Origin of the sequence: Glycomyces artemisiae, from assembly GCF_003002955.1 — a bacterium.
In the GTDB taxonomy this organism is placed as follows: Bacteria; Actinomycetota; Actinomycetes; order Mycobacteriales; family Micromonosporaceae; genus Glycomyces; species Glycomyces artemisiae.
This window is the reverse complement of the sequence record NZ_PVTJ01000007.1, coordinates 115022-228155: the sequence shown is the minus strand read 5'-3', so window position 1 is coordinate 228155 and position 113134 is coordinate 115022. Positions and strand designations below refer to the sequence as shown.

Sequence of the window (113134 nt, the reverse complement as noted above, 5' to 3'; positions counted from 1 at the left end):
TCCCAGTCCGCGCACGACGAACTGCAAGCGGCCCAAGCGAGCTACCAGCGCTTCCTGGCCGAGTACCCCGGCCACGCCGAGGCCGCCACCGCATCCGACGAGGCCTACGAGGTCGACTCCAGGATCGAGTTCGGCACCGTCTCGGCCCTGCTCGACGCCGACGAGTACTGCCAGGCCCCCGCCCCGTGGCGCGGCGCCCCCGCGTACTCCGGGTCCGGACCGCATCCGATGTGGATGATCGGCCTCTCCGGGTCCCAGTACGGCATGTCCGACTCGTGGCTGGCGGACACGGTCGAGGAGACCCAGATCGTCACCTGCGTCGACGGCCCGAAACGGGGGAAGCACCTCGACACCTGCTACTACGAGAACCCGCTCAGCGACTACTTCAACAGCGAGGTCGACTTCTACGCCTCCCGCTTCGACGTCAAGGTCTTCGCGCTCCGCACCGGCGAGCAGGTCGACTCGTACACCGTGCAGTTCGAGGGGGACCCCTGCCCGGAGGTCCTGGAGTACTACACCTACAGCGGCATCGACACCGGCCCGCCGGGCACCGTGGAGGCCGAGGTCAGCGACGCCCAGGTCCGCAGCGTCTTCGAGCGCCTCCAGGACTGAGGCGGCGGCCGCGCCCGCCGGGCGCGGCCGCTTCAGTCCTCGCCGAGGACCCGCAGGTCCGGCGGCACGAGCGTGCGCGTGTGCAGCAGTTCGGTGATGAGGTTGTGGTTGAGCATGTTGCCCACCGGCTCGCCGACCTCCTCGCGGGTCAGGCCCGGCACGCCCGCGCCCGACAGGCGCCTGCGCACGTTCGCCACGAGGTGCTCGACCTTCTTGGGCCGCCACGCCTCCCCGCCGCCGAGCCCGCTCAGCTCGACGGCGACCTGCTTCCACGACACCGGCTGCGGGTACGCCTCGTGCAGCAGGTACCGCTGCGCCAGGCACACCAGCGCCAGCCGCTCGTCGGCGTCGAGGCGCCACGGCCGGTCCTTGAGCGTCGCCGCGCCGGGCGCGGGCGGCGGGAGCCTGCCGTCGTCGCCGGAGACGTACAGCTCCACCAAGTGCCTGCGCCTCGCGGTGCCGCTGATGAACACCGGCGTGTACCCGGTCAGGACCGGCACCGGCTCGTCCTCGGGGAACAGCGTGCGCGAGCCGGGGAGCTGGAGCGGCAGGTGCCCGGTGTTCGCGAGCCACCAGTGCCCGCCGACGCGGGCGACGCGCCCGTGCGCGCGGCTGACGCGCCGGTCGTCCTCGCCCACGCACACGTGCACCTCCGGCCGGTTCCGTCCGAACAGGACGACCCGGTCCTCCTTGGGCCGGAACCGGACCCCGCCCGAGACGGACAGCGCGTAGATCGTGCCCGGCACGGCGTCGGCGACCCCGAACGCCAGGCTCGCGTGGTCGGGCGGCAGCGGTTCCAGGCCCTCGACCTGGGGGATGTCAGTCATTTCGGCCTCCGGAATCCTTCCCGCCCACTCTGCCACGCCCCGCTCGGGACCACTCCCGGATCAGGCGTCGGGGAGCGCCTCGGCGGCGGGTTCGGCGAGGTCCACTGCGAGCGCGCACCGGTCCTCCTGGGTCTCCTCATCGCCGAACACGATGAGCCGCAGGAACTCCGTCGTCGTGGTCCCGTCGCCGTCGGCGCTCGGGTATGAGCGGTTCACGACGCTGACCAGGCACGAGTCGGGGTACCAGTGGTCGCCCTCGACGAGCGCCGGGCGCCCGCCGATCTCGACGACCTCGCCGTCCTCTGCGGTCGGCGGGTCGGCGCGGTCGAACTCCAGGCTCACCTTGCGGTCGCTGGTGGTGCTGTACCACTCGCACTCCCAGTCGCCGAACCCCCGGTACGGCGAGTGGGCGTTGACGCCCGGGAACCGCTCCAGCGCTTCGTCTCCGAGCAGCTCGCACGCGTCGAGGCCGTACAGCGACGCGGGGTCTTCGGGCGCGCGACGGGGAATCTCGCCGTGGTCGAGGACCGCGAGCGCGCCCGCGACCGCCGTGTCGGCGATCGCGCACAGGTCGCTCTCGCCGCTCTCGTCCTGCCCGGCGTCGATCGACAGGAGGTTCGTGCCGTCGGGCAGCACCAGGGTCCGCTCGCACTCGTCGTGCTCGCCCTCGTAACTGATCACGCCGATCGGGCCTTCCATCCTGGTCGGTCCCCGCTCGGGCTCGGCGGTGCTGACGTAGAAGTACAGTTCGACGTCGACCCAGCCGGTCTCGGTGTCGAGGAAGACGTCGCAGCGGTTGAAGTTGCCGTAGTCGGAGTCCAGTCGGGCCCTGCCGTACACGCTGAGCGCCTCGGCGTCGAGGAGCGCGCACGGGTCGGCGGTGCGCGGGTCGCCCACGTAGTCGACGGGGAGGCCGCCGGCGGCTGGGTCGCCGCCCGATTCGGCGGGCCGCAGCGCGGGCCACAGGACGGCGGCGAGGACGACCAGGGCCGAGGCCGCGGCGGCGGCCCAGATCCATTTGCGGCGCAAGGGGGCGCGGGACCGGCCGCTGACCGGTTCGCCGGAGAGTCGGGCCAGTTCGGCATGCGCGTCGCCGATCGCGACGCGGCGCTTGGGGTCGGCTTCCAGGAGGCGGTCGAGGACCGGTTCGAGCGTTCCGGCGCGCTTCGGGGCGACCCGGTCGCCCTGGGCGGTGCGCCACAGCAGCGCGTGGGCGTTGCCCTCGCCGAACGGGGAGGTGCCTTCGACGGCGTGGAACAGGGTGGCGCCCAGGGAGAAGACGTCGGCGGCGGCGGTGTAGCGGCCGCCGCGGACCACTTCCGGCGCGACGTATCCGGGGGTGCCGGTGACCGCGCCCGTTCCGGTGAGCGTCGGCTCGGCGTGGACCTGGCGGGCGATGCCGAAGTCGGCGAGCTTCGCCTGCCCCTGCTCGGTGACCAGGACGTTCGCGGGCTTGATGTCGCGGTGGAGGATGCCCTTGGCGTGCACGGCCTCCAGGCCGCCCGCGAGCTGCGCGCCGTACCTGGCCGCGGTCTCGGCGTCGACGGTGCCGAGGTCGGCGAGGGAGCGGCCCGCGACGTACTCCATGACGATCCAGTGGTCGCCGTCGTCCTCGGCGAGGTCGTGGACGGTGACGACGTTGGGGTGGTTCAGGCTGGCGAGAGCCTGAGACTCCTTGCGCACCTTGGCGGCCGCGGCGTCGTCGCCGCCGGACAGGGCCCGTTTCAGCGCGACCGGCCGGTCGTGGAGCCGCTGGTCGGCCGCGCGCCAGACCTCGCCCTGGCTGCCGGAGCCGAGGCGCGCCTCAAGCCGGTACCGCCCGCCCACAACCTGCCCAGTGCGCACTGGCCGCTCCCACCGAAAACCCGAATCGCCCCCATGTGCCTGCCTCCACCCTAATGCACCGGAGCGAAACGGTTACTCCCCAACAGGAGCGGTGGACCCGGTATGCGTCTCCTGATCGTCGTAGGCGCCGTCGAGGACGTCGGCCACGAGGATCGGCTTCCCGAGGGTCGCCGACAGGTAGACCGCGCGCACGGTGGCGAGCGCCAGGAGCCCGTCGTCGAGGGTCACCCACGGATCGCGGCCCTCGCGCACGGCCGCGGCGATGTCGGTCCACTGCGTCAGGTGCGGGTTCGCGTACCCGCCCTGCGGCGCCTCGGCGGCGTCGCGCAGCTCGCGGGCGACCTGGTCGCCCTCAAGGCCCTCGGCGTCCCTGGTGTGCAGGAACGTCAGCTCGTCGGCGGCGATCACCGCCGACCCGTCGGTGCCGTGGACCTGAAGGCGCACACCGAGATCGGGGTACGCGGTGGTGGTCGCGTGGAGCGTCGCGAGCGCGCCGCCCTCGAAGCGGAGGATCGCGACGGCCACGTCCTCGACCTCGATGCGCTCGTGCCCGAGGCGCGCGGTGTGGGCGGTGACCTCGACCGGGGTCCCGAGGAACCACAGCAGCAGGTCGAGGGTGTGCACGCCCTGGTTCATGAGGGCGCCGCCGCCGTCGAGCGCCCAGGTGCCGCGCCAGTCGGCGGAGTCGTAGTACGCCTGGGTGCGGTACCAGTCGACGTTGGCGACCGCGGAGGTCACGGTCCCGAAGCGGCCCGCCTTGAGCGCGTTGTGGACCGCGAGCGACGCCGGGTCGTGGCGGTGCTGGGAGATGACGGCGACGACCTGCCCGGGCCGCTCGGCGGCGGCCGCGCGCAGGCGCCGGGCCGGGCCCATGGCGACGTCGAGGGGCTTCTCCACGACGACGTGGACGCCCGCTTCCAGCGCCTCCAGGGCGAGGTCGGCGTGGGTGCCGCTGAGGGTGCACACGGCGACGACGTCGATCCCGCCCGCCGCGAGCGCCGACGCGAGGTCGGGGTGGACGCGCGGCCTCGGCCGCCCGAGGCCCGCGAGCTGCTCGGCGACCGCCTCGGCGGCGGGCGCGTGCGGGTCGACGAGGGCCGCGACCTCCAGGTCGGGGGAGTGGGCGGCCACTTCGGCGTGGAGGCGGCCGATGACGCCGCAGCCGACGACGGCCACGCGCAGGGGTGCTTCGGTGCTCATGCTGCTTGTGCTCCTTGGCATTCGGCGGTCGGAGGGAACGCGGTCCGGGGCGGGTCCAACACTAACGGCCCGCACCGGGTTGACTTACTAACACTAATGGAGTTAGTTTATCGGCACCACGACGACCGGCCCGAACGCCTCACGGGCCAGAACCCTTCAGGAGTTTCAATGATGAAACTGTCCAGGCGCCATGTGCTCGCGGCGGGCTCCAGCGGCGCCGTCCTGGCCGCCACCGCCGCCTGCTCCGACCCCGGCGCCAACGGCGCGACCGAGGACCTCGACCCCGCCGCCGACGTCACCATCTCCGTCGGCGACCAGCCGACCGAGGACAAGCCCGAAGAGCTCGCCGCGTTCAACGACCGCGTCGCCGAGTTCGAGGCCGCCAACGCGAACATCACGATCGAGCCCTCCCCGGAGGTCTGGGAGGCCCAGACCTTCCAGGCCAAGCTCGCCGGCGGCACCCTCCCCACCGTCATGGGCGTGTCCCTCACCTACAGCTACGAGCTCATCGAGAACGGCCAGCTGCCGAACATGACCCCCTACCTCGACGAGCTCGACCTCACCGGCGACCTCAACCCGCTCGCCCTCGACAACGTCAAGGACGACGACGGCAACGTCTACACCATCCCCACCGGCCTGTTCTCCGTCGGGATCGCCTACAACCGCAACGTCTTCGAGCAGGCCGGGCTCGACCCCGACGCCCCGCCCGCCACCTGGGACGAGGTGCGCGCCTTCGCCCAGCAGATCAAGGCGAACGTCCCCGGCGTCACCCCCTACGCGCAGATGACCACCAACAACACCGGCGGCTGGATGCTCACCACCATGACGTACGCCAACGGCGGGCGCATCCAGGACGACGCCGGGACCGAGTCCGTCATGGGCGAGGAGACCATCGCCGCGCTCCAGCTCCTCCACGACATGCGCTGGGTCGACGACACCATGGGCCGCGAGTTCCTCTACGACCAGGAGAGCGTGCGGCAGGCCTTCGCGGGCGGCACCATCGGCATGGTCCTCCAGGCCCCCGACGCGTACGACACCCTCGTGCGCGACTACGGCTTCGACCCCGCCCACTTCGGCATCGGCCAGCTCCCGCAGGGCGGCTCGGGCGCCAACGGCACCCTCACCGGCGGCACCCTGAAGCTGTTCGACGCCAAGGCCACCCCGAACCAGCTCCTCGCCGCCGCCAAGTGGATCAAGTACTACGACTTCGACAAGTACTACGACGAGGCCGTCGCCCTCGACGACGCCGAGACCAACGCGGCCGCGGGCAACCCCGTGGGCCTCCCCGGCCTCCCGCCGGTCTCGCAGGAGATCTACGACCGGTACCTGGGCTGGATCGAACCGCACATCAACGTCCCCCTGGAGCAGTTCGCGGGCTACACCTCCTCGACGCTGCCGCTCATCGCCGAACCCCCGGCGGGCACCCAGCAGACGTACGCCGCGCTCGACCCGGTCGTGCAGCAGATCCTCACCGACGAGCACGCCGACATCGCCCAGGCCGTGGCCGACGCGACCGAGGTCCTCAACGGGATCATCGCGCAGGCCGCGCGGTAGGGACCGAGCCGCCGGCCGGGCACCGCGCCGGGCCCGGCCAGCCCTCGGAAACGGAGACCACCCATGACAAAGACGCTCGAAGCCGCCGCGCCGGTCGCCAAGCGCCGCAAGCGGTTCAACGCCGCGCGCTGGGCCCGCGGAGGCGGCCTGCACGCCGTGCTGCTCGCCGTCCCGGTCGTGCTCGTCTACGCGTACTTCAGCTGGGGCCCGGTGATCCAGGGGCTCGTCCTGAGCTTCCAGAAGACCAACCTCATCCAGCCCGCCGAATGGGTCGGCTGGTCGAACTTCACGTACGTCCTCGCCGACCCCGGGCTCGTCCAGGCCTCGCTGAACACCGCCTACTTCGCGCTGCTGGCCCTCGTGTTCGGCTTCCCGGTCCCGATCGTCCTCGCGGTGCTCGTCAACGAGCTGCGCAAGTACGACGCGCTGTACAACGCGCTCGCCTACCTCCCGGCGATCGTCCCGCCGGTGGCAGCGATCCTGCTGTGGAAGTTCTTCTACGACCCCGACGCGACGGGCATGTTCAACACCGCGCTCGGCTGGATCGGCCTGGGGCCCTTCCCGTGGCTCAACGCCGAGCACTCCGCGATGCCCTCGATCGTCCTGTACGCCACGTGGGCCGGGGCCGGGTCCACCGCGATCATCTACATCGCGGCGCTGTCCACAGTGCGCACCGAGCTGTACGAGGCCGCGGAGATCGACGGCGCCGGGATCTGGCGCCGCGTCTGGCACATCACCCTCCCGCAGCTGCGGAACGTCATCTTCGTGATGATGCTCCTCCAGCTCATCGGCACGTTCCAGATCTTCACCGAGCCGTTCCTGTTCACCGGCGGCGGCCCCAACAACGCGACCCAGACGATCCTGCTGAAGATCTACAACTACGCGTTCGTCAACGGCGACTTCGGGGCCGCGACCGCCCTGAGCGTCCTCCTCGCGCTGTTCCTCGGCCTGCTCTCCGTCGCCTACTACTTCGTCACCAAGCGATGGAGCACGTCATGACCGAGCTCAAGGAACGCGGCGTCGTCTCCGCCTCCGACCGCAGGCGGCCGCTGGTGCGGACCTGGTTCGGGATCGCGCAGACGGCCCTGCTGATCGTCCTCATCGTCTCCGGCCTCGGCCCGCTCCTGTGGGCCGCCAAGGCCTCCGTGTCGCCGAGCAACGACATCGTGTCCGACCCGATGGGCATCTGGTTCAGCCCCAACGACTGGGGCAACCTCGCCCTCGCCTGGAACGGCGCCCGGATCGGGCAGTCGCTGGGCAACACCGTGATCCTCGCGGTCGGGTCCACACTGTCCACGCTCATCGTCTCCGTCGCGGCGGCGTTCCTGCTCAGCGTCCTGCGCCCCACATGGGGCCCGTGGCTGTCGGGCGCGATCCTCGCGACCCTGTTCCTGCCCGGCGTCGTCTCGTTCGTGCCGCTGTACCTGACGATCCTCGACATGCCGCTGCTGCACGTCAGCCTCCAGGACACGTTCTGGGCGGTGTGGCTCCCGGCCGGGGCCAGCGCGTTCAACGTGGTGGTCCTCAAGCGGTTCTTCGACTCGATCCCGCGCGAGTACATGGAGGCCGCCACGATCGACGGGGCCGGGCCGCTGCGCATCCTCACGCTCGTGGTGCTGCCGCTGTCGCGGCCGATCCTCGGCGTCATCGTGCTGCTGTCGATCGTGGGCTCGTGGAAGGAGTTCCTGTGGCCCATGCTGGTCCTGTCGAACCCCGACCTCCAGCCGGTGTCGGTGATGCTGCCGCGGCTGGCGACGGGCAATTCGCCGCTGGCGGTCCAGATGGCCGCCGTGTTCCTGTCCATCATCATCCCCGTGGTGCTCTTCGCGATCTTCCAGAAGCAGTTCCTCCGCGGGGTCGGCACCGCAGGAGGTGTGAAGGGATGACGTCCCTCAACGGCGCCCGGGTCCTCGTCACGGGCGCGTCGGGCCGGATCGGGCCCGTCGCGGTCGCGCACCTGCGCGCCGCGGGCGCCCAGGTCACGACGCTCTCGATCCAGGAGAACCCGGCTCTGGAGGCCGAGCGGGTCCTGGTGGGCGACACCAGGTCCCAGGAGGACGTGGCGACCGCGTTGGAAGGGGCCGACTTCGTCGTCCACCTCGCCGCGCTCGCGCACCGCGACATCGCCCCGGCCTACGACGTGTACTCGGTGAACGTCGTGTCGACGTTCAACGTGCTGGCCCAGGCCGGGGCCGCCGGGGTCGCGCGGGCCGTCGTCGCGGGGTCCATCAACGCCTACGGGCTGCCGATGAACCGCCACGACGTGACCCCCGCGTACTTCCCGCTCGACACCGACATCCCCGTCGACATCGCCGACTGGTACTCGCTCTCGAAGCACCACGGCGAGGGCACCGCGCGGATGGCGTGGCGGCAGTGGGGGATCGACGTCGTCACGCTCCGGTTCCCGCACGTCCACGACGAAGCGGCCCTGCTCGCCCAGTCGAAGCAGCACGAAGCGGACCCGCGGGCGGGCCTGCGCGAGGCCTGGTCGTACCTGCACACCGAGGACGCCGCCCGCGCGATCGTCCTGGCGCTCACCGCGAAGACCACGGGCGCGCACGCGTTCTTCCTGGCCGCGAACCACACGAACGCGCCGTACCGGACCGAGGCGCTGCTGGAGGCGTTCGCGCCGCACACGCCCCGCCTGCGCCGCTTCGTCGGGCGCGAGGTCCCGATCGACCTGACGCCCGCGCGCGAGCTCATCGGCTTCGAGGCGCACCGCGACCTGCCCGTACCGACGCTCGACCTCCCGGCCGAGTTCAGGTGACCCCCATAATGAAGACCCAGCGAGGAGCAGCGACCCATGACCATTGACACGTTCGCGAACCCGTGGCCGCCCCGCGAGGACGTCGCGATCACCTCCGTGCGGGCCGTCAGTACCGCGCCCGACGGCATCGCGCTCGTCGTCGTGCGCGTCGACACGAACGTGCCCGGCCTCTACGGGCTCGGCTGCGCCACGTTCACGCAGCGGTGGAAGGCCGTGGTGTCCTTCGTGAACGACCACCTCGCGCGGCTCCTCATCGGCCGCTACCCGGGCGACATCGGCGACCTCACCCGGCTCGCGGCGTTCTCAGGGTACTGGCGCGGCGGCCCGGTCACCAACAACGCGATCTCCGGGATCGACCAGGCGCTGTGGGACATCGCCGGGAAGCGCGCCGGGATGCCCGTCCACGAGCTCCTCGGCGGGAAAGTGCGCGCCGCCGCCGACACCTACCTCCACGCGGCCGGGCGCACGATCGAAGAGGTGATCGAGGACGCCCAGCGCCTCGTCGAGCGCGGCCAGCGGCACATCCGCCTCCAGATGTCCACGCCCGGCGGCGGCGGGTACGGCGCCCCGGCGGTCGCCACCGAGTACCCGGACGCGCCCTACCGGAACGGCTGGTCCGCCCGCGACTACCTGCGCCGCACCCCGGCCCTGTTCGAGGCCGCCCGCGACAAGCTCCCCGACGGGATCGAGCTGCTGCACGACGTCCACTCCAGGCTCACGCCGAAAGAAGCGGTCTGGCTCGCCCGCGCCCTGGAGCCCTACCGGCTGTTCTTCCTCGAAGACGTGCTCGCCCCCGAGCACTGGGACCGCCTCCCCGAGGTGCGCGCCGCCAGCCCCGTCCCGATCGCGGTCGGCGAGCTGACGACGTCCCTTCAGGACGCGGTGCGGCTGGTTCGTGACGGCGGCGTCGACTTCATCCGCAGCCACGTCTCCGACATCGGCGGACTCACCAACGCCCGCAAGGTCGCCGACCTCGCCGAGCTGTGCGGCGTGCGCACCGCCTGGCACGGCCCCGGCGACACGTCGCCGATCGGCGCCGCCGCGAACGTCGCCCTCGACGTGACCTCCGCGGCGTTCGGCATCCAGGAGGGCCACGTCTACAGCGAGCGCGTCCACGAGGTCTTCCCCGGGACGCTCCGCATCGAGGACGGCTGGCTGCGCCCCAACGAGGCCCCCGGCTGGGGCATCGACCTCGACGAGGCCGCCGCCGCGAAGTACCCCGCCGAGCTGTCCGGGCACGACGCCTGGGCCGCCGGCGTCCGCAGACCCGACGGCGCACTGGAGGCCCCGTGACCGACCGGCAGACACCGCAGCGCCCGAGCGACCGGCCCGGCGCCAACCAGTCCGACCTCGGCTCGTTCAACGAGGCCACCATCATCGAGACGATCCGCCAGGCCGGGGCCATCTCGCGCGTCGAGATCGCCGAGCGGACCGGCCTGACGCAGCAGTCGGTCTCCCGCATCCTGCGCATCCTCCTCGAACGCGGCCTCCTCGTCGAGAACGCCACCGAGCGCGCCGAGCGCCTCGGCAAGCCCCGCACCCCCGTGCGGCTGCGCGCCGAGGCCGCCCACGCCGTGGGCGCGCTCGTGGACCCCGAGCTCGTCACCGTCGTCCTGACCGACCTCAACGGGACCGTGCTCCACAAGCAGCGCCTCCCGATCGAGCACGGCACGTCGCCCGAAGCGCTCGTCGAGACCATCGCCGAATGCACCGAAGAAGCCGTCACCGCATCCGGTATCGACCGGTCCACGTTCCTCGGCACCGGCGTCGCCGCCCCCGGGCCCATCACCACCGACGGGCAGCTCCTCGACCTGCCGCTGTCGCGCGAATGGCGGAACGTCCCGCTCCGGGCGATGCTCGCCGAGCGCCTCGCCTGCCCCGTGGTCCTGGAGAAGGACGTCGCCGCCGCCGCGGTCGGCGAGCGCTGGATCGGCGGCGAGGACCGCGGCGGCGACTTCGTCTACCTGTACGTGGGCACCGGCATCGGCTCCGGGCTCGTCCTCAACGGCGAGACCTACCGCGGCACGAGCGCCAACGCGGGCGAGTTCGGGCAGCTGTGCGCCGTCAGGTCCGGTCGCGTCGACGACACCGGCCGCCCGCAGCTCGTGCGCGAATGCAACCCGACCGCCGCGCTCCCCGAGATCGCCCGCGAACTCGGCTACACCGGCACGGCCGCAACCTATCTGGAGATGTGCACCGAAGTCGGCGCGGGCGACCCGGCCGCCACCGCCGCCGCCCGCCAGATCGCCGACGTGATCGCCCTCGGCGCCGTCGCCCTCATCGACCTGCTCGACCTGCCGCTCCTCGTCGTCGGCGGGCCCGCGTTCGCGCCCCAGATCGAGGCGATCACCCTCGACGCCATCGACAAGGCCGTCAACACCATGCCCACCGCCCGGCACGCCCGGCACGTCGCCGTGGAGCGCTCGATGGTGAAGACCGAGGCGGGCGCCATCGGCGCGGCCTCCACGATCTTCCACGCCTCCTTCGCGCCCTCCGTGCGCCGCACCCGCAGGTACGGCCTGTGAAGCGGCTCGCCGCAGGCGAATACACAGTGGACGTCGACCCCGTGGGGGCCCGGATCGCCTCGATCCGGCACGCCCCCACCGGCACCGAATTCCTCCTGACCACGCCGTGGAACGCCGAGGACTGGAGCGGGACCTACCAGTCCTCCGGCTCGAACGAGGAGTGGCACCGCCGGTACCCCGGCGGCTGGCACACGCTCGTGCCCCACGCGGGCGACGCGCGGACCCTCGACGGGGTCTCGCACCCGTTCCACGGCGAGGCCGCCTGGCGGCGCTGGCGACCGGCCGGGACGGAGGCCGACTCGTCCTGCACCTACGAGGCCGTCCTCCGCACCGCGCCGCTCGCCGTGCGCCGCCGGGTGCGGGCCACCGGGACCGGCGTCGCCGTGACCCAGACCGTCACCAACTACTCCGGCCGCGAGACCGCGTTCACCTGGGTCGAGCACCCCGCGTTCGGCCCGGCCCTCACCGGCCCGGAGGCCGAGGTGACCATCGGCGGCGACGCGGTCGACGTGCGCTTCCCGGCCGCGGGGGAGGGGCGCTCCGGCTTCCAGGAGCTGCGCACGAAGGGCCGCGGCACGGCCGCGATCCGCAACGGGCGCAACGCGGTCGCCCTCACGTGGGACCCCGACCTGTTCCCGTTCCTGTACGTCTGGCAGGAGCACCGCGGCACCGCCGGGTACCCGTGGTGGGGCGCGGCCGACACGATCGCCCTCGAACCGGCCGCCCGGCCCTACGACCACGGCGGCGGCCCGCTCGGACCACTGCGGCTCGCCGCGGGCGCGTCCCTGGCCGCCGAGTTCGAATTGACCTGCACCGTAGAGGAGCGACCATGACCAGGATCGGCGTCCAGTGCTTCACCCTGCGCGACGAGTTCCCCGCGCACGGCGTGTACGAGACGTTCCGGAAGGTCCGCGACATCGGCTACCGCACCGCCGAGGTCTCCGCGCTGCCGATGACGAAGGAGAACGTCGCCGAACTCGTGCGCGTGCGCGAGGAGCTGGGCTTCGAGTTCGCGTCCCTCTCGGGCGGGCTCACCGGCGAGGAGTCGCTGGTGAACGCCTTCGACACGTTCGTCGCCGACGCGAAGGCGCTGGGCGCGGACATGATCCGCATCGGGATGCTCCCGCCCGCGGCCATGCGCGATCCCTCCACAGTGGCGGCCTTCGCCGACGACTGCCAGGAAGTCGCCGTTCGCCTTGCGGACCACGGCATCCGCCTCCACTACCACAACCACCACGTCGACTTCGCGAAGTACGACGGCCGCTACCTGCTCGACGTCATCGCCGAACGCTCTCCCTTGGTGGGCCTGGAGATCGACGCGCACTGGGTCCAGCGCGGCGGCCTCGACCCGGTACGGACGCTCCGCAAGTACGCGGGCCGCGTGTCGATGGTCCACCTCAAGGACTACCGGATCGCGCGCCTGCCCGACGAGGTCTACACCGCCCTCGATGCGGGCGACCGCGGTCCCTGGCAGGACGCCATGCAGCAGATCGTCCAGTTCGCGGAGGTCGGCGAAGGCAACCTCGACTTCCCGTCGATCATCGACACCGCCGTCGCGATCGGCGCCGACCACCTCCTGGTCGAGCAGGACGAGTTCTACGGCCGCACCGCGATCGAGTGCCTGACGACCTCGTACCTGAACCTCGTGGCGATGGGCTACGGCGAGCTGTTCTAGGCCGCGTTCATAAACGAGGAGACCTCCTGGACGCTTCTGACCGGATTCGGCCGTGACCACCGCTGGTTCTGCCGGTTTCCTGCCCGTGAACTTCCTGGATCACGCCAGGCAATGACGCTGTACTCAGTGGTGACCGGCGCGCTCCTGCCCGGCGCCCCTCGCGGCGGCGAAGCCGCCTCCGTCCCGGAATGGATCAACGACCTCATGCCACAGCGAAGCCTCTCCCGCCGCTCAGCCCTCCTTGCAGGTGTCGCCGGACTCGCGGCGCTGCCGTTCGCCGGCAGCGCCGCGCAGGCCCAGGACTTCAGCACCAATGCCGGGCCCAAGGTCTACCTCGACCCCGGGCACGGCGGGACCGACTCCGGCGCTGTCGCCAACGGGCTCCTTGAGAAGAACCTGACACTCGACATCGCCACGCGCACCAAGACGCTCCTTGACAATCACGGGTACCAGACCCGCATGTCCCGCAGCACCGACGTCACGCGGAGCCTCGCCTACCGTGTGCAGGACGCCAACGCATGGGGCGCGTCCATCTTCGTGAGCATCCACATCAACTCCGGAGGCGGCAACGGCTTCGAGAGCTACCGCATCCCCGACGCCTCCACGCGAACCCAGAACCTCCACGCCAATGTGCACGGTCAAGTGCTCAAGTGGATGCGCCAGGACCATTCCATCACTGACCGGGGCCGCAAGACCGCGAACTTCTACGTCCTCGTGAACACCAACATGTCCGCGGTCCTCACTGAGAACCTCTTCATTGACACCGCCTCCAACGCCGACCTTCTGCGGACGGTGGAGTTCAGGAAGGACATCGCCCTCGGTCACTACCACGGCATCAACAACTTCTTCAACTAGCCTCCGCCGAGGTCCGTCTGTCAGGTCCCCGCGCCCGGACGGACTTGCCGAGGAAGCCTCTGCGGGCGGCGACGGTGGAGAGTGGGGTCGGTTCGGGGTACTTCGCCGGAGCGGGGCGATGTCCGGTCGGAGTTCGGGCAGGCGGCGATGGAGGGGTGAGTAGTGGGCCCTGGTGGTGTTGCCGTAGTCGGGGCGGTGATGGGGTTGGGGTTCGGGCGGGCGGCGACGGTGGGGTGTGGGATCGGTTCGGCGTGTATCGCCGGGCTGGGGCGGCGATGAGGTTGCGGTTCGGGCGGTCAACGACGGCGGGGCGCGGGGTCGGCTCGGGGGTGCGCTGCCGGGTTGGGGCGGTGATCGGGCTGAGGCTAGTGCGGGCAGCGACGGCCGAGCGCGGGGTCGGTTCGATGTGCGCTGCCGGGTGGGGCGGGTTCGGGTGCCGGTGGTGGCGGCCTGCTTGCGGGGGCGCGGCATCGACAGCGGATGGGTGTGCGTGTGTGGTGTGGTCGTGGTGGGCATGAGGTGTCACCTCCTTCGCGGTTGCGGTCTCGTCGAACCCATTGGCCTCTGGCCCTGGTCGGGGGCCTTTCTGCGGGCGTCGGGTGCCGGTGTCGTGCCGGTCCTCGGCGGTGCGGCCTTCCTTTGTCTCCCTTGTTCCTCCCGCCTCCGGTCCTCCGGCCTTTCACCCCCGGTCCCGGTCCCGGTCCCGAATTCGGGTTTCGGTCCCGGTCCTGGTTTCGGGATCGGTTCGGGTCCGGTGGTCCGGGGTTCGTTCCCCGGTTCCCGGTCCCGCCATGCCCTTGCCTGGCGGGGGTGGTGCTCTCCGCGGGCAGCGTGGATGCCCGGCGGGTGTGGTGCGTTCCCGTACGGCGTGCTCGCGTCTGTCGTCCAGTCGTGCGGTGGTGCGTCCCGGTGGGCATGGTTGGTGCCCGGTCGGGATGGCCCCGCTGCGACGGGTTGCGGTGCGCGCTCGCAGTGGAAAGCGGTAGTGCGGTGGGTGGGCCGTGACCGCAGTGGGTGCGGGTCTGCGCTCGTGGGGTGGTGTCGCGGTGCCGGGTCCTCGAATGCCCGGCCGGGTGCGGCACCGCCCCGCGTGTGCGCGGTCGCTGCGTGCGGCGTGTGTGGTTCGGCCTGTCGGTCGCTTGGTGGTCCGGTCGTGTGCCTCGTAGCGGACACCGCCCGGGGTCGAGGTGATCCCTTCCCCGGGTCCCCCGCCCGATCACCATGCCCCCGCTCGGGGGTGGTTGACTGCTGCGGGTCCCGATAGCACGGTGGGGATGAGATCTGCCGTCGGCCCGACACCTTGCGTCGGGGGCACTGCCTCGGAAACTGTCTGGTCTGCCGGTCGGCCAGAGGCTTGGCTTAGTCTGCTTGCACCGCCCGACACCTGTACGATTTCCCTGTCCCTGTGCGTACCCCAATCATCCCTCGCACCAGGCGCCACTGTCATCACCCACACGCGGGGAATACCCTCACGTTCCGCCCCCGGACCCCCACTGCCCCAAGGCAACCCGCCCCACCCGGACACACCGTCCACCCTCTCGTCGCCGCCCGCACGAACCCCCCCACCACCCCACCCGCAAGCCGGCATTCAGGCCGTTCGCGGTCGCCCGGTCGAGCCGCGGACGATCAGCTGCGTCGCCAGCTCCTCCCGCGGGGCGTCCCGCGGCGGGTCGGCCATGATCCGCAGTAGCATCCGCATCGCGGCCGCGCCCATCTCCGCGATCGGCTGGTGCACCGTCGTCAGGGCCGGGCGCAGCCACTGCGCCTCCGGGAGGTCGTCGAAGCCGACCACGCTCACGTCGGCGGGGACGCGGAGCCCGAGCGCCTCGGCGGCGTCGTACACGCCCGCCGCGATGTTGTCGGTGCACGCGAACACCGCCGTCGGCGGCGCCTCCCGGTCCAGGAGCGCCGTCGCCGTGTCCGCCGCCCCGGCGTCGGGCCGATCCAGGTACCGCACCTCCACGTCCAAGTGCGCTGCGGCCGAACGGAACCCGTCCACCCGCGCCTGCGTGTAGAGCGCCCTGCGGTCCGCGCCGATCACCGCGAGCCGCCGGTGCCCCAGCCCGATCAGGTGCTCGGCCGCGGCCCGGCCGCCCGCCCAGTTCGCCGCCCCCACACTCGCCACCGTGGACGGCGGCTGCGTCACCGGATCGAGGAGCACCACCGGGACGTGCGCCGCCGCGAGCGTCGCCAGCTGCCCGGCCGTCACGTCGACCAGCGCGAGCACCGCGCCGCGCAGGTTCCGCTCCAGCAGCCGCGACAGCCACGCGCCGTCCTCGCCCGCCACCGACACGACCAGGTCCACCCCGGCCGCCGTCGCGGCCCGCTCGACGCCCAGCAGCGCGTGGTTCGCCCACGTGCCCTTGACGCCCATGAGCACCAGGTCCACCAGCGCCGGGCGATCCGTGCGCGGCACCGCACCCCGCCCCGACCGGCCCCGGTACCCCAGCTCCGCGACCGCCCGCATCACGCGCTCGCGCGTCGCCGCCGACACGTCGGAGCGCCCGCTGAGCACCTTCGAGGCGGTCGGCACCGTCGTCCCGGCCGCCTCGGCCACGTCGGCGAGGGTCGTCCGCCGCTGCTGCTCCTGCATCGCCGCAGCATACCGGCAACGCGAAAACTTGCGCAACTTTACCGCTCCAATTCGAGCTGGCTATAGCGCGAAACTCTTGACATAATCAATCGACGACGCCGGACCGGCGCCGAACTTGCGCAACTTTTGGAGCCAAGCAATGCCTGCAACGGAGAACAAGCGCGCGCTCGTCGTGCGCGGCGGCTGGGACGGGCACCAGCCCGTCGAGGCCACCGACTCGTTCCTGCCCTTCCTCAAAGAGCACGGCTACGACGTCCGCGTCGAGGACGCCACCGCCGTCTACGCCGACGCGGGGTACATGGCCACGGTCGACCTCATCGTCCAGACCAACACCATGAACACCATCGAGCGCGACGAGCTGCACGGCCTCATCGCCGCCGTCGAGCAGGGCGCCGGCATGGCCGGCTGGCACGGCGGCATCGCCGACTCCTACCGCAACAGCTCCGACTACCTCCAGTTCATCGGCGGCCAGTTCGCCACCCACCCCACCCGCGCCCCGCGCGAGGAGCTCAAGGGCGAGGCCGCCGACTGCTTCACGCACTACACCGTGAACATCGTCCCCGAGCAGGCCGACCACCCGATCGTCAAGGGCATCGCGGACTTCGACCTCCACACCGAGCAGTACTGGGTCCTCTCCGACGAGCTCAACGACGTCCTCGCGACCACCACCATCCCCGTCACCCCCTACCACCCGTGGCACCGGCCGATCACCTGCCCGGCCGTGTGGACCCGCGAATGGGGCCAGGGCCGCATCTTCGTCGCCACCCCCGGCCACGACATGGGCGTCCTCGCCGACCCGAACGTGCGCACCATCATCGAGAGGGGCATCCTGTGGGCCAGCCGCTGAACATCGGGATCATCGGCGTCGGAGCGATCTCCGGCCAGTACCTCGCCGCATTCGAGCGCCTCGACGCCGTGCGCCTCACCGCCGTCGCCGACCTCGACGAGGCCCGCGCCAAAGAGGTCGCCGACGCCCACGGGGCCCGCGCCCTCACCGTCGACGGCCTCCTCGCCGACCCCGACGTGGACCTCGTCCTCAACCTGACGATCCCCGCCGCCCACGCCGACATCGCCCTCAAGGCCATCGCCGCGGGCAAGGACGTCTACGGCGAGAAGCCCCTCGCCGCCGACCTCGGCGACGCCAAGGCCGTCCTCGACGCCGCCCGCGAGGCGGGCGTGCGCGTCGGCTGCGCCCCCGACACCGTCCTGGGCACCGGCATCCAGACCGCCCGCAAGGCCGTCGACGACGGCCTCATCGGCACCCCCGTCGCCGCCACCGCCTCCATGCTCTGCCCCGGGCACGAGCGCTGGCACCCCAACCCGGACTTCTACTACGTCCCGGGCGGCGGCCCCCTGCTCGACATGGGCCCGTACTACGTGACCGCGCTCGTGACGCTCCTCGGCCCCGTCGCCTCCGTCGTCGGCGCCGCCAGCCACACCCGCGACACCCGCGTCATCGGCTCCGGTCCCCGTGCGGGCGAGACGATCCCGGTCTCCGTCGACACCCACGTCACCGGGGTCCTGCGCCACGAGTCCGGCGCGCTCTCCACCCTCGTCATGAGCTTCGACTCGGTCGCCACCCGCGCCTCCAACATCGAGATCCACGGCGAGACCGGCTCGCTCATCGTCCCCGACCCGAACCACTTCGACGGGGACGTCCAGCTGCACGCGCTCGGCGGCGCATGGGAGACCCTCCCGCCCTCCGCGGGCTACCGCGACGCGGGCCGCGGCTACGGCGTCGCCGACCTCGCGGCCACCCCGCCCGGCGAACCCTTCCGCGCCAGCGGCGACCTCGCCTACCACGTCCTCGAAACCATGACGGCCCTCCTCGAAGCCGCGCACAGCGGCACCGCGGTCACCGTCGAGAGCACCTGCGACCGCCCCGCCCCCGTCCCCCTTCAGGACGCGCCCGGCGCCGATTGAACAATTGCGTCCCATTGGTACGAACAGGCACAACACCTTGCGTGACAAGGGACGGACGCAATGCGATCAGACCGGGTGTAAGGGCAGGTAAAGGGGAATAGGCGCAAGGTAGATCAAAGGGCTTCTATAGAAGTTCCTAGACTCGGATCATGCAGCACAACCCCGCAATGGCGGCGATCGGCGTCGAGCTCGGAGGGCCGAACGTCACGCTGTCGATCCGACGCGGCGACCAGGAAACCGAGATCCGTTGCCTGGACGGCGAAACGGCGCTCGAAGCCGTGCTCGGCCGCGTCCGCGACGCCCGCGACGAGGCCGCGGGAGCGGTCCCCGCGGCCGTCGGCTTCGCCGTCCCCGCGTCGTGGGGCGCGGCCCGGCGGCAGGAGCTGGTCTACCTGGCCGGGGAGGCCGGGCTCGGCGCGGTCGAGGTCATGGCCGGGCCCGAGGCCGCCGCGGTCTGCTACGTGGAGGGCCTCGGGCGCGAGCTGGAGACCGGCGCCGGACTCGTCGTGTGCGACCTCGGCGCGAACACCTTCGACGTCACCGTGGTCGTGCGCGGCGAGGACGAGTTCCAGCACCGCGCCTCCGCCAGCACCGCGGCCGTCGGCGGCCGCGAGTTCGACCAGCTCCTCTTCGCGTACCTCTCGGGCCGCTACCGCGACACCGACCCCGACTTCTGGGACCGAGTGGACTCGCCGGGGACCGCGGAGGACGAGGCCCTGCGCGCCGCGCTCCTCGCCGAGATCCGGAACGCGCGCGAGCTGATCTCCAAGCGCCCCAGGGCGGGCGTGCCCCTCCCCATCGGCGAGCGCGACCTCCACCTGACCCGCGACGAGCTGGAGTCGTGCATCGCCGAACTCGTCGACCAGGCCGCCGACCTCGCCGTCGCGGCCATCGCCGAGGCCGACACCGCCGTCACCGGCCTCATCCTCGTCGGCGGCGCCAGCCGCACCCCGCTCCTGGCGAGCGCGCTCGCCGCGCGGACCGGCCTCGACCCGGTCCTGCCCGCGTTCCCCGAGGCCGCCGCGGCCGACGGCGCGCGGCTCGTGGCGCTCGCGAACGCGCCCGTCGCCGAGGCGCAGGGCCGCCCGCGAAAGAAGCGCCGCCTCGTCGTCCTCGCGGCCGTGCTCGTGCCGCTGGTGGCCGCGGGCGCCGTGTACGGCAACCAGCTCGGGGACGACGACCGGCCCGAGGCCACCGCCTCCGAGTCGCCCGAGCCGACCGCGACCGCGGCGAGCGAGGCCCCGACCTCGCCGGACGAGGAGGGCGACACCGGTGGCACCGGGGGCCAGGAGGCCCCGGGCTCGCCGAACGCGGTGGAATCCGAAGCGGCCGAGGAGGAGACGGAGAGCGACCCGACGACCGAGGCCGACGAGGCGCCCACGTCGGGCGCGGTCCCCGAGGTCACGGGCCTGATCGCGAACGAGGCCGAGTCGGCCCTGAACGGCGCCGGGTTCGGCGAGGTCGCGCGCGAAGGCGAGCAGGAGGGCTTGTTCGGCCCCTACTACGACGACTGCGAGGTCATCGGGCAGGACCCGGCCGCGGGGGAGGAGCGGGCGTTCGCCGACACGATCACGATCACCTACTCTTACAGCGGCTCCGACCCCGCCGTCTGCGACTAGACCGGTCTCAGCCGAGCGCCTGGGCGATCATCCCGAGGGTCGCCCAGTCCACGAGGCCGCGCCTGCGGATCTCGCCGTACGAGGCGATCTCGACCCACGTGCGCTCCGTGTCGCCCTCGCCGTGCGGCACGTCCCGCTGCCCGCGGAACCACTCCAGCTCGGCCTCGGTGATCTCGGCGGCGTACAGGTGCGCGCGGTGCGCCGACACGGTGGCCGCGACCTGCCGGACCCCGATGGGCCGCAAGCGGTCCGCGCTGAAGGCCAGCCCGGTCTCCTCCTCGACCTCCTCGCGTGCCTGGACGGCCGGGTCGGCCTGCTCGCGGCTGGAGCCGCCGGGCAGCTCGTGCACGAACCCGTCCGACGTCGAAGCGGGGGACCGGAACTCGCGCACGAGCACGACCACCGTCTCGTCGACGGTCGCGCCGGGCCGGTACAGCAGCACCTGCGAGGTGTCGGGCCGGGAGATGACGACCTCGTTGGTCTTCACGCGGTCCTCGGCCGTGACGCGGACCTGCACGTGCGCGGCCCAGAACATCACGGACTCGTTGTTCTCCCCGACCCGGAACGTCCACTCCAGACTCGCCCCTTCGAGCACGTTGCCCGCGTGGAGCTGCGCCCGGTACCAGGTCTGGAAGCTCGCGGCCCGCCACAGCAGCAGCGGGATCGACCGCTCCCCGCCCTCGCGCCGCGCCCCGTCCCCGATCATCGCCAGCGCCGCGGCCACGGTCTTGTCGAGCCGGTCCGCGATCGGCACGCCGTGCGCCTCCGCGAGGTAGTGCAGGTACTCGTTCTTCTCCGCGGTCGGCGGCGCCCCGTAGACCACCTTCCCGGTGCCGTACCAGATGCCCCACTCGATGTTCGTGGTGAACGCGGGCATGGTCTCCAGGTCGCGCGGCACCCAGAACAGCACCACGTCCGCGTCGTGCATCCCGCGGTGCTCCCACTCGATCTGCCCGGTGTAGTCGCTGAGGACGCCCGCGCGCAGCTCCGGGGTGAACACCACGAGCCGCCCGTCCCTCGTCCACTGCTCGCGCAGGTGCGCGATCGCCTCGGGGTTCCACGAGGCCACGTCGTCGGTCCTGGGGAGCGGCCCGGCGAGGAACACCGCGGCGTCCCACCAGTCCGGCGGCGTCTCGTTCGCATGCACGACAACGACCTCGGATGCCACCGGGCCTCCCCTCGACACGTCCTGCGGGCCGCCCCAGTCTACGTCAGCGCCGTCCCCCGGTCCGCCGTTCGCGCCGCCGAACAGCACGTGAAAAGGCTTTCTGCGCGGACTAGGATCGGTGCTGACCAAGGAGGAGCAATGGAATACACCCAGCTCGGCCGCGCGGGCGTCAAGGTCTCGCGCATCGTCCTCGGCACCATGAACTTCGGGCCCGAGACCGAGGAGTCCGACGCGCACCGGATCATGGACCGGGCGCTCGAACTCGGCGTGAACTTCTTCGACACCGCGAACGTCTACGGCCGCGACCGCAAGGGCTGGACCGAGGGGATCATCGGCCGGTGGTTCGCCGCCCGCCCCGAGGCCCGCGACCAGGTCGTCCTCGCCACCAAGGTGTACGGCGCGATGAGCGACGCCGTCAACGACCGCGGCCTGTCCGCGTACAGCATCCGCGCCCAGGTGGAGGCCTCGCTCAAGCGCCTCCAGACCGACCGGATCGACCTCTACCAGTTCCACCACGTCGACCGCTCGGTGCGCTGGGAGGAGATCTGGGAGGCGATCGAGGTCCTGGTCGCCCAGGGCAAAGTGGTCTACTCCGGCTCGTCGAACTTCGCGGGCTGGATGATCGCGCAGGCGAACGAGCAGGCCGCCAAGCGCGGGAGCTTCGGCCTCGTCTCGGAGCAGTCGATCTACAGCCTCGTGAACCGCCACATCGAACTCGAAGTGATCCCGGCGGCGCAGCACTACGGCCTCGGCGTCATCCCGTGGTCCCCGCTCGCGGGCGGGCTCCTCGGCGGGGTCCTCGCCAAAGCGGCCCAGACCGGCCGCCGCGCGAGCGCGCAGATGGCCGCCCGCATCGAGGAGCACCGCCCGGCCCTGGAGGCGTACGAGGCCCTCGCGGCCGACAAGGGCATCGCGCCCGCGGTCCTCGGCCTCGCGTGGGTCCTGCGACAGCCGGGCGTCACGGGCCCGATCATCGGCCCGCGCACCGTCGAGCAGCTCGAAGACGCGGTCGCCGCGCTCGACGTGGAGCTCACCGACGAGGACCTGAAGACCCTCGACGAGCGGTTCCCCGGCCCCGGCGGCGCGGCCCCCGAGGCGTACGCCTGGTAGAAGATCACCCGAGGGCCCGTCCTGTGCATCAGGGCGGGCCCTTGACGTGGCGGCGCAAGCCTGCTGGAATACGGTTGCACCGAAAATTCCATGGAAAGCAGCGCTGTAATGTCAGAAACTTCCGGAACGCTCGCCCACCGGACCGCCGACGCCGTCGTCACGCTCACCCTCGACGGCGCGCCCCTCGCCGGAAGCGAGGTCGTCGTCGAGCAGACCCGGCACCGCTTCCTCTTCGGGTGCACCGGGTTCGACCTCGTCGGCCACGCGAACGGCTCCGCCGCCGACGCCGAGCGTGCCGCCCGCAACGCCGAGCTGTGGGAGGGCCTGTTCAACTTCGCGACCCTCCCGTTCTACTGGGGCCGTTTCGAACCCGAGCGCGGCAACCCCGACACCGAGCGCCTCCTCAAGGCCGCCCGCTGGTTCGCCGACCGCGGCCACCCCGTCAAGGGCCACCCCCTCGCCTGGCACACCGTCACCGCGGACTGGCTCCTCGACCTCGACAACGAGGAGATCGCCCGCGCCCAGGTCGACCGCATCACGCGCGAAGTGAGCGGCTTCGCGGGCGCGATCGACATGTGGGACGTCATCAACGAGGTCGTCATCATGCCGATCTTCGACAAGTACGACAACGGCATCACCCGCCTGTGCCGCGACATCGGCCGCATCCCCATGGTGCGCATGGTCTTCGACGCCGCCCGCGAGGCGAACCCCTCCGCGACCCTGCTGCTCAACGACTTCGACATGTCCGCGGCCTACGAGTGCCTCATCGAGGGCGTCCTCGAAGCGGGCATCCAGATCGACGTGCTCGGCCTCCAGAGCCACATGCACCAGGGCTACTGGGGCGAAGAGAAGACCGAGGCGATCCTCGACCGCTTCTCCCGCTACGGCCTCCCCATCCACTTCACCGAGACCACCATCCTCTCCGGCGAGCTCATGCCCCCGCACATCGAGGACCTCAACGACCACCAGGTCGACTCCTGGCCCTCCACCCCCGAAGGCGAAGCGCGCCAAGCCGACGAGATCGAACGCCACTACCGCACGCTCGTCGCCCACCCCTCCGTCGAGGCGATCACCTACTGGGGCATGAACGACGCGGGCATGTGGCTCGGCGCCCCCGGCGGCTTCGTGCGCGCCGACGGCACCCCCAAGCCCTCCTACGACCGCCTCCACCACCTCGTCAACGACGAGTGGGGCACCCCGCCCACCACCCTCGCCACCGACGCCGACGGCCGCGTGCGCTTCACCGGCTTCCTCGGCGACTACCGCATCACCGCCGCGGGCCGCAGCGTCGACCTCACCCTCTCCGAGCCCGGCGAGGCGCACGTGGAGGCGGCGCTCACCGCGGACGACCACTGAGCACGGCGTCCGGACGCGGACGGGCCGCGCGCTCCTGAGTCAGGGCGCGCGGCTGCGGGCTGTCGGTGGGGCGTGTCAGGGTTGGGGCATGTGCCGAAGCATTCAGACGCTGTTCAACCTCGACCCCGTCGCCACCGATGAGGAGGTCGCCGCCGCGGCGCTCCAGTACGTGCGCAAGCTCAGCGGGTCGACGAAACCGTCGAAGGCCAACCAGGAGGCCTTCGACAAAGCCGTCGAGGCGGTCGCCGCCGCCACCAGGGAGCTGCTGGACTCCCTCGTGACGGCGGCGCCGCCCCGCGACAGGGAAGAGGAGGCCGCGAAGGCCAAGGCGCGCGCGGCCGCGCGCTTCGGCACCGCCTAGAACGGGCGGGTCAGTAGCCGTTCACCACGGTGTTGGCGAGCGGCTCGCCAGCGGCGAACCGGCGGATCTGGTCGCCGACCGGCGGATAGACCCGGCCGATGAACCCGTCGACCGCGCCGCCCACGTGCGGGGTGATGAGCGCGCCTTCGAGGCCCCACAGCTCGTGGTCCGCAGGCAGCGGCTCGGGCTCGGTCACGTCGAGGGCGCACCGGATTCGGCCCGTGCGGACCTCCGCCGTCAGCGCGTCGGTGTCCACGACCCGGCCGCGCGCGGCGTTGACCAGGAGCGCGCCGTCCTTCATGCGCGCGAGGAACGCGGCGTCCACGAGCTTCTCGGTCTCGGGCGTCAGCGGCACGATGATGACCACGACGTCGGCCTTCGGCAGCAGGTCGGGCAGGTCCTCGATGGTCCCGACGCCCGGCCGCGCCGTGCGGGCGATCTTCACGACGTCCACGTCGCCCGCCGCGAACCGCCGCGCCACGGACTCGCCGATCGACCCGGCGCCCACGATGAGCGCCGTCGCGCCCGTGAGCGTCCCGGTGAACCCGGCCGCCCACTCGCGAGCCGCCTGGTGCCGCGCGAACGCGTCGAACCGGCGGATCGACGCGAGCGTCGCCGCCTGGATCCACTCCGCGGTCGTCTCGGTGTGCGCGCCCCGGTTGTCGCACAGCGCGACCCCCTCGGGCATGATCGGAATCCACTTCTCGGCCCCGGCGCTGAGGATCTGCACCGCGGCGAGCCCCGTCATCGCCTTGAGCTTCTCCTCGTCCACGCCGCCGCCCCCGGCGACCAGCAGCTTCACGTCGGCCGGGTCGGAGGGGAACTCGCCGCCGTCCCAGACCTCGACCTCGGCACCGTCGGGGAGGACTCCGAGGTGCGCCAGCCCCGCTTCATGAGCGATCCAGATCTTCATGCGCCCATCCTATGGCGCGCGCCGCCGGGCGCCACCCGGCCGACCGGTAAGCCCGAGGATCGGTCACAAGCGGCCGGAGTTCAGCCCCGCCGCACCGGGTACCGCAGGTGCACCGCGCGCTTGCCCTGGACCACCTCCGGGTCCTCCAGCAGCAGATGCCCGGTGTCGAAGGCCGCGAAGTACGGCACGCCCTCGCCGAACAGCACCGGCACCAGGCTCACGCACACCTCGTCGACCAGCCCGAGCGCCAGCGCCTGCTGCGTGATGGTCGCGCTGGCGATCGTCACGTCCCGCTCCCCGGCGATCTGCCGCGCCCGCTCGATCGCCGCGGCGACGCCGTCGACGAACACGGTCCGCGGCCACCGCTCCGCGGCGTCCTCGGGCACCGTGTGCGAGACGACCACGACCGGCGCGCCCGCCGGATGCCTGTCGTCCCAGCCGCCGGTCATGTCGAACAGCCGCCGCCCCGCGACGATCGCACCGCAGTGCTCGGTCAACTCCTTCAAGATCGGCGCGCTCGCGGCGTCGACCCTGAACTCGACGCGCTCGTTCGCACTGGGCACCGCGACGTCTCCGGCCTCGTACCACTCGAACAGCTCGCCGACCTGGTCGTCGGGCTGCGCGATGAACCCGTCCAGCGACATCGTCATGTGGCTCTGCACCTTGGTCATGCCCGCTCCGTTCCGCCTCGTGCGCAGGCCGAGCGCCGGCGCTACAGGTTGAGACGAGGCGGCCGCTCCGGATTCATCGCCCGGCGGGCTCGGCCCGGAACATGCGCCCGGTTCGTACAAGACGGGCGCCGGACCGCGGCCGTACGGTCGGGCCATGTCCGACACCGCATCGAACGCCGCAGTCCGAAACGCCGCAGTCCAAGGCGAGCTCTGGAGCAGCGACCCGCAGGCCTGGGCGCGCACCGCCGAATGCCGCATCCTGCCGCTCTACGAGCGCATCCTCCAACGCCTGCAACCGGAACCCGGCACGCGGCACCTCGACGCCGGGTGCGGCGCGGGCCTGTTCGCGAGTCTCGCCGCCCATACCGGCGCCGACGTGACCGGCCTCGACGCCGCCGCCGGCCTCATCGAGTACGCCCGCGCCCAACGCCCCGGGCCCCGCTACGTCCTCGGCGACCTCGCCCGGATGCCGTTCCCCGACAACGGCTTCGACACCGTCACCGCCTTCAACTCGGTCCACTACGCCGCCGACCCGCGCCGCGCGCTCGCCGAGCTCGCCCGCGTGACGGCGGAAGGCGGCCGGGCGGTGCTCACGGTCGGTGCCGGGCCCGACCAGGCCCGGAGCGCCGCGCTCATCAATCCGCTCGCCGCCCGCGGCGAAGTCCCCGGCCCCTTCGACCTCACCGACGCCGCCGCCGCGCGAGAAGCCCTTCGCGACGCCGGATTCACGGAGGCCACCACGTTCGACATCGCCTTCGACGTCGACTACACGTCGATCGCGGACGCCGTCGCGGCCCAGCTCCCGGCGGGCCCCGTCGCGGCCGCGGTGCGCCATTCCGGCCGCGCCGCAGTCGAATCCGCGTTCCACGAGCTGTTCGGGCCGCTCGCCCGCGCCGACGGCACGGTCCGCATGCGCCTCGTCTTCCGCTGCCACGAAGCCCGGCGCTGAGGCTCAGACGAGGTGCCGCCACGAGTCGGGCTCATTGCGCAGGAACTCCTCCAGCGTCCAAGGGCGCCGCCCCGTGACGTGCTCGATCGTATGGCTGGTCACCGAGGTCTCGCCGGTCGCAACGGCCTTGTACGACCCGGCCCATCCGGCGATCTGCCACTCCTCGGCCCCCGCACGGGAGGCGCGCGCCTCCTCGTCGGTCTCGGCCACGTACCTGATGTCGGCGCCGACGACCCGGCCGAGGATCCGCGCCGACTCCTCCAAGTTCAGCGGCTCGGGGCCGGACACGTCGTAGATCCGGTCGGCATGGGCCGCATCGGTGAGCACTTCCGCGGCGAGCCGCGCCACGTCGTGCCGGGCGACCCACGCGACCCTGCCGTTCCCGGCCGGGCCGCGGATCTCCCCGTCCTGCACGAAGAGCGGCAGCATGTCCGCGTACAGCGCGTTCCGCAGCGCCGTGAGCCGCAGCCCCGACTCGACGATGAGCTGCTCGGTGAGCGAGTGCTCCCGCGCGAACGTGAACGTCGCGAGCGGCGACGCGCCCATGAACGAGGTGTAGACGACCCGCTCGACCCCCGCCGCCACCGCGGCCGCCACGGCGCTGCGGTGCTCGGGCATCCGGTCCTCGCTCTCGTGCGCGGACACCAGGAACAGCGTGTCCACCCCGGTCAGCGCCTCCCGCAGCGCCTCCCCGTCCTCGAACGACGCGACCGCGACCTCCGCGCCCGCGACGTCCGGTGCCCGCGACGCGTCCCGCACCACCAGCCGCTGCGCGGCCCCGCGCTCGGCGAGCAGCCGCGCCACCCTCGACCCCAGCTGCCCGCTCGCCCCGGTCACCCCGATGATCCCCACGACTGCGTCTCCTTCCGTCCCGACCAGTATTCAGCCCGCCTGGAACGCACGGGCTTCAATGCATACATGAGCATCCACTCGTTCCACCTCGCCCGCGTCCCCCTCCGCACGGCCCTCGGCGCGCTCGCGCGGCGGCCCGCGGCGCCGGGCCTGGACCGCGTCGAGGTCCTCGCCGGGATGCGGCTCGGCGCCCCGGTCGTCTCCCGCCACCGCATGCGGCTGCGCCACCTCGCCGTCTTCGCCGAGTGGACCGACGAAGCGGCGCTCGACGCGTTCCTCTCGGAGCATCCGCTCGGCCGGGCGCTCGCGACCGGCTGGCACGTGCGGCTCGCCTACCTGCGCCGCTGGGGCGCGGTCCGCGCCTTCGACCACCTCCCCGCGGACACGGGCCGCACCGACCCGGCCGAACCCGTCGTCGCCGTGACGCTCGCGCGCATGCGCCTCCCCGAGCTGCCGCGCTTCCTCCACTGGGGCAGGCCCGTCGAACGCCAGGTCCGCGACCACCCCGAGACGACGCTCGCGCTCGCCGCGATGCGGCCGCCGCGCACCGTCGTCACCTTCTCGGTGTGGACCAGCGCCCGCGCCATGACCGGCATGGTCTTCGGCCGCGACGACGGCCCCGCCGCCCGGCTCCACCACGAGGCCATGGCCGAACGCGAGCGCCGCGACTTCCACCGCGAGTTCACCACCCTCCGCTTCCGCCCGCTCGCCGAGCACGGCTCGTGGGAGGGCCGCACGGGCATCGTCCCGCCCGGCGAGCGCTATTGAGCCGGTTCGCGTTCGCGGCCTGTACGATCCACCGGTGCGCTATTACATTCAGTTCCCTGCCGGGACCGGTGGACTGGTAGAGGAATCCCTCGGCTCCTATGCGACCGGGGTGGACGTCGCCTATGCCGACGACAGCGCCATGGTGTTCGACGCCGATTCCGCGCCCGAGGACATCGAGCGCATTCCCTTCGCGAAGAACTCCTTCTCCGTGATCGCCGACGTGCCCCGGGAGCGACTCGAAACGGCCGCCTTGGACATCGCCGACTTCATCGCCGAGGACCGGTTGGACAGCGGCGCCCGCACGTTCCGGCTCATGTTCCATGTGGACGGCGAACTGGTCGGCATCGGCGCCCGCGCCCGGCGCCGCCTCGAATCCGCCGTCTCGTACGCCTCCGGGCAGCGCGTCGCGCCCAGCGGCGCGGGCGAGGAGTACTGGATCGTCGGACGCACCGAATACGACCGGTTCATGTTCTGCCGCAGGCACAACCGCCCGAAACTCCCCGCGAAGGCCCGCGGCGCCGTCTCCCACGAGCTCTCGGCGATGCTCGTCGCGGCCTCCCGGCCCGAGCCCGCCGACGTGTTCCTGGACCCCTTCGCCGGATCGGGCTCGTTCGTGGAGGCCCGGCTGGCATTCCCGGCGCAGCGCATCATCTATTCCGATACCGCATTGCGACTGCTGCGCGACGAATTCACCGACCGCATTCGGGACGGCCGCGCGATCGAATTCCTCGCCGACGACGCACTCGAACTCCCCTCCATCGCAGACCGCAGTATCGATGTCATCGTCACCGATCCGCCCTGGGGCGAATTCGAGGAACTCGAATTGCCGGTCCCCGAATTCCTCGACCGAATGGCGCGGTCCTTCGACCGGGTGCTGCGCACCGACACCGGCAGGCTCGTGGTCCTCACCGCGCGCCGGATCGCCCCCGTCGCGGAAGCGGCCCTGGAGCAAGCGGGCTTCGCCCTGAACGCCGCCCACGGCATCCTCGTCAACGGCCACCCGGCCACCGTCATCATCGGCGGCCGACCGGAGTGAACCGGTCCCGCCTCGGCTGACGTCAGGTGCCGACCGGGCGGCTCCGGTAGGCGGTGGGGGTCGTGCCGTGAACGCGGGTGAACTGGCGCGAGAAGTACATCGGGTCGTCGAACCCGGCTTCGCGGGCGACCGCGGCGATGGGGAGGTCGGAGCCGTCGAGGAGCTCGCGGGCGCGCGTCATGCGCAGGTTCACCTGGAACTGGAGGGGCGAGACGCCGAGGTTGTCGCGGAACAGCGACGTCAGCTGCGAAGCGCTGAGGCCGACCATCGAGGCCAGCGCCGTCACCGACGTGCGGTGCGGGGACGTGGCGCGCAGGTGGTCCACGGCCCGCTCCAGCGGGTTGAGCGTCGGACCCGGGTTGCGGCGCCCGGTCGCGATGACCTCGGCGATCGCGTGCCAGGCGGCGCCGGAAGCGCGGATGAGCGAGGAGAGGGTGAGTCCTGAGTCGAGGGCGTCGATCACCTGCGACACCAGGCTCGCCACGGGCGCGGGGTCGCGCAGGTGGGTGACCCGGCCGTCCGCGGCGGCGTGTGCGCTCTTGACGAGGTCGGCGGCGTCCGAGCCGGTGAAGTGGAACCACCAGAGCGTCCACGGGTCGGTCTCGGAGGCGCCGTAGGCGTGGGGGCGGTCGGCGGGCAGGAGGACCGCGCCGCCGCGCGACACCGCGAACTCGGCGCCCTCGGAGCGGCACCAGCCCTCGCCGTCGGTGCAGACCAGGAGGATCTGCTGGGGCGCGCCGCGCGGGCGGGAGCGGCCGTGCCGGGCCGCGTGGGGGAAGTACCCGGCGTCGGTGACCAGGAGCTTCCCGGTCACCGGGTGCCGCAGTGCCCGGTCGGCGATGGAGCCGGGGACGACCAGCATGCGCTGGCCCGCGAAGCCCTCGCGGACCCCGTCGGCATCGGTGACGGTCGTCGGTTCGTCCATGTCCTCCAGTGAAATGACCATCGACTTCGATGTCAAGGGTCCATACGCTCGAACCATGTCGACCGAAGCGTCCAAGATCGTGCTGCCCGACGCCCCCGCCGAGCTCGCCGACCTGCCCGTGCGCGCCTGGCGGGAGGCGGTCGCGATCGACACGTACGCGCCCGCAGCGCCGGACCGGTACCCGGCCTACCTCGACCAGCGCGTCTACCAGGGCTCCTCGGGCGCGGTGTACCCGCTGCCGTTCATCGACGCGATCGAGCGCGAGAAGGCGCCGCGCGAGTGGGACGCGGTGCACTTGGAGAACGAGTATGTGCGGCTCATGGTCCTGCCGGAACTGGGCGGGCGCATCCACATCGGGTACGACAAGACCCGCGGCTACGACTTCTTCTACCGCAACGAGGTCGTCAAGCCCGCGCTCGTCGGGCTCGCGGGGCCGTGGCTCTCCGGCGGCGTCGAGTTCAACTGGCCCCAGCACCACCGCCCCGCGACGCACCTGCCGACCGAGGCGTGCATCGAGCACGAAGACGATGGGGCCGTGACGGTCTGGTGCTCCGACCACGACCCGTTCGCGCGCATGCAGGGCATGCACGGCATCCGGCTGCGGCCCGGCAGCGCCCTGATCGAACTGCGCGGGCACCTCGTCAACCGCACCGACGAGGTGCAGACGTTCCTGTGGTGGGCCAATGTCGCGGCCGAGGTCCACGACGACTACCAGTCGTTCTTCCCCACCGACGTGCGCGTCGTCGCCGACCACGCCAAGCGCGCCACCACCACGTTCCCCGCGGCCGAGGGCCGCTACTACGGGGTCGACTACCCCGCGCAGCGCACGGCCGAGCGCCCCGACGGCGACCGGCTCGACTGGTACCGCAACATCCCCGTCCCCACCTCCTACATGTGCCTGGGCACCGAGGACGACTTCTTCGGCGGCTACGACCACGCCGCGGGCGCGGGGTTCGTGCACTGGGCCGACCACCGGACCGCGCCCGGCAAGAAGCAGTGGACCTGGGGCAACGCGCCCTTCGGCTGGGCCTGGGACTCGCATCTGACCGACACCGGCGGGCCTTACGTGGAGCTCATGGCCGGGGTCTTCACCGACAACCAGCCCGACTTCGCGTTCCTCCGGCCCGGCGAGACGCGGACGTTCTCCCAGTACTGGTACCCGATCCAGGACACCGGCCCCGTCCATCAGGCCACATTGGATGCCGCGGTGCGCCTCGACGTCGACGGTGAGCGCGTGCGGATCGCCGCGGCGACCACCGCCCCGCGCCCCGGCGCCCGAGTGGTGCTGCGGCACGGCGACCGGATCGTCCACGAGACGGCCGCGGACCTCGCCCCCGGCGCCCCGCACGTCGAGGAGCTGTACCTGCCCGAGGCCGTCGAGGCGACCGGCCTGGAGCTGGCCGTCGAGCACGGCGGCGCGACCCTCGTGTCCTGGCGTCCCCGGCCCGAGCCCGCCGAACCGGCTGCTGCCGAGCCCGCCACCGAACCGCCTGCGCCCGAAGCGGTCCCGTCAACGGACGAGCTGTACCTCACCGGTCTCCACCTCGACCAGTACCGCCACGCCACCCGCCCGCCCGAGCCCTACTGGCGCGAGGCCCTGCGCCGCGACCCCGGCGACGCCCGCTGCAACACCGCGCTGGCCGCGCGGCTCATGCGCGCCGGGCGCCTCGCCGAAGCCGAAGCGCACCTGCGCACCGCGGTCGCACGCCTCACCCGCCGCAACCCCAACCCCCGCGACGGCGAGGCCCACTACCGTCTCGGCCTCGTCCTCGCCCGCCAAGGCAAGGAAGCAGGAGCCAAGGCCGCCTTCGGGAAAGCCCTCTGGGACGCGGCGTGGGCCGACGCCGCCACGGTCGCCACCGCCCGCCTCGACCTCGCCGCGGGCCGCGACGCCGAACCGGCGCTGCGCGACCTCGTCGCCCGCAGTTCCCGCCACACTCAGGCCCGCAACCTCCTCGCGGCAGCGCTGCTGCGCCGCGGCGACCGGACCGGCGCCGCCGCCGTCACCGCGGACACGCTGCGCGACAACCCGCTCGACGCCTGGGCCCGCGACCTCGCCGCCCGCCTCGGACTCGACGCCGAACTCACCACCGACCCCACGATCGCCCTCGACACGGCCCTCGAATACCGCGCGATCCGCGACGACGAGGCCGCGATCGACCTTCTCACGAAGGCCGCGTCCCTCACCCCCGCCCCCGGGCAGGTCAACGTCGCCCCCATCGCCTGGATCCACCGCGCCGACCTCGAATTCGAACGCGGCGACACCGCCGCCGCCGACCATGCGCTGCAACAGGTCCACGCGCTCGACCGCACCTGGTGCTTCCCCTCCCACACCGAGGACGACGCCCTCGCGCGCCTGCGCGGGCACCGCCCCGACGACCCGGTCCTGGCCGCGCTCGCCGGCCACCGCCTCTACGCAGCGGGCCGCCGCACCGAGGCGATCACCGCCTGGGAGGCCGCCGCGCCCACCGGCGACCCAGTGGTGCTCCGCAACCTCGGCGTCGCCGCCCACAACGTCCAAGGCGACGCCGAGCGCGCCGCCGCCTGGTACGCGCGCGCCCGCGCCGCCGCCCCCGACGACGCCCGCCTGCTCTACGAGGCAGACCAGCTCGACGCCCGCCGAGGCGTCGACCCCGCCGAACGCCTTGCCGCCCTTGCCGACCGCCGCGACCTCGTCGCCACCCGCGACGACCTCACCGTGCAGTTCGCCGAGCTCCTCACCGCCGCCGGACGACCGGGCGACGCGGTCGACGTGCTCGCGGGCCGCGCCTTCCAGCCGTGGGAAGGCGGTGAAGGGCGAGTGCTCGCCGCGTGGGAGGACGCCCACCTCCACCTCGCCCGCACCGACCCGGGCCGCGCCGCCGCGCACGCCGAAGCCGCCCTCAACCCGCCCCGCAGCCTCGGCGAGGCCCGCCACCCGCTCGCCAACACCGCGGACCTCCACCTCGCCCTCGGCGACGCGCTCGCCGCCACGGGAGAGGACGTCGCGGCCCGCGCCGCCTGGGAGCAGGCCGCCGCGCAGGACGGCGACTTCCAGGGCATGCAGGTCAAAGCCCACTCCGAGCACACCGCCGCCGCCGTCACCGCGCTGCGCCGCCTCGGCGAGCACGACCGCGCCGCCGCACTGCGCGACGACCTCGCGCAGTACATCGAGGAGCAGTCGCAGGAGACCGCGACGATCGACTACTTCGCGACCTCGCTTCCGACCATGCTCCTGTTCACCGCCGACGTCCAGGCCGAGCACGACACCCGCGTGATCGTCCTCCGCGCCCAGCTCGCGCACCTGGACGGCGACCCCGGCAGGGCCGCGGACCTGGCGCGCCGCGCCCTCGCCCGCGACCCCCTCAACGGCCACGCCCGCACCGTCGCCGCCCTCGCCACGCGACGCTGACCACGAAGCGCGCAAAGGAGCGTCATGCACGAGCAAGCCCACGACCTGCGGGTCTTCGCCCCGGAGCCGCCCCTGCGCGGCCACCTGCCCTTCGGTGAACCCCCCGGCGCGCCGGACCGGATCGAGGTCACCAGCAGGTGGTTCGAACGCGGCGGCCGCCCGTGGTTCCCGATCACCGGCGAGATCCACTACGCCCGCATCCCCCGCGAGCGCTGGAGCGAGGTCCTCGGCCACGCCCGCGCGGGCGGCCTCGACTCCGTCGCCACCTACGTCTTCTGGGCCGTCCACGAACCCGAGCCGGGCCGCTTCGAGTGGACCGGCAACCGCGACCTGCGCGCCTTCATCGAACTCGCTGCGGCCCACGGCCTCGACGTGATCGTCCGCATGGGGCCGTGGGGCCACGGCGAGTACCGCAACGGCGGCTTCCCCGACTGGCTCGTCGAACGCGGCCTCAAGACCCGCACCAACGACCCCGACTACCTCGCGCTCGTGCGCGCGCTCTACGCGCAGATCATCGCCCAGCTCGACGGGCTCACCCACGCCGAAGGCGGGCCGGTCGTCGGCGCGCAGGTCGACAACGAGCTGTACGACCGGCCCGACCATCTCGCCCGACTCCGTGAGATCGCCGAGGACCTCGGCCTTCGCGTGCCGTTCTGGACCGCGACCGGCTGGGGCGGCGCGCAGGTGCCCGACACGCTCCTGCCGGTCTACAGCGCCTACTCCGAGGGCTTCTGGGAGGACTCGACCGTCGAGTGGCCCGCCTTCGCGCCCTTCCACTTCCGCTACTCCGAGGTCCGCGACGACCTCAGCGTCGGCGCCGACCTGCGCGAAGCCCTCGACGGCATCGCCGCCGAGGCCGCCGAACCGCTCAAGCACGACGACCGCACCCCGTTCGCCACCTGCGAACTCGGCGGCGGCATGCACGTCGCCTACCACCGCCGCCCGCTCGTCTCACCCGAGGACGTCGCCAACCTCGCGCTCGCGAAGATCGGCTCCGGCTCGGCCTGGCAGGGCTACTACATGTACGCGGGCGGCACCCAGCGCACCGGACCCCATGGGACCGAACAGGAGTCGCACGACACCGGCTACCCCAACGACGTCCCGGCGCTGACGTACGACTTCCACGCGCCGATCGGCGAGTACGGCCAGATCCGGCCCCACCACCACGCCCTGCGCCGCCAGCACCTCTGGCTCCAGACCGAAGGCCGCCGCATCGCCGCCATGGCCTCCACTGTGGGCGGCGGCGACGAAGGCCCCGACGAGCTGCGCTGGGCCGTGCGCTCCGACGGCCGCAGCGGCTACCTCTTCACCACCACCTACCAGCCGCCCAAGCGGCCGATCGCCGCCCAGCCCGGCGTCCAGTTCACCGTGCGCTTCGGCGACGCCGAGGTCACCGTCCCGACCGAGCCGATCGACCTCCCCGCGGGCGTCTCGGTCGCCTGGCCGCTGCGCCACGCGCTCACCGACACCCTCGAACTCCGCAGCGCCACAGCGCAACTGCTCACCCGCCTCGACGACCTCGTGGTCCTGGCCGCCACCGACGGCGTCCCGGTGGAGATCGTCCTCGGCGACGGCACTCTCGTGGACCTCCCCGCCGCGCCCGGCCCGGACTGCCTCATCGACCTCGACGGCGTCCGCCTCCTGATCCTCGACGACGCGAGCGCGAATCGCCTCTACCGGCTCCCGTTCGCCGGCCGCGACCGCCTCGTCCTCGCCGACGCCCCGGTCTACGCCCAGGACGGTGGCCTCGTCGTCCACACCGACCACGAGGAGGTCGCGGTCGCGGTCCTCCCCGCCCCGGACGCCCTCGAAGCCGAAGGCGCCCAAGTCGAGACAGCGGGCAGCGAAGGCCCGTGGACACGCTGGACGATCACGGCCCCTGGCGTCGGCCCCGTTCCGCTCGCCGTCGACCAGCCCGGTCCCGCGACCGCCCCCGAGCCCCGCCGCGGCGGCCCCATGGACCGCCTCAGCGCCCCGACCGACTACTCCGGCGCGGCGCAGGTCCACCTCGCCGTCCCCGACCTCGGCGACGCCGACCGGGTCCTGCTGCGGCTCGACTGGACCGGCGACACCGGCCGCGCGTACATCGGCGACGCGTTCGTCGGCGACCACTTCTGGCACGGCCGCGTCTGGGACCTCGACCTGAGCGCCCACCGCGACGCCGTTGCAGTGCACGGCGTCCGCCTCGAACTCCTGCCCTGGCGACGGAGCACCGGCGTCTGGGTCGACCCTTCGGTCCGCGACGTCGAAGACGGCATCACCATCCGCTCGGCAACGATCGTCCGCATCGGCAAAGTCATGCTCCGCGCGGTGCCGTCATGATTGACTCCGGCCCACACGCAAGGAGGAACGAACCATCATGACCACCACGCTGACCGGCGTGATGCCGGTCGCGCCGACCGTGTTCACGCAGGATGAGGCCCTGGACCTGGACGGGCAGCGCCGCGTCGTCGAGTTCCTCATCGACGCCGGATCGGACGCCGTCTGCATCCTCGCCAACTACTCGGAGCAGTTCTCGCTCGACGACAGGGAGCGCCTCGAAGTCCTGGAGACGAGCCTCGACGCCGCCGCGGGGCGCGTCCCGGTCACCGTCACCACCAGCCACTTCAGCACCCGGATCGCCGCCGAGCGCAGCCTTCAAGCGCAGGAGCGCGGCGCGGCCGTGGTCATGCTCATGGCGCCGTTCTTCGGGACCACCGTGCGCTGCAACGACGACGACGTGGTCGAGTACTTCAAGCGCGTCGCCGACGGCCTCGACGTCGACATCATGATCCAGGACGCCCCGATGAGCGCCACCCCGCTCTCCGTGCCGCTCCTCGCCCGGATCGCCGCGGCCGTGCCGCAGGTGAAGTACGCCAAGATCGAGGTCGCCCGCGCCGCCCAGAAGATCCGCGACCTCGCCGCGCTCGCGGGGGAGGACCTTCCCGGCCTGTTCGACGGCGAGGAGTCGGTGACCCTCCTCCCCGACCTCGACGCGGGCGCGGTCGGCACCATGTGCAGCGCGCTCCTGCCCGACCTGCTCGGGCCCGCGGTCCGCGCCCACCTCGACGGCGACCGCGAGAACGCCGCGGCCGCATGGGAAGCGGCCCTCCCGCTCATCCAGTACGAGAACCGCCAGTGCGGCCTCCGGGCGGCCAAGATCGTGCTCGCCGAAGGCGGCGTGATCGCCTCGGACACCTGCCGGGCCCCGTTCGAGTCCGTGTCCGCCGAGACCCGCGCGGGCCTGCTCGAACACGCCCGCCGCCGCGACCTCCTCGCCCTGCGCTGGGCGAAGTGAGGGGAAGGGACTAGTTCCGGAGGTAGGCGAGCACCGCGAGCACGCGCCGGTTCGTGTCCTCGTCAGGGGGCAGGCCGAGCTTCGCGAGGATCGAGCCGACGTGCTTGCCGACCGCCGCCTCCGAGACGTACAGGCCCCGCGCGATCGACTGGTTCGAGCGGCCCTCGGCGATCAGGCCGAGCACTTCCCGCTCCCGTTCCGTCAACGCCCCCAACGGGTCCCGGTGGCGGCGCACCAACTGCGCGATGACCTGCGGGTCGAGGACCGTGCAGCGACGCCCCGGGCTTGACGCTCGCGACCTGGGCCGCGCAGATCGTCGCCCAGGCCGTGATCCTGGCGTGGCTGTTCCTGCGCTCGGGCTCGATCTGGGTCCCGAGCCTGGCGCACGCGGGCAACAACCTCGTGATCGGCACGTTCTCCGAGCCGCTGCTCGGCGGGTTCGCGCCGTGGGAGGTGAACCTGCTCCAGGCCGCGCCCCTGCTGGTCCTGTGCGCCTGGATCGTCCTGACCGGCCGCCTCAGTCCGGAACCGCAGCGCCGCAAGGAAACCGACAATACTCGGATTGCTCCGATAGGATAAGTGGGAATTTGAGGTGAGGAGCAGAGGATGACGACGGTCGCGGGTGCCCCGGTCATAGCAGCGGTCGCGCGGTACGCGGAGGAGGAGCTGCGGCCCGCCGCGATGGACGTCGACGCCGCCGAGGTCCCCGCCGCCACGATCGAGCGGCTCCGCGGCCTCGGCGTCCTCAACCACCTCGCGCCCGCCGCGTTCGGCGGCGCGGGGCTCGACCGCGACGCCGACCGGCTCCTCCACGAGATCCTGTCCGGGGCCTGCTTCAACACCTGGCTCGTGTGGGCCCAGCACGCGCCGTTCGTCGGCCGCCTCGCCGCGAACCTGAACTCCGGGCCCTCACCGCTCGCCGAGCGGCTGCTGCGCGGCGAGATCCTCTGCGGCGCAGGCATCAGCGACGTGCGCCGCTACCCCGACCGGTACGTCGCCGCGACCCGCACCCCGGGCGGCTGGGTCTTCGACGGCACCCTGTCCTGGGTCAGCGGCTGGGGCCTGAGCGAAGTCCTCGCCGTCGCCGCCGTCGATCCCGGCACCGCCGAAGTGGTCACGGCGCTCGTCCCCGTCTCCGACCGCACCATCGCGACCCCGCTGCGCCTGAGCACGGTCACCGGCAGCCGCACCGAGCGCGTGCGCCTCGACCGCGTCCCCGTCGCCGACGAGAACGTGCTCTCCGTGCAGTCCTTCGACGAATGGCGCCTCGCCGACGCCGCCCTCTCCGGCGACGCCCGCCCCCACCTCTTCGGCCTCGCCGAGGCCGTCCTGCGCGACCTCGACGCCGAACCCCACGAGGCCGCCCGCGAGTGCGCCGCCGCCTGGCGCCCGCAGATCGCCCGGTTCCGCGCCCACGCCTACGGCCTGGCCGACGAGGCCGCCGACACCGAAGGGCCGCACCGCATCGAGGAGCGCCTGGCCCTCAAGGTCACGGTCCTGGAGGCCCTCGGCACCCTGACCCGGGCGCTCACCGCATCCCGCTCCGGCCACGGCATCGCCGCCGGCGACCGCGCCCAGCTCCTCGCCCGAGCGGCGCAGTTCTGCCTCGTCCAGGGCCAGTCCGCGGCCGTCCGCGACGCGCACCTGAAGCGGCTCACCGCGGCCGCTTCAGGTTAGCGACGCGGTCAGGCGAGGCCGAGGATCGCGGCCTGGACCTCCGGCGTGGGCGCGTACTCGCCGCGGAGCACGAAGCGGAGGTAGTTGGCGGCAATGCCGATATAGGTGCCGGTCTCGGGGCCCGCGACGGCGTCGAGCACGTCGAGCGCCGCGGCGGCGTCCTCGGCCGGAATGCAGGTGAGGGCCTCGACGGCCTGGAGCCGCACGGGGTCCGGCGCGTCGGCGTCGCCCAGCACGCCGGCGAGGTAGTCGACCGCCTCGCCGCCGCGTCCCAGCCGCGCGAGGGTCTCGGCCGCGGCGATGCGCACCTGCGGGATCTCCTCGGCGTCGCCCAGGACCGCCTGGAGGTCGTCCTCGACATCGTCGCGGCGCAAGAGGTCCGCGGCGGCGAGGATGAGCAGGCCCTGCACACCCCAGTAGCGCACCACCTCGTTGCCGTCGTTCAGCGCCCGCGTGAACTTCGCCGTGTTCGACCGCTTGCGCTGAATCGCCGAGTCCGCCAGCGTTTTGACCCGCTCGATGGGGAACGCCCCGCGCGCTCGCGACTGGTCGTACCCTTCGGCCGCGGCGCCCTCGGGGATGAACCCGTTGTCGTGCACGGCGATCAGATGCTCGTCAAGAGCGGCGGCGAGTCGACGCCGCACACGGCGCAGGTGCGGCTCGTCGATGAGGTTGGCGACCTCGTCGGGGTCGGTCTCCAGGTCGTAGAGCTCTTCGGCGGGCTTGGGCCGCCACCAGCGCTCCTGGACCTCGTCGAGCGCGCCGTCGAGGTGGAGCCGCTCCCAGTCGAGGACGCCGAGCTGCTGGAACAGGTACGCCACGTGCTGGTTGTAGATCCGGTGGGGCGCATAGTTGCGGATGTAGCGGTAGCGCCCGTCCCTGACGGTGCGCACGAAGTCGTACCGCGCGTCCATCCGGTTGCGGGCGCCGAAGGCGTACTCGGGGCGGCGGCGCGCCTCCAGCAGCGAGGTCCCGTCGAAGTGGCCGGGGACGTCGAGCCCGGCGAGTTCGAGGACCGTGGGCGCGTAGTCGAGCGTCGTCACCGGATCGGCGACCACCGCGCCGGGCTCGGCGGGCGCGAGGTGCGCCCACTTGTCGGGGAAGACGGCGATCAGCGCGGTCCGCAGCCCCGAGTCGTAGACATAGCGCTTGGAGCGGGGGAGCACGCCGCCGTTGTCGGAGTAGTAGAAGACGATAGTGTCCTCGGCGAGCCCCGCGGCTTCGAGCTCGGCGAGGCGGTCGGCGACCTGCGCGTCGACGCGGGTGATGTTGTCGTAGTAGTGGGCCCGGTCGGCGCGGGTGTTCACGGTGTCCGGCGTGTACTCGGGCAGCTCGGCGTCGGCGGGGTCGTGGACGCCGGTGGGCTCGCTCGACCACAGCGACGACTCGTGCGTCGTCATGTGGTTGAAGATCGCGAAGAACGGCTGGCCGGGCTCGCGTCCCGTCCAGGAGGCGTTGGGGCCGTTGGCGTCCCAGGTCGCGGCCAGGTCGATGTCGGTGTTGTAGTCGGTCTTGTTGCTGTTCGACGTGTAGTACCCGGCCTCGCGCAGGTACTGCGGGAAGCCCAGGAGCCAGTCGGGGCGCAGTCCCGAGGCGCGCATGTGGTGGGCGGGGCCGCAGGACTCGGGGGCCTTCCCGGTGATGATGGAGAAGCGGGTCGGAGCGCACACGGGGTAGGTGGAGAAGGCGTTGGCGTACAGGATGCCCCGCTCGGCCAGTGCGTCCAAAGTGGGCGTCTGTGCCTGGTCGTCGCCGTACGCGCCGAGGAACGGGCTGTGGTCCTCGGCGACGAGCCAGAGGATGTTCGGCCGCTCGGCGTCCTGGGCTGCGGCTGCGGCTGCGGCGGGCAGGGCCGCCGTCCCGGCGATCGCGCCGCCGAGGGCGAGGACGGCGCGGCGGGAGGTGCGGTTCGACATGGGGAGTCCTTCAGTTGTGGTCGATTGCTATGCGGCGACGCGGAAGCCGACGTTGCCGCTGGAGCTGTCCGGGGTGTTCGCGGACCGGGCCGCGACCCGGTAGCGGTTGCAGTACGAGTCGTGGCACATGTGGGAGCCGCCGCGCATGGCCTTGGCCCGCCCCTGCTCGGGGCCGCGCGGGTCGAGGCCGGGGGCGTGGTCGCGACCGAACCAGTCGGCGGTCCACTCCCAGACGTTCCCCACCGTGTTGTACAGGCCGAACCCGTTGGGCTCGAACGACTTCGCGGGAGCCGTGGCGAGGTACCCGTCCGCTGCGGTGTTCTCCCTCGGGAAGTCGCCGCGCCAGATGTTCGCGCGGTGTCGGCCGTCCGGCTCGAACTCGTCGCCCCAGGGGTAGACGGCCTGTTCGAGCCCGCCCCGGGCGGCGAACTCCCACTCGGCCTCGGTGGGCAGGCGCGTGCCCGACCAGGCGCAGTACGCCTGCGCGTCGTTCCAGGAGACGTGGGTGACGGGGTGGTCGCCGCGCTCTTCAGTGTCGGAGCCGGGGCCCTCCGGGGCCCGCCAGGTGGCGCCGTCGACCGAGCGCCACCACGGCGCGGTCGGGACGCGCGGCGAGACCTCGGCGATGCGCGGGTCGAGGAACCCGTCGAACACGAACGAGTATCCGAAGTCCTCGGCCTCGGTCTTGTACCCGGTCGCGTCGACGAACCCGGCGAACTGCTCGACCGTGACCGTCGTGGCCGCGATCCGGAACGGCGACAACTCGACCCGCCGCACCGGCCCCTCGGCGTCCTTCGGATGCCCGATGCCGTCCTCGGCGCCCATGAGGAAGACCCCGCCGTCGAGCCCGATCAAGTCCGCGGCCCGGACCGCGAGCGCGGCGGCCGCAGGCGCTCGACCTGACGAGCGCACGGGACGTCCTGGGGCGCAACACGAATCCATGGGGCTCCCTGAGATGAGACGGCTATGGCGCGGCACCAGCCTATGCCGGGCCGCGCCCATAGTCAACTTATCCTATGGGAATTATCGATTACTCTTGCCCGCTATACTCGGCTGCGGCTGATGCGGCCGGCCGCCTGCGCCCGCTCGGGCATGGTGAACGCATCGCGATTCGCGCCGGTTCGGACCCTTCCCAGTGGCGAACCCGTCAGCAACGCAGGCACTGACCACGGCTTTCGCCCTACGAAGGACGACATCATGCGCGACTTCCGCGACGCCAAGGCCATGGCCAAGGCCCTCCGTGCCGAACTGGCCCGCCTCGGCCTGGCCGACGTGACCCACAGCCAGAGCCTCGAAATCGTGGCGGCCCAGTTCGGATTCGGCAACTGGAACATCCTCGCCGCCGAACTCAGCGCGGTCGAGCACCAGAACACGGACGGCATCGCCTTGCAGGCCCCCACCCCGGTCCTGCGGATCTTCTCCGTCGAGAAGGCCAGGGAGTTCTACCTCGACTACCTCGGCTTCACCCTCGCCTGGGAGCACCGCTTCGAGGACGGCCTGCCCCTCTACATGCAGATCGAACGCGGCCGCACGGTCTTCCACCTGAGCGAGCACCACGGCGACGGCAGCCCCGGCACCGTCGTCTTCGTCCCCATGACCGGCCTCGACGCCTTCCACCGCGAACTCAGCGCCAAGGACTACCCCAACCTGAACCCCGGCATCGAGACGGAGCCCTGGAACGCCCGCTCCATGACCGTCACCGACCCGTTCAGCAACACCCTGCGCTTCAACGAATACCGGTAGCCCTTCGAGCGGTGTCGCACATCGTGGAGCGTTGTCAAGACCGGGGTGTCAGGGGCGCAGGCGCCGTTCCAGATCGGCCGGGAGCGGGTAGGCGCGCTCGGGCGGCAGCAGGCGCTGCGCCTTCGCGGCGCCGCCGCTCTGGATCAGGTCGGCCGCCTTGCGGACCTGCGGCGTGAGGTCGGTCAGGGACACCGTCCACTCCTCGGCGAAGGCGCGGATCAGGTGGCGGCCGACGCCGACCTGGATGCTGTAGTGGTTGAGCGCGGCGCCGCGGACCGAGCGCTCGGGGTCCCACTGGACGTGGACGGCGGCCTTGGCGAGCGCGGCCGGATCGCCGGTGGTGAGCGCGGCGCTCGCGAGCGCCTCCTCCCAGCCGTCCCGGGTGATCCGCACGGCGAGGATGCGCTCCTGACCGGACTTGCGGGCCCAGTTGCTGCGGTGCATGAGCCACAGGAACGACGGCTTGATCCACGTCATCCGGTTGAACGAGAACGGCGCGGTGAACCGCCCGGCGCGCAGCGCCGCATCGGCGATCGCGGGCGCATACGCCTGGTAGACGACGATGGTGCGGGCGTCGAAGTCGGCGCGGATCTCATACGGGGAGGCCATGCCCCGCAGCGTGTCATCGAGGCGCGCTCCGAGGCAATCGCGTTTCCCGTCGCGGCCGTTGCGCGGGCGTTGCGCGGGCGCTGTGCACGAGCTGTTCGCCCCGATGAGCCCCAAATGAGGCCCGAACTTCACTCGCCGAGTGCGTCCAGTGCCGACAGCCCGATCTCTGCCGCGCGGCGCATCGCCGCGGTCGTCTCGGCCGCCGAGTCGCCGTCCTGGAGGCTTGCGACGGCCGCTGCGCTGACCGCGCCTACGACGGCGCCGACGATGCTCGGGGCGGTGGTGCGGTCGAGGACGTCCGGGTACGCCTCGTGCAGGGCCTCCGCGATGCGGGCCTGGGCGGTGAACACGGCGTGCAGGAGGCGCGCCCGCACGGCGGGGGAGTCGGCGATGAGGCGGGCGCGGAGCGCCGCCATGCCGCTCGGGAGGTCGCGGGCGGCCGTGTCGTCGATCATCGCGGTCAGGGACCGGGCGAGGACGTCCCGCAGCGGCGCGTCCGGTTCGCGCTCCTCGATCACCCGCAGCGCCAGGTCGAGCCGGGCCCGGCCGTCGCTGATGAGGACGTCCTCCTTGGTCGGGAAGTGCAGGAAGAACGTGCGCTTGCTGACGTCGGCCGCCTCGGCGATGTCGGCGACGCCGGTCGCCTCGTAGCCGCGCTCGGCGAACAGCCGCGCGGCCGTCTCGATCAGGTTCCGCCTGGTCTGCTGCTTCTTGCGCTCGCGGCGCCCCGTCTCCTCCGGCACCCGGCCAGCATAGTGCACCCCGAATATCAATGCACCCGGTATACTTATAGACCAGGTGCATTGATATGTTCGTTCCGCAAGCACCGCATGCAGACAGGAGACCCGCGATGAACGACTTGCAGGGCCGCACGGTCCTCGTCACCGGAGCAGGCCGCGGCATCGGCCGCGCCGAGGCCCTCCACCTCGCTTCGCTCGGCGCCAACGTCGTCGTGAACGACCCCGGCGTCGCCGTCGACGGCCACGGGGGCGACGCGAGCGTCGCCGAAGCCGTCGCCGCCCAGATCCGCGACCGCGGCGGCCGCGCGGTCGCCGACACCGGCAGCGTCACCGACTGGGATGCCGCCGAACGCATGGTCGCGCTGGCCGTCGCGGAGTTCGGCGACCTCCACGCGGTCGTCAACAACGCCGCCACCGAGGTCAACAAGGGACTGGAGCGGCTCACCGAAGCCGAGTTCGACGGCGTCGTCGCCGTGAAGCTCAAGGGCGCCTTCGCCGTCAGCCGCTGGGCCGCCGCGCACTGGCGCCGCCGCCGGGACGCCGGGGACCGGGCCGGCCGCGCGATCGTGAACACCGCCTCCGGCTCCGGGCTCTACAACCCGCTGCCGACCCAGTCGAACTACGCCTCGGCGAATGCCGCGGTCGCGGCCATGACCACCGTGCACGCCCTCGAACTCGGCCGCCTGGGCGTGCGCGTCAACTGCGTCGTCCCCTCGATGGTCCGCACTCGACTCACCCTCGGCGTCCCCGGCATGGACGACGCCCCGGACGGCCCCGACCCGAAGGACCCGGCCGTCGTCGCGCCGCTCGTGTCCTATCTGGTCGGTCCCGACTGCGCGTTCACCGGGCAGGTCCTGTCGGTGCGCGGCGGCGCGGTCACCCCGGTCCGCGGCTGGGAGCTCGGGGAGGGGATCGAGCCGGAAGGCACCGCCTGGACCCAGGCGGAACTGGCGGCGCGGCTCGGCGCGCTGCCCTTGCAGGACCCCTTCGACCGCCTCGCCGCCTCGCTCGGCTCCGCCCTCGGAACCCAAGGGCGGCAGGACATCGAGGCGATGATCAGCGCCCAGCTCGACTAGCCGCACCGCCGTGCGGCTTCGAGCCGTGTACTGCCAGTGCCTCCCGGTCCGGCCGCCTCGGGCCTACCATCGGAGGCCTGTGCAATCGGCTTCCGATCAAAGGAGCGAATATGAGCCGCATCTTGATCACCGGGTCGGCCGAGGGTCTCGGGCGCGCCGCAGCCGAGACCCTCCAGGCGGAAGGGCACGACGTGATCGTGCACGCCCGCAACCGATCGCGAGCCGCCGTCCTCGATCCGCTCGCCGAGCGCGGGGCGGCCGTGGTCATCGGCGACTTCGCCGAGCGCGACGACGTGCTCCGCATCGCCGAGGAGCTGGGGGACGAGCCACTGGACGCGGTCATCCACAACGCGGGGGTGTGGTCGGGCCGGGCGGTCATGCCGGTCAACGTCATCGCGCCATACCTGCTGACCGCCCTGCTCACCCGGCCGAAGCGCCTCGTCTACCTCTCCTCGGGCTCGCATTACAGCGGCAGTGCCGCCGCGCTGAAGGACACCGACTGGCGCGGGCGGACCGCCGGTTCCTATTCGGACAGCAAGCTCTTCATCACCGCGCTCGCCGCCGCCATGGACCGACTGCGCCCGGGTGTGGTCGGCAACGCCGTCGACCCCGGCTGGGTCCCGACCCGCATGGGCGGGCCGGGTGCGCCCGACGACCTCGAACAGGGCCACCGGACCCAGGAGTGGCTCGCCGTCAGCGACGACGCCGAGGCGCTGACCACCGGCGGCTACTGGTACCACAAGGCCCGCCGCGACCCCCTTGAATCCGTCCACGACCAGGACTTCCAGGACCGCCTCATCGAAGCCCTCGCCGCCGAGACCGGCATCCGCATCACCGCCGCGTGAGGGCGACCGCCGCGGGTCAGAGGCCGTCGCGGGCGGCGAGAGGGAGCGGCCGTCCGACTGACGGTCAGAGGATCGTCTCCGCGGAGGCGCGGACGAGCCAGACGGACAGGCGCCCGCAGTCGCAGCGCGCGTAGACGACAGTGCCGTTCGACGTGGCGTGGCGCGAGACCACGCGCTGCGTCTCGGCCATGCGCAGTTCGCACAGGGGGCAGGGGGCGTCCTGTCGGTCCTCGTTTCTGGTCATATACCAACGGTCGGGCTAGATTCGTGAGAAAGCAACGAAAGTTTCTTCACGGGACCTTGTGAGGAGATCGCATGATCGATCCCAGGCTCCACACGCTCCGCGTGCTCCGCTCGCACGGCACGGTCACGGCCGCGGCCATCGCGCTGCACCTGACGCCGTCCACCGTCTCGCACCAGCTCAAGCAGCTCGCCTGCGAGACCGGGCTCCCGCTGCTGGAGCCGCAGGGCCGCCGCGTCCGGCTCACCGAGGCCGCCGAACTGCTCCTCGAACACGCCGACGTGCTCTTCGCGCAATGGGAACGCGCGCAAGCGGAACTGGAGACGCTGACGGCGGGCCGCAGCGGCGCGATCCGGGTGTGCGGCCTCTCCAGCACCATCTCGGCGTTCATCGCCCCGGCGGTCAAGCGACTCCGGGAGGCGGAGCCGGGCGTGCAGATGCACTTGGCCGCAGTCGAATCCGACGAGGCGTTCCGCATGCTCGAATCCGGGGAGGCGGACATCGCCGTCATCAGCCCCACCGACCTGACGCCCGCGCCGAGCGACCGCCGGTTCGAGCAGGAGTTCCTCATCGACGACGTCGAAGACCTCCTCGTGCCCGCCGGCCACCCCTTCGCCGAGCGCAAGAGCGTGCGCCTCGCCGAGGCCGCGGACGAGACGTGGGTCAGCATGCCCTCCTGCGCCGACCAGGAGCAGCTGTTCCTGCACGCCACCGCGGCGGCCGGGTTCGCGCCGCGGATCCAGCACCGGGCCGACACCTACTTCTGCGCGTCAGGCCTGGTGTGCACCGGATTCGGGGTCACGCTGTACTCGCGCCTGGTCCCGATCCCGGTCGAGCACGAAGTGGCGCGCGTGCCGATCCACGGCGACCCGGTGCCGACCCGCCGCCTGTTCACCGCGGTGCGCCGCGGCAGCGCGAACCGCCCGGCCATCGCCCGCGGCTTGACCGCGATCCGGAAGGAAGCGCTCGAAGGGGCGTGGACGCGGCGCAACCCCTCGGCCGCATAGCGCCGGCCGTCGCGGCGGGCTTCAGGCCGGGGGGACGGGGGCGCGGCGGTCGGGTTCGCGTTCGTCGACGACTTGGAGGTCGGGGGCGAACCGGGCGACGGCGGCGGCGAGCGCCCCGGCGCGGGCGGGGTGGAGGCGGGCGCTGCACTTGTGGATGCCGCCGGGGAGCCAGGCGGGGACGCCGTTGTCGCGGAGGTCGGCGGCGGTCCAGTGCCGCGCTTCGGCGGCCTTGCGGAAGTTGTCGGTGCGCTCGCTGCGCCGGACGATGCCGATCCGAGGGGCCCAGGACTCGACGCCGAAGCGCTTGGCGCGTTGGCGCCACAGGACGATGCGGTCGACCTCGGCCCATTTCGCGCGGACCTTCGCGCCGTCCAGGAGCGTGATCCCGGCGGGGTCGAGGCGGGCGGCGGGGAGCGGGCGCAGGAGCATGAGGCTGCGGACCAGCGGGTAGCCGAGGAGCGCGAGGCCGAGGTAGAGCGGCGGCTGCCAGGCGTACGCCTCGGTCTCGGACATCCAGACGTAGCGGTCGCGGACCATGATCGTCTCGCCGCCCGCCGCGATCATCCACAGGACCGTCCCGACCGCGATCACCAGGCCGATCCCGGCCCAGGCCCAGGAGGCGCGCTCGATCGGGTTCCTGATCGTGACCTGCTCGTGCGCTGCTCGCTTCGCCATGGCCCCCGTCCGCCCCGTGTCGTCCTCGGAGACTACCGGGCCCGGACCGCCCGGACACCGCGAGCCGGTCGTCTTCACGCGGTCGGGCCCGCCCCCGTTCAACCGGCCCGGAAGCGGGCGCGGATCCCTCTGCCGCGAGCGCCGCGATCAGACGTCGAAGGGGAACCTCGTGTCGGCCGGGTTCTGTCGTTCGGCGCCCTCGACCAGTTCGGCGATCTCCTTGGCGGAGACGGGGATCGCCGGCCGGGCGGCGATCCAGTCGCGGAAGCCCGCCATGTCCAGCCTGGGGATGTCGCCGACGTAGGGCGTCACGTAGACCGGCGTGTTCGGCTCGCTGCGCCAGCTGTCGGCGAGGGCGCCGGCGTCGACCGCGTCGAACCCGAGCAGGTCGAGCAGGGCGGTCGCCTCGGCCTTGGCGGCGGCGTCGTCGCCGGCGACCGGAAGCGCCGAGCGGTCGGACGCTCCGGCGGGCCGCGGCAGGTTCAGGATCGGTCCGACCGTGATGTTGTTGAACGCCTTGACTACTCGCGCGCCCGGAAGGTGGCGTTGGAGGAGCTCGCTCTCCGTCAGCTCCCGGTCGTCGAGGACGGCCAGGCTGCCGTCGCGCTGCGGGTAGTAGTTCGCGGTGTCGAGCACCGTCTTCCCGGCCAGCGCCTCGGACGGGAGCCTGCCGAAGGCGGCCAACGGGACCGACACCAGGACTAGGTCCGCCGCTTGCGCCGCCTCCGCCGCGGTCGCGGCGCGGGCGCGGTCGCCGAGCTGCGCGGCCAGGTCAGCGAGGGTCTCGGGGCCCCGCGAGTTGCTGAGGATCACGTCCAGCCCCGCGTCGACGGCGATCCGCGCGACCGCCGCTCCGATGTTGCCGCTGCCGATGACGCCGAGCGTCCGAGCCATGAGGTTCTCCGTTCCATGATTCCCGCGGCGCGTCGGACGCCGCCCGGCAATTATGCGGTCCTGCTTGCGGCGCAGCCAGATCCGTGAGATGCGTACTCACGGTCTGATCACCCGCGCATACCCGCGACGTAGAGTTGCGGCCATGGACATCCGGACCGAGCTGAGCGAGTTCCTCAAATCGCGCCGCGCCCGCCTGCGTCCCGAGGACGTCGGCCTCCGCGACTTCGGCGGCGTCCGCCGGGTCGCGGGCCTGCGACGTGAGGAGCTCGCGCTGGCGGCCGGAGTCAGCATCGCCCACTACACCCGGCTCGAACAGGGCAACGGCCAGAGCGTCTCGGACGAGGTCCTGGACGCCGTCAGCGCGGCGCTGCGCCTCGACCCGGACGAATCCAAGTACCTGCGCCAGATCGCGCGCCGCCCGACCGCGTGCGAGTTCAGGCAGGCCACGCCCGACTCGCACCGGGGAGCCCGGTACCTCCTCGACTCGCTGGAGGCCGCGCCCGCGTTCATGCTCGGCCGCCACACCCAGATCGTCGGATGGAACCCGCTGGCGGTGGCCGTCTTCGGCGACTTCCCCTCGCTGCCGGAGGAGGACCGCACCCTCACGCACTTGCTGTTCACGGACCCCTATGTGCGGGAACTGCACCGCGACGGATGGGAGCGGGCCGCGCGCGAGCACGTCGCTCACCTGCGCACCCTCCTCGGACATTTCCGCGCCGATCCGAAGGTCATCGCGCACATCGAGCGGATGCGGGCCGAGAGCGCGGACTTCGCACGGCTGTGGGGGGAGTACCTGGTCGGACGTGTGATCGGCAGGGTCTTCACGCTGCACCACCCGGTCGCGGGCGAACTGCGCTTCTACGGTGAACGGATCATGCTCCCCGACGAGCCGGCCTGCTGCAGCGTCGACGTCTACGCGACCGAGCCGGGCTCGGACACCGCGCGTGCGCTGCTCGAACTCGCCCGCGAGTCGCCGGCCCCGTCAGGGGTCCGCTGACCGCAGCGGTGGTCGAGCAAGGCGCCGACCAGTGGACGGGCACGGCCGCGAAGGTCCGGGCACCACGCTTGCGCGGTCGGTCGATTCGGCCTTCGCACACTCATGCGGTGGAGATCGTAGATGTCGAGTCCGGAGACGCCCGGCTCTGAGCGCGGCGGTCGCGCCGGGTGCCGCCGCTTCCGGCGCCCCCGGGCCCGGCGGGCGGGTGGGAGAATACGGCGCGTGGCAAGTGAATCCCTCTGCGATGCCTGGACGGAGATCGAGCGGTCGATCCGGGATCGCGTGCGCTCGGGCCTTGAAGCGCAGGCCGAGAGCATCCGGGTCTCCGTCCCGCACATGGAGGCCGCGGTCCGGAGCTTCAGGGAGGTGCCGGGCTCCTGGAACCCGGGCCCCGAGCAGCGCGGGTACGTCGCGCAGTTCCTGGAATGGTGCAGGGTGAACCTGATTCGCCCGCACCACTTCGCCTCGCCGTTCATGCGCTCGGCCCCCGCGGCGTCCGACCGGGACGCCATGCTGCTCGAACAGGGCGTCCAAGCGATGGAGCAGGTCCTCAGCGGCCACGAGCGGGATCCCGCGAAAGTCGTCCACTACCAGCAGCGCCTTTCCGACCTGCCGCAGCTCATGCACCTGGTCTCCCGCGAGTACGCCGCTGCCGCCGCACGGGACATCGGCTGGGACCTCGACCCCGCGCTCGGTCCGCTGCGACACGCGGTGCTCCGCGAGGGCGTCTCGGCCCGCGTCCTCGCCGAGGACCTGCGGGCGCTCGACGAGCGCGCGCGACCGCTCGGGAACCGACTGTGGACACGGGCGGCCGGCCTCGCCGAGGCGAAAGCCTGGCGGACCGACGCTTGGGAGCAACTCCAGCACTTCGGCGACCGCGAGATGGGCGAGCGGTTCCTGGAGTCGACCGGGCCGCTCGACCACCTCGACAACCGCTTCATCGACAACCCGTACGCCGTCGCCTGCGTGGCGGTCGGCTTCGGCACCGAATTCCTCGGAAAGGTCATTCAAGGCATGCCCGACTACGCGGCCGCGTCCGGCCAGCCGGAAATCAGCACCGGGACGACGTTCAACTTCAACAACTCCACCGTCAACGGCGGGCAGTTCGCCCAGACGATCCACAACACCGACACGGTGATCGCCGCTGTCGCGGCCTCCGGGCAGGCCCAGACCGCGCAGGCGCTCAAGGCGGTCGAGGAGGCCGTCCTCGCCGATGCGCACCTCGACGAGGCGACCCGGACCGAGCTGCTCGACAACGTCACCTACCTGTCCGAGGAAGCGGTCAAGGACCCCTCGGAGCGGCGCGCGGGCGTCCTGCGCACGATCATCGGCGGCATCCAGGCGGCGGCCGCCTCCGGCTCGGCGCTCCAGCAGGCGATGACGACCTGGGGCGGCGTCCTCGGTGCGCTCGTGCCCTGACCGGGACGGCCGTACGGGGCGCCCGCCGCCCCGCCGGCGGGCCTCGGTCGCGGCCGACGGCGGCCTACAGTAACCTACTGACTATTCAGTCAGTTTAGGAAGCGGTGTGCGACATGGCGATGATCCGTTACGACTACCGTTCCGAGGTGCTCGAACTGAGCACGTCCTTGGTCGTCTGCCTGCCCGATGCGGCACCGCCGACCGGGGGCTACCCGGTGCTGTACCTGCTGCACGGCCTGAGCGACGACGCGACGATGTGGGTGCGCAAGACGGCGCTGGAGGAGCACCTCCAGGCGTGCGCGCTGCCGCTGCTGGTCGTCATGCCGCAGGCGCACCGCTCGTACTACACCGACGAGGCCCACGGGATCGACCACTGGACCCACGTGACCGCCGAGGTGCCCGCGGTCGTCTCGCGCACCTTCCGGATCAGCGCCGAGCGCCGGGACACGTACGTGGCGGGCCTGTCGATGGGCGGGTACGGGGCGATGAAGTGGGCGCTGCGCGAGCCGGAGCGCTTCGGAGCGGCGGCGAGCTTCTCGGGGGCGCTCGGTCTGGCCCAGCGGACCGCCGACCCCCGTGCGGCCGGCGCCCTCGACGGCCGGCTGTGGGACACCATCTTCGACGGCCGCGACGTCACCGGCACCGAGCACGACCTGCTCAGGCTGCTGGACTCCGCTGCCGGAACCGCCCTGCCGCCGCTGCGCGTCACCTGCGGAACGGACGACCCGCTGCTGGCGGAGAACGAGCGGTTCATCGCGTCCGCGCGGCGCCTGGGCCTCGATCCGGCGGTCGACATCGGCCCCGGGGCGCACACGTGGGACTACTGGGACGCCCAGCTCCGGGCCTTCCTCGAGTGGCTCCCCGCCGCCGCGGACCGAGGGCGCGCCGCTCCGTGAGCCTCAGTCGCCCGGGGGATCGCTCCGCAGGGTGCGCACCTGGTCCTGCGCCCACTGCGCGGCGATCTCCTTGGCCGGCATGGAACGGTTCGCCAGCCAGGCGGTCTCCAGGCCGTTGACGAAGGCGAGGATCTCCATCGCCTTGCGCCGGGGATCGACGTCCTCCCGCAGCACGCCGTCCTCCTGGGCGCGCGCGAGCGCCAGCGCGACCTTCTCCACCCCCGCCTCGTAGGCGCTGCGGAGCCGCTCGCTGATCGCGTTGTCCTCACTCGCGTTCTCGGCGACGAGCACCGTGTGCATCCCGACCATGTCGGAGTCCTCCGGCCACCGCCCCACGGCCTCGACCACCGCCGTGAACACGTCCAGTCCGGGGCGGTCGTCCTCGCCCCACGTGAAGTACTGCTCGCTCTCGTCGCGCCGGTCGAGTACGGCGTGGAGCAGCAGCTCCTTGGTGTTGTAGTGGTAGATCAGGCCCGGCTGCGACACCCCGGCCTGCTTCGCGATCTGCGCGAGCGAGGTGCCCCGCGCGCCGTGCCGCGCGATGAAGTAGGTGGCCGCCTTGAGGATGCGCTCGCGCCGCGCGTGGCCCCGCGCCGCCGCCCCCTGCCCGAGGCGACCGCTCGTCATCGCCGGCTCCGCGCGGCGGTCGTCGTGCTGGTCGGCGGCGCGGCGGTGCGCCGCCCGGACAGACAGGAGATGCTCATCCTTGAATACTAACTGAATAGTCAGTAGGATCGAGCCGAGTATCCTGACTGAGGAGTCAGGATGGAAGGATTCGAGCCCATGGCAACGTCGCCGAACATCCCCCGCCGAACCGCGCTCGGCGCACTCCTCGCGCTCCCCGCCGCGAGCGCGCTGACCGCCTGCGGCGCACCGGGTTCCGGCCCGGCCACCACCGCGCCGCGAACCATCAGCACCGCACTGCCCGGCGAGCCGACCACGCTGGCGATGCGCGCCAACGCCGACCAGGCCCCGCTCTGGGAAGCGCTGGGGAGCGCGTTCGAGGACGCCTACCCGCAGATCACCGTCGAGGTCGTCACCGAGGACTTCGCCGCCCTCCAGCAGAACGGCCCGCGCTACCTCGCCTCCCAGGACGCCCCCGACCTGCTCCGGTTCCCCTCGCCCGGCGACGCGGTCGCCGACGGCCTGCTCCTGCCGTTGCAGCCGTACGCCGAGGCGTACGGCTGGGAGGACTTCCCGGAGACGCAGCTCAACCAGTGGCGGATCGCCGCGGACGGGCACACCCGCGGCGACGGGGACCTGTACGGCCTGGGGGTCGGCTTCGCGCTCGTCGGCCTCTACACGAACACGACCGCGCTCGACGGGCTCGGCCTCTCCCTGCCGACGTCGCTGGAGGCGATGGCCGAGGCCATGGCGGCGGCGAAGGAGGCGGGCCTGACGCCCCTCGTCTCCAGCCAGGCGGGCCTGTCGAACCTCCTCCAGAACCTCATGCAGGCGACCGCCGCCGAGCAGGTCTCCGACTGGGTGCTGGGCAAGCCCGGAGCGACGATCGAGGGCCCCGAGACCGAAGCGGCCGCCGCCACCCTCCTGGACTGGCGCGACCGCGGGTTCCTCGCGCCCGACGTCCTGGCCGTCGACGACGCGGCCGCGCTGTCGGCGTTCACCGCCGGAGAAGGCCTGTTCTACATCCAGGGATCGTGGATGGCCGCCGCGGTCGACCAGTCGGCCGCCGATATCGAAGTGCGCTTCACAGTCGTCCCCGGGACGGAGCCGGGCAGCGACCTGACCGCCACATCGGCGCCCAACAGCTTCGTGATCCCCGCGAAAGCCGAGCACCCCGACCTCGCGGCGGCCTTCCTGAACTGGGCCTCGATCGACCCCGCGGCCCGCGAGCTCCTGGTCGCGACCGCCGGACTGCTCCCGGGCGGGCCGGTGGAGCCCGAGCCGGTCTTCACCGAGGGCGGGGCGCTGGCCGACGCCGCCGCGGCGTTCACCGAGGTGGCGGAGGCGGACCGGTTCGTCGACTTCCTCGCCAACGCCAGCGCCGGGATGCTGACGGGGACCCTCCAGCCCCAGATCGACCTGCTCATCGACGGCCAGATCGATCCCGCGGCCTTCCTCGCGCGCCTCCAGGAGGACGTCGAGCGTGAGCGCGCCTGACCGGAACCGGGACCGCGCGGGCCTGCTGTGGGTCCTGCCCGCGCTGGGCTTCTACGCGTGTTTCGTGCTCTACCCGCTGACCCAGACCGCCCGGTACTCGCTGTACGACTGGAACGGCATCGGCGAGGCCACATGGGTGGGGCTGCGGAACTACCTCACCGTCCTCACCGACTCGACGCTGCGCGACTCCGTGGTGCACGCGCTGATCCTCATCGTGTTCTTCACGGTCATCCCCGTGTCGATCTCGCTGCTGGCGGTCGCGGCGATGGGCAGGCTGCGCACCGGCGCGTTCGTCAGCGCGGCCCGCACCGTCCTCTTTCTGCCGCAGATCATCCCGCTGGTCGGCGCGGCGATCGTCTGGACGTGGATGTACTCCGACCAAGGAGCCGTCAACCAGGTCCTGCGCGCCGTCGGCCTCTCGGGCCTCGCGCGGCCGTGGCTCGCCGACTTCGGCACGGCCCTGCCGGCGGTCGGGCTCATCGGCAGCTGGGTGTCGACCGGGTTCTGCTTCGTCCTCCTGATGGCCGGCACGGGGAAGATCGATCCGGCCCTGTACGAGGCCGCGCGGCTGGACGGCGCGAACGCGACGCAGGAGTTCCGGCACATCACCCTGCCCGGCCTGCGCAACGAGATCGGCGTCGCGGCCACCATCACCACGATCGCGGCCCTGTCCTCGTTCGACATCGTCTACGTCGCCACCGGAGGCGGGCCGGGCTTCTCCACCATGGTGCCCGGGGTGCAGGTCATCCGCCTCGCGTTCACGACCGGAGAGGTCGGCCTCGGCTCTGCGCTCGCGATCGTGCTCCTGGTGCTGGTCCTCGCCGTGGTCGTCCCCATGCAGGTCTTCAACCGAAGGGCGCGCCCGTGAACCGCGGCACCCAGATCCGTGAACGCTTGATCCTCGCCGCGATGATGGCGATCTCGATCGTGCCCTTCGTCGGCGTCCTCTTCACGTCGCTGCACCCGCAGGGCACCGTGCCCGCGGGGATCTCCTGGCCCGAATCGCCGCAGTGGAGCAACTACCTCGAAGCCTGGAGCATCGGGAACATCGGGCAGCTGCTGTGGTCGAGCACGCTCATCGTGCTCGTCGTCGTGCCGGTGGGCCTGCTCGTGTGCACCATGGCGGGGTTCGCGCTGGGGCACCTGCGCACCCCCGGGCGGGTCCTCATCTCCACGCTGTTCCTCGCCGGGCTCGCGGTCCCGTTCGAATCGGCCATCGTGCCGCTGTACTACCAGGCGGAGGCGCTGGGCACGCTCAACACCCGGTGGGCGATCATCCTGCCGATGATCGGGCTGCTGTCGCCGTTCGGGGTGTTCTGGATGTCCGCGCACTTCCGCGGGGTGCCCGCTGCGATCAGCGAGGCGGCGCGCATGGACGGGGCCGGCACGACGCGGCTGTTCCTCCACGTGCACCTGCCGCTGGCGCTCCCCGCGATCAGCACCCTCGCGCTGCTGCAGTTCATCAGCACCTGGAACCAGTTCCTGGTCGCGTCGGTGCTCGTCGACGACCCCGGCCTGCGCACGATGGCCGGCGCGCTCGGCGCGTTCCAGGGCCAGCACCGCACCGACGTCGTCCTCCTGTGTGCGGGGGCGGTGACGATCATGCTCCCGACCGTGGTCCTCTTCCTGTTCCTCCAGCGCAGGTTCGTCACCGCGCTGCTCGCCGGAGCCGTCAAGTAGCCGTCCGGCCGCCGCCGTCCCCGGTCCGCCGGACCGGGGACGGCGGCGGCCACCCCGAGACCCTCCGCCAGCTGCACTGGACCAGGGCTGCGCTGAAGGAGAGCGCCGCGCAGGTCATGCTCGCTGAGTAGAACCGGGCCGGGTCGGGTAGCCGACCGAAATGGACCGAGAAACGATCGCGCCGACCCGCACGCTCGAACCGTCCCCTGCGCCCTCCCACGGCGAGACCCCGCCGAGGTAAGCCGCGCCATGGGTCCCGACGAGATCCGAGACGGCGCGGCCGCCGATCTCAACGGCGTCCGTCGGTTCCTGGACGGCCTGGGGAGGCCGGGGAGCCGCGCTCGCGAGACCGCCGCGCAGGCCTGCAAGGCCGCGCTCGCGGCTGTCGCGGCGTGGCCGGTCGCCGTGTACGCCTTCGGGATCGCGCAGCCCTACCTCGCGGCGTGGGTCGCGCTCGTCATGGTGCGCCCCACGGTCCACTGGTCGCTGCTCACCGCGTTCCGCCAGATCGCCGCCTTCCTCCTGGGCGTGGGCATCGCGGTCGCCGCGACCGCCTTGCCGGGCAAGGCGCTCGCGCTCGGGGCCGCGGTGGTCGCCGCGGTCCTGGCGGCCCAGTGGCCGCGCCTGGACGACCAGGGCCTGTACGTGCCGTTCACGGCGCTCATCATCATCGCGCTGGACGGCGTCGACGGCCCGTTCATCGTCGACCGGCTGCTGGAGACCGGGCTCGGCGCGGCAGTGGGCATGGCCGTGAACCTCCTGGTGATGCCGCCGCTGCGCCTGGACGGGGCCGGATCGGACCTGCGCCGCGACGGCGATGCCGCCTCGGGCGCCCTCCGGGACCTCGCCGCACGCCTGCGCGAGGGCGACGGCCCGGAGGACCTGAGCGGCCTGGGGGAGCGGCCGGGCCGGACTCGGCCGCGCATCCGCCGGGCCCGCGACAGCCTCCGCCTGAACCCGCGCTCGGGCCGGCGCCGCGTGGAGGCCGACCGCCTCGAATCCGCGTTCACCATGCTGCGCAACGCCATCGACGCGACTCGCGCGATCGCCGGGCTCCTCGACCCCGACCACCGCCCGAGCCCGGAGCGGCTCGACCCCGGCTTCCGGGACCACTACGCGAACGCGCTCGACCGCGCCGCGGACTATCTGGACGACCGGCTCGCCGCCGTCCTCTCCAGCGCCGACCCGCCCGCGCCGCCCGGCCCCGACATCGAGTCCCTGGAGCGACTGGCCGCGCGGCCCGACGGTGCGGAAGGCGCAGAACTCCAGGGCGCGCTCCTCGCCGCCCTGCGGCGCCTGCTCCGCGCCCGCTGATGCATGAGCGCCCTGAGCAGGGGTACCCCCGCGGCGACCGACGCCGAAGGAGAGGACGAGGACATGAGCGGCGACGTAGTGGACCTGATCATGGCCGACCACCGCGAGGTGGAGCGGCTGTTCGACGAGCTCAAGACGCACCCGGAGACCCGGCCCCTGCTCACGCCGGTGCTGTCGGCGCTGCTGACCGCGCACAGCCGCGCCGAGGAGGCCGAGGTCTACCCGGTCGCCAAGACCGAGGCCCACGAGACCGAGGAGGTCGCGCACTCCCAGGAGGAGCACGAGGAGGCCGAGGAGCTGCTCGTCCGCCTCAACGGCGCCGACCCCGAGTCCCCGGAGTTCGACCGGGCCCTCCAGCAGCTCATCGACGCCGTCACGCACCATGTCGAGGAGGAGGAGTCCACGGTCCTGCCCGGCATGAAGACCGGGCTCGGCGACGCCCGCCGCGCCGAACTCGGCGCGGCCTTCGCCGCCAGCCGCGCCCAGCACCTCGGCGACGAGCCGGGCCACGCCAGCCGCGAGGAGCTCGAACTCCAGGCGCGGAACATGGACATCAGCGGTGCGTCCAACATGGACAAGGCCGCGCTGAAGGACGCCGTGAAACCCGAGTGATCGGAACAGCGGGGCCGAGTCCTGTTCCCTGCGAACAGGACTCGGCCCCGCTGCGATCATTGGTCAGGCGACGTCCAGCACCGTCTTGAGCCAGCCGTCCTCGCGGCGGTCGAACGTCTCGTACGCCTCGATCGCGTTCGCGGGCGGCTCGTGCTTCGTGATGAACCCGGTCGGGTCGAGCGTCCCCGTCGCGACCAGGCGCAGCAGCCCCGGGATGTACCGCCGGTGGTTGCAGTTGCCCATTTTGAGGGTCAGGTTGCGGTTCATGGCGTCGCCGATCGGGAAGCGGTCGAACCCGGCCGGGTACACCCCGACGACGCCGATGCTCCCGGCCTTCGCGACCGCGTCGACCGCCCACCGCAGCGCGAGGCTCGGCGCGTCGCCGGGCACCCACTGGTCGCCGTCCGGAGCGGCTTCCGGCGCGGCGACGTCCCGTTCCCGGTCGAACTGCGCCGCTTCGCCTTCGGGCAGCACCGCGGGCCCGGCGGCGGGCCGCTGCGCGTCGACGCCGACCGCCTCGATCACCCGGTCGACGCCGATCCCGCCGGTCAGGTCCTTGACGGCCGCCACCGGGTCCTCCCGGTTGAAGTCGATGACCTCGGCGTGCTGCTCCCGCGCCTTCTCCAGGCGCGATGCGATCCCGTCGACGACGAGCACGCGCCCGGCGCCCTGGCGCTTCGCCGAGGCGACCGCGAACTGGCCGACCACGCCCGCGCCGAGCACCAGGACCGTGTCGCCCCGGCTCACCTCCGCGAGCTTCGCGCCGAACCACGCGGTCGGGAAGATGTCCGAGAGCAGGATCGCCCGGTCGTCGTCCACTTCGTCCGGTATCGGGACCAGTCCCGTCTGCGCGTACGGCACCCGCGCGTACTCGGCCTGGAGTCCGTCGACCGGCCCGGTCGAGGCCGGACCGCCGAAGAAGCACGTGCCCGCGGCGGGCCCGTTCGGGTTCGCGTTGTCGCACTGCGCGTAGTACCCGGCCCGGCAGTACGAGCAGGTCCCGCACCCCACAGTGGACGGAACCACGACCCGGTCCCCGGGCCGGAACCCGCGCACCGCGGAACCGACCTCCTCGACCACGCCGACCGCCTCGTGCCCGAGGATCGTGCCCGGGACCATCCCCGGCATCGTCCCGCGCACCATGTGCAGATCCGTCCCGCAGATCGCGCTGCGCGTGATCCGCACGACCGCGTCGGTCGGCTCCTCCACCGCCGGATCGGGCACCTCGTCCAAGCGGATGTCCCCGATCCCGTGCCACACCACGGCCTTCATCGCATTCCCCTCCGCGAACGCTGCCGGGCCGCGGTCCCGCGGCCCTCGCCCACAGGCCTACCCGCTGACCTGCCGCGTATGCGCGGCCGCCGACTCGCGGCTCAGGTGCTCTCGTCGTCCTCCAGGCCCACCGCGCGGCGCAGCTGGTCGCGGCACTCGTCCAGATCGGTGGAGTCCGGGTCCTCTTTCGCGGTGTGCTGCATGAGATCGGCGAGGCCGTTGGCGATCGCGTTGAGCTTCTGCTGGATCGCCGCGTCGTTGCGCGACTCGGTGTTCTGGAGCAGCGCCACCATGAGGAACGTGATGATCGTCGTCGTGGTGTTGATGATGAGCTGCCAGGTCTCCATCGGCAGCCAGATGATCGACGGCGCCCAGATCAGCACCAGCAGGATGCACAGCAGGAAGAACGGCGCGCGGGCGGCGAACTCCGACGCCTTGGTCGCGAACCTGTCGAACAGGCCGACGTGGTTCGAGACGTCCTCCGGCATCGTCGCGTCCGCCGTGCGCTCCTCGTGCTTCTCGGTCACAGCGTCCTCCTTCGTCAGTGCCGGTGCGGCAGCAGTTCCCGGGCCTTGGTCTTCACGCCGCGGACGAGGACGTCCCACGCGTCGGGGTCGCCCTTGAGGAGCGCCTGGGTCGTGGACGCGAGCTGGTCGCGGTTCACGTGCGGCGGGATCGGCGGCACGTTCGGATCGCAGTGGACGTCGAGCAGGACCGGCCGGTCCGCGGCGAACGCGAGGTCCCAGGCGTCGCCGAGCCGGTCCGGATCGGTCACCGTGACGCCCTGGAACCCGAGATGGCCGGCGACGTCCGCGTACGAGACCGGCGGCAGATCCTGCGACGGCCCGAACTTGGGCGCGCCGCCCGCGGCCCGCAGCTCCCAGGTGACCATGTTCAGGTCCCCGTTGTCGAACACGCACACGATGAAGCGCTGATCCTCCCACCGGTCGAGGTAGTGCGACGCGGTGAGCAGCTCGGCGAGGCCGTTCATCTGCATCGCGCCGTCGCCGACGAGCGCCACGACGGGCCGGTCGGGGTAGGCGAACTTCGCGCCGATCGCATACGGGACGGCGCAGCCCATCGTGGCGAGCGTCCCCGACAGCGAGCAGCGCATCGTGCCGCGGACCTTCAGCTGGCGCGCGTACCAGTTCGTCGACGACCCGGAGTCGGCGGTGACGATCGCGTCGTCGGGGATGCGCTCGGAGAGCTCGCGGACCACCCGCATCGGGTTGACCGGGTCCGCCTCGACGAGCGACTGCCGCTCCAGGGTCTCCCACCACGAGGCGACGTTCTCCTCGACGGTCTCGCGCCACTCGCGGCGTTCGCGCGGCTCCAGCCGCGGCAGGAGCGCGGCGAGCGTGGCCTCCGCGTCGCCCACGAGCGCGGCCTCGACCGGGTAGCGCAGGCCGATCATCGAACCGTCGAGGTCGATCTGGACGGCGCGGGCCTGCCCGAACTCGGGCAGGAACTGGCTGTACGGCATGTTGGAGCCGACGATGAGGAGGGTGTCGCAGTCGCGCATCATCTCGTAGCTGGGGCGGGTGCCGAGCAGGCCGATCGAGCCGGTGACGTACGGCAGGTCGTCGGTGAGCACGTCCTTCCCCAAGAGCGCCTTGGCGATCCCGGCGCCGGTGGCGTCGGCGACCTGCGTGAGCGCGGCCCCGGCGCCGCGGGCGCCCTGGCCCGCGAGGATCGCGACCCGGTCCCCGGCGTTGAGGATCTCGGCGGCGAGGTCGAGTTCGGCCGCGGCGGGGAGCGTGCGCACCGCGGGGTGCGAGGGCGGTGAGGAGGGCACCTGCTTCATCGCGTGCGCGGGCGGCGCGTAGGCCTCCTCCTGGACGTCGGCGGGGATGATGACGGCGGTCGGGGCCCGGTGCGCCTCGGCGGCGCGGAACGCCCGGTCGAGCGTGAACGGCAGCTGCTCGGGCACGTCGACCTCGGCGAGGTACGCGGAGGCCACGTCCTTGAACAGCGACCGCAGGTCCACTTCCTGCTGGTAGGACCCGCCCATGGCGCTGCGGGCGGTCTGCCCGACGACCGCCACGACGGGCACGTGGTCCAGTTTCGCGTCGTACAGGCCGTTGAGCAGGTGGATCGCGCCCGGACCCGAGGTCGCGGCGCAGACCCCGGGGCGTCCGGAGAACTTCGCGTACCCGACGGCCGCGAAGGCCGCCGCCTCCTCGTGGCGGGTCTGGATGAACCGCGGCCTGTCCTCGGCTCGCCCGAACGCGGCGATGATCCCGTTGATCCCGTCGCCCGGATAGCCGAAGACCTGCTCCACGCCCCATTCGCGCAGCCTGCCCAGTACGTGGTCGCCCACCTGCTCCGCCATGGCGCCCTTCCTTTCGGTAGCCGTCGTCACACGGGGCTACCCGCTCCCCGGGGTGATAACCGCCGTTTGACGGCGGCCAGCGCGGGTAGGGAGGTCCGAGAGGGACGACGAAGGGGGACCGCCATGACCGACGAGGCCGCACGCGACCGCAAGGACGCCCAGCTCGACCGCGACAGGGTCATCGACGCCGACGAGGCGCTGACGACGCAGCAGGGGGTCCGGGTCGACCACACCGACGACTCGCTCAAGGCGGGCGGCCGGGGGCCGACCCTGATGGAGGACTTCCACGTCAGGGAGAAGATCACCCACTTCGACCACGAGCGCATCCCCGAGCGCGTGGTCCACGCCCGCGGGGCGGGCGCGTACGGCGTCTTCCGGCCCTACGACGACTCGCTGCGGGAGTTCACGACCGCGTCGTTCCTGACCGACCCGGCCGAGGAGACGCCGGTGTTCGTGCGCTTCTCGACCGTCGCCGGGTCGCGCGGCTCGGCGGACACGCCGCGGGACGTGCGCGGCTTCGCGACGAAGTTCTACACCCGCGAAGGCAACTACGACCTGGTCGGGAACAACTTCCCGGTCTTCTTCATCCAGGACGGGGCCAAGTTCCCCGACTTCGTGCACGCCGTGAAACCGGAGCCGCGCAACGAGATCCCGCAGGCCGCCTCGGCGCACGACACCCTGTGGGACTTCGTGTCGCTCCAGCCCGAGACGCTCCACGCGATCATGTGGCTCATGTCGGACCGGGCGCTGCCGCGCTCGTTCCGGATGATGCAGGGCTTCGGCGTGCACACGTTCCGCCTGATCGACGCGGCCGGCCGCGGCACGTTCGTGAAGTTCCACTGGACGCCCGCGCTCGGCACCCACTCGCTGGTCTGGGACGAGGCGCAGAAGGTCTCCGGCGCCGACCCGGACTTCAACCGCCGCGACCTGTGGGACGCGATCGAGGCCGGGGACTTCCCCGAATGGGAGCTGGGCGTGCAGCTCGTGCCCGAGGAGGACGAGTTCGCGTTCGACTTCGACCTGCTCGACGCGACCAAGCTCATCCCCGAGGAGCAGGTCCCGGTCCGCCCGGTCGGCAGGCTCGTCCTCAACCGCAACCCGGACAACTTCTTCGCGGAGACCGAGCAGATCGCGTTCCACACCGCGAACGTGGTGCCCGGCATCGACTTCACGAACGACCCGCTGCTCCAGGCCCGCAACTTCTCCTATCTGGACACCCAGCTGATCCGGCTCGGCGGCCCGAACTTCGCGCACCTCCCGGTGAACCGGCCGGTCGCCGAGGTCCACAACGACCAGCGGGACGGCTACGGGCAGCACCGCGTCCACACCTCGGGCACCTCGTACAACAAGAACTCGATCTCGGGGGACAGCCCGGCGCCGGGTGCGGAGGGCTCGTACCGGCACTACACCGAGAAGGTCGAGGGCGCGAAGATCCGGGAGCGCTCGGAGTCCTTCAAGGACTTCTACGGGCAGGCGGCCCTGTTCTGGCACTCGATGACCCCGGTGGAGGCCGAGCACATCGTGGCCGCGTACCGCTTCGAGCTGGGCAAGGTGACCGACAAGGACATCCGCGCCCGCGTGGTCGACCAGCTGCGCCTCGTGGACCTGGAACTCGCGCAGCGCGTCGCCGCAGGGGTCGGCGTGCCCGCGCCTTCCGAAGGCGCGCACCGGGAAGGGCCCACCTCCCCGGCGCTGTCGCAGCTCACCGACCCGGTGCGGTCCGTCGCGACCCGCAAGGTCGCGGTCCTCGCCGCCGACGGCGTCGACGGCACCGGCCTGACCCGCCTCGTCGCCGACCTGCGCCGCCGCGGCGCCGTCCCCGAGGTCCTCGGGCAGACCGACGGCGTCGTCCACTCCGAGACCGGCGAGGACGTCGTGGTCGACCGGGCCCTGCCCACGATGGCCTCGGTCCTGTACGACGCGGTCGCCGTCCCCGGCGGGGCCGACGCGGCCCTGCGCGCGGACGGCCGGGCGCTCCACTTCGTCGCCGAAGCCTTCAAGCACGGCAAGGCGATCGCCGCGTTCGGCACCGGATCGGACCTGCTTGAGGCCGCCCGGATCGACCCCGGCGCACCCGGCGTCGTCACCACCGCCGCGGACGGCGGCGACGTCCCCGACGCGTTCCTCGACGACTTCGCCGACGCGATCGCGGCGCACCGCGCCTGGGACCGCCGCACCGACGACGTCGCGGCCTGACCGCGGCCGGGCGCCCCGATTAACGCGCTGATCTGGGGTCAGGGCGCCACGAGTCGGGCGACGGCGTCGCGCAGCAGCGCGCGCCGCCGGTCGTGGTCGCTCTCGGGTTCCTCGACCGTGGCGGTGTAGACGCTGCTCGACGGAGACCAGGCGGAGGCCATGCCGATGAGGAGGATGAGCAGATCGGCGGGGTCCCCCGCCCGGACCCGGCCCGCCTCCTGCGCGGCCGCGATGGCCGCGAGCTTCGACTCGTGCTCGGCGCCGTCGAACCAGCGGCCCGTGGGGCGCCGTTCGAGCCTCGTCCAGGCGATGAGCCGCGCGAGCTCGGGATGCTCCAGGTTCCGGTCGTACAGCCGCACCGCCCACCCCGGCAAGTCGTCGGCGTCGAACGGCACGCTGTCGGCGCTGGTGTCCACCCGGTCGGCGATGACGGCTTCGAACAGGCCCTCCTTGCTGCCGAAGTAGGCGTACAGCTGCGCCTTGTTGGCCCCGGCCGCCGCGATGATGCGGTCCATCCGGGCCCCGGCGATCCCGACGCGCGCGAATTCGTCAGCGGCGGCGTCGAGGATCCTGCGGTGCGTGGCGATCCCGCGCGAAGTGGTGGGCATCGGGGGCTCTGACATGGCCGTACGGTACCAGAAAGACCAGTCGGTTGACTTCGGCTCGCCCGCGGCCTAGGCTCGATAAAGACAGACTAGTTATTCTTTTTTCGGAGGTCCCGATGACTACCAGCACCCTCGCGTGGCAGCACGCGAACGACAGCACCGAGCTGCGACCGGTCGCGATCGAGCGTCGGAGCCTCCGCGCCGACGACATCGCGGTCCAGGTCGCCTTCTGCGGCGTGTGCCACAGCGACCTCCACGCGATCCACGGCGCCACCCCGCACATGTCCGACGGCGGCGGGCTGGTCCCCGGCCACGAGTTCACCGGCACGGTCACCGCCGTCGGAACGGCCGTGACCCGTTTCGCCGCAGGCGATCCCGTCGCCGTGGGCACGCTCGTCGACTCGTGCGGCGAATGCGCCATGTGCCGGGTCGGGCAGGAGAACTTCTGCCAGCTCGGACCCGTCAGCACCTACGGCGGACGGGACCGCGTCGACGGGACGGTGACGAAGGGCGGCTACAGCCGCGAGTACGTGCTGCGCGAGCGGTTCGCCTACCGCCTCCCCGCCTCGCTCGACCCGGCCGCGGCCGCCCCGCTCATGTGCGCCGGGATCACGATGTGGGAGCCGCTCCAGGCGGCGGGCGTCGGACGCGGCAGCCGCGTCGCCATCGCAGGCCTCGGCGGCCTCGGCCACCTGGGCGTGAAACTCGCTGCGGCCCTAGGCGCCGAAGTCACCGTCCTCAGCCGCACCAGCGACAAGGCCGACGACGCGCTCGCGCTCGGCGCCGAGGACTTCCTCCTGACGACCGACGACGATCGGCTGCGGCCCGCCCGCGGCCGCTTCGACCTCATCCTCGACACGATCGCCGCCGACCACGACCTCTCCCCGCTGCTGCGGCTGCTCGCACTCGACGGCACCCTGTCCGTCGTGGGCAACCCGCTGATGTCCGGCCCGCGCATTCTCGAACTCACCGCAGGCCGCAAGAAGCTCACCTCCAACGGCACCGGAGGGACGAAGGGAACGTCCGCCATGCTGGCGTTCTGCGCCGAGCACGGCATCACCGCCGACATCGAGGTCCTCCCCTCCGCACGCGTCAACGAGGCGCTGACCCGTCTGGAGAAGGGCGACGTCCGCTACCGCTTCGTCCTCGACATGTCCGACCTCGCCGACCTGGAGTCCTGAGCCGCACGGGGCCCGACGGGCCCCGTCGATCGGTGCGCCGGGCCCGCCGGGCCCCGTTCTCGAAGCGCGGTCGCGCTCCTCGGCCGGGTTCAGCGTGCGGCGACGTCGCGGACGGCGTCGGCGACGGCCTTGAAGTCCTTCTTGAGGATGAGGTCGTGGTTGCTGGCGACCTTCGCGCTGATCTCGACGTTCGGGTTGCGCGCGACGTACTTGTCGAGCGCGGCCCGGATCTTCTCCTGCTCGTCGCCCTTGCTGCCGAAGGACGCGCCGGAGGCGAGGACGTAGCGGGTCGGCACGGCCAGGCCGTCGATCACGGGGCCGAGGTTCGCCTCCCGGGAGATCTTGCCGAGCTCGATGTTGCACTCGGCCTGCTGGGCCGCGCTGAGCTTCGGGGTGAGGCCGGTGGGGCGCAGCAGGGCCGTGACCGGGCTGAGCCGCTTGAACAGCTTGCGGATGCGCGCTTCCATGGCGTCGGTGAGCCAGTCGTGCGGCTCGGCCCCGTCGACCGGGACGACGCCGATGCAGCGGTCGGGGTTGCGGAAGGCCCAGGTCGTGGCGACGAACGCGCCGTACGACCAGCCCGCGATGATCACCGGCCCGGTCACGCCGCGGGCGGCGAGGACGGCGTCCACGTCGCGGACGCACGCCTCGAACGAGTAGTCGGCGGAGGTCTTGGACTTCTTGCCGCGGGCGCGCTCGTCGAAGTTGATGTGGCGGAACCCGTCGCCGAGCTCGGCGACGACGTGCTTCCAGTAGCCGAGGGTCGCGAACTGGCCGTTGCAGTAGATGACCGGGACGCCGTCGCCGCCGGTGTCGGTGACGTAGAGGGCGGTGTCGTCGACCGGGACCATGCCGGTCCACAGGGCCTTGGTGTCGTTGTTCGTCATGCCCTGAACTCTGGACTCCGGCGCTGACACGACGCTGACACGATCCTGACTCCGCCTCTGCACGAAGAATTCCTTCATCGATTGCTTGACTTGTGGAGATTCCTGTCAGATCCTGGATGAGGGCCCAGACGACCTGGGATTGTAACCCCAAGTGTCGCAGTCGATTCAGTTCGAGGCCGTCCCACCGGGCGCCGTTCGACCCCAAGACGGACGCCCGATCTCCTTCCTTACCCCCCTTCTGCAAGGAGCAGTCATGAGTTGGATCAGATCGAAGCGGCATGCCCTGATCGCGGTGTTCGCGGCGGCCGTGATGGGCCTGGCGGCGGCGGTCGCCGGGGCCGCGCCCGCGCAGGCCGCGACGGCGCGCAACGGCGTGTGCGAGTCCGGGGAGTTCTGCCTCTACTACAACAGCGACACCTCCGGCTCGGTGAGCGACTTCGCCGGGTCCGTCAGCGACTACGGGTCGGGCTCGGGCTGCTACAAGTTCATCAGCGCGGGCGCCGGACAGGGGCAGTGCGTCAAGAACAACGCCGCCTCCGCCTGGAACCGGACCAGCCGGTACGTCACGGTGTTCTACTACAGCGGCTACAGCGGCCCGATCGACAACTTCAGCCCCGGTGCCGAGGCGAACCTCCGCGCCTACCTGAAGAACGAGAACGCCGCCCACCTCCTCGGCGTCAGCGGCGACGCGGCCGACAACCTCGAATACGCCGTCTACCACACGTCCTCGGCGAACATCACCGCCTACTTCGACGGCTACACCACCACCTCCGGACGCCACGAGGGCGTCGACATCGCGCACACCGTGGGCGCTTCGGTGTACGCGCCGGTCTCGGGCACCGTGGTCCGCATGACCGAGGGCTCCCGCGGCTCCGGCGGCCTGTCGACCCTCGCCGTCTACAACTCCAGCCTCGACAAGACCGTGGTCTACCTGCACCTGGACCCGACCGTCGGCGTCGGCGCGACCATCTCCGTGGGCGAGAAGATCGGCGTCGAGGACTGGCGCGGCGTCAGCTCCTCCGGCGGCGCCCACACGCACGTCGAGATGCGCAACGGCCGCCAGACCGCCGCGGCCCCCAGCGTCGGCGACCCCACGCTGAGCAACCCGAACCCGACGAGCTTCTGGACCGCCAGGGGCTACAACATCTGCTGCCAGTTCGGCTAGATCCGCGCTGACGCAAGCGGAAAGCCGCGGAGGGCCATGGCCCTCCGCGGCTTTCCCGTTCGGATTCAGCGGGCGGAGAGGACCGCGTGCTCCGGCTTCGCCGCTCGCAGTTCCGAAAGGCCGGGCGCGGCGATGTCGAGGTAGACGCGCTCGTACTCGGCCAACGTGGATTCGAGGTCGTGGGAGGCGATCATCTCCAGGCTCGCCTCGCCCATCGCCGCGCGGGTCGGCTCGTCGTCGAGGATCGCGGCGATCCGCTTGGCGAAGTCGTCCGTGTCGGTCGGCGTGAAGAGCCAGCCGTTGCGGCCGGGGTGGACGAGGTGGGGGAGGGCCATCGCGTCGGCGGCGACGACCGGTTTGCCCGCGGCCATCGCCTCCATGGTCGCGATGCTCTGGAGCTCGGCCGTCCCCGGCATGCAGAACACGTCGCAGCGCCGGTACGCCTGCACCACTTCGTCATCGGAGACGAACCCGTGGAAGACGACCCGGTCGGCGATGCCGAGCCGCGCCGCCAGGGCCTCCAGCCGGGGCCGGACGCTGCCGTCGCCGACGATCTCGACGCGCACGTCGGCGGGCAGGAGCGCGGCGGCCTCCAGCAGCTCGTCGACGTTCTTCTCCGCTTCGAGGCGGCCGACGAACAGCAGGGTCGGCGCGGCGGCCCGCTCGACGCTCCCGCCGGTGTAGCGGGCGCGGTCGATGCCGCAGGAGATCGCCATGACCGGGCGGTCCAGGCCGTTGCGCTCCAGGATCTGGGCGGCGCGGAGCGTCGGCGTGGTGCAGACCGTGGCCCGGTCGTAGACGCGGGCGAGGTCGCGCCAGGCGAGCCGGGCCGCGAGGCGGTGCGACCAGCGCGGGAGCGGCCCGAAGCCGAGGAGGTTCTCCGGCATGAAGTGGTTGGTGGCGACGACCGGGATGCCGGCGGCGGTGGCGGCGCGCACGGCGGCGCGGCCGACGATGAAGTGGGCCTGGGTGTGGACCACGTCCGGGTCGATCTCGGCCAGGAGCTCCGGCACGGCTTTGGCCGCGCGCCAAGGCGGGCAGAACCGGAAGTCCGGGTGGAACGGGGTCCGGACCGCGCCGATCCGGTGGACCGTGACGCCGCCGACGGTCTCCGTGAACGGCTCGTTCCTGGTCGAGGGGCAGATGACGTGGACGTCGTGCCCGCGCCCGGCCAGGCCGGAGGCGAGGCGGTGCGCGAAGTTGGCCGCGCCGTTGACGTCGGGCCAGTAGGTGTCGGCGGTGATCGCGATGCGCAGCGGGCCCTCGCCGGTCCTGCGGCGGGCGGCCGCCGCGGCCTCACGAGGGGGGAGCGCGCGGGCGAGCATCAGCAGCCCGGCCGCGGCGGCGGCGGCGGGCGCGGCCATCGCGGCGAGCGTCCCGGATGCGGTCTCGCCGTAGGCGAACGCGCCGATGAGGACGGCGACGAGCGGGTCGACGATGGTGAGCGCGCCGACGACCGTGGCGGCGGACCCGGCGGCGTACGCCTGGTGCACGAGCCACGCTCCGGCGAGCGCCGCGGCCGCGGCCTCCGCGATGATGAGCGCGATCTGCTCCGGCGCGAGCGGTGCGACGGCCACGGCCCGCACGAGGGCCGAGGTGAGTCCGAACAGGACGGCCGCGGCGACGGCCAGGAGCAGGCACCGCATGCGGCCCTTGACGGCGAACGCCACGGCGCACACGGCCGCCGCGGCGGGGAGCGCCCACTGGGCGGCGGCGATGTCGGGCGCGGACACGACGGTGCTCGTTCCCATGGCGGACAAGGCGATCAGGGCCGCGATGCCCACGGTGCTCAGCGTCAGGGCGGCGATCACCGAGCGGGTGAGCGCGGTCCCGGTGAACACCACGGTGAGCACGAGGGCGATCATGCCGACGGGTTGGACGACCGCGATGGGCGCCAAGGTGATCGCGATGATGTGCAGGCCGGCGCCCAGCACGACGAGCCCGTTCCCGAGGTACCAGGAGGGCGTGCTCAGGATGGTCCGGACCGCGGAGAGCCGCAGTTCGGGACCGGACGTCGACTGGGTGACGGCGCCGTGCTGGAGGCAGGCGGCGCCGGCCAGGCAGCAGGCGCCGACGGCGGCGAGGACGATGGCAAGGATCAGCATGGATTCCTCTCGGGCGCGGCGGCGGGGGCCGGTTCGCGGGCAGGGGTGCAGCGTCGGGCGGTGCAGGGTCCGGTGATGCGGACTCGCGTGCCGGATCGGTTCGACGTGCAGGAACAGACTCTCGTATCCGCAGGTGAGCCCTGATGAAGAACAGCCGTCGAACAGGCGAACACCTGCCGATGGCGTTCACCCGGGAAGCGCGAATGGCGCTGAATGTCCATTCCTGGAACCCTAAGCGGGCGCGGGGCTCCGCGCATTGCAGCAGAACCCCGGCTTCGGGGTAGGGCTAGCTGTACCCGCCGGGTCGCGCCAGCTTCCGCCGCCGGGCCTCCCCGCGAGCTGAGCAGCGGGTCCGCCCGGCCGCGGGCCGCGCCGGTCAGCGGTCGGCGCGGCGCTGGAGGGTGGTGGAGGGCGGCTCGCCGAAGCGGCGGCGGTAGTCGGCGGCGAAGCGGCCGAGGTTGGTGAAGCCGAGCTGGATGGCGATGGCGGTGACGGTGGCGCCCTCGCCGGGGTCGGCGGCGCGGAGGCGGTCCTTGGCGCGCTGGAGGCGGACGCCGCGCAGGTACTCCATCGGGGTGGTGCCGAGGCGCTTGCGGAAGCCCGCGTGGAGGGCCCGGGTGCTCGTGTTGGCGTGCCGGGCCAGCTCGGCGACGGTCCAGTTGCGGTGGGGGAGGCGTTCGAGGAGGTCGGCGGCGCGGCGCATCCAGTCGGGGCCGGGCGGGGACCCGCCGTCCCACAGGCGCTCGGAGTGGTTGTGCGGCAAGGCGAGCAGGAGCCCGGTGAGCAGGCCGCGCTCGGCCGCCGCCAGCGCGGCCGGGTGCCTGAGCAGCGGCGCGGGCGAGTCCAGGTCCTCGATCAGGTGGTCGACCGCGGCCAGCCAGCCCGCGGCCGGGCGCTCCCAGGCGTCGACCCCGCGGGCGAAGCGCAGCGGCGGATCGGGCGCCTCGGCCGTCCACGACTCGAACTCGGCGTCGAGCGCGGCCCGCTCGACGCCGACGACCGTCATCGCGCAGCCCGGCTCCCAGTCGATGCGCAGTTCCGCGCCAGGGGACGCCACCGCGGCAGTCCCGGGCGCGACCGCGACCTCCTTTGGTCCGAAGTGGAACACCGCGCGCCCGGCCAGCGGATGCGCCACCAGGTAGCCGTCGTTCGCCTCCACCGCCATCTCGACGCCCGCCCCGTACGCGAGCACGCTGACGCGCACCGCCCCGACCGCGGCCGAGTGCAGCACCGCGTCGAAGCTGCCTTCGTTGCGGCGCAGGCGATGCGGGAACAGGATCCGGGACGCCTCGGCGCGGGCGGCCTCGGGATCGGAGGTGCGGAACACGCGGTGGCCCGCGAGCGGCAGGGGCTGCGTAGAATCAGTGCCCATCGCTTAACTATCGGTGACCGCGCGGCCGAGGGCAATCGCCGCGCGGCCCGCGAATCCAAGATAGTGAGAACGGTTCCACGGCACGGGGGCGGAACCGCCGCCAGCGACCGCGCCAGCGCCGGTGCGACCAGCGATCCCCTTTGGAGCAGCCGTGGCGCCTGTCCCCGCCCCGACCGGCGGTCCCCCCGCCCTCCGCAGCCCCGACCGGGTGCTGCGCCTCGTCGAGCAGCTCAGCCGGAACCCCCAGGGGCTCACGGCGAAGCAGCTCGCCCGCCGCACGGGCATCCCGCTCAAGACCGTCTACCACCACCTCCGCACGGTCATCGACCGCCAGTGGGCCTGGCGCGGCGAGGACGGCCGCCACTACTTCCGGCCCGAGGCCGTCGGCCCGGCCCCCGGCGCCGTGCCGCGGCTCGACCGGGTCCGCCCGGTCCTCGAACGCCTCGCCGCCGGGACCGGCGCCGCCGTGTTCCTCGCGTCGCTGCGCGAGGATCGGCTGGCCGTCGCCGCGCACGCCGCGGCCCCCGGCGCGGTGCCGCTGGACGGGCTCGCCGTGGACCTCCCCGAGGCCGTCCACGCCACCGCCATGGGCCGGGCCCTCCTCGCCGGGCTGCCCGCGCACCAGCGCCGCCGCCTGCTCAAGGAGCAGGGGCTGCGCCCGTTCACCTCCCGCACCGTGCGCGACGCCGACGGCCTGGAGGCCGAGCTGCGCCGCGGCGCCCGGTCCGGCGTGTTCACCGAGACCGGCGAGTACCGCGAGGACGTGGCCTGCGCCGGCGTGATCGTGCGGACCGGCGCCCGCGCCTCCGACGGCCTCGCGCTGGCCGCCGCGGTGCCGGCCGGCCTGCCGCAGGCCCGCAGGCGCGAGGTGGACCGGCGGCTGCGCCTGGCGGCGGCCGACCTCGTGCCGATCCTCATCCCCGAGATCGACTGAATAGACATAGTAGACTATGTAGATCAATAGTTTCCCTGGTAGAAGCCCCGCTGTTACCGGCAGTTCAACGCACCGATTCCATTGTGTTGATGCAGGATCCGGCCCGCACAACGGCTCTCAGTGGACAGCGGGCCCGTCGCACCCGGCCATACGCTCGAAGCAAGATCCGGGTCCCCGCGGCCGTGAAGGTTCCGACAACGGCGTCCCGCAGGGGGGCCCGGACCGCGCCAGCCATGCGAGAAGGGAAGCGCACCGTGCAGATCACGCGAAGCGCCAACGGAACCGACGCCACCGACACCCACCGGGCCGCCGCAGGACGCGCGGCGCCCCCGGCCGCCACACCCGCTCCCGAACGGAGCCACCGCGAACTCGCCGAGCTCCTCGAACGCGTGAACGTCGTCGCGGTCTGCGAGAGCAACGACATGCGCAACGTCGGCGACCACTGGTCCGCCGCCGGCCGCACCGTCCAATGGGTCCAGCGCCTCGGCGGGACCATCAGCCTCTACGAGGCCGCGTCGTTCCAGCGCCTGGGCAAGCACTCCCCGCTCCAGGGCAAGCTCGTCGTCGTCGGCGGGAGCGGACTCGTCGGCCCCGGCCGCTTCGAGTCCTGCGTGGAGTCCATCTTCGAGCAGCGCCCCGCGGCCGTGGCGCTGTGGGGCATCGGCCACAACGTCCAGGCCGGCGTCCACCGCGACCCGACCTCCGGCTGGCGCAGGCGCGTCCTCAAGGACGGCGTCACCCGGCTCTGGCCCGAGTGGCTCGCCCGCGCCGACGCCGTCGGCGTCCGCGACTGGGACGCGGGCCTGCCGTGGGTCCCGTGCGCCAGCGCCATGCTCCCGGTCTTCGACGAGCTGCGGGACATCGAGCCCGAGCACGAGTTCGTGGTCCTCAACCACTACGAGCGCGGCATCGACACCGCGCAGGCCCGCGCCGCCGGACGCGACTTCGAGCACCTCACCAACAACACCGAGGACCTCCGCGGCACCCTCGCGCGCCTCGCCGCCGCCAAGGTCGTCGTGTCGAACTCCTACCACGCCCTGTACTGGGCGCTCCTGCTCGGCCGCGGCGCGGTCGCCGTGGAGCCCAACTCGACCCGCTTCCACGGCTTCCGGTGGCCGATCTCGTACGCGAGCCAGGCCGACTGGCTCATCGCCGTCGAGCACGCCCGCCCGGCCCCCGAAGCGCTCGACCAGGCCCGCGAGGCGAACCTGGAGTTCTCCGAGCGGGTCCTCCAGATCGGACGGAGCCTCGGCCTCGTCCACCCCAGGGAGGCGGTCAACCCGGGCCTCGGCGTCCCGGTCGACCCGGTCCCGGGCGCCTGAGCCCGTGTCGGACGCGCTCCGGCTCCTGCGCGACCGGGCGCTGCGGAGGTACTGGTACGGCAGGGTCCTCTCCCTCGCCGCCGCCTCCGCGGCCCTGGTCGCCACCCCCGTCCTCCTGTACCAGCAGACCGGCTCGCCCCTGTGGGTCTCCGCGCTCGTCGCCGTCCAGGGCCTGCCGTACCTGATCCTCGGCCCGGTCGCGGGCGCCGTCGCCGACCGCTGCGACCGGGCCGCGCTCCTGCGCGCCGCCGAGCTCGCCACCGCGCTCGCGCTCGCCGCGATCCCCGCCGCGGCCCTCTTCGGCCCCGTCCCGCCGCTCCTGGTCGTCGCCGCGGTCGCAGTGGCGCGCACCGCGTTCGTGTTCGCCGACGCCGCGAACTTCGGCCTCGTCCCGGCCCTCGCGCCTCCCGGCCGGCTCGCCGAGACGACCGCCCTGCTGTTCGCGACGAGCACCGTCGTCGAGATGGTCGGGCCGAGCCTCGTCGGCGCCGCGCTCGCCCTGCTGCCGGTCCCGTACGCGATCGCCGCGGGCGCGGCCGCCTCGGCGCTGGCCCTCGCCTGCTACGCCGCGGCGGGCCTGCCGGGCGCGGAGCGGGCCGAGGGGCCCTCGTCGGGCCTGTACCGCGACATCGCGGACGGGGCGCGCTGGCTGCTCGCGCACCGGCCGGTCCGGTCCACCATCGCGCTCGGCGTCGCCGTGGCGGTCAGCCAGGGCGTGTTCGTGTCCCAGGCCGTCCCGTGGGCCGCGGAGCGGCTCGGCGCGGGCGGGGACGGCTCGGTCGCCGGGCTGCTGTTCACCGCCTGGGCGGTCGGCGGGCTCGCGGCCACTGCCGCAGTGCCTGCGCTGGCCCGCCGCACGGGGCAGCGGCCGGTCGCGTTCGGCGCCATGTGGATCGCGGCGGCGGGAGCGGTCGGCTGCGCGTTCGCGGTCGGCGTACCCGCGGCGGTGGCCGCGAGCGTGGTCTGGGGCCTGGGCTACCTCGCGGTGGTGCTCGCGGCGGTCGTGTGGCGCCAGCTCAGCACCCCGGACCGGCTGCGGTCGCGGGTGAACACGGCCGCCCGGATGGCCGCCTACGGCGTCGGCTACCCGCTCGGCGGCGTGCTCGGCGGCTGGGCGGCGACGGCGGCCGGGCCGCACGTGGCGATGGGCGGCGCGGGCGCGGTCGTCGCGGGCGTGGCGGTCGTCAGCCTGTCCGGTCTGCGGCGGTGAGCGCCTCGGGCGCGGTGCGCGCGGTGGACGTGCGCAGCTCGGTGGGGGACAGGCCCGTGGCGTCCTTGATCTTCCGCGCGAAGTGGAAGCTCGTCTTGAAGCCGCAGCGCACGGCGATCGAGCCGACCGGGAGCCCAGTCGAGGTCAGCAGCTCGACGCCGAGGGAGATGCGGCGGTCCCACAGGTACCGCACCGGGGTGGTGTCCATGTGGGCGTTGAACATCCGCACGAGATGGCCGGGGGTGACCGCGGCGGCGGCCGCGATGTCGGCGAGCGTGACCGGCTCGTCGAGGTGCCGGTGGATGAACATGCGGGCGTCCTCGATGGGCTGCGGCAGGGCCGCCGGGAGGTTCCGGAACTCGGCGATGAACCGCCACAGCAGGGCCGTGGCGAGCGCGTCGACCAGGGCCCCGTCGGCGGTGAGCCGGGTCTGCTCGGTGACGACGGCCTCGCGCGCCAGGTAGGTCAGCGCCGACGACAGGGTCCTGGTGGGGCGCAGGGAGGTCAGCCAGGCGCGCATCCGGTCGGTGGCGCCCTCCATGCGGCCGCGGACGAGGGTCTCGCGGGTGTCCTCGTGGGGGTCGAAGCGGATCTGCTCGGTGTGGCCGGGCAGGAGCAGGCAGATCTGCCCGGCGGGGACGGTGCGGGGCTCGCCGCCGTCGATGCGCACGGTCATCGACCCGGCGTGGACCAGCATGAGCTGCACCTCCTGCTGGAGGCGGGGGCCGATGCGCGACCCGGCGGGCTGCACGAGCTGGCGGGCGGTCGCGTCGGCCATGCGCAGCCGCCGCGACTGCGCATCGAACGACTGCGCATCGAACCGCGCTCGGAAGCCGTCATCAATCTCAGACACAGACCAGCATATTACAGCCATGTAAATACAGGATGAATCCTGATGTCATGGATCACATGAGCGAACCTGAGACACACCTGCTCGTGGTCGGCGGCGGCGTCGGCGGGCTCATGGCGGCCGTCGCCGCCGCCCGCCGCGGCCTGCACGTCACCCTCACCGAGCCCACCGACTGGATCGGCGGCGTCCTCACCACGCAGGCCGTGCCCCCGGACGAGCACGTCTGGATCGAGCGGTTCGGCTGCACCGCGACCTACCGGGCCTACCGGGAGGGCGTGCGCGAGTACTACCGGCGCCACTACCCGCTGACCGAGACCGCCCGGACCCGCCGCGCCTTCAACCCCGGCGGCGCGAAGGTCTCCGACCTGTGCCACGAGCCGCGCGTGACCCTCGCCGTCCTCGAAGCGATGATCGCCCCACTGCGGGCCTCCGGGCGGCTGCGCGTCCTCATGGAGCACGCGCCCGTCGCCGCGGAGACCGACGGCGACCGCATCGTCTCCGTCACCGTCGAGGACCGGCGCACCGGCGCCCGCCGCGTCATCGCCGCCCCGTGGGTCGTCGACGCCACCGAGACCGGCGACCTCCTCCCGCTCGCGGGCGTCGAGCACGTCGCCGGCGCGGAGTCCCGGGCCGAGACCGGCGAGCCGCACGCCCCCGCGGCCGCCGACCCGCTCAACATGCAGCCGGTGTCGGTGTGCTTCGCGCTCGACCATCGGCCCGGCGAGGACCACGTCATCGACCGGCCCGACGCCTACGAGAAGTTCAAGTCCGCCGGGGCCGTCGACTGGCCCGACGGGCAGCTCTCCCTCACCGCCCCGCACCCCAAGACCCGCCGCCCCGTGCAGCACATGTTCCTCCCCAACCCCGACGGCGACCCCGCCGACCTGCGGCCCGACTACGCCGACCAGCGGGTCGGATCGATGGACCGGAACCTGTGGACGTTCCGGCGCATCGCCGCCCGCGGGAACTTCCTCCCCGGCGCCTACCCCAGCGACGTCACGCTCGTGAACTGGCCGCAGATGGACTACTGGGGCGGCCCCGTATTCGACCACCCCGAGGCCGACGCGCACCTGGCCGCCGCGCGTGAGCTGAGCCGGTCCTTCCTGTACTGGCTCCAGACCGAGGCCCCGCGGCCCGACGGCGGCACCGGCTGGCCCGGCCTGCGCCTGCGCGGCGACCTCCTGGGCGACACCGAGGACGGCCTCGCGAAGGCCGCGTACATCAGGGAGTCCCGCCGCATCCGCGCCGAGCACACCGTGGTCGAGCAGGAGCTCTCGCTCGACGTGCGCGGGGACGCGGGCGCCGTCGCCCACCCCGACAGCGTCGGCATCGGCATGTACCGCATCGACCTCCACCCCTCCACCGGAGGCGACCCCTACATCGACATCGGCTGCTGCCCGTTCGAGCTGCCGCTCGGCGCGCTGCTGCCCGTGCGCGTCGAGAACCTCCTGCCCGCCGCGAAGAACATCGGCACCACCCACATCACCAACGGCGCCTACCGGATGCCGCTGGTGGAGTGGAACATCGGCGAGGTCGTCGGGCACCTCGTCGCCTTCTGCGCCGCCCGCGGCGCCACCCCCAGGCAGGTCCGCGCCGACGAGGCGCTCCTGGCCGACTTCCAGCGCGAACTCGACGACGCGGGCGTCGAGCGGCACTGGCCGCGCGTCGCGGGCTACTGACCGCGCCACCCCTGCATGCCCATCGAAGGAGACGGCACCATGTCCAAGACGAGCACGACCGCCGCCGCGGCCGCCGCGGCACTCCTGCTGGCGTCCGCCGCGGCCTGCGGCGCCGAGAGCGACACCGGGGAGGTGGTCATCACCTGCGGCACCTGCCAGGAGAGCCCCACCGACCCGTTCCTCCAGTACAACTACGAAGCGGCGCAGCGGTTCAACGAGGAGTTCGCCGGGCGGTACCGCATCGAGACGATCGAGAACGCCAACGCCGGGTCGAGCGACGACCGCCTCCAGTACTACCAGCGGCTCGCCCTCGCCGACGACCTCCCCGACCTGTTCCAGCTCAACTCCGGCGAGATCAAGGCCCTCCAGGAGACCGGCAGGCTCCACGACTTCGCGCCCGCCCTCGACGCCGACCCCGACTGGGCCGGCACGTTCCAGGACCACGCCTTCGACGCCCTCACCGGCGGCGGCGGCGAGGTCTGGGCCATCCCGCAGCAGCGCGACGCCATCGGGATCTACTACAACGCCGACCTCCTCGCCGCCGCCGGATACGACGAGTTCCCGTCCACATGGGACGAATTCGAGTCGCTTGCGGCCGTGCTCGAGAGCGAAGGCAAGACCGCGATCGCCATGGACGGCGACTGGTCCACGATGCTCATGTGGGTCCACCTCATCGGCACCCACCCCGGCGGGGCCGCGTTCCTCGACGAGGGCATCGAGGACGGCGACTGGGGGAGCGACGACGCCGTCGTCGCCGCCACCGAGCGCCTCCGCTCCTGGCACGAAGCGGGCTACGTCAACGCCGACGCGTTCTCCGGGGACTTCCAGAACGCGGCCGCCGCCTACCTCACCGAGGACGCCGCCATGGTCTCCAACGGCCCCTGGTTCGTCGCCACCAACCTCACCACCGACGCGGCCGCCCCCGGCCTCTACGAGAAGACCGGCTACGCGCCCGCACCCGGCTGGGCCGCAGGCGAACGCGGCGCGATCGTCGTCTCCGGCGCCGGCTGGGTCTCCGGCGCGGTCGAGGACCGCGAACTCGAAGCCGTCCACGCCTTCGCCCGCTTCGTCTCCTCACAGGACGAGGTCCTCGCGCAGGCCGCCGCCACCGGCGCCAACCCGCCCGTCGACGTCGACCCCGCCGCCGCCGCCGACGCGGGCCTGGAGCCCCTCGCCACCGGCCTCGTCGAACAGGCCGCCGACCTCGCCTACACCTACCCGCACGCCCGCGTCCACGGCCCGGCCGGCTTCAGCGCCGCCTGGAAGAACCTGTGGCCCGCGTACGTCGAGGGCGACATGGACACCGGCGAATTCCTCCAGCGCCTCGCCGACGACGCCGCGGCGACCGGCCTCGGCGGCTGACGATGAGCACGCCCACGATCCCCCGGCCCCAGATCCTCGGCGCCGGACCCGGCGGCGCGGCCCCGCCCGAGCGCGGGGCCGCACCGCGGCGGCGGACCGCCCGCCGCGCGGGCGGCATCCCGCGCGGCATGCGCCGCGCCGTCGCCCTCTCGCTCCTGCCCGGCCTCGCCCTGTTCGGCACGTTCTTCCTGGTGCCGTTCGCGGTCATGGTCGCCACCGCCTTCGCCGACTGGAGCGGCCTCCGGCTCGACTGGACCGGCCTCGCCAACTACCGGGCGCTCCTCGACGACCCCGTCTTCTTCAAGGCTCTCGGCAACACCGTGTTCTACGCCGCCGCGTCGGTCCTCGTCCAGGTCCCGCTCGGCGTCGCCGTCGGCATGGTCCTCGCGCTCCGGCCCCCCGGGTGGAAGGCGATCCGCACGGTCGTCTTCATCCCGTTCGTGATCTCCGGTGCCGCCTACGCCGTCATCTTCTCCATGTTCTACAACCCCCGTTCCGGGCTGCTGAACAACGCGCTCGCCGCGCTCGGCGTGCGCGGCGACCGCGACTGGCTCTTCGACAGCGCCACCGCCAGATGGGCCGTCGCGGGCACCTTCGTGCTCGTCATCGGCTTCACCGTGGTCCTCGTCATGGCCGAGATCACCTCGATTCCCAAGGAGGTCTACGAGGCCGCCACCGTCGACGGCGCCTCCACCTGGCAGCAGCTCACCCGCATCACACTGCCGTTGCTGCGCAACGTTATCGGCACCGCGATCCTCCTGCGGCTCCTGGTCGACATCGGCATGTTCGACCTCGTCTTCATCCTCACCGCGGGCGGCCCCGACGACGCCACCGCCACCCTCGCCCTCTACGCCTACCGCGCCTACCTCACCGGCGAATGGGGCTACGCCAACGCCGTCGGCACCGTCATCATCGCGATCGGCCTGGTCCTGATCGTCTCGGTCCGCCGGGTCTTCCGCATCGGAGAGCGCACATGACCGCCGCCGCCACCACCCGCCGTCCGCTGTGGACCTGGATCCCGGTCTACGGGTTCCTCGCCGCCGTCGCGCTCCTCGCGCTCGCGCCCACCGCCTGGGTCATGCTCTCCAGCTTCAAGACCGGCAACCAGATCTTCACCGGCGAGGGCCTGTGGCCCGACCCGTTCACCCTCCAGGGCTTCACCGACGTCTTCACCCAGATCCACCTTCACCGCTACCTCCTCAACACGCTGATCTACGCCGTCTTCGGCACCCTCGGGGCCCTCACCGCCGCCTACCTCGCCGCGTACCCCCTGGCCCGGTACGCCTTCGCGGGCCGCAACGCGCTCGTCGCGCTGTTCTCCCTGGCGCTGGCCCTCCCGCTGGTCGGCCTCGCCACCCCGGTGTTCTTCGTCGTGCGCGAACTGGGCCTGTTCGACTCCCGGATCGGCATGGTGGTCTTCTATGCGGCGCTGCAGTTCCCGTTCACCTTCGTGGTCCTGCGCGCCTTCCTCGTCTCGACGCCGCCGGAGCTGGAGGAGGCGGCCATGATGGACGGCGCGGGCTACTTCACCACGATGTTCCGCGTGGTCCTGCCGCTGACCCGGCCCGCGCTCGCCACCGTCTCCGTGGTGGCCTTCGTGAACATCTGGAACGAGTTCTTCTTCGCCAACCTCCTGCTCGTGTCGCAGGAGAACCAGAACGTGCAGCTCGCCCTCGCCGGGTTCAAATCCCAGTTCGGCTTCAACGTCACCGGCGCGGTCACCGGCGCGACGCTCGTCATGCTCGTCCCGGTCCTCCTGTTCCTCCTCCTCCAGCGCCACGTCATCGCGGGCCTGACCGCGGGCGCCGTCAAATGACGCGCGGGGGAGCGCCGCCGGCGCGCTAGACCCAGGTGTAGGTCGTCGCGCTCATCGAGGCGCTGAACCAGGAGTCGCCGTCCTCCGGGACCACCGAGTCGACCGTGACCAGGACGATCCGACCCTCCGTGGTCTTGGTGCACAACACCATCGTCTCCACGAACGGCGCCGCGCTCGGCGCCCACGGGTCGAGGGACCAGCTCATGCCGGTCTGGGACGCGACCACCGCGGAGTCGCAGTCGCCTGCGCTCGGATTCGCGCCCGCGTCGTAGAAGGTGCCCCAGTCACCGCCGGAGTTGTACAGGTAGCTGGTGCCGGTGACCTGGCTGTCGGGGTCGATGTCGCAAGGGTCCCAGACCAGGTCGACGTAGCCGGCCGTGGTCGAGAGGTCGGTGGTCGTCTCGTACCAGACCTCCGGGCTGTACGAGAGATCGTCGAAGTCGTAGAGGTAGCGCAGGCAGGCTCCGTCGCCGTCGAAGTCCGTGCTCAGGGTCATCGTCAGGCCCGCGGACTCCTCGACCCAGCCCGAGGCGTCCTCCCAGGTGTCCTCCTCGGTCCACTCCTGCTCGGTCCACTCCTCTTCGGTGTAGACCTCGTCGGGGTCGTAGTCCTGCGTCGCGTAACCGTAGTCGCCGGTCGTCGCCGTCTCCGCACCGCCGGTCGGCTTGTCCGCATCCGGGCCCACGCCGATCCAGCCGAGCGCCGTGGTCGCGTCCACGACCACGCCCAGCACGAAGGCGCCGCCCACGACGAGGGCGGTCACCTTCTTCCACTCATCCGAGGGAGGGTTCTCGGCCATCTTGCAAGCGTAGCGAAACCGGGCGACCCCCGCTGTCGACGCGAAGGCGGGGACCCGCGCCCCGCCGCGGACGGCCTTCGGACTCCCGTTGCGCGGGAAGCGCACCCGTTGACCGTCCTCAATCGAGTGTCACCTGGAGGGGACAGGGCCGCGGCATTCGGGTGCCAAGGAGGACGGCGTTTCGCACTCAAGGTCGACCCGTGGCCGCCGGGCTCGGCCGGGGCCGCGGCGACTCGCCCCGAGAACCGCAATCGAGGCGTCGCGCGCGCTTAAGGTTCGCCACGGCCCCGGCGCGGCCTCGCGCCGGGGCGTCCGACGGCCCTCCGAACGAAGGAGCACGATGAACAGACACGCCCACCTCTCGCGCCTAGGCGCGATCGCGCTGGCGGCCACGGCCGCCGTCGCCCTCGCGACGCTCGGGACCGGTTCGGCGGCGCTCGCGGCCATGCAGACCGGCCCCCGACTCACCGATCCGGCGGGCCTGTTCACCGAGACGACCCTGGTCGACATCGGCGACGGCACGTCCCTGTCGGGCTTCGACGCACCCGACGACCTCGACCCGCTCGACGGCTACCCGACCACCGTGCCCGCCGGATCGGTCGCGCACGCGGTCTCCTACGCCGGCACGCTCGAAATCGAGGACCCCCAGACCGGGCGGGACGCCCTGGCCTACTGCATCGACCTCAACACCGACACCGAAGCGGGCGTCCACTATGTGCACGGGGAGTGGTCGGAGGCGAACGTGCCGAACCTCGGCTACGTCGAGTACATCCTCCTGAACTACTACCCGACCACCGGCGAGCCCGCCGCGGCCGCGAGCGCCGCGCAGCGCGCCGCGGCCGTGCAGGCCGCGATCTGGTTCTTCACCGACCGGTTCGTCCTCAACGCCGCGACCACCGTCGGCTCGCTCACCGCGGGCATCGTCGCCGACGCCCTCGCCGGCGGCCCCGCCGCCGAACCCGACGGGCCCGAGCTCGCGGTCTCGCCGACGACCATGCCCGCCCCGGACACCGGCGAGATCGTCGGCCCCTTCACCGTCATCGGCGACGGCCCCGCCACGCTCAGAACCGTCGGCGTCGAGGTCTTCACCGACCCCGACGGCGCCGGCGCGCTCGCCGACGGCGACACGGTCGCACCCGGCTCGAAGCTGTGGGCCCGCCTCGTCGCGGGCGAGGACGAGCACGCGTTCATCCTCGACCGGGTCGCCGAGCACCTGGTCGGCACCGTCTACCTCTACGACGGCTCCAACCCCGACCGCGACGAGGCTCAGAAGCTCATCCTCGCCCAGAGCGCCGAACTCGTCTCCCGCGCCGGCGCCGAGCTCACGCCCTACAGCGCGGGCGGCCTGGAGGTCACCAAGCGCATCGACGGGCCCGGCGCGGGCCGCCAGGACGAGATCCTGATCCGCCTGTCCTGCACCGATCCCGCCGGTGAACTCGACCAGGAGCACACCCTGACCGTCCCCGCCGCCGCGCCCGCCGGCGACCACGTGCAGCGCGTCGGCGGCATTCCGGCAGGCAGCGAGTGCACGGTCGCCGAGATCGAGGACGGGAGCAACAGCGAAGTCCGATCGATCGCGACCGAGATCGAGCCCGGGACCGCGACCGTCACCGCGGGCGAGGTCGGGTCCGTGACCGTCGCCAACACCTACGGAGTCTGCGACTCAGGCGGCGACGACTCCGGTGACGACGGCCCGGGCGCCGGACCGGGGGGCTGCCCGTCCGCGCTGCCGAGCACCGGCGGCAAGGTCGCCGCCACCGCGGCGCTCGCCGCCGCGGCGGCGCTCCTGGGCGGCGTCCTGCTGCGGGCCGCCCGGCGCCGGACCGCTTGATTCCGTTGCCCCGCAGGCACGTCGGGACGGCCACCTAATCGGCGGGTTCAGCGGGCGGGGACGGAGGCGCGGACGAGGACGGTGTCCTCTAGCGCCTCCGCCCCGCCCGGTGAGTCCTCCGGGACCTGGACGGAGCCGCCCGAGGGCGGTCCGCCGTCCTCCTCCGCGGAGGCGGCGGGCCGTCAGACGCGCTGGCGGATCTGGTCGATCCGGGTCCGCGCGTAGTCCTGGAGGTTCGCGTCGTTCCGCTTGTGGGCGTTGCGGCTCAGGGTCTCCAGGTGCTCCAGGGCGCCGTCGCGGTCGCCGAGGAGCCGGCAGCACTCGATGAGCAGCTTCCGGTTCTCGTCGGCTACCGCTGGGTCTTCGAGGTTGCCGCGTTCGCGCAGGTCGTCGAGGAGGTCGGCCTTGACCTCCGCGGCGTCGGCCGCGTCGTCGAGGCGGCCCGCGGCGAAGTACGCCTTGGCGAGCCAGTGCCAGTGCACGGCGGGCACGCCGCTGTAGCGCTCCACGGCGATCAGCTCCTCCAGCGCGGGGACGGCCTCGGCTTCCCGGCCCTCGGCGAGCAGGCCCCGGGCCTGCGCGAAGCCGTAGCCCGCCCGCACCACACGCGGTGTGCCAGCAGAGAACCCGGCGATCCGCTCGTCGACTTCGCGGCGGTACGCGGCCGCGGTGCCCGCCTTGGCATGGGCCGCCTCAAGGCAGGAGAACGCGTGGACCGCCTGGGCGGGCCAGTCCGCGTCCAATGCGGCGTCGCGCATCGTCGCGGCCAGCGCGATGACCTGCTCGGACGGCAGCCCCTGCTTCACCGCGAGGTGCACCCGGTGGCCCGCGACGAGGGCGACGACATAGGGGTCGCCGGATTCGGCGGCGTCCGCGGCGGCGCGGGCCAGCGCGCGGTCGACCTCGTCCGGCTCCAGCCCCGTCATGACGTTGGCGTACGCGAACTCGGCGCGCGCGATCGCGCCCTGGTCGGGCAGTTTGCGCAGCAGGTCGCGCATCTGGGTCACGAGCGGTACGGCGTCGTCGAGCCTTCCGTTGTCGGCCATCCACATCGCGGTGTCGCACATGCAGAGCGCGAAGCGGACCCAGTCCTCGTCGTCCTGGTACCGCACGGCCGCCTCGTGCAATGCGGTCCCCTTGTCCGGTCCGCCGCGCAGCAGCGCCTCCAGATGCGCGCGGCGGGCGGCCAGGTGCGCGGGCGGCTCCGCGAGCGCCAGGAGGTGGTCGCCGACGGAGGTGCGCTGGTCGCGGTCGAGGTGCCGCTCGGCGCGGGACAGGATCTCCTCGGGCGGCAGTCCCTCGGGAATGCCGTGGGTGAACCGGTGGCTCGCGGCGCTCATCCTGACGTCGGCGACCGGTCGCGCGGCGAGGCGGGCGCGGACCCGGTCGCCTTGGGACGCGGTGCCGTTGCGCGCGTCGAACCGGGCCGCGAGGTCGAGCGCGATGCGGCGCATCCGTTCGAGCAACTGCGCGGCGTCGACGTACTCGTCGTCGCCCTGTTGCGCCCAGCCGATGGGCTCGTCGCCGCGGCCGGCGTCGACCATCTGCTGCATCAGCACCGCCGTGGCGGCGGCGAAGTCCATCGTTCCGGTGGGGCGGTTCAGGGTCGGGAAGCCCCACATCATCCTGCTGAGCGTTTCGAGGCCCGCGTCGAGGTTCCCGGTGAGCGCGCAGAACTCGATGAGCTTGCCGCTGTACTCGTAGCGGTACACCTCGCGGGTGATGCCGCGGCGGGCGAGCCGGAAGGACCGCCGGGCCTCGGCGTGCAGGCCCAGGCGCGCCAGGGGGAGGAGCATGTCGATGTGCACCGGCACCGGGGGCTCGTCGAGGATCCGCGCGCCGGACAGCACCGGGGCGGCCAGTGCGTGCGCCGCCGCGTCGTCGCCGCGGTCGACGAGCCGGTCGACGTGCACCGCGAGGTCCCACATGCGCGCCGGGTCCGGTCCGCCCGCGGCGGTCCACTGCCGGAAGTACTGCTGCTCCTGCTCCCGGTCGGCGGCGATGTGCGCGACGGCGCGGCGCGTCGCGTACACCTCCGCGAGGTTCGCGCCCGCCGCCCAGAAGCGCCCTTCGACGTCGTCGAGCGCGGCATAGATCTGGGTCAGGCTGAAGACCGGGAACTCGGCCATCGACCGGATGATCCAGCAGTACCAGGAACGCAGCGCCGCCTCTTCGGCCGGGCCGAACTCGTGCCTGCGGTCGTCGTGCTCGGCGAGGCAGCGGGCGAACAGCGGAAAGGCCCGGTCCCATTGCCGCCCGACGCAGTAGGCGTTCGCAAGCGCATGCCGGGCGACGAAGGCGAGCCGGGCGAACCCCCCGGCCTCGGCACCGCTGACGACGTCCTCCAGCTGCGCCTGCTGTATCTCGAAGTCCTCCACCGCCTGTGCAGACTCCAGCGCGGCCCACAGCCGGGGCTCCTGGTGGATCATGCGTCCCCTCTCTTTCAGTTCGAGCCGGCGTTCTTGCCGACCTTGACGTAGCGGGGGCCGTGGAGCGCCGGGCCCCGCTTGGCGCGCAGCACCTGACCGTCCTCGCCTGCCGACCACGCGGGCCGGGTAGGCCAGCGGCGCATCAGCTCGTTGCGAAGCTCCCGGCCGCGCACGTTCGCGATGCCGTTGCCCACCAGTGCGGCGGCGAACAGGCCCGCCGAGACGGCCACCACCAGGAGCGACTCCTCGCGGTACACGGCGAAGACGTCCTCCGAGCCCAGGCCCTTGCCTTCGCCGACCATGTACGCGGACACGCCGAACACCAGGCCGACCCCCGACAGCGCCGCGCCGACCAGTGCCAGCGGGTGCATGCGCCGCTGGGCGTGGTGGGCGAGCAGGTCCTCGGCCGGGCGGCCCGCGCGCGGTTCGGCGAGCTTCGCGAGCAGCTCGGCGCGCTCGGCCCGGCGCCGCCGCCAGTCGACGAGGACGCCGGCGACCGCGAGGAGCGCGGCCAGCGGCAGCAGGACCGCGAAGACCACCAGGCCCCCGGCGAGGAGGCGCTCGATGAAGGAGTTGTAGGTGACCTCGTCGCACTGGGCGCCGGGTCTGGGGGCGGTGCCGCAGCGCATCGTCACCGACGCCTGGAGCGCCACGAATCCCAGGACGAGCAGCACGGCGGCGGCGAAGAGGAGCCGCTCCGCGGGCGTCACGTAGAGCAGCCGCTGCTTGCCCGGCGACCGGAACGACCGCTTCCAGGCGGCCGCCTCGTCGCTGGAGCTCCAGTTCGCGGCGATCAGGGCCTGGCGCCGCTCGTGCGCGGGCGTGAGCCATTTGGGCCCGGCGAAGCCGAGCAGGGCCATGAGCGCGGCGTAGCCGATGAGGAGCCAGAAGAGGAGCACGTCGTCGGAGCTGTCGCCCTCGGCGACCGCGATGCCGAGGCCGATGATCCCGAGGATTCCGGCCATGGCCGCGTTGCCCCACCCGAAGATCGTCAGCTGCGTCGCCGGTTCGCGAGTCACGGCGACGATCTGCTCGGGCGAGGGGACCTCGTACCGGGACGCGCCGCGGGCGGCGGCTTTGACGAGCGCCCTGGAGGTGGTCAGCTCCCGTAGAAAGGTCGCCAGCGCGAACGCGGCCCATGCGGCCAGGGCGAACGCCATGATCATGCCGGCGCTCATACGTGAGAGGTCGTCGATGGCGTGTTCGAGTCCAGGGTCGTTGAACAGGTGCTCCTCGGCGAGGATGCCGCCGATCATCATCAGGACGAAGGCGGAGGCCAGACCGATGAGGAATGCGACCAGGGTGCGGACACCGGTGCGTGCGACCTCGCCGCCCAGACCGACCGGGTATTCGTGCCAATGCCAGGACCGGCCGTCGTCACCCACCGATGAACTCCATTCCCCGAGACGATTTCCGCCGCATCGTACGAAAGGCCCGCCACCGCAGCCCCGCCGCGGTGCGCTCTTGCATCGCGTTCCAGCGGATTCCAACGGCGGCTTGCCGTCCACCGCCGCGGAGGGGAGGGTGCAATGGTCTGGAGAGAGGACCCGTGACATGCCCCTGCGCAAGCCGTCGCGTCGGCGGTCGACCTGGCTGCTGTGCTTCTGGGGCGGCACGGCCGGCGCGTGCGCCGGTCTCGCCGCCTATCTCGTCCTGCTGGCCTACTCCATCACGGGCGAGGCGTACTGGCTCGCCGCCTCCGTCCTGCTCGCATTCGGATTCATGCTGCGGCAGACGGCGAAACGCGCGGTGCGTTCGCTCGAACGGGGCGAATCGGTGACGATCGAGCACGTCGGGCCCGCGGCGGCCTCCTTCATCGAACGGCGCGGCCTGCTCTCCCCGCGGCTCGGTCTCGGCAGCGCCGATCCCGAACCCGGGCTGCACCGGCACGTCCTGCGCGGCGACATCGCGCTCATCGCGACCGGCGCGCTCGTGATCATCCTGGCCCTCGCCGCCTGCACCACGGCGAGCACTGCGACCGGCGCGCGGCAAGGCGAGGAGGAGGACCTCTATTCGACCGACCGGATCCCCGAGTACTACCTGAGTCCGTGCGGCAACGCGGGCTACCCCACCACAGCTGCACCGAGGTACGACGGCCCCGGTCCCCACCCGATCGTGGCCTCGCATGACCCCGAGCACCCCACCGACACCTCTCAGAGGCTGTACTCGGACGATTTCCCCGAGGAGTGGCTCGCCCCGGTCGCCGAGTTGGGGTTTCCCGACGTCGAGCGGTCGCAACTGGTGATCTGCCTGACCGAGATCAGGCGGACCGGCACCGAGCCGACCATGCGCTGCGACTACATCCACATCGTGCTCGACCTGTTCCCCGCCGCTTACACGTTCGAGGTCCGCGAGACCGCCAGCGGCAGGTCGATCGGCGAATTCGACGTCGAAAGCGACGACGGAGGCGACGCGCCGTGCCCGCAATGGGTCAAGTTGTGGCCCGCGGAGGACAACGAGCCCGCCGGGGTGCTGCGCCCCTGGGACGCCGACGCGCTCATCGACGCCGCGGCGCCGTTCGTGCTCGCCGACCTCTGACCCCCCGCCAGCCGCGCACCCCCTGCGACACCGAACCGTGACCCCGCGGCCGCGCGGCCCCGAGCGCCCGCCTCCCGCCGATTGCAACGGATTCCAACGAGTCCTTCCCCTTCGGCCCTCCACTCAGTTCAATGGGCTGCGGCCGAGCGCCCGGGACGCCTCCCGGCCGCTCCGCCGCAGGAAAGGAGATTGCGATGCGCGACCGCGAATACCGCCGCGACAACGACTGGCACTGACCAGGCCGCGAGTCCATGCGCTGGGGCCGGACACGGCCGGCCCCAGCCCCCCTGCTGCGACACCGAAACCGAGGAAGCCCATGCCCGAGCGAACCGCGCGGTACCGCGACGTGCTCGCCGTCGGCGAGTTCCGCGTCCTGTGGCTCGCCCAGCTCCAGTCCCGCATGGGAGACCAGTTCGCGCGCGTCGCCCTCGCGCTCCTGGTCTTCGACCGCACCGGGTCCGCGGCGGTCACCGCGCTCGTCTACGCCATGTCGCTCCTGCCGCCGCTCATCACCGCACCGCTCCTCGCCGGGATCGCCGACCGCCACTCCCGGCGCACCGTCATGACCGTCACCGAGCTCATCCGTGCCGCCCTCAGCGCCCTCATGATCATCCCCGCAGTGCCCCTCCCGATCCTGGCGCTCCTCGTCCTCCTCGTCACCTGCCCGCAGCCGCTGTTCTCCGCCGCCCGCACCGCCACCACCCCGCAAGTCCTCCCGGGGCGGCTCTTCCCCGTCGGCCAAGCGATCATGAGCGGCACCGACAACATCGCGCAGATCCTCGGCTTCACCCTCGGCGGCGCCCTCGTCGCCGCCACCGGCAGCCCCCACCTCGCGATCGCCGTCAACACCCTGACGTTCGCGCTGTCCGCGCTCATGCTCCGGACCGGGCTCGGGCCCCACCTGCCCGACCACGACGGCGTCGCCGAAGAGCGGACCCGCAGCGGCTTCGCCCTCGCGGGCATCCGCTACGTCGCCGGCGACCGCCGCCTCCTCGGGCTCGCCGCGCTCACCTGGCTGTTCGGGTGCTTCGTCGTCCCCGAGGCGCTCGCGGCGCCCTACGCCGCGCAGATCGGCGCCGGGCAGGCCGCCGTCGGCTGGCTCATGGCCGCCGACGTCATCGGCGCCGCCGTCGGCATGCTCCTGGTCGCCCGCCTCGGCCCGACCGCCCGCCGCCGCCTCACCGTGCCGCTCACCGTCGCCACCGGCGTCCCCCTGGTCCTCACTCTCACCGCGCCGAGCCTGCCGGTGACGGTGGCGCTGTGGGCGCTCTCGGGCCTGTTCGGCTCTTACATGGTCCTCGCCCAGACCTCATTCATCGAATCCGTGCCCGACGGCATGCGAGGCAGGGCGATCGGCTTCGCCGCGGCCGGGCTCCAGACCGCCCAGGGGCTCGGCATGGCGCTGGCCGGGCTCCTCGCCTCGGCCCTGTCGCCCGCGATCGCCGTCGCCGCGTGCGGGGCGGTCGGCGCCGCGGCCGGGCTCGCGATCGGCCTGCACGCGAGGATCGGCCGCGACCCCGCCACCGACCGAGGCCCGGCGCCCGCCGCGACGACAGTAGGGAACCTCGCATGATGCCGCCGACCAGAACCGCCTGGAACGCCCAGTCGCCGCTTCCCCCACCGCCGCAGCCGCACCGGCGCCTTTGGGCTGGCGGCGCCGCGGTGGTCGCCGTCGTCGCGATCGCGCTCACCGCCATCCTGGTCGTCGTGTGGCAGGTGAACCCCGCCGGAAGCGGCTCGGGAGCCGAGGTGCTCGCCGACGAGACCTGCGCGGAGTTCGACACCGACGGGTACGCGCCCCTGTTCGGGACCGAACCGGGTTCGTCCGAATCGGACGGCTACACCTCCGGCGGCATCGGCAACCTCACCTGCACGTGGTACCACGAGGGCGCGGACGGCGCGGGCCTGGCCGTCGACGCCTGGACCGACGCCGACTCGGCCGCCCAGTACTGGCTCGACGAGAAGGCATGGTGGACCGAGCAGGCCGACGCCGTCAGCGACTTCGACGGCGCCGGGGAGTCGGGTTTCCTGTACGTGCAGGGGGAGGGCGAGGACCAGCAGAAGCGCCAGATCACCTTCGTGACCGGCCGCCTCACCATCTCGGCCTTCTGCTGGATCGACCCGGCGCAGCAGTCCCCGGATGACGCCGACGCCTACCTCCAAGACCTTGCGGCCCAGGCAGAGCAGATCACCGCCTCGATCGCCTGAGCACGAGGACCGCGCGGTCGACCGTCGGCCCCGAGGCGCGATGGACCGGCGCCCAGGGCATGACCGGTCACTCGGGTGCTTCGAGCTTGGCGCGGACCTCGTCGGCGACGGCGTGGCCGAGCTCCTCGAAGAGCGCGAGCGATTCGCCCCACGCGGCGCGCGCGGCGGCGCGGTCGCCCGCGTCGGCGTGGACGTCGCCGATGCGGTCGAGGGTGCCCGCGGTCTCGAACGGGCGGCCGAGGGCCCGGAACTCGGCGTTGGCGCGGCGGTATTCGGCGATCGCGGCGTCGTGCTCGCCCCCGGCGTGGCGGATGTAGCCGAGGGTGTCGAGGGTGAGCGCGGCCCCGCCGCGGTCGCCGAGCTTCTCGAAGACGGCGAGGGCCTGGAGGCACGGCTCGACGGCCTCGGCGGCGCGGCCGAGATGGGCGAGGTGCCAGCCGATCTCGTTGAGGGCGCGGCCCTGGCCGCCGAGGAAGCCGCGGTCGCGGTCGATGGCGAGGGCCGTTTCGGCGCAGGCGAGCGCGGCCGCGTAGTCGCCGACGTGCTCCTCGATGGCGGCGAGGCTGTGGAGCACGGCCGCCTGGCCCGCGGCGTCGGCGTCGGCGCGGTGGAGGTCGAGCGCGGAGCGGAGATGGGTGCGGGCCTCGTCGACGCGGCCGTCGCGGATCGCCGGGTGGGCGACGAAGCGGTGGCTGCGGGCGATCGCCTCGGTGTCGCCCGCGCGCTGGGAGGCCTCCAGGGAGAGGCGGGCGAGTTCGATCTGGCGGCTCCACTGGCCGCGGTCGCCGAGGACGTTCGCGGCGGTCCAGGCGAACTGCCAGACGTCGGCGTCGAAGCCCGCCTCGGCGGCGTGGGCGGCCCCGGCGAGGAGCCCTTCAAGTTCGTCGTCGATCCACCGCGCCGCGGCGTCGTAGTCGTCGAAGACCTCGGGGGTGACGCCAGGGGCCAAGGGGCGCACGACGATCGGGTCGCGGCCGGGTTCGGCGGCCATGGTGGCGGCGATGCCTCCGGCGCGCCAGTGGTCGAGGCCGCGGCCGACTGCGGCGCGGCGGTCCTCGGCGGTCTCGTGGCGGTCGGCGAGCGCGGCGGCATGCTCGCGGAGGAGGTCGTGGAAGGCGTACCGGCCCCGGTCGTCGACGGCGAGGAGGTTGGCCTGCGCGAGCTCCGACAGGAGCGCGCGGGCGCGGTCGAGGGGTTCGGCGACGACGCTGGCGGCCCACGCGGGCGCGAAGTCCGGGGCGCGGTGGAGGCCGAGGAGGCGGTAGGCGCGCTGCGCGCCGGGGCTGAGGCGGCGGTGGGAGTGGTCGAGGGCGGGGGTGACGGCGGTGGCGGGGTCGTCGGGGCCGGTCGCCAAGGCCCCCAAGGCGAGGTCGGCGGTGTAGTCGGCGAGCGAAGTGCGCCGCGGGTGGTGGTGGGTGAGGTAGTCGGCGGCGGCGATCTGGATGGCGAGGGGGAGGCGGCCGCAGCGGTCGGCGAGCGCCTGGACGTCGGCGTCGGGGACGTCCTTGGTGGCGAGGCGGCCGAGGAGGTCGCGCAGGAGGGCGGTGGCCTCGGTGTCGGCGAGGGCGTCGAGGTCGAGGCGGGCGAGGCCGGGACTGGTGACGTCGAGGCCGGTCAAGCGCCCGCGGCCGGTGACCAGCGCGAGGCAGCCGGGCGCGGCGGGCAGGAGCGGGCGCACCTGGGGCTCGCCGTGGGCGTTGTCGAGCACGAGGAGGACGCGGCGGTCGGCGAGGATCCGCTGGTACAGGGCCGCTTGCGCTTCGGTGTCGGAGGGGAGGCGGCGGGGGTCGACGCCGAGCTGGTAGAGCAGGCGCAGGCGGGCGGTGTCGGCGTCCACGGGAGGCCCGGCGCTGTAGCCGTGCAGGTCGAGGTAGAGGCAGCCGTCGGTGTAGGTGGCGCGGGCGAGCGCCGAGCGGGCCCACTGGACGGCGAGGGCGGTCTTGCCGACGCCGCCGATGCCGGTGACGAGGACCAGTGCGGCGCGGTCGGCGAGGGCGCGGTCGAGGCGGCGGAGGGCGGCCCGGCGGCCGGTGAAGGAGCGGTTGGCGGCGGGCAGGGCGCGGGCGTCCCAGGCGGCGGGGTCGTCGACGTGCAGCGAGGTCCCGGTGAGGCGGCGGCGGACCTCGTCGAGCTGGACGCGCTGGTGGATGCCGAGGCCGAGCGCGGGGTTGGACAGGAGCAGGTCGAACCGGTCGGGTTCGTCGGCGGCGGGCGGGGCGGGGAGGTGCTCGCCCTTGAGCCAGTTGTAGACCGTGCTCATCGAGACGTGCTCAGTGGACGCGGCGAGTTCGCGGACGGTGAGCCCGGAGTCGGCGATGCGGGCGCGCAGCCACGCGCCGAGCTTCACGGGCGTGTCGAGGTGGTCGAACTCGCCGGCGGCGACGGGCGGCCGGTGCCCGGCGGCGGCGAGCCAGGCGCGGACCTGTCCCGCACCGACCCGCAGCTCGCGGGCGACCTCGTCGGCGCTGAGGCGGTGGTGCTCCATGTGCGCGGCGAGCCAGGCCGCGAGCCGGGCGGCGGTGTCGGCAGGGGGCATGCGTCCTCGCTTCCGGTGCTGGCGTTCCAACGTATTCCAATCATGCCTACCCCTCGACCGCGATCGGGGGTTGCATCAGACCACCGGCGGGCCCACCGGGGCCCGGGCCCGCCGCCTCCGAGTGGGACGGAGGTGATGCGCGCCATCCCGTGTCACGCGGCCACGCGCGGCGGTGTCTTGGGGGCATGAACGAACACAGTGCAACCAGGAACGTCGTCGTCATCGGCGGCGGATATGCAGGGACGATCGCCGCGAACCGGCTGCGGGCCAGGGACGACGTGCGCGTCACGCTCGTGAACCCGCGCCCGCAGTTCGTCGAGCGGCTGCGCCTGCACCAGCTCGCGGCGGGCACCGGCGAGGCCGAGATCGACTACGGGACGCTGCTGGGCGAAGGCGTCGAACTCGTCGTCGACAAGGCCGAGCGCATCGACGCCGGCGCCCGCACGGTGCGCCTCGCCTCCGGCGGCACCCTGGACTACGACTACCTCGTCTATGCGGTCGGGAGCACCGGGGCGACGCCCGTCGCGGTGCCCGGCGCGGCCGAGTTCGCGTACGACATCGCCGAGCTCGAACCCGCGCGGCGCCTGCGCGCCGGCCTCGAAGACCTGCCGCTGGACGCGCCGGTCACCGTCGTCGGCGGCGGGCTCACCGGCATCGAGATCGCGGCCGAGCTCGCCGAGCAGGGACGGCGGGTCGCGCTCGTGTGCGGCCGGGCCCTCGCGCCCTACCTGAGCGAGCCGGGGCGCCGCTACGTTGCCAAGTGGCTCAACAAGAACGGTGTGACGGTGATCGAGGGCGACAACGTCGCCGAGGTCCGCGCCGACGCCGTCCGCCTCGCCTCCGGCGCCGAACGCGCGAGTGTGCTGACGATCTGGACGGCCGGATTCGCCGTCCCCGACCTGGCCGCGGCGAGCGGCCTGTCCACGGACGGCCTCGGGCGGCTCCTCACCGACGAGACGCTGACCAGCGTCGACGACGACCGGATCGTCGCCGCCGGGGACTGCGCCGCCCCGTCGGGGCAGGCGCTGCGCATGAGCGGGTACGCGGCCGGGCCGCTCGGCGCGCGGGCCGCCGACACGGTGCTCAGCCGCATCGCCGGGACCGAGCCGGCCGTGATCGACCTCGGGTTCACCGGTGCCTGCGTGAGCCTGGGCCGCCGCGACGGAATCCGGCAGATCGGCCGCAAGGACGACTCCATGACCGGCCTGTTCATCGGCGGCCGCCTGGGCGCGTTCATCAAGGAGGCGACCTGCCGGTTCGTGGTCGCCAAGCGCATCCGCCTCGAAGCGCGCAAGCCTGGCACGATGATCTGGATCAAGGGCGGCCCCCGCGCCCTCGAACCGGTGGCGGAACGGAGCAGGGCATGAACACCGAGGGCACCGGCGGGCACGCCGCCGAGAGCACTGCCGGGCACGCCGTCGAGGGCCATGCCGGGCACGCCGCCGAAGGCACTGCCGGACATGCAGTCGAGGGCATCGCCGGGCACGTCGCGGCGGACGCCGACGAGCACGCCGAGCGCTTCACGGCGCTGCGGCCGCTGCTGTTCACCATCGCGTACGAGATCCTCGGCTCCGCGACCGAAGCCGACGACGTCCTCCAGGACGGCTACCTGCGCTGGTCCCGAGTGGACCTCGCCGAGGTCCGCGACACCAGGTCGTACCTGGCGAAGCTGGTGACCCGGCAGGCGCTCAACGCGCTGCGGGCGAGCAGCCGCCGCCGCGAGGACTACGTGGGGCCCTGGCTGCCGGAGCCGCTGCTGCTCGACGAGCGCGATGCGTCCGCGGACGCGGTGCTGGCCGAATCGGTGTCGATGGCGATGCTCGTGGTCCTCGAAACCCTCACCCCCGACGAACGCGCGGTGTTCGTCCTGCGGGAGGTCTTCGGGTTCGAGCACGGCGAGATCGCCGCGGCGGTCGGGAAGTCCGTGGCGGCGGTGCGCCAGACGGCGCACCGCGCCCGGGCGCACGTGCAGGCCCGTCGGAAGCGCTTCGCGCCCTTGGACACCGAGGCCGAGCGGATCACCGAGCAGTTCATGGCCGCCACGGCCACCGGCGACCTGGACGGGCTGCTCGCGCTGCTCGCCCCGGACGCGGTGTGGACCGCCGACAGCGGCGGCAAGGCCACCGCGGCCCGCAAGCCCGTCGTCGGCGCCGCGAAGGTCGCCGCCGCCGTCCTCGACATCTTCCACAAGCGACGGACGGAGTCGGATCTGCGGATCGAGACCGTCACCTGCAACGGCGCGCCCGCCATCGCCGCCTACATCGAAGGCCGCCTCGAAGGCGTCTTCCTCCTCGTGGTCGCCGCCGGGCGGATCACCGACTTCTACGCGATCCGCAACCCCGACAAGCTCATCGCCATGACCGGCGTCCACCGCATCAGCCGCCGGTGAACCCCGGCCACGCTTCGCAGAACGGAACCACGATGACCCAACACCTCCGCTCGATCCTCCGGTATTCCAACGGATTCCAATCAGCTGATGCGGAACCGAACGTGATTGGAGACGCTGGAAGACCCCACCGGAGAGCAGGCCGACCCGATGACCGACCGCTACACTGCCGACCCCGACGCGATCAGAGACGTGGCCGCCACCGACATGCAGTCCATCGTCGACGATCTCGAACGTGCGCGACTGGAACTGTTCAGCATCGAATCGGACGCCGCCGCCGCGTTCACTGAGGGAAGTATCAACGTGCTCGGCTCCGAGATCGCCTCCTTCGGCCCGTTCCGCGGAGTCGAGAGCCGCTGGCGCGAGTTCACCGAGGTCCTCGCGCAGAGCCTGAGCACCTCCGAAGAACGCGTCCAGGACGCCGCCGAGTCCTTGCTCCGGATCGCCGAGGACTACGAGCGGTTCGACGCACAGTCCGCCGCAGACTTCCACTCCTTCGACTCGACCGACGACCGCTAGAGGAGGCGCGGCTATGCCCGGAGACTTGTCGTTCGTCCAGAACGCCCGCGACGCCTTCCGGCGGCTTGACAGGGAGCTCATGTCCCGCGCGTCGTTCGGCGTGCTCGATGAAGAGGTCGCCGACCTGCTCGGGAGCATCGGCTTCCACAGCGGCTGCATGATCGGGCTCGGCGCGATCTCGACAGGGTCGGCGCCGGTGCGCGACCACATCGTCCGCATCGTCCTCCCCGGACTGGAGCAGTACGAACTCGCCAACTCCCAGAATCCCGTACAAGTCATGCGCGGCAAACTCGAAGACTGGGACGGCCCCGCCGGCAGCGCTTCCTACCGGTTCAAGTGGGAGTACCTTCCGGACCTGGCCCAGTCTCTTGAGTGGACGTTCTCGGCGTTCCAGGCGCTGGCCGGGGCGATGACGGTGATGGAGCTCGTGCTCGAGAAGGCCCGGGAGCAGCATTTGGCGCTGCTGGACGACACCGTCTCGGCCGTCGCCGATGTCGAATCACGCGCCCGGGCCGAGAGCACCAGTGCGCTCACGCAGATCGCCTCGGCCGTCGGCACCGGTTTCGGTGTGGGCACCGTGGTCGGCCCGGTCGCTGGTGCCTTCGCGGGCGTCCTCGCCGGGGTCGGCGCGCTCATCGACGCCGCGTCTTCGGACGCCGTCCGAGGTGAGATTGTCGACATCCTGAAGACCACCGTCGACCGGCTAGAAGGCATCAAGTCCGCGCTCGAATCGGAGGCCCATCAGATCGAGCGGGCGCTCGACGACGCCATGGCCTACCTCTCGGGAGCGAATCTCGGCAAGTTCCTCGCGCCGGAAGTTGCGTTCGCGAACTGAGCCGGCCCTTTCGGACTGCGGTCAGAAGGCGCACATGCCCTCGACATCGCTGACGAGCTTACGGGCATCGCTCGCACCGCCCTCAGCCTCGGCACGCACTGTGAGGTCGGCGGCTTCGAAGACCGTCACGGATTCGCCGCTGGTTCGTTGCGGAGGGAAGCGCAGCCGTGCGCAGCGAACAGCACGGACCCCTGCAGAGGGCGAACTCGCCCGCGGCAGGGGCCCGCGGGGTCAGAATCCGTAGTTCGGGGTGTAGATGTCGGGGCGGTGGGCCGGATCGGCGTACACCTGCACGGATGCGTAGCTCTCGGCCGAGTCGGGGGTCTTCTCGGTGTACGTGTAGTTCTGCCAGGTGCTGCTCGTGGTGGTGAAGACGACGGCGTTGAAGTCGCCCTCCTTGAACCGGACCTTCGCGGAGTATCCGTCGCCGGGCCGGAGATCGCGGAGCTGGCCGTGGTACACGCCGTTGCCGTCGCAGGTGCCGACGACCTGGCGCTCCTGCGCGACGGCGACGCCGCCCTGGTAGTGGGTGATCGTGAATCCGCTGGCCCTGCCTTGGCAGGCGGCCTCGGCCGGTGCGGCGGAGATGAGCAGTGTCCCCAGGAGGGCGACGGCGGATGCGGCAGTCGCGGCCAGCATTCGTGTGAAGAGGACGCTCTTGAAACGTCGCATGTGGATCCTTTCGTGAACGCTCTTGCGGATGAGCGTGCTTGCACACGCCATTCTTCGGCCGCCGAGAGCGGTGCACCAGGCGAGCGGCAGGCAATCCACCGGCAAGGCCACGAGCCTTGCGGGCCGTGTGCGGGCAACGCCTCGTCCGAGGAGTACCGATGTGCGGCAACGAGCCCGAGCGCCCCGGCTTGTCCCAGCCAACGCCGCCGCGAGAGAGCGGCGACGGCGGCACCGGTGCGATAATCGGTGTGCCCGCCTCCCGACCCCTTGGAGGGCTCCTTGCTGCACGCCCTGGTCCGGCTCGGCCCGCTCAACAACTTCCTTGCGTTCATAGTGGCCGCAGTCTCGGCGTACCTGGGTTGGCGTGCCGCGGGCCCGCCGACGTTGACGGTCCTCGCCTGTCTCGCGGCGGTCACGGCGTTCGTGGGATGGGTGCTGTCCCTCCACCAAGAGGGGAAGGCCCGGTCGGCGAGCGCTGACGGCACCGCACGGGACCTGGCGAAGCTCCTGGCCCGCCAGTGGAACACCGCGGCCCGGCAGCGAGGTCTGGCCGACCCTTCGCCGATCCCTGTGGCGTGGAAGGCGACCGCGCGTCCGATCGCGCCTTCCGACGCCGATGTGGCGGGTGCGGCCGCCGCGTCCGGCCCAGCCTGGGAGTCGGGCACCGCCGACGACATCGCCGAGCGGTGGCGCCGCATCCCCTCGGGCCGCCTGGTGATCCTCGGCCCGCCGGGCTCCGGCAAGACCTCGCTCGCGGTCCTCCTGGTGTGCCGCCTCCTCGCCGGTCAGGCGGCGACCGGCGGCCCTGCGACCGGCGGCCCCGTCCCGGTCCTGCTCGACCTCGCGGGCTGGAACGCGCGCGCCGACCGGCTCGACACGTGGATCGCGCGAACGGTGGCCGCCGAATACTTGAAGGGGCACGGCAAGGCCGGTCCCGACCGGGTCGCCGAGCTCATGGAGGAAGGCCGCCTCCTGCCGGTCCTCGACGGCTTCGACGAACTGCCCGCGACGATCAGGTCGCAGGCGTTCGCGGCGCTGAACGACGTGTTCGACGAGCCTTCCGGGGCCTCGCTCCCGCTGGTGCTGACCTCGCGGATCGACGAGTACGAATCGGCGGTGGAGGCGGACGGGCGCCCGCTGGAGCGCGCGGCGGTCGTGGAGATCGCCCCGGTCACCGCCAGGGAAGCGGCCGCCTACCTGCCCGGCGGCGAGATCGCCGCGCGCAACCGGTGGACGCCGGTGACGGAGGCGCTCGCGGCCGATCCGCAAGGGCCGCTTGCGGCCGTGCTGTCGACACCGCTCAACCTCTACCTGGCCCGCACCGCGTACGACGATCCCGCGTCGAATCCCGCCGAACTGCTCGACCAGGCCGACGCCGCGTCGATCGAGCTCCATCTCCTGGGCGCGTACGTCCCGGCCGTCTACGGGCGCAAGCGCAGCGCGCTGGCCGCCATGCGCCTGCGCCCGTATCAGCCGGAGGAGGCCCGGCGGTGGCTGGAACACCTGGCCTCCCATTGCGAGCGCTTCGGCACCAGGGACCTCGCATGGTGGCAGCTGCACCGGTCGGTCGACGCGGTCCACCTGCACCTCGCGGCCCTGGCCGTCGCCGTGGTCGCGACCGTGCTCGTCACGGTCTTGGAACATGTCAGATTCGGGAGGACCGACGGTTTCCCCTACATCACGTTCATGCTGTCCATACTGGTCCTCGTGCCGTCGGCGTCCCTGGTGCTGGCCCTGGCGGAGCGGCGGCCGCTGGCCGATCTGCCGCTGGTCGGGTACGTCCACCTGACCGAGCGTCTCAAGCGGATGAAATCCTGGGCGGCCGTCGCGCACGGCGGTCTCGTCTTCACATTCTGGATGGTGCTCATCGAGTCGTGGGGGCAGATCACGGGAGAGCCGACCGCTTGGGACCTGGGACCGGTGTCCGAGATCGGGGTTGCGGAGCTGCGCCGCTCGTTCGCGAACGGGGGTGCCGCGGCGTCCTTGGCGTCGGTCGCCGTCGCCATCGTGCTCCTGCTCGTGTCAGGGCGGTTCTTCCGCGGTTTCGAGCGGCTGCTCCGGCGGACGGCCCGCGAAGCGCAGGTGGTCGACCAGCATCCGACCCCCGTCCAGATGCTCAAGTCGTTCCACGTGACCGTCCTGGGCTACACGGTGATCGCGAGCGCGATCTGGAGCGCGATCGCACTCGTCGAGCCGACGGTCCCACCGGGCGGCCGAGCGGTCGCCGTGGTCGTGGCCTTCATAGAGATGACGGGCCTGCTCTGGCTGGTCTACGCGCGCATCACCGGGGTGTGGTCGTTCGCGATGGCCTGCGTCGTGCTCGCCGGCAGCGGGCTCGGCCCGCTGCGGCTCATGCGGTTCCTCGACGACGCCGCTCGACGCGGCGTACTCCGGCAATCGGGGCCCGTCTACCAGTTCCGGCACGCCAGGCTCCAGGCGTACCTCGCCGAGCGCGCCTGGGACTGACCGGGGACGGCACGCGAGTGCCGCCCGTGCACCGCAGGCCCTAGTCCAGTTCCAGTGCGAAGTGGAAGGCCCTGATCGTCAACCGCTCCCGCATGTAGAAGCGGTGGGCGTCGAGCCGATGTGTTCCCGAGTCCAGATGGAGTGCGTTGCAGCCGAGTTCACGCGCTCGCCGCTCCAGGTATTCGAGGAGCGCGTGGCCGACTCCGGTCGAGCGCGCCTCGGACAGCGTGACCAGGTCGTCGACGTAGAGCATCCGGAGCCGGTTGGTGTTCGCCACCGTGCGCCAGCCGGCCACCCCCACGCAGCGGCCGTCCGAGTAGGCCGCGGTGAACCGCAGCCCCTGGCCGTGCCCCTCGTCGTACACGGCGAGGAGGTCGTCGACGCTCAGGTTCGGGCGCAGCTCTCGGAGGACGGGCAGCAGTTCGGCCGTGAGCCGGGCGTCACCGGGCTCGATGTCGATGATCTCCACCGGAGGATTGTACGCGGGATCGGCCCTGAACGCGTGCCGTGCGCTGACCGGTCACGGTCTCGTGCGGTCGATGATCCTGTGCAGCAGGATCAGTGAGCTGCTGAAGGCGCCAGCCGCGTACATGACCGACTCCGGGACGGAACCGGTCGCCAGATAGGCGAGACCTCCGGCCAGGGAGCCGGTCATCAAGGCGGCGTGCAAGATGACGAACGCCCGGATTGAGATCAACGCGGTCGACTTGTCCCTCATGAATACCCTCCATGGTCTGCGCAGGTGCGGTGATGAACCGTGCGAACGCTTCTATGCCCCTGCGGGCCGCGCAGCCCACGCCGCGACCTCGCGACGAGGTTCACAGCGAAACTTGCGCTGCGCGCGTGGGATCGGCGCCCGAGGCGGACTTAGAAGGGCCGGCGACGCCGGGAGGCGCCCGGCGGGCCAGGGGGCGCGTCTGTGCGGAACCGCCACGGGTACAGGGAAGGAGAGGGATGCAGGAGGCCGACAGCGGGAACCTCGACCGTCGGCTCGCCGACCTGAAGCTCGTCGAGGGACTCGCCGCCTGCGGCTTCGCCGGGCCGCTGTACGTGGACTTCAGCACCGAGATGGTCCGGTACGGCATGTCCGTCACCGAAGCCTGGCTTTACTCGGGCCGCATCTTCACCCTCCTCAACGAGCGCGGCATCCATCTGAACGTGTCCGCGTGGGAGGCGCAGCGTCTGCGGGACGACCCGGAGGCCATCGGCGACATCTCCGACATCGCCGTGGCGATGGCGTGGCACAAGTTCGACGAGCGGGCGCTGCGCGGCGGCGAGTGGAAGGCCACCGGCGGCGCGACCCTCTCGACGTACTTCATGGGCCGCGTCATCTTCGAGGTCCCCGGCCCGTTCCGGCAGTGGCGCCGTCAGCTCCACAAGTCCGCCGAGCACGACCCGCACGAGGACCAGCTGGGCGACCGGTCCCGACTCGGGCTCGACCCCGCCGTCCAAGCGGCCGATGACTGCGCGATGCACATGGTGCTCGACCTGCTTCCGGAGATCCAGCAGCAGACCATCCTGCTCAAGACCGCCGGCTACGACCACGGCCAGATCGCCGAGGCCCTCTCCCTGCCCTCCGCACGGGCCGTGGAGGGGCACGTCAGGCGTGCCAAGAAGAAGATCCGGGAGTACCTTGACGTGCGAGGGGAGGCACGCGGTTGAACATGGATGAGCGCGAGTACCGCGAACTCCTCGGCAGATCCTCCCTCGGCGGAGACGCCGCGCGGCGGCTGCGCGAGCGCACGCCCCGATCCGATTCCCCAAGCACCGAAGGCAACCTGGCGCTCGCGCCGTACGGCCGCACGGACTACGACCGGTACGCCCGCCTCTACCTCGCCGCGCGAGCCGGGGACGCGAACGCGCAGCGAACGATGATCACGGAGCTCAATGAGCTGCTGTGGCGCGCCGCCCGCCGCAGCGGCCTCGATCGGGAGAGCGCCGCCGACGTGGTGCAGATCGCGTGGCTCCGCCTGTGGCGCTTGGAGAACGAGCTGTACCAGCCGCGCGCGGTGGTGAAGTGGCTGCTGACCACGGTGCGCCGGGAGTCCTGGCGGGTGGCGGGGATCCAGCGACGGGAGATCCCCTCCGACCCGATCGAACTGCCGGAGTCGCCAGTGGAGGGTCCCGGTCCGGCAGAGTATTCGGACCAGGAGCGGGAGGCCGTGCGGCGCGCGTTCCTCGCCCAGCCCGAGCGGTGCCGCAGACTCCTCGCCTTCGTGGCAGCCTTCGACCGGCCCGACTACGACGCCATCGCCGAAGCACTCGGCATGAAGCGCGGCAGCATCGGACCCACGCGCGGACGCTGCCTCGACCGGCTCCGCCGGACCCTCCTCGACGACCCCGCCTGGAACGGAGGCGCCGACTCCGACACCACCGACTGAACTGGGCCCCATTCGTTCCTTGACAGCGTCGGTGAGCTCAGCGTGCGAACGCAGGAAGCCATGTTCCGCAGGGGGTTTCGGCGGTCGGTCAGTCCAGGGCGTCGGCGAGGAGGGCTTCGGCCGCGGCGCGGGCGTGGGCGGCGGCGTCGGGAGTGTTGGCGATCGCGGCGGTCGTCTGCGCTCCTTCGGCGAGGATGCTGATCTGGGGGGCCAGGGACGCGGGGGCTCCGGCCTCGTCGACCAGCCGCGCGACGTAGGCGCCGAACGCCTCCTTCTGTTCGCGCACGGTCCGGCGCACCTCCTCGGAGCCGCCGCTCAGCTCGCCGTAGAAGTTGATGAACGCGCACCCGCGGAAGTCGGGTTCGCGGAACCACGCGTCGAGGAAGTCGAAGACCGCCAGCAGCTTCTCGCGCGGGGTCGCGGCCCGCTCGGCGGTGGCGGCGATCCCGGCGTCCCACACCTCGCGCCGCCGCTCCAGCACGGCCACGATGAGGTCGTCCTTGGAGGGGAACAGCCGGTAGATGCGCTTGAGCGAGACGCCGGCCTCGGTGCGGACGGCGTCCATCCCGACGGCCTGCACCCCGCAGGCGTAGAAGAGCCGGTCGGCGGCGCCGACCACCTGTGCCCGGGCCGCGGTGTCGTCGATCATATGGGAACCCCTTGCGGTGAGAACGATCGTTCTCTAGAGTAGTCCACATCAGCGGAGAACGACCGTTCTCCTTCGGGAAAGGGACGAAGACCATGGGCACCATCACCGTCGGCACCGAGAACAGCACCCCGATCGAGCTCTACTACGAGGACCAGGGCTCCGGGCAGCCCGTCGTCCTCATCCACGGCTACCCGCTCGACGGGCACAGCTGGGAGCGCCAGACCCGCGAGCTGCTCGCCGCCGGCTACCGCGTCATCACCTACGACCGCCGCGGCTTCGGGCAGTCGAGCAAGGTCGGCACCGGGTACGACTACGACACCTTCGCCGCCGACCTGAACACCGTCCTCACCGAGCTGGACCTGCACGAGGCCATCCTCGTCGGCTTCTCCATGGGCACCGGCGAACTCGCCCGCTACGTCAAGAACCACGGCCACGAGCGCGTCGCGAAGCTCGCCTTCCTCGCCTCGCTGGAGCCGTTCCTCGTCAAGCGCGACGACAACCCCGAGGGCGTCCCACAGGAGGTCTTCGACGGCATCGCCGCAGCCGCGCGCGGCGACCGCTACGCCTGGTTCACCCAGTTCTACAAGGACTTCTACAACCTCGATGAGAACCTGGGCTCGCGCATCAGCCAGGAGGTCGTCACCGCCAACTGGAACACCGCCACCGGCTCGGCGCCGGTCGCCGCCTACGCGGTCGTCTCCTCCTGGATCGAGGACTTCCGCGCCGACGTCGAGGCCGTCCGCGCCGCCGCCAAGCCGACCCTGATCCTCCATGGCACCAAGGACAACATCCTGCCGATCGACGCCACCGGCCGCCGCTTCCACCAGGCCGTGCCCGACGCCGAGTACGTCGAGGTCGAAGGCGCGCCGCACGGGCTGCTGTGGACCCACGCAGCGGAAGTGAACGAGGCGCTCCTGACGTTCGTCCGCTCCTGACGGATCGGGATGCCACGGCTCCGGCCGTGGCATCCCGGCTGCAGGAAGGCTTCGGTGCCGTTTTGGCGGGTGGAGCGACCGGACTTCCCGCCATCTGCGGGTGTCGCGGTGCCCGTTCGCCGTTCGAGGATGGGGGATCAGCGATGCACGCGAAGGAGTGGACCATGACCGATACCGCGGCCGAAAGCATGCTGGGGCCCGTCACCACGCGGCCCCCGTTCGACCCCGAACTCGCCCCGGCCGAGAAGATGCTCCGGGCCGGGCCCGCCGGTACGGTCCTGACGGCGGAGACGCTGCCCGCGTTGCGAAACGGCATGCCGGAGGTCGAAGTACCCGGATTCCCGGAGCCGGACCTGACGGCGGGCGGACGCGTCCGAGTCGAGGAGCGCCGCGTCCCCGGCCCCGACGGGGCGCCGGAGATCACGCTGCTCATCCTCAGTCCGGCCAGCCCGCGCGGCAAGATGGGCGGCCTGTTCAACATCCACGGCGGCGGGATGATCGCCGGGGACCGGCGGTCCGGAGTGGAACTGGTCCTGCCGTACGTCGCCGACGGGAACGCGGTCGCGGTCTCCGTCGAGTACCGGCTCGCCCCCGAGCACCCCGACCCGGCGCCGGTCGAGGACTGCTACGCCGGGCTGGCGTGGACGGCCGAGCACGCGGACGGACTCGGCATCGACCCCGACCGCCTCATCATCGTCGGCGGCAGCGCCGGAGGAGGACTGGCCGCAGGGACCGCGCTCCTCGCCCGCGACCGCGCCTTCCCCCGGCTGAGTCACCAGATCCTCATCTGCCCCATGCTCGACGACCGCTTCGCAACCCACAGCAGCCGCATGCTCGACGGCGAGGGCGTCTGGGACCGCAATGCCAACCTGTTCGGCTGGACCTCGCTGCTGGGAGACCGGCGCGGCGGGCCCGACGTCTCGCCGTACGCCGCCCCCGCCCGCGCCGAGGACCTCTCGGGCCTGCCGCGGACCTACATCGACACCGGTGCGGTCGAGGTCTTCCGCGACGAGATCCTCGACTACGCGACGCGGCTCTCGCAGGCAGGCGTCAACGTCGACCTGCACATGTGGGGCGGCGCGTTCCACGGCTCAGACATGATCGGCGCTCACGCCGCCGTCTCGCGCGCCTCCGTCGCGACCCGCGACGAGTTCATCCGGCGCGCGCTCGAAGCCTGAACCGGAGCTAACCTTCACGTTCAAGCACCAAGGTCGGCGCGGGAGGTTGGCGTGCGTGAGCTCATCGGCAGACTGGAGTCCAGCGACGACCCCGCCGTCGCCGCCCTGCGCGTCATCGACCACTTCGACCGCCTCGTCCAGGCGCGGGCCACGGCAGCGGCCGTGGTCCGCGCGACGGCGGCATTGGCGGGCTGCCCCGCCGGACTGCACGACGCCGAGACCGGCAGCGTCAGGCGATTCGACCCCGAAGGCAGGCCGCTGCCGGAGACCGAGCACGCCTCGTCGGTGCGGCTGGCAGTGCCGGGCCGCATCGGCGCCTGGGTCTGGCTCGAACGGCCCGACGCGACCACCGGACCGCTCGACCCGCTCCTGCTGGAGCGCGCCGCGCACACGATCCAGGCGCTCAACCGGCCCGCACCGCACACTCCCGCCGCACTGGTCCGGGTCGCCTGCGATCCCGATGCCGCCGAGCATGACCGACGCAGCGCTGTGCGGGCACTCGGCCTCTCCTCCGACGTGACCGTCCTCGTCGCCGTCTCACCCTTCCCCGCTGCGCCCCTCGCGGCGGCGATCGGCCGGTACACGGTCGCACTGGCCCCCGCACCTGTGGCCTTCCCGACCGACCTGCGAGCTGGTACGGCCCTTACCGGCGAACCGCTCGATCTGCCTACCGCCGTGGGGCGAGCCGCCATCGCGTTTCGCCTGACCGACCGCGTCGGCGGGCCCGGCGCGTCCGTGGTCCGGTACGAAGACCTCGGCGCCGTCGCCGCACTTGTGGAACATTTCAGCCCACCGGATGCCGCGGCGGTCCCGGACGTGCAGCGTCTGAACCAGGCCCTCGCCACCCGCCCCTGGATCATCGACACGCTCCAGGCCGCGCTTGACCAGACCAGCCTGCGCCAAGCCGCAGACCGCTTGCATCTGCACCATTCCACCCTCCAAGAACGCCTCGCCTGGCTGGAGTCCCGGCTCGACCTCGCACTAGCCAAGCCGGGAGGACGACAGCGAGCTGCTATCGCCCTCGCGCTCTGGCGCATCGCCAGCAGCGAGGACCCCGACCCCGAGACGCAGGTCCAGGGGTACGACTACGACCGCGACGGCAAAGCCGAGCTCGGGTCAAGACCGCGGACAGCTGGGACAAGCTCTTGCGGCGGCCATGTCAATGCTCAGGAAACGCAGCCGGATTCGTCGACATAGGACCGGATCGCCGCTCGCGCGCCCTCGACTTCGGGCACGTTCCAGATGTCGTGGGCCTCGGCCAGTGAACCGCCGTCGCCGACGGCCCCGGAGATCGCCGTCCCCGCTTCCGTGAGCACCTGGACGTGGGCTGCGGCGTCCTCGGGCACGAGCTCGGCCAACTGCTGTCCGGCCGCGGCACCCATGCCGGAGTCGCCGCCTCGGAAGCGGCCGGCTCATCGGCCCACGGCCTCTCGACGACGTGAAAGCTGTGACCGGTAGAGGCCCGCGGCGGGCGACGATGGCGGCCTCGCCCGCAAACCGAGGAGGCACAAGATGAGCACGATCGACCCCGTCGCCGCACGGCGGGCGACGCGGCTGCGACGGGCGGGCGACCGCCGGTTCCTCGCCGCCGCGACCGCCTGCGCCGCGGTGGTCGCCGTGTGCGCGTTCCTGCTCGGCCTCGGCATCGCCGAGATAGCGAACATGCTGCGGCACAGCATGATCGACAGCGTCTTCGATGATCGCAACCCGATGCCGACGTTCTGGGGCATCGGCACGATCGGCTACCTCTGGGCGCTCGGCCCCATCGGGACGATCGCCGGGAGCGCGGCGGCGGCCTGGTTGCTCGACGCCTACCGTGGCGGCGAGCCGCAGCCGCCAATGCTTGCGCCGATCGCGACCTGCGCGGTCGCGGTCGCCGTGGTCCTCAACGCGAGGACCTGGCTGGCGCCGCTCGAAGTCGGCGTCCGGCTCGATCCGGTGTTCCACGAGGACGAAGGATGGGGCGTCTTCGGGTGGATCGCGTACTACGCCGACCTCTGGTTCCCGGCGCTCGTCGCGGTCGTCGCAGTGCTCGTGGTCGTGTTCGCGATCGGACACCGGCGCCGTCTGCGACGCCAGCTCGCCGACCGCGACCGACTGCTTGCGACAGGGCGCCGCGTCAAGGGCACTGTCACCGAAGTCGCGGTCCGCACCGCCGCGAACGACCAGGGGCATCTGTCGGTCGTCGGTGCCAAGGTCACGGTGAAGTTCTCTGATGACCAGGGCTCCGAGCGGTGGGTCACGCGCTCCAGCCGCGACCGAAACACGATTTCCGGCACTGCCGAGGTCCTGTTTGACCCGCGACGGCCCGGCGACGACTCACTGATCTTCGTCGCGCTCCTGCGCGACCCGCTCCCGGCGGACTGGCTCGGTACATCGATCTGACGTGCCGAGAAGACTCAGCGAGCGCCCTCGCATGCGCTCGAAGCGTTCCACCACGGTCTGGGGACCGGCACTTGCGGGCCCAGACGGCCCGGTGAGACCGGGCACGATCAGTGTCGAGAGAGAAACATTCGCGAGCCCGCGGGTGTTGCGCGGCATATGAGGACTCCGCAACCACTTCGGCTCTCACTGCTCGACCGCGCCGTCATCGCCGAGGGCGAGACGGCCGCTGAGACCCTGCGGGAGGTGGTGAGTCACGCCAAGCAGGCCGAGCAACTGGGCTTCCACCGCTACTGGGTGGCCGAGCACCACAGTGTCCCCGGCATCGCCGGTTCGGCGCCCACCGTGCTCGCAGCCGCGGTCGCGGCAGCGACCAGCCGCATTCGGGTCGGCACCGGCGGCGTCATGCTGCCCAACCACCGGCCGCTGGTGGTCGCCGAGCAGTTCGGGGTCCTGGAGTCCCTGTTCGAAGGTCGCATCGACATGGGCCTGGGCCGCACCCTCGGGTTCGTCCCGGCCGTCCGCGCGGCGCTGGGCCACGACCTCGACGAAGGCGACGACTTCGACGACCTCCTGACCGAACTCCTCGGCTACTTCACCGGCGAACAGCGGTCCCACCCGGGCGTGCACGCCCGGCCCGGCGAAGGGCTGCGCCCCGACCCCTTCGTCCTGGCGGTGGGATCAGGCGGCGAGTACGCCGCCAGGCACGGCGTAGGCCTGGTCATCGCCGCTTCGAAAGAGCTCGCGGCCACCCGCGCCAAGATCGACGACTACCGGCTCGGTTTCCGGCCCTCCTCATGGCGATCCGAGCCGTACGTCGTCGTGGCGCAGACGGTCGCCGTCGCCGCGACCCGCGAAGCGGCCGAGGACCTGCTGCTCCCCGAGTACTGGTCCACCGCGCTGTCCCGCACCAGGGGCGAGTTCCCGCCGCTGCGGCCCTCAGCGGAGATCCGGGCGGCCGCGAAGACCCACCGCGAGTCCACGTATCTCGAACAGGCGCTCGCGGGCGCGGTCTACGGGACCCCCGACGAGGTCGCTCCTCGTCTGGCGGGCCTGGTCGAAGCGACCGGTGCGGACGAGCTCCTCATCGGTACCACCTCCTACGACCGCAAGGCCCTGTTCGACTCCCACCGCCGCCTCACGGAACTCACCGGCCTCGCAAGCCGCTGATCTCGTATCAGAGGGTCAAGCGGCGGTACCCGCCGAGCCGGGCAATGGTCCGCTCGACGACCCGACGATGGCGGCCGAGTCGTTTCTGCGCGCTGCAGCGCTCAGTGGAAGGTGACGTAGCCGTTGCCGTCGGCGTCATCGCGCGAGGGTTTGTAGGAGTGGGAGTCCGCGTTCGCGCCCGACGGCTTGTAGAGGTAGATGGAGTCGCCGGTGTTGTTCCAGATGAAATTGCAGTTGTCCCGGTAGACGACGTTGTTCCCGTCCGAATCGTCGCCGTTGCCGCCGCGGAGCCGGACGTAGTCGCCGGGCTGGAGGTAGTGGTCGGCGGTGAACTTGAACTTGTTGCCGGCAGCGTCCTTCACCAGGTAGCCCCGGAGGTTGATCGTCGCAGTCTTGGAGTAGTTCTTGATGGTCAGGTACTCCTGGGAGGTGTTCCCTCCCACGCAGCGGTTGTCGTCGCGGCCGGGCGCGTTGTACTGGACTCCTTGGATTTTGAGGGCCGACGAGTACTCCGTGGCGGAGGCCGGGGTCGCGGTGGCAACGAGGGTGGCGACGGCCAGGCCGACGACCATAAGCGTCTTCTTCAGCATCAGAATGTCCTCATTGTTCTGAAATCAGGGGTGGACTCGAATCGCATCTCGTGTGCAAGTTCGAGCGACTGAGGATAAATATTAGCGCTTCTCGGAATTGTTGTGGGGACCCGTGCCTGCGCCTGCCGCCGCCGGTAGCGCCTCTCGCCCAAGTCGAGAAAAAATTCACTGTTTGTCTGACGACAAATAGCCGCCGAAGCCATCGAAACACTCACCAAGATGCAATGAGGAATAAAGGACTTTGCGTGCACCGGTCGGCGGTGGTTCACGGAGTCGTTTCCGGACGGGTGCAAAACGGATGCCGTTCGGATGCGGCCCCGCGGGACGGTGGTCCCTCAACGATCCCCATCAAATGCCGTACCGGCATTGGAACGGAGGAAGCGATGTTCGAGCGGATCAAGGCGCCCGGCAGGCGGGCGCTCACCATGCTGGCCCTGGTGGTCACGGCGACCGCGGGACTGGCCGTGATCGGCGGTTCCACCGCGAGCGCCGAAGACGTGGGCGCATCGGCCTGGGAACTCGACTACGCCACGAACACGACCATGTCCGGGAAGGACAAGGAATGCTCCACCGACAGCCCCTGGGTGTCGGTCTGCTTCCAGCCTTCCGGCGACATCTTCTGGGTGAGGGACAAGGAGGCGGACGGCAACCGGGTCGCCATCGAATGGCGCGACCTCTCCGGCAACCGGGTCGGCCGATGCACCGACACGCTCGGCGTCGCCGCAGACTGGACCAGCTGCAACAAGGACCTCCCCGAGGGCCACAACATCCAGTGGCGCGCAGGCCACTGGGACTTCGGCCAATGGAACTGGGACAGGGAGTTCACCACGTACGCGTGACCACCGCCCCGGCTCAAAACCCGGCCCGGCGACCCAGCGCCGGGCCGGGCATACGAGTCCCGCCGATCCCACGCCTCAGCGTGAACGGTCGGACCGGTACCAGGCCCGGCTCAGCCGCTGCCCTTCGGCCAGAACTCGGTATGGGTGGTGTAGTCGGCGGGGGAATGGGAGGCCCGGGTGCGGATGGTGGTGTCGGCGTTGGCGGGCACGGCCGCGAGCGCGGCACGCAGGGCGCTCTGCGAAGGCACCGAGACCGCGACGGCCTCAACGGGATCCGCGCCAGAGCTCGCGGGCGGATGGTCGACGGCGGCTACTGTCGTTCCCATGGCGATGAGCTTCGATACCGGCCTCCAGCTCGCGGGGGTCGTCGTTGCGGCGGCCGGCACGTACTACGCCTTTCGTCAGTACCGCCTTGCACACACCACACAGCGGGAACGCGGGGACGCTGATCGCGACGGGGGAGCGGTCGAGTTCTTCACGCTCAAGCGACACCCCGATACGACGGGCAAAGTCGTCGCCTGGTGCATCATTGCCGCCGGCGCCGTGTTCGGCTTCTGGAGCCTGGAGAACGCCGAAAGCGGTACGCAAAGCGCGATCGGGGCTGTTATTGCTCTGGCGGGCATGTTCTTCGGAGCACGGATGGTCGACAGCGCAGACGACACGATAGGAGTCGAGCTCAACGAGGCCGGCATGGTCGTGCGACGGAACTACGAACGGCCGCGTGAATGGCGAATCGCTTGGGATCAGGTCGACCATGTCGCCATAGTGCACAAATACTCCACCGAGCGTGTGGTGGTGGCCGTGCTGAAGCCGAACAGCGGCTTCGTTCCCGGTATGCCGCAGGAGCGGTATTCGAGCCGAGACGGCGGATACGAGATGTGCGATCTTCGGGAGGCAAAGCCTTCAGAGGAAGCCTTCCTGGAAGCGTTGCGGCGCTTCTCCGGCAGGGACGTCAGGAAGTGAACGATCGCGGCTCAGCGCTAGGAGCGGGTGGCGATGGCGCATCCGCCGCAAACGGTTACCCAATGCGTCCACACGGCGGCCCTCCGGCGTGCGAGCGCTGAATCGTTGCAACGCGGACCGTCCGGACGGTCGGCCGCGCTATCTGAGCATGGCGACGGGCGACGCGTTCGGGATGCCGTCGATGGGGGCGATTTCGCGGAAGCCGAAGCGCGCGTAGAGGCGTCGGTTGTCGGGAGTGGAGGCCTCCAGATAGGACGGCAAACCGGTGCGGTCGACGTACTCCAGGCGGGCCCGCAGCAGCGCCGACCCGACGCCGAGCCCCTGCTTCGCGGCACCGACGCCGATGTCTGCCAGGTACCAGTGCGGCTCGGCGGGGCGGTGGCGCTGGAGGCGGTGCTCCATGGTCATCGCGCGGGGGATCCCGGCGGCGCCGAACGCCTTGAGGAACAGCGGCATCTGGGCGAGCTCCCGGGTGAGCGCGCCGCGGCGCGCCGCGGGCGACTCCCAGGCGGCGACGCCGATGATCTGCTCGTCGCCCTCCCGGCGGGCGACGTCCACGGCACCGCGCGGTCCCGGGCCGGACCGCAGGACCGCGGTGAACAAGTGCGTCAGCTTCCGCTGCCGGTCCGCTTGGGCGGGAAGGATGCCGAGGGCGACGGGGTCGTCGGTGAAGGCGTCCGCGAGGACCGCGGCGGCGGCCGCGAATTCCTCGGGTCGGGCGGTCGTGATCGCGATCATCGCGGTGTCGGTCTCCATGGATCGGCGGTTGGACGGTCGGCACCGCCGCGTCAGGGCAGCGCGTCCAGGGCGGCGCGGACCTCGGCGGCGTCGTGGTGGCCGAGCCGGTCGAGGATCTCCAGGGCACGCCGGTAGTGGCCGCGGGCTGTGCCGGAGTCGCCCATGGCGGTGCGGTTCTCGGCCAGGTGCACGAGGGTGTCGGCGGCCCGGTACCGGTTCCCTTCGGGCCCTTCGTAGAACGCGAGGGCCCGCGCGTAGCAGTCCTCGGCCTCGGCGTTCTCGCCGCGGGCGGCGTAGACGTAGCCGAGGCTGTCCCAGCAGACGGCGAGGCCGTCGCCGTTGCCGAGCTCGCCGTACAGCCGCAGGGCCTCGCGGCAGTGCCGCTCGGCCGTGTCGTACTCGCCGACCTGGGCGAGGCTCCAGCCGATGTTGTTGAGCGAGTCGGCCTGCCCGTTGCGGTCGCCGAGCCGCTCGTACCGCTCCAGCGCGGCGACGTTGCACGCCGCCGCGTCCCGGTGGCGGCCCTGGAGGTAGTCGATGTAGCCGCGGTTCTTCAGGATCGCGGCCTCCCCGTTCGCGTCGCCGATCTCCTCGAAGACGCCCAGCGCCAGCGCGAAGCGGGCGCGCACCTCGTCGAATTCGTGGAGGTGCCCGTGGACGCGCCCGATCTTGCGGTGCGAGACCGCCTGCCAGCGCCGGTTCCCGAGCCGCTCGGCCGCACCGAGGGCGAGCGCCTCGATCTCCATCCAGGTGCGCCACCGGTTGCGGCGGTGGAGGGTCTCGCCGACGGTCCACACCAGCGGCCACAGCAGGTCGTCCCAGCCGTGGTCCGCGCACCGCCGGACCAGCGCGAGGATCGCGGCGGTCTCGGTGTCGAACCACTGCTGCGCGTCGGCGGAGGTCTTCAGGTCCGGGAGCGTGACGCCGGGCCCGGCCTCGGGCAGGTCGATCGGGGGCCGCCCGGGGACCAGCAGCAGCGTCGCCGCGTGCGCGGTGTGCATGTGGTGGAGGACGAGCCGCCGCAGCGCGGCGTCGCGGCGCCGGGGCGGGTCGGTCAGCTCGGTCAGCTCAACGGCGCACGCGCGCAGCAGGTCGTGCGTGTCGTGCCGGCCCGGGGCGGTCTCGGCGGCGAGCTGCGTGGCCGCGAGCTCGTTGAGGAGGCAGGTCGTCTCGGCGGCGGGCCGTCCGATGAGGCTGGCGGCGGCCTCGACGCCGAGGGACGATCCGGGGGCGAGTGTGGTCAGGCGGAACAGCCGCGCGGCGTCGCGGCGGACGGACCGGTAGGACCACGACAGGATCGCGCGGACCCCGGTGTCGGCCTCGCCGGTGTCGAGCGCGTCGAGCCGGTAGCGCCCGAGCAGATGGCGGGCGAGGTCGGCGAGGGGCAGCGAGGGGTCGGCCTCGGCGCGGGCGGAGGCGACCGCGAGCGCCAGCGGCAGTCCCGCGCACGCGTCGATGATCGCCTGCGCCGCTTCGGGTTCGCGTTCGAGCGCGGCGGTGCCGAGGCGGGCGGCGAGCAGCCGGTGCGAGTCCCGGGCGTCCATCGTCGCCAGGCCGACCGAGACGGCGCGGTGCGAGACCAGCAGGCCCGTCAGCGAGTTCCGGCTGGTGATGAGCGTCAGGGCGCCGCCGGTCCCGGGGATGAGCGGGCGCACCTGGGCCGTGTCGCGCGCGTTGTCGAGGACCACCAGGATTCGCAGGTCGGCGGTGACGGTGCGGAAGAGCCCGGCGCGGGCGTCGAGTCCTTCGGGGATCTCGCGGGGCGGCACGCCGAGCGCCTGGAGGAACCGGGCGAGCACGTCGGCGGGGTCGGTCGGGGCGGCCTGCGGGCTGAACCCGTGCAGCTCGGCGTACAGCTGCCCGTCGGGGTACTCGCCCGCGATCCGGTGCGCCCAGTGGATCGCGGTCGTGGACTTCCCGACGCCGCCGGTGCCGGTGAGCACGCGCACCGGCCGGTCGGAGCCGGTGAGCCGGTCCAGCGCGTCGTCGCGGCCGATGAAGACCGCGGGGCCGGCGGGGAGCTGCCTGGGGACGGTCGGCGGCGGCGTGCGCGGCGGGAGCGCCGACAGGGCCCGCCCGGCGAGGAGGTCGGCGTGGAGCCGCCGCAGGTCCGGCCCGGGATCCGCGCCGAGGGCGTCCGCGAGCGCGGCCCTCGCCGCGTCGAACCGGTCGAGGGCCTCGGCGCCGCGCCCGCTGCGGTCGAGCGCCACCAGCAGTCGCGTCCACAGCGTCTCGCGCAGCGGGTGGAGCGCGACCAGCCGCTCCAGCTCGGCCACCGCCGCCTCGTGGCGGCCCTCGGCCAAGTCGAGGTCCACGCGCCGTTCGACGGCTTCGAGCCGCAGCGCCTCCAGCCGCGGCGCGACCGTGCCGGTGAGCCAGTGGCAGCCGATGTCCTCGAAGGCCTCGCCCCGCCACAGCGCGAGCGCGGCCTCCAACTGCGCGCGGTCGCCCGCGGCCCGCGCCTGCCGCTCGAACCGGGCGGCGTCCACGTCGTCGTCGCACGCGTGGAGCACCAGCCCGTGCGGGCCGCCGCCGATCCGGTCGGCGCCGATGAGGTCGCGCAGCCGC

Annotated in this window: 102 protein-coding genes and 1 pseudogene (2 of these 103 cut by a window edge); 64 read left to right on the top strand and 39 right to left on the bottom strand. The window is 72.3% G+C overall.

Going from position 1 to position 113134, the window contains the following annotated elements; translation table 11 throughout:
• A protein-coding gene (locus tag B0I28_RS18680; RefSeq protein WP_106365355.1) for a hypothetical protein crosses the window boundary here: on the top strand, positions 1-612 show its end. Its footprint begins 1023 nt before the window's first position; 612 of the gene's 1635 nt are visible here — the last part of the coding sequence; the start codon falls outside the window, past its left edge; the stop codon is at positions 610-612.
• 32 nt (positions 613-644) lie between these two features.
• Here the strand turns inward: B0I28_RS18680 and B0I28_RS18675 are convergent, their stop codons facing one another.
• The 3 genes from B0I28_RS18675 to B0I28_RS18665 form a co-directional block, all read right to left on the bottom strand.
• A complete protein-coding gene (locus B0I28_RS18675; RefSeq protein WP_106365354.1) occupies positions 645-1439 on the bottom strand; it encodes an FHA domain-containing protein in 795 nt (264 codons plus the stop codon).
• Positions 1440-1499: 60 nt separating this feature from the next.
• Positions 1500-3284, bottom strand: coding sequence for a serine/threonine-protein kinase (locus tag B0I28_RS18670; protein WP_106365353.1), 1785 nt, complete (start codon positions 3282-3284; stop codon positions 1500-1502).
• A gap of 72 nt (positions 3285-3356) precedes the next feature.
• Positions 3357-4484: a Gfo/Idh/MocA family protein gene (locus B0I28_RS18665; protein ID WP_106365352.1), complete on the bottom strand. Its 1128-nt coding sequence runs from the start codon at positions 4482-4484 to the stop codon at positions 3357-3359.
• Positions 4485-4652: 168 nt separating this feature from the next.
• Here B0I28_RS18665 and B0I28_RS18660 point away from each other — a divergent pair, with 168 nt between their 5' ends.
• The 9 genes from B0I28_RS18660 to B0I28_RS18620 all read left to right on the top strand — a co-directional run bounded on the left by B0I28_RS18660 (position 4653) and on the right by B0I28_RS18620 (position 13860).
• Positions 4653-6038 (top strand): extracellular solute-binding protein, encoded by a 1386-nt coding sequence (locus B0I28_RS18660; RefSeq protein ID WP_181245857.1) that lies wholly within the window; start codon positions 4653-4655, stop codon positions 6036-6038.
• A 63-nt stretch (positions 6039-6101) separates the two neighbouring features.
• The gene (locus tag B0I28_RS18655; protein WP_106365351.1) at positions 6102-7037 is read left to right on the top strand and encodes a carbohydrate ABC transporter permease; all 936 of its coding nucleotides are present in this window, start codon (positions 6102-6104) and stop codon (positions 7035-7037) included.
• Positions 7034-7924, top strand: a complete 891-nt coding sequence (locus B0I28_RS18650) for a carbohydrate ABC transporter permease (protein WP_219926852.1) — start codon at positions 7034-7036, stop codon at positions 7922-7924. The genes B0I28_RS18655 and B0I28_RS18650 overlap by 4 nt, the downstream gene beginning before the upstream one ends.
• The gene (locus tag B0I28_RS18645) at positions 7921-8805 is read left to right on the top strand and encodes an NAD-dependent epimerase/dehydratase family protein (protein ID WP_106365349.1); all 885 of its coding nucleotides are present in this window, start codon (positions 7921-7923) and stop codon (positions 8803-8805) included. The genes B0I28_RS18650 and B0I28_RS18645 overlap by 4 nt, the downstream gene beginning before the upstream one ends.
• Positions 8806-8841: 36 nt before the next feature.
• Positions 8842-10098, top strand: a complete 1257-nt coding sequence (locus B0I28_RS18640) for an enolase C-terminal domain-like protein (RefSeq protein WP_106365348.1) — start codon at positions 8842-8844, stop codon at positions 10096-10098.
• Complete coding sequence (locus B0I28_RS18635; RefSeq protein ID WP_106365347.1) at positions 10095-11330, top strand: ROK family transcriptional regulator; 1236 nt, start codon at positions 10095-10097, stop codon at positions 11328-11330. Before B0I28_RS18640 ends, B0I28_RS18635 begins: the two co-directional genes overlap by 4 nt.
• Positions 11327-12163, top strand: a complete 837-nt coding sequence (locus B0I28_RS18630) for an aldose epimerase family protein (protein ID WP_106365346.1) — start codon at positions 11327-11329, stop codon at positions 12161-12163. The genes B0I28_RS18635 and B0I28_RS18630 overlap by 4 nt, the downstream gene beginning before the upstream one ends.
• Entirely contained in the window at positions 12160-13005 is an 846-nt protein-coding gene (locus tag B0I28_RS18625; RefSeq protein ID WP_106365345.1) for a sugar phosphate isomerase/epimerase family protein, read from the top strand. Before B0I28_RS18630 ends, B0I28_RS18625 begins: the two co-directional genes overlap by 4 nt.
• A 111-nt stretch (positions 13006-13116) precedes the next feature.
• Positions 13117-13860 carry an N-acetylmuramoyl-L-alanine amidase family protein gene (locus B0I28_RS18620; RefSeq protein WP_245889033.1) on the top strand — a complete coding sequence of 248 codons (744 nt, stop codon included), beginning with the start codon at positions 13117-13119 and terminating at the stop codon, positions 13858-13860.
• 1588 nt (positions 13861-15448) lie between these two features.
• On the opposite strand, the gene B0I28_RS18610 is transcribed toward B0I28_RS18620, so the two are convergent.
• On the bottom strand, positions 15449-16453 hold the full coding sequence (locus B0I28_RS18610) for a LacI family DNA-binding transcriptional regulator (protein WP_106365343.1): 1005 nt from the start codon (positions 16451-16453) through the stop codon (positions 15449-15451).
• A gap of 139 nt (positions 16454-16592) precedes the next feature.
• Here B0I28_RS18610 and B0I28_RS18605 point away from each other — a divergent pair, with 139 nt between their 5' ends.
• From B0I28_RS18605 to B0I28_RS18595, 3 genes are all read left to right on the top strand, one after another.
• Positions 16593-17300 carry a ThuA domain-containing protein gene (locus B0I28_RS18605; RefSeq protein WP_106365342.1) on the top strand — a complete coding sequence of 236 codons (708 nt, stop codon included), beginning with the start codon at positions 16593-16595 and terminating at the stop codon, positions 17298-17300.
• Entirely contained in the window at positions 17285-18376 is a 1092-nt protein-coding gene (locus tag B0I28_RS18600; protein ID WP_181245856.1) for a Gfo/Idh/MocA family protein, read from the top strand. Before B0I28_RS18605 ends, B0I28_RS18600 begins: the two co-directional genes overlap by 16 nt.
• Before the next feature lie 149 nt (positions 18377-18525).
• Positions 18526-19995 (top strand): Hsp70 family protein, encoded by a 1470-nt coding sequence (locus B0I28_RS18595; RefSeq protein WP_106365340.1) that lies wholly within the window; start codon positions 18526-18528, stop codon positions 19993-19995.
• 7 nt (positions 19996-20002) lie between these two features.
• Here the strand turns inward: B0I28_RS18595 and B0I28_RS18590 are convergent, their stop codons facing one another.
• On the bottom strand, positions 20003-21163 hold the full coding sequence (locus B0I28_RS18590) for a nucleoside 2-deoxyribosyltransferase domain-containing protein (protein WP_219926851.1): 1161 nt from the start codon (positions 21161-21163) through the stop codon (positions 20003-20005).
• A gap of 138 nt (positions 21164-21301) precedes the next feature.
• On the opposite strand from B0I28_RS18590, the gene B0I28_RS18585 reads away from it, so the two are divergent.
• The 3 genes from B0I28_RS18585 (at position 21302) to B0I28_RS18575 (ending at position 23990) form a co-directional block, all read left to right on the top strand.
• Positions 21302-22273: an aldo/keto reductase gene (locus tag B0I28_RS18585; RefSeq protein ID WP_106365339.1), complete on the top strand. Its 972-nt coding sequence runs from the start codon at positions 21302-21304 to the stop codon at positions 22271-22273.
• A gap of 108 nt (positions 22274-22381) precedes the next feature.
• On the top strand, positions 22382-23629 hold the full coding sequence (locus tag B0I28_RS18580; protein ID WP_106365338.1) for an endo-1,4-beta-xylanase: 1248 nt from the start codon (positions 22382-22384) through the stop codon (positions 23627-23629).
• An 88-nt stretch (positions 23630-23717) separates the two neighbouring features.
• Positions 23718-23990, top strand: coding sequence for a DUF2277 domain-containing protein (locus tag B0I28_RS18575; protein ID WP_106365337.1), 273 nt, complete (start codon positions 23718-23720; stop codon positions 23988-23990).
• A 10-nt stretch (positions 23991-24000) separates the two neighbouring features.
• Here B0I28_RS18575 and B0I28_RS18570 read toward each other — a convergent pair whose 3' ends face one another.
• The gene (locus tag B0I28_RS18570) at positions 24001-24903 is read right to left on the bottom strand and encodes a 2-hydroxyacid dehydrogenase (protein ID WP_106365336.1); all 903 of its coding nucleotides are present in this window, start codon (positions 24901-24903) and stop codon (positions 24001-24003) included.
• An 80-nt stretch (positions 24904-24983) separates the two neighbouring features.
• Entirely contained in the window at positions 24984-25574 is a 591-nt protein-coding gene (locus tag B0I28_RS18565; protein ID WP_106365335.1) for a dihydrofolate reductase family protein, read from the bottom strand.
• 154 nt (positions 25575-25728) lie between these two features.
• Between B0I28_RS18565 and B0I28_RS18560 the strand changes: the two genes are divergently transcribed.
• Positions 25729-26523: a class I SAM-dependent methyltransferase gene (locus tag B0I28_RS18560; protein WP_106365334.1), complete on the top strand. Its 795-nt coding sequence runs from the start codon at positions 25729-25731 to the stop codon at positions 26521-26523.
• Between the two features lie 3 nt (positions 26524-26526).
• Here B0I28_RS18560 and B0I28_RS18555 read toward each other — a convergent pair whose 3' ends face one another.
• Positions 26527-27375 carry an SDR family oxidoreductase gene (locus B0I28_RS18555; RefSeq protein WP_106365333.1) on the bottom strand — a complete coding sequence of 283 codons (849 nt, stop codon included), beginning with the start codon at positions 27373-27375 and terminating at the stop codon, positions 26527-26529.
• A 66-nt stretch (positions 27376-27441) separates the two neighbouring features.
• Here B0I28_RS18555 and B0I28_RS18550 point away from each other — a divergent pair, with 66 nt between their 5' ends.
• Positions 27442-28143, top strand: coding sequence for a hypothetical protein (locus tag B0I28_RS18550; RefSeq protein WP_106365332.1), 702 nt, complete (start codon positions 27442-27444; stop codon positions 28141-28143).
• A 34-nt stretch (positions 28144-28177) separates the two neighbouring features.
• Positions 28178-29179, top strand: coding sequence for a TRM11 family methyltransferase (locus B0I28_RS18545; RefSeq protein WP_146148160.1), 1002 nt, complete (start codon positions 28178-28180; stop codon positions 29177-29179).
• Between the two features lie 22 nt (positions 29180-29201).
• Here the strand turns inward: B0I28_RS18545 and B0I28_RS18540 are convergent, their stop codons facing one another.
• Positions 29202-30104: an AraC family transcriptional regulator gene (locus B0I28_RS18540; protein ID WP_106365330.1), complete on the bottom strand. Its 903-nt coding sequence runs from the start codon at positions 30102-30104 to the stop codon at positions 29202-29204.
• Positions 30105-30159: 55 nt separating this feature from the next.
• Between B0I28_RS18540 and B0I28_RS18535 the strand changes: the two genes are divergently transcribed.
• From B0I28_RS18535 to B0I28_RS18525, 3 genes are read left to right on the top strand one after another with little or no spacing between them, the layout of a single operon-like run.
• Positions 30160-33495: a DUF5107 domain-containing protein gene (locus B0I28_RS18535; protein WP_106365329.1), complete on the top strand. Its 3336-nt coding sequence runs from the start codon at positions 30160-30162 to the stop codon at positions 33493-33495.
• 24 nt (positions 33496-33519) lie between these two features.
• Positions 33520-35817 (top strand): beta-galactosidase, encoded by a 2298-nt coding sequence (locus B0I28_RS18530; protein ID WP_106365328.1) that lies wholly within the window; start codon positions 33520-33522, stop codon positions 35815-35817.
• 37 nt (positions 35818-35854) lie between these two features.
• Positions 35855-36772 (top strand): dihydrodipicolinate synthase family protein, encoded by a 918-nt coding sequence (locus tag B0I28_RS18525; protein WP_106365327.1) that lies wholly within the window; start codon positions 35855-35857, stop codon positions 36770-36772.
• Between the two features lie 10 nt (positions 36773-36782).
• On the opposite strand, the pseudogene B0I28_RS18520 reads toward B0I28_RS18525, so the two are convergent.
• Positions 36783-37040: pseudogene (locus tag B0I28_RS18520) on the bottom strand (response regulator transcription factor); the annotation flags it as partial.
• 17 nt (positions 37041-37057) lie between these two features.
• Here B0I28_RS18520 and B0I28_RS18515 point away from each other — a divergent pair.
• Positions 37058-37351, top strand: coding sequence for a CPBP family intramembrane glutamic endopeptidase (locus B0I28_RS18515; RefSeq protein WP_106365325.1), 294 nt, complete (start codon positions 37058-37060; stop codon positions 37349-37351).
• 27 nt (positions 37352-37378) lie between these two features.
• Positions 37379-38449 carry an acyl-CoA dehydrogenase family protein gene (locus B0I28_RS18510; RefSeq protein ID WP_106365324.1) on the top strand — a complete coding sequence of 357 codons (1071 nt, stop codon included), beginning with the start codon at positions 37379-37381 and terminating at the stop codon, positions 38447-38449.
• A gap of 8 nt (positions 38450-38457) precedes the next feature.
• Here the strand turns inward: B0I28_RS18510 and B0I28_RS18505 are convergent, their stop codons facing one another.
• A complete protein-coding gene (locus B0I28_RS18505) occupies positions 38458-40365 on the bottom strand; it encodes a sulfatase-like hydrolase/transferase (protein ID WP_106365323.1) in 1908 nt (635 codons plus the stop codon).
• Positions 40366-40392: 27 nt separating this feature from the next.
• Positions 40393-41307 (bottom strand): formylglycine-generating enzyme family protein, encoded by a 915-nt coding sequence (locus B0I28_RS18500; RefSeq protein ID WP_106365322.1) that lies wholly within the window; start codon positions 41305-41307, stop codon positions 40393-40395.
• Positions 41308-41562: 255 nt separating this feature from the next.
• Between B0I28_RS18500 and B0I28_RS18495 the strand changes: the two genes are divergently transcribed.
• The gene (locus tag B0I28_RS18495; RefSeq protein ID WP_106365321.1) at positions 41563-42108 is read left to right on the top strand and encodes a glyoxalase superfamily protein; all 546 of its coding nucleotides are present in this window, start codon (positions 41563-41565) and stop codon (positions 42106-42108) included.
• A gap of 48 nt (positions 42109-42156) precedes the next feature.
• On the opposite strand, the gene B0I28_RS18490 is transcribed toward B0I28_RS18495, so the two are convergent.
• Positions 42157-42717, bottom strand: coding sequence for a DUF4291 domain-containing protein (locus tag B0I28_RS18490; RefSeq protein ID WP_106365320.1), 561 nt, complete (start codon positions 42715-42717; stop codon positions 42157-42159).
• Positions 42718-42845: 128 nt separating this feature from the next.
• Positions 42846-43460 (bottom strand): TetR/AcrR family transcriptional regulator, encoded by a 615-nt coding sequence (locus B0I28_RS18485; protein WP_106365319.1) that lies wholly within the window; start codon positions 43458-43460, stop codon positions 42846-42848.
• 107 nt (positions 43461-43567) lie between these two features.
• Between B0I28_RS18485 and B0I28_RS18480 the strand changes: the two genes are divergently transcribed.
• On the top strand, positions 43568-44533 hold the full coding sequence (locus B0I28_RS18480; RefSeq protein WP_106365318.1) for an SDR family NAD(P)-dependent oxidoreductase: 966 nt from the start codon (positions 43568-43570) through the stop codon (positions 44531-44533).
• A 110-nt stretch (positions 44534-44643) separates the two neighbouring features.
• The gene (locus B0I28_RS18475; RefSeq protein WP_106365317.1) at positions 44644-45378 is read left to right on the top strand and encodes an SDR family NAD(P)-dependent oxidoreductase; all 735 of its coding nucleotides are present in this window, start codon (positions 44644-44646) and stop codon (positions 45376-45378) included.
• Positions 45379-45442: 64 nt separating this feature from the next.
• Here B0I28_RS18475 and B0I28_RS26925 read toward each other — a convergent pair whose 3' ends face one another.
• Positions 45443-45622: a hypothetical protein gene (locus tag B0I28_RS26925; RefSeq protein ID WP_146148159.1), complete on the bottom strand. Its 180-nt coding sequence runs from the start codon at positions 45620-45622 to the stop codon at positions 45443-45445.
• 71 nt (positions 45623-45693) lie between these two features.
• Between B0I28_RS26925 and B0I28_RS18470 the strand changes: the two genes are divergently transcribed.
• Complete coding sequence (locus tag B0I28_RS18470) at positions 45694-46626, top strand: LysR family transcriptional regulator (protein WP_106365316.1); 933 nt, start codon at positions 45694-45696, stop codon at positions 46624-46626.
• Positions 46627-46647: 21 nt separating this feature from the next.
• Here the strand turns inward: B0I28_RS18470 and B0I28_RS18465 are convergent, their stop codons facing one another.
• Both B0I28_RS18465 and B0I28_RS18460 read right to left on the bottom strand, forming a co-directional pair.
• Positions 46648-47301, bottom strand: a complete 654-nt coding sequence (locus tag B0I28_RS18465; protein ID WP_106365315.1) for a hypothetical protein — start codon at positions 47299-47301, stop codon at positions 46648-46650.
• A gap of 147 nt (positions 47302-47448) precedes the next feature.
• Positions 47449-48195, bottom strand: a complete 747-nt coding sequence (locus B0I28_RS18460) for an NADPH-dependent F420 reductase (protein WP_106365314.1) — start codon at positions 48193-48195, stop codon at positions 47449-47451.
• 142 nt (positions 48196-48337) lie between these two features.
• Here B0I28_RS18460 and B0I28_RS18455 point away from each other — a divergent pair, with 142 nt between their 5' ends.
• The 3 genes from B0I28_RS18455 (at position 48338) to B0I28_RS18445 (ending at position 51507) form a co-directional block, all read left to right on the top strand.
• The gene (locus B0I28_RS18455) at positions 48338-49192 is read left to right on the top strand and encodes a helix-turn-helix domain-containing protein (RefSeq protein WP_181245855.1); all 855 of its coding nucleotides are present in this window, start codon (positions 48338-48340) and stop codon (positions 49190-49192) included.
• 222 nt (positions 49193-49414) lie between these two features.
• Positions 49415-50611, top strand: a complete 1197-nt coding sequence (locus tag B0I28_RS18450; protein WP_146148158.1) for a hypothetical protein — start codon at positions 49415-49417, stop codon at positions 50609-50611.
• 113 nt (positions 50612-50724) lie between these two features.
• On the top strand, positions 50725-51507 hold the full coding sequence (locus B0I28_RS18445) for an alpha/beta hydrolase (RefSeq protein WP_106365311.1): 783 nt from the start codon (positions 50725-50727) through the stop codon (positions 51505-51507).
• A gap of 3 nt (positions 51508-51510) precedes the next feature.
• On the opposite strand, the gene B0I28_RS18440 is transcribed toward B0I28_RS18445, so the two are convergent.
• Positions 51511-52134, bottom strand: coding sequence for a TetR/AcrR family transcriptional regulator (locus B0I28_RS18440; RefSeq protein ID WP_106365310.1), 624 nt, complete (start codon positions 52132-52134; stop codon positions 51511-51513).
• A gap of 156 nt (positions 52135-52290) precedes the next feature.
• On the opposite strand from B0I28_RS18440, the gene B0I28_RS18435 reads away from it, so the two are divergent.
• The 5 genes from B0I28_RS18435 to B0I28_RS18415 all read left to right on the top strand — a co-directional run bounded on the left by B0I28_RS18435 (position 52291) and on the right by B0I28_RS18415 (position 57234).
• Positions 52291-53628, top strand: a complete 1338-nt coding sequence (locus tag B0I28_RS18435) for an ABC transporter substrate-binding protein (RefSeq protein ID WP_181245854.1) — start codon at positions 52291-52293, stop codon at positions 53626-53628.
• Entirely contained in the window at positions 53615-54496 is an 882-nt protein-coding gene (locus B0I28_RS18430; RefSeq protein WP_106365308.1) for a carbohydrate ABC transporter permease, read from the top strand. The genes B0I28_RS18435 and B0I28_RS18430 overlap by 14 nt, the downstream gene beginning before the upstream one ends.
• The gene (locus B0I28_RS18425; protein ID WP_245889030.1) at positions 54493-55308 is read left to right on the top strand and encodes a carbohydrate ABC transporter permease; all 816 of its coding nucleotides are present in this window, start codon (positions 54493-54495) and stop codon (positions 55306-55308) included. The genes B0I28_RS18430 and B0I28_RS18425 overlap by 4 nt, the downstream gene beginning before the upstream one ends.
• A 249-nt stretch (positions 55309-55557) precedes the next feature.
• The gene (locus B0I28_RS18420; RefSeq protein WP_106365307.1) at positions 55558-56622 is read left to right on the top strand and encodes an FUSC family protein; all 1065 of its coding nucleotides are present in this window, start codon (positions 55558-55560) and stop codon (positions 56620-56622) included.
• A gap of 63 nt (positions 56623-56685) precedes the next feature.
• Complete coding sequence (locus tag B0I28_RS18415) at positions 56686-57234, top strand: hemerythrin domain-containing protein (RefSeq protein ID WP_106365306.1); 549 nt, start codon at positions 56686-56688, stop codon at positions 57232-57234.
• A 63-nt stretch (positions 57235-57297) separates the two neighbouring features.
• Here the strand turns inward: B0I28_RS18415 and B0I28_RS18410 are convergent, their stop codons facing one another.
• The 3 genes from B0I28_RS18410 to B0I28_RS18400 all read right to left on the bottom strand — a co-directional run bounded on the left by B0I28_RS18410 (position 57298) and on the right by B0I28_RS18400 (position 60838).
• Positions 57298-58506, bottom strand: coding sequence for a zinc-dependent alcohol dehydrogenase (locus B0I28_RS18410; protein ID WP_106365305.1), 1209 nt, complete (start codon positions 58504-58506; stop codon positions 57298-57300).
• Positions 58507-58607: 101 nt separating this feature from the next.
• Positions 58608-59033, bottom strand: coding sequence for a low affinity iron permease family protein (locus B0I28_RS18405; RefSeq protein WP_245889029.1), 426 nt, complete (start codon positions 59031-59033; stop codon positions 58608-58610).
• Between the two features lie 14 nt (positions 59034-59047).
• On the bottom strand, positions 59048-60838 hold the full coding sequence (locus B0I28_RS18400; RefSeq protein WP_106365304.1) for a thiamine pyrophosphate-requiring protein: 1791 nt from the start codon (positions 60836-60838) through the stop codon (positions 59048-59050).
• A gap of 123 nt (positions 60839-60961) precedes the next feature.
• On the opposite strand from B0I28_RS18400, the gene B0I28_RS18395 reads away from it, so the two are divergent.
• Positions 60962-63034 carry a catalase gene (locus B0I28_RS18395; protein WP_106365303.1) on the top strand — a complete coding sequence of 691 codons (2073 nt, stop codon included), beginning with the start codon at positions 60962-60964 and terminating at the stop codon, positions 63032-63034.
• Between the two features lie 38 nt (positions 63035-63072).
• Here the strand turns inward: B0I28_RS18395 and B0I28_RS18390 are convergent, their stop codons facing one another.
• A complete protein-coding gene (locus tag B0I28_RS18390) occupies positions 63073-63657 on the bottom strand; it encodes a TetR/AcrR family transcriptional regulator (protein ID WP_106365302.1) in 585 nt (194 codons plus the stop codon).
• A 98-nt stretch (positions 63658-63755) separates the two neighbouring features.
• Here B0I28_RS18390 and B0I28_RS18385 point away from each other — a divergent pair, with 98 nt between their 5' ends.
• The gene (locus B0I28_RS18385) at positions 63756-64820 is read left to right on the top strand and encodes an NAD(P)-dependent alcohol dehydrogenase (protein ID WP_106365301.1); all 1065 of its coding nucleotides are present in this window, start codon (positions 63756-63758) and stop codon (positions 64818-64820) included.
• 89 nt (positions 64821-64909) lie between these two features.
• On the opposite strand, the gene B0I28_RS18380 is transcribed toward B0I28_RS18385, so the two are convergent.
• Positions 64910-65707, bottom strand: a complete 798-nt coding sequence (locus tag B0I28_RS18380; RefSeq protein ID WP_106365300.1) for an alpha/beta hydrolase — start codon at positions 65705-65707, stop codon at positions 64910-64912.
• Between the two features lie 253 nt (positions 65708-65960).
• Here B0I28_RS18380 and B0I28_RS18375 point away from each other — a divergent pair, with 253 nt between their 5' ends.
• On the top strand, positions 65961-66872 hold the full coding sequence (locus tag B0I28_RS18375) for a peptidase inhibitor family I36 protein (protein ID WP_106365299.1): 912 nt from the start codon (positions 65961-65963) through the stop codon (positions 66870-66872).
• A 65-nt stretch (positions 66873-66937) separates the two neighbouring features.
• On the opposite strand, the gene B0I28_RS18370 is transcribed toward B0I28_RS18375, so the two are convergent.
• On the bottom strand, positions 66938-68977 hold the full coding sequence (locus B0I28_RS18370; protein ID WP_106365298.1) for a glycosyltransferase: 2040 nt from the start codon (positions 68975-68977) through the stop codon (positions 66938-66940).
• Positions 68978-69353: 376 nt separating this feature from the next.
• A complete protein-coding gene (locus B0I28_RS18365; protein WP_106365297.1) occupies positions 69354-70349 on the bottom strand; it encodes an AraC family transcriptional regulator in 996 nt (331 codons plus the stop codon).
• Between the two features lie 151 nt (positions 70350-70500).
• On the opposite strand from B0I28_RS18365, the gene B0I28_RS18360 reads away from it, so the two are divergent.
• The 3 genes from B0I28_RS18360 to B0I28_RS18350 all read left to right on the top strand — a co-directional run bounded on the left by B0I28_RS18360 (position 70501) and on the right by B0I28_RS18350 (position 73815).
• Complete coding sequence (locus B0I28_RS18360; protein ID WP_181245853.1) at positions 70501-71283, top strand: IclR family transcriptional regulator; 783 nt, start codon at positions 70501-70503, stop codon at positions 71281-71283.
• A 254-nt stretch (positions 71284-71537) separates the two neighbouring features.
• Positions 71538-72605, top strand: coding sequence for a glycosyltransferase family protein (locus tag B0I28_RS18355; RefSeq protein WP_106365295.1), 1068 nt, complete (start codon positions 71538-71540; stop codon positions 72603-72605).
• A 4-nt stretch (positions 72606-72609) separates the two neighbouring features.
• The gene (locus B0I28_RS18350; protein WP_106365294.1) at positions 72610-73815 is read left to right on the top strand and encodes an MFS transporter; all 1206 of its coding nucleotides are present in this window, start codon (positions 72610-72612) and stop codon (positions 73813-73815) included.
• On the opposite strand, the gene B0I28_RS18345 is transcribed toward B0I28_RS18350, so the two are convergent.
• Positions 73790-74668 carry a helix-turn-helix transcriptional regulator gene (locus tag B0I28_RS18345; protein WP_181245852.1) on the bottom strand — a complete coding sequence of 293 codons (879 nt, stop codon included), beginning with the start codon at positions 74666-74668 and terminating at the stop codon, positions 73790-73792. The genes B0I28_RS18350 and B0I28_RS18345 overlap by 26 nt on opposite strands.
• Before the next feature lie 56 nt (positions 74669-74724).
• Here B0I28_RS18345 and B0I28_RS18340 point away from each other — a divergent pair, with 56 nt between their 5' ends.
• Genes B0I28_RS18340 through B0I28_RS18325 form a run of 4 tightly spaced genes read left to right on the top strand, consistent with a single transcriptional unit; the run spans position 74725 to position 79522 of the window.
• On the top strand, positions 74725-76344 hold the full coding sequence (locus tag B0I28_RS18340) for an FAD-dependent oxidoreductase (RefSeq protein WP_106365292.1): 1620 nt from the start codon (positions 74725-74727) through the stop codon (positions 76342-76344).
• Positions 76345-76383: 39 nt separating this feature from the next.
• Positions 76384-77706 carry an ABC transporter substrate-binding protein gene (locus B0I28_RS18335; protein WP_181245851.1) on the top strand — a complete coding sequence of 441 codons (1323 nt, stop codon included), beginning with the start codon at positions 76384-76386 and terminating at the stop codon, positions 77704-77706.
• Positions 77707-77708: 2 nt separating this feature from the next.
• Positions 77709-78683: a carbohydrate ABC transporter permease gene (locus B0I28_RS18330; RefSeq protein WP_106365290.1), complete on the top strand. Its 975-nt coding sequence runs from the start codon at positions 77709-77711 to the stop codon at positions 78681-78683.
• On the top strand, positions 78680-79522 hold the full coding sequence (locus tag B0I28_RS18325; protein WP_181245850.1) for a carbohydrate ABC transporter permease: 843 nt from the start codon (positions 78680-78682) through the stop codon (positions 79520-79522). Before B0I28_RS18330 ends, B0I28_RS18325 begins: the two co-directional genes overlap by 4 nt.
• A gap of 25 nt (positions 79523-79547) precedes the next feature.
• Here B0I28_RS18325 and B0I28_RS18320 read toward each other — a convergent pair whose 3' ends face one another.
• Positions 79548-80321, bottom strand: coding sequence for a hypothetical protein (locus tag B0I28_RS18320; RefSeq protein WP_106365288.1), 774 nt, complete (start codon positions 80319-80321; stop codon positions 79548-79550).
• Positions 80322-80661: 340 nt separating this feature from the next.
• On the opposite strand from B0I28_RS18320, the gene B0I28_RS27345 reads away from it, so the two are divergent.
• A complete protein-coding gene (locus B0I28_RS27345; RefSeq protein ID WP_181245849.1) occupies positions 80662-82152 on the top strand; it encodes a DUF5979 domain-containing protein in 1491 nt (496 codons plus the stop codon).
• A 182-nt stretch (positions 82153-82334) separates the two neighbouring features.
• Here the strand turns inward: B0I28_RS27345 and B0I28_RS18310 are convergent, their stop codons facing one another.
• Positions 82335-84581, bottom strand: coding sequence for a hypothetical protein (locus tag B0I28_RS18310; protein ID WP_106365287.1), 2247 nt, complete (start codon positions 84579-84581; stop codon positions 82335-82337).
• Positions 84582-84595: 14 nt separating this feature from the next.
• Positions 84596-85966 carry a hypothetical protein gene (locus B0I28_RS18305; RefSeq protein WP_106365286.1) on the bottom strand — a complete coding sequence of 457 codons (1371 nt, stop codon included), beginning with the start codon at positions 85964-85966 and terminating at the stop codon, positions 84596-84598.
• Between the two features lie 169 nt (positions 85967-86135).
• Here B0I28_RS18305 and B0I28_RS18300 point away from each other — a divergent pair, with 169 nt between their 5' ends.
• The 3 genes from B0I28_RS18300 (at position 86136) to B0I28_RS18290 (ending at position 89327) form a co-directional block, all read left to right on the top strand.
• The gene (locus B0I28_RS18300; RefSeq protein ID WP_106365285.1) at positions 86136-87119 is read left to right on the top strand and encodes a hypothetical protein; all 984 of its coding nucleotides are present in this window, start codon (positions 86136-86138) and stop codon (positions 87117-87119) included.
• A gap of 316 nt (positions 87120-87435) precedes the next feature.
• Positions 87436-88692, top strand: coding sequence for an MFS transporter (locus tag B0I28_RS18295; RefSeq protein ID WP_106365284.1), 1257 nt, complete (start codon positions 87436-87438; stop codon positions 88690-88692).
• Positions 88692-89327, top strand: a complete 636-nt coding sequence (locus B0I28_RS18290; protein ID WP_146148156.1) for a hypothetical protein — start codon at positions 88692-88694, stop codon at positions 89325-89327. Before B0I28_RS18295 ends, B0I28_RS18290 begins: the two co-directional genes overlap by 1 nt.
• A 67-nt stretch (positions 89328-89394) precedes the next feature.
• On the opposite strand, the gene B0I28_RS18285 is transcribed toward B0I28_RS18290, so the two are convergent.
• Complete coding sequence (locus tag B0I28_RS18285) at positions 89395-91863, bottom strand: tetratricopeptide repeat protein (protein WP_106365282.1); 2469 nt, start codon at positions 91861-91863, stop codon at positions 89395-89397.
• A gap of 185 nt (positions 91864-92048) precedes the next feature.
• Between B0I28_RS18285 and B0I28_RS18280 the strand changes: the two genes are divergently transcribed.
• From B0I28_RS18280 to B0I28_RS18265, 4 genes are all read left to right on the top strand, one after another.
• Entirely contained in the window at positions 92049-93230 is a 1182-nt protein-coding gene (locus tag B0I28_RS18280) for an NAD(P)/FAD-dependent oxidoreductase (RefSeq protein ID WP_106365281.1), read from the top strand.
• Entirely contained in the window at positions 93227-94252 is a 1026-nt protein-coding gene (locus B0I28_RS18275; protein ID WP_106365280.1) for an RNA polymerase sigma-70 factor, read from the top strand. The genes B0I28_RS18280 and B0I28_RS18275 overlap by 4 nt, the downstream gene beginning before the upstream one ends.
• A 105-nt stretch (positions 94253-94357) precedes the next feature.
• The gene (locus B0I28_RS18270; protein WP_106365279.1) at positions 94358-94768 is read left to right on the top strand and encodes a hypothetical protein; all 411 of its coding nucleotides are present in this window, start codon (positions 94358-94360) and stop codon (positions 94766-94768) included.
• 25 nt (positions 94769-94793) lie between these two features.
• A complete protein-coding gene (locus B0I28_RS18265) occupies positions 94794-95603 on the top strand; it encodes a hypothetical protein (protein WP_146148155.1) in 810 nt (269 codons plus the stop codon).
• Positions 95604-95834: 231 nt separating this feature from the next.
• On the opposite strand, the gene B0I28_RS18260 is transcribed toward B0I28_RS18265, so the two are convergent.
• The gene (locus B0I28_RS18260; protein ID WP_106365277.1) at positions 95835-96275 is read right to left on the bottom strand and encodes a hypothetical protein; all 441 of its coding nucleotides are present in this window, start codon (positions 96273-96275) and stop codon (positions 95835-95837) included.
• Between the two features lie 279 nt (positions 96276-96554).
• Between B0I28_RS18260 and B0I28_RS18255 the strand changes: the two genes are divergently transcribed.
• On the top strand, positions 96555-98741 hold the full coding sequence (locus tag B0I28_RS18255; protein ID WP_181245848.1) for an NACHT domain-containing protein: 2187 nt from the start codon (positions 96555-96557) through the stop codon (positions 98739-98741).
• A 40-nt stretch (positions 98742-98781) separates the two neighbouring features.
• On the opposite strand, the gene B0I28_RS18250 is transcribed toward B0I28_RS18255, so the two are convergent.
• Positions 98782-99210, bottom strand: coding sequence for a GNAT family N-acetyltransferase (locus tag B0I28_RS18250; RefSeq protein WP_106365275.1), 429 nt, complete (start codon positions 99208-99210; stop codon positions 98782-98784).
• A gap of 51 nt (positions 99211-99261) precedes the next feature.
• A complete protein-coding gene (locus B0I28_RS18245) occupies positions 99262-99459 on the bottom strand; it encodes a hypothetical protein (protein ID WP_106365274.1) in 198 nt (65 codons plus the stop codon).
• A 236-nt stretch (positions 99460-99695) separates the two neighbouring features.
• Here B0I28_RS18245 and B0I28_RS18240 point away from each other — a divergent pair, with 236 nt between their 5' ends.
• A complete protein-coding gene (locus B0I28_RS18240; RefSeq protein ID WP_106365273.1) occupies positions 99696-100403 on the top strand; it encodes a sigma-70 RNA polymerase sigma factor region 4 domain-containing protein in 708 nt (235 codons plus the stop codon).
• Positions 100404-100405: 2 nt separating this feature from the next.
• Positions 100406-101122 (top strand): RNA polymerase sigma factor, encoded by a 717-nt coding sequence (locus B0I28_RS18235; RefSeq protein ID WP_106365272.1) that lies wholly within the window; start codon positions 100406-100408, stop codon positions 101120-101122.
• Positions 101123-101210: 88 nt separating this feature from the next.
• On the opposite strand, the gene B0I28_RS18230 is transcribed toward B0I28_RS18235, so the two are convergent.
• The gene (locus B0I28_RS18230; protein WP_106365271.1) at positions 101211-101771 is read right to left on the bottom strand and encodes a TetR/AcrR family transcriptional regulator; all 561 of its coding nucleotides are present in this window, start codon (positions 101769-101771) and stop codon (positions 101211-101213) included.
• A gap of 92 nt (positions 101772-101863) precedes the next feature.
• On the opposite strand from B0I28_RS18230, the gene B0I28_RS18225 reads away from it, so the two are divergent.
• From B0I28_RS18225 to B0I28_RS18215, 3 genes are all read left to right on the top strand, one after another.
• Complete coding sequence (locus tag B0I28_RS18225) at positions 101864-102706, top strand: alpha/beta fold hydrolase (protein ID WP_106365270.1); 843 nt, start codon at positions 101864-101866, stop codon at positions 102704-102706.
• Between the two features lie 164 nt (positions 102707-102870).
• Positions 102871-103884 carry an alpha/beta hydrolase gene (locus B0I28_RS18220; RefSeq protein ID WP_106365476.1) on the top strand — a complete coding sequence of 338 codons (1014 nt, stop codon included), beginning with the start codon at positions 102871-102873 and terminating at the stop codon, positions 103882-103884.
• A gap of 51 nt (positions 103885-103935) precedes the next feature.
• The gene (locus B0I28_RS18215; protein ID WP_106365269.1) at positions 103936-105081 is read left to right on the top strand and encodes a helix-turn-helix domain-containing protein; all 1146 of its coding nucleotides are present in this window, start codon (positions 103936-103938) and stop codon (positions 105079-105081) included.
• Here the strand turns inward: B0I28_RS18215 and B0I28_RS18210 are convergent.
• Positions 105051-105266, bottom strand: a complete 216-nt coding sequence (locus B0I28_RS18210) for a hypothetical protein (RefSeq protein WP_106365268.1) — start codon at positions 105264-105266, stop codon at positions 105051-105053. The genes B0I28_RS18215 and B0I28_RS18210 overlap by 31 nt on opposite strands.
• Positions 105267-105396: 130 nt before the next feature.
• Between B0I28_RS18210 and B0I28_RS18205 the strand changes: the two genes are divergently transcribed.
• Both B0I28_RS18205 and B0I28_RS18200 read left to right on the top strand, forming a co-directional pair.
• Complete coding sequence (locus B0I28_RS18205) at positions 105397-106269, top strand: DUF3592 domain-containing protein (RefSeq protein WP_106365267.1); 873 nt, start codon at positions 105397-105399, stop codon at positions 106267-106269.
• 156 nt (positions 106270-106425) lie between these two features.
• Complete coding sequence (locus B0I28_RS18200; protein ID WP_106365266.1) at positions 106426-107436, top strand: MsnO8 family LLM class oxidoreductase; 1011 nt, start codon at positions 106426-106428, stop codon at positions 107434-107436.
• A 101-nt stretch (positions 107437-107537) separates the two neighbouring features.
• Here the strand turns inward: B0I28_RS18200 and B0I28_RS18195 are convergent, their stop codons facing one another.
• Positions 107538-108026 carry a lamin tail domain-containing protein gene (locus B0I28_RS18195; protein ID WP_219926849.1) on the bottom strand — a complete coding sequence of 163 codons (489 nt, stop codon included), beginning with the start codon at positions 108024-108026 and terminating at the stop codon, positions 107538-107540.
• A 383-nt stretch (positions 108027-108409) separates the two neighbouring features.
• Here B0I28_RS18195 and B0I28_RS18190 point away from each other — a divergent pair, with 383 nt between their 5' ends.
• Positions 108410-108865 (top strand): hypothetical protein, encoded by a 456-nt coding sequence (locus tag B0I28_RS18190; protein WP_106365265.1) that lies wholly within the window; start codon positions 108410-108412, stop codon positions 108863-108865.
• A gap of 110 nt (positions 108866-108975) precedes the next feature.
• Here the strand turns inward: B0I28_RS18190 and B0I28_RS18185 are convergent, their stop codons facing one another.
• Positions 108976-109191 (bottom strand): hypothetical protein, encoded by a 216-nt coding sequence (locus tag B0I28_RS18185; protein WP_106365264.1) that lies wholly within the window; start codon positions 109189-109191, stop codon positions 108976-108978.
• On the opposite strand from B0I28_RS18185, the gene B0I28_RS18180 reads away from it, so the two are divergent.
• A complete protein-coding gene (locus tag B0I28_RS18180) occupies positions 109190-109828 on the top strand; it encodes a hypothetical protein (RefSeq protein WP_106365263.1) in 639 nt (212 codons plus the stop codon). The two genes, B0I28_RS18185 and B0I28_RS18180, sit on opposite strands and share 2 nt — an antisense overlap.
• A 138-nt stretch (positions 109829-109966) precedes the next feature.
• Here B0I28_RS18180 and B0I28_RS18175 read toward each other — a convergent pair whose 3' ends face one another.
• Positions 109967-110584: a GNAT family N-acetyltransferase gene (locus B0I28_RS18175; protein ID WP_219926848.1), complete on the bottom strand. Its 618-nt coding sequence runs from the start codon at positions 110582-110584 to the stop codon at positions 109967-109969.
• Positions 110585-110616: 32 nt separating this feature from the next.
• Positions 110617-113134: the 3' portion of an AfsR/SARP family transcriptional regulator gene (locus B0I28_RS18170; protein WP_181245847.1), read on the bottom strand. 221 nt of this gene lie beyond the right edge of the window; 2518 of the gene's 2739 nt are visible here — the last part of the coding sequence; the start codon falls outside the window, past its right edge; its stop codon occupies positions 110617-110619.

Coding starts and splice junctions, on each gene's coding strand:
- B0I28_RS18675 (WP_106365354.1), bottom strand. CDS start 1,439: ATGACTGACATCCCCCAGGTCGAGGGCCTGGAACCGCTGCCGCCCGAC.
- B0I28_RS18665 (WP_106365352.1), bottom strand. CDS start 4,484: ATGAGCACCGAAGCACCCCTGCGCGTGGCCGTCGTCGGCTGCGGCGTC.
- B0I28_RS18660 (WP_181245857.1), top strand. CDS start 4,653: ATGATGAAACTGTCCAGGCGCCATGTGCTCGCGGCGGGCTCCAGCGGC.
- B0I28_RS18655 (WP_106365351.1), top strand. CDS start 6,102: ATGACAAAGACGCTCGAAGCCGCCGCGCCGGTCGCCAAGCGCCGCAAG.
- B0I28_RS18650 (WP_219926852.1), top strand. CDS start 7,034: ATGACCGAGCTCAAGGAACGCGGCGTCGTCTCCGCCTCCGACCGCAGG.
- B0I28_RS18645 (WP_106365349.1), top strand. CDS start 7,921: ATGACGTCCCTCAACGGCGCCCGGGTCCTCGTCACGGGCGCGTCGGGC.
- B0I28_RS18640 (WP_106365348.1), top strand. CDS start 8,842: ATGACCATTGACACGTTCGCGAACCCGTGGCCGCCCCGCGAGGACGTC.
- B0I28_RS18625 (WP_106365345.1), top strand. CDS start 12,160: ATGACCAGGATCGGCGTCCAGTGCTTCACCCTGCGCGACGAGTTCCCC.
- B0I28_RS18620 (WP_245889033.1), top strand. CDS start 13,117: ATGACGCTGTACTCAGTGGTGACCGGCGCGCTCCTGCCCGGCGCCCCT.
- B0I28_RS18610 (WP_106365343.1), bottom strand. CDS start 16,453: ATGCAGGAGCAGCAGCGGCGGACGACCCTCGCCGACGTGGCCGAGGCG.
- B0I28_RS18605 (WP_106365342.1), top strand. CDS start 16,593: ATGCCTGCAACGGAGAACAAGCGCGCGCTCGTCGTGCGCGGCGGCTGG.
- B0I28_RS18595 (WP_106365340.1), top strand. CDS start 18,526: ATGCAGCACAACCCCGCAATGGCGGCGATCGGCGTCGAGCTCGGAGGG.
- B0I28_RS18585 (WP_106365339.1), top strand. CDS start 21,302: ATGGAATACACCCAGCTCGGCCGCGCGGGCGTCAAGGTCTCGCGCATC.
- B0I28_RS18580 (WP_106365338.1), top strand. CDS start 22,382: ATGTCAGAAACTTCCGGAACGCTCGCCCACCGGACCGCCGACGCCGTC.
- B0I28_RS18575 (WP_106365337.1), top strand. CDS start 23,718: ATGTGCCGAAGCATTCAGACGCTGTTCAACCTCGACCCCGTCGCCACC.
- B0I28_RS18570 (WP_106365336.1), bottom strand. CDS start 24,903: ATGAAGATCTGGATCGCTCATGAAGCGGGGCTGGCGCACCTCGGAGTC.
- B0I28_RS18565 (WP_106365335.1), bottom strand. CDS start 25,574: ATGACCAAGGTGCAGAGCCACATGACGATGTCGCTGGACGGGTTCATC.
- B0I28_RS18560 (WP_106365334.1), top strand. CDS start 25,729: ATGTCCGACACCGCATCGAACGCCGCAGTCCGAAACGCCGCAGTCCAA.
- B0I28_RS18550 (WP_106365332.1), top strand. CDS start 27,442: ATGAGCATCCACTCGTTCCACCTCGCCCGCGTCCCCCTCCGCACGGCC.
- B0I28_RS18540 (WP_106365330.1), bottom strand. CDS start 30,104: ATGGACGAACCGACGACCGTCACCGATGCCGACGGGGTCCGCGAGGGC.
- B0I28_RS18535 (WP_106365329.1), top strand. CDS start 30,160: ATGTCGACCGAAGCGTCCAAGATCGTGCTGCCCGACGCCCCCGCCGAG.
- B0I28_RS18530 (WP_106365328.1), top strand. CDS start 33,520: ATGCACGAGCAAGCCCACGACCTGCGGGTCTTCGCCCCGGAGCCGCCC.
- B0I28_RS18525 (WP_106365327.1), top strand. CDS start 35,855: ATGACCACCACGCTGACCGGCGTGATGCCGGTCGCGCCGACCGTGTTC.
- B0I28_RS18510 (WP_106365324.1), top strand. CDS start 37,379: ATGACGACGGTCGCGGGTGCCCCGGTCATAGCAGCGGTCGCGCGGTAC.
- B0I28_RS18505 (WP_106365323.1), bottom strand. CDS start 40,365: ATGTCGAACCGCACCTCCCGCCGCGCCGTCCTCGCCCTCGGCGGCGCG.
- B0I28_RS18500 (WP_106365322.1), bottom strand. CDS start 41,307: ATGGATTCGTGTTGCGCCCCAGGACGTCCCGTGCGCTCGTCAGGTCGA.
- B0I28_RS18495 (WP_106365321.1), top strand. CDS start 41,563: ATGCGCGACTTCCGCGACGCCAAGGCCATGGCCAAGGCCCTCCGTGCC.
- B0I28_RS18490 (WP_106365320.1), bottom strand. CDS start 42,717: ATGGCCTCCCCGTATGAGATCCGCGCCGACTTCGACGCCCGCACCATC.
- B0I28_RS18480 (WP_106365318.1), top strand. CDS start 43,568: ATGAACGACTTGCAGGGCCGCACGGTCCTCGTCACCGGAGCAGGCCGC.
- B0I28_RS18475 (WP_106365317.1), top strand. CDS start 44,644: ATGAGCCGCATCTTGATCACCGGGTCGGCCGAGGGTCTCGGGCGCGCC.
- B0I28_RS26925 (WP_146148159.1), bottom strand. CDS start 45,622: ATGACCAGAAACGAGGACCGACAGGACGCCCCCTGCCCCCTGTGCGAA.
- B0I28_RS18470 (WP_106365316.1), top strand. CDS start 45,694: ATGATCGATCCCAGGCTCCACACGCTCCGCGTGCTCCGCTCGCACGGC.
- B0I28_RS18465 (WP_106365315.1), bottom strand. CDS start 47,301: ATGGCGAAGCGAGCAGCGCACGAGCAGGTCACGATCAGGAACCCGATC.
- B0I28_RS18460 (WP_106365314.1), bottom strand. CDS start 48,195: ATGGCTCGGACGCTCGGCGTCATCGGCAGCGGCAACATCGGAGCGGCG.
- B0I28_RS18455 (WP_181245855.1), top strand. CDS start 48,338: ATGGACATCCGGACCGAGCTGAGCGAGTTCCTCAAATCGCGCCGCGCC.
- B0I28_RS18445 (WP_106365311.1), top strand. CDS start 50,725: ATGGCGATGATCCGTTACGACTACCGTTCCGAGGTGCTCGAACTGAGC.
- B0I28_RS18440 (WP_106365310.1), bottom strand. CDS start 52,134: ATGACGAGCGGTCGCCTCGGGCAGGGGGCGGCGGCGCGGGGCCACGCG.
- B0I28_RS18435 (WP_181245854.1), top strand. CDS start 52,291: ATGGCAACGTCGCCGAACATCCCCCGCCGAACCGCGCTCGGCGCACTC.
- B0I28_RS18420 (WP_106365307.1), top strand. CDS start 55,558: ATGGGTCCCGACGAGATCCGAGACGGCGCGGCCGCCGATCTCAACGGC.
- B0I28_RS18415 (WP_106365306.1), top strand. CDS start 56,686: ATGAGCGGCGACGTAGTGGACCTGATCATGGCCGACCACCGCGAGGTG.
- B0I28_RS18410 (WP_106365305.1), bottom strand. CDS start 58,506: ATGAAGGCCGTGGTGTGGCACGGGATCGGGGACATCCGCTTGGACGAG.
- B0I28_RS18400 (WP_106365304.1), bottom strand. CDS start 60,838: ATGGCGGAGCAGGTGGGCGACCACGTACTGGGCAGGCTGCGCGAATGG.
- B0I28_RS18395 (WP_106365303.1), top strand. CDS start 60,962: ATGACCGACGAGGCCGCACGCGACCGCAAGGACGCCCAGCTCGACCGC.
- B0I28_RS18390 (WP_106365302.1), bottom strand. CDS start 63,657: ATGTCAGAGCCCCCGATGCCCACCACTTCGCGCGGGATCGCCACGCAC.
- B0I28_RS18385 (WP_106365301.1), top strand. CDS start 63,756: ATGACTACCAGCACCCTCGCGTGGCAGCACGCGAACGACAGCACCGAG.
- B0I28_RS18380 (WP_106365300.1), bottom strand. CDS start 65,707: ATGACGAACAACGACACCAAGGCCCTGTGGACCGGCATGGTCCCGGTC.
- B0I28_RS18375 (WP_106365299.1), top strand. CDS start 65,961: ATGAGTTGGATCAGATCGAAGCGGCATGCCCTGATCGCGGTGTTCGCG.
- B0I28_RS18370 (WP_106365298.1), bottom strand. CDS start 68,977: ATGCTGATCCTTGCCATCGTCCTCGCCGCCGTCGGCGCCTGCTGCCTG.
- B0I28_RS18365 (WP_106365297.1), bottom strand. CDS start 70,349: ATGGGCACTGATTCTACGCAGCCCCTGCCGCTCGCGGGCCACCGCGTG.
- B0I28_RS18340 (WP_106365292.1), top strand. CDS start 74,725: ATGAGCGAACCTGAGACACACCTGCTCGTGGTCGGCGGCGGCGTCGGC.
- B0I28_RS18335 (WP_181245851.1), top strand. CDS start 76,384: ATGTCCAAGACGAGCACGACCGCCGCCGCGGCCGCCGCGGCACTCCTG.
- B0I28_RS18330 (WP_106365290.1), top strand. CDS start 77,709: ATGAGCACGCCCACGATCCCCCGGCCCCAGATCCTCGGCGCCGGACCC.
- B0I28_RS18325 (WP_181245850.1), top strand. CDS start 78,680: ATGACCGCCGCCGCCACCACCCGCCGTCCGCTGTGGACCTGGATCCCG.
- B0I28_RS18320 (WP_106365288.1), bottom strand. CDS start 80,321: ATGGCCGAGAACCCTCCCTCGGATGAGTGGAAGAAGGTGACCGCCCTC.
- B0I28_RS27345 (WP_181245849.1), top strand. CDS start 80,662: ATGAACAGACACGCCCACCTCTCGCGCCTAGGCGCGATCGCGCTGGCG.
- B0I28_RS18310 (WP_106365287.1), bottom strand. CDS start 84,581: ATGATCCACCAGGAGCCCCGGCTGTGGGCCGCGCTGGAGTCTGCACAG.
- B0I28_RS18300 (WP_106365285.1), top strand. CDS start 86,136: ATGCCCCTGCGCAAGCCGTCGCGTCGGCGGTCGACCTGGCTGCTGTGC.
- B0I28_RS18295 (WP_106365284.1), top strand. CDS start 87,436: ATGCCCGAGCGAACCGCGCGGTACCGCGACGTGCTCGCCGTCGGCGAG.
- B0I28_RS18290 (WP_146148156.1), top strand. CDS start 88,692: ATGCCGCCGACCAGAACCGCCTGGAACGCCCAGTCGCCGCTTCCCCCA.
- B0I28_RS18285 (WP_106365282.1), bottom strand. CDS start 91,863: ATGCCCCCTGCCGACACCGCCGCCCGGCTCGCGGCCTGGCTCGCCGCG.
- B0I28_RS18280 (WP_106365281.1), top strand. CDS start 92,049: ATGAACGAACACAGTGCAACCAGGAACGTCGTCGTCATCGGCGGCGGA.
- B0I28_RS18275 (WP_106365280.1), top strand. CDS start 93,227: ATGAACACCGAGGGCACCGGCGGGCACGCCGCCGAGAGCACTGCCGGG.
- B0I28_RS18260 (WP_106365277.1), bottom strand. CDS start 96,275: ATGCGACGTTTCAAGAGCGTCCTCTTCACACGAATGCTGGCCGCGACT.
- B0I28_RS18245 (WP_106365274.1), bottom strand. CDS start 99,459: ATGAGGGACAAGTCGACCGCGTTGATCTCAATCCGGGCGTTCGTCATC.
- B0I28_RS18240 (WP_106365273.1), top strand. CDS start 99,696: ATGCAGGAGGCCGACAGCGGGAACCTCGACCGTCGGCTCGCCGACCTG.
- B0I28_RS18235 (WP_106365272.1), top strand. CDS start 100,406: ATGGATGAGCGCGAGTACCGCGAACTCCTCGGCAGATCCTCCCTCGGC.
- B0I28_RS18230 (WP_106365271.1), bottom strand. CDS start 101,771: ATGATCGACGACACCGCGGCCCGGGCACAGGTGGTCGGCGCCGCCGAC.
- B0I28_RS18225 (WP_106365270.1), top strand. CDS start 101,864: ATGGGCACCATCACCGTCGGCACCGAGAACAGCACCCCGATCGAGCTC.
- B0I28_RS18220 (WP_106365476.1), top strand. CDS start 102,871: ATGACCGATACCGCGGCCGAAAGCATGCTGGGGCCCGTCACCACGCGG.
- B0I28_RS18210 (WP_106365268.1), bottom strand. CDS start 105,266: ATGGGTGCCGCGGCCGGACAGCAGTTGGCCGAGCTCGTGCCCGAGGAC.
- B0I28_RS18205 (WP_106365267.1), top strand. CDS start 105,397: ATGAGCACGATCGACCCCGTCGCCGCACGGCGGGCGACGCGGCTGCGA.
- B0I28_RS18200 (WP_106365266.1), top strand. CDS start 106,426: ATGAGGACTCCGCAACCACTTCGGCTCTCACTGCTCGACCGCGCCGTC.
- B0I28_RS18195 (WP_219926849.1), bottom strand. CDS start 108,026: ATGCTGAAGAAGACGCTTATGGTCGTCGGCCTGGCCGTCGCCACCCTC.
- B0I28_RS18190 (WP_106365265.1), top strand. CDS start 108,410: ATGTTCGAGCGGATCAAGGCGCCCGGCAGGCGGGCGCTCACCATGCTG.
- B0I28_RS18180 (WP_106365263.1), top strand. CDS start 109,190: ATGGCGATGAGCTTCGATACCGGCCTCCAGCTCGCGGGGGTCGTCGTT.
- B0I28_RS18185 (WP_106365264.1), bottom strand. CDS start 109,191: ATGGGAACGACAGTAGCCGCCGTCGACCATCCGCCCGCGAGCTCTGGC.
- B0I28_RS18175 (WP_219926848.1), bottom strand. CDS start 110,584: ATGGAGACCGACACCGCGATGATCGCGATCACGACCGCCCGACCCGAG.